The following is a 99,618-nucleotide window of genomic DNA, read 5'->3' as shown; positions in this document are numbered from 1 at the left end:
ACGGCCGCCTCAGAACGCCGAAGGCCGTCGAAACCATTCGCACGGGAATTCTCCCGAAGACTGACACTCGCCTATTGGGAGGAAAATCCGATATGCATGTTTTGATCCTGGGCGCCGCCGGCATGATCGGCCGCAAGCTTGTCAACCGCATTGCCGCCGAGCCGAAAATTCTCGGACAAGCCATCGATAAGCTGACGCTGGTCGATGCCTTCCAGCCGCCGGTGCCGGAAGCGCTCGCATCCGTATCGAAGGCCCTGACGGTCGACCTTGCGACATCGGGCGTTGCCGACAAGCTCATCGAAGATCGCCCGGATATGATCTTCCATCTCGCCGCCATCGTTTCCGGCGAGGCAGAGGCCGACTTCGACAAGGGCTATGCGGTCAATCTCGACGGTGCACGGGCGCTATTCGATGCCATCAGACAGCAAGGCCAGAAATCCGCATACGTCCCGCGCGTCATCTTCGCGTCTTCCATCGCCGTGTTCGGAACACCCTTTCCCGAGGTCATCGGCGATGAATTCCTGACCGCGCCGCTGACGAGCTATGGCACCCAGAAGGCGATCGCCGAGCTCCTGCTCGCCGATTATTCGCGCCGCGGCATTTTCGACGGCATCGGCATCAGGCTGCCGACCATCTGCGTGCGCCCCGGTGCACCGAACAAGGCGGCTTCCGGCTTCTTCTCCAACATCCTGCGCGAACCGCTTGTTGGTAAGGAGGCTATCCTGCCGGTCAGCGATACGGTGCGGCACTGGTTCGCAAGCCCCCGCTCCGCCGTCGGCTTCTTCGTGCATGCCGCCACGCTCGACACCGCGAAGGTTGGCCCGCGGCCCAATCTCACCATGCCAGGGCTTTCGGCGCTCGTTTCCGACGAGATCGACGCGCTGCGCCGTGTCGGCGGCGACAAGGCCGTTGCCCTCCTCCGCCGTGAACCGGACCCGGTGATCGAGCGGATCGTCGCCGGCTGGCCGACGCGGTTCGATGCCCAGCGCGCTCGTGATCTTGGCTTCAAAGCCGAACAGAGCTTTGATGAGATCGTGCAAGCGCATATCGAGGACGAATTGGACGGGAGAGTCGCATGACGGGGATTGCATCGAACACAAAGAACGCCATCGCGCTGGTGACGGGCGGTGGCACGGGCATCGGCCGCGCCATCGCGAAAGCGCTCGGCTCGGCCGGCTTCAAGGTCGTCATTTCGGGGCGCCGGTTTGACGTTCTCGAAAATGCCGCCCGCGAACTTTCCGAGGAAACCGGCGCGGAATTTCTGGCGGTTGCGGCCGATGTCTGCGACCCTACCGCGGTCCGCAGCCTTTTCGATGCCATCGCAAGCCGCTATGGCCGCCTCGACCTTCTGGTCAACAATGCCGGCATGGGCTTGCCGGCCGTGCCGATGGAGGAACTAAGCTTCGAGCAGTGGAATGCCATCGTCGGTGCGAACCTGACCGGCGCATTTCTCTGCACGCAGCAGGCCTTCCGCCTGATGAAAGCCCAGGTGCCGCATGGCGGCCGCATCATCAACAACGGCTCGATCTCGGCGACGACGCCTCGACCGCATTCGGCACCCTATACCGCCACCAAACATGCGATCACCGGCCTGACGAAATCGACTGCGCTTGATGGCCGCCCTTTCGATATCGCCTGCGGCCAGATCGATATCGGCAATGCCGCCACCGACATGACCGCGAGGATGAGCGCCGGAGTATTGCAGGCGAATGGCGAGACCGCAGCCGAACCGACGATCTCGGCAGACCATGTCGCACGCGCCGTCGTCTACATGGCGACGCTGCCGCTCGATGCCAACGTGCTGTCGATGACTGTGATGGCAACGAAAATGCCGCTGGTCGGCAGAGGGTAACAAGCAATCGGCAGCGTCGATCTCCGACGCTGCCGACAATATGGGTTGCCGTATCGGCTTAGATGGCCGGCCGTGCCGAAGGCTTCACTTGCTTGCGCTCGATCAAACCACCGACGCTGAAGATCAGTACCTCGATCTCCGTGTCGATCTTGTCGCCATCAAGCAGCCTCACGACATCATCTATGCCCGATACGGCGTGGCCATCGATGGCAAGCAGGTAGTCACCCTCCTGCAGGCCACCTCTTTCAGCGGGACTATCCTTTTCGACACGGCGCAAGCGTACGGCCGTCGAATGCGTGACGCCAGCCTCCAGCGCTATGCGCCGATGCAGCTCCACCGTGTCGGCCGCAATGCCGATATAGGCGCGCCTGACGTGACCGAAACGCAGGATTTCGGAAACGACATGCCTGGCTGTGTTGGAGGCGACCGAAAAGGCAATGCTCTGCGCCCCCTGGATGACGGCGGTATTGACGCCGATTACCTCGCCCGCCGACGAGACCAGCGGACCGCCGGAATTGCCGGGGTTGAGCGCAGCATCCGTCTGGATGATGTCTTCCATCAGCCGCCCGCTCGCCGCTCGCATCGACCTGCCAAGCGCCGAGATGATGCCGGCCGTGACGGTCCATTCGAAGCCGAGCGGATTGCCGATGGCGATCGCGATGTGACCGCGCTTCAGCGACTTGGAATCGCCAAGTCTCGCCCAATTGCCGGGCCAGTCATTGGCGCGGATAAGCGCGAGGTCGGTATCCGGATCGCGCCCGAGCACCCTTCCTTCGACGGTTGCCCCTTCCGGGGTCTTGATGCGCACGGCCTTCGCGTCATCCACCACATGATTGTTGGTGACGACGAGGCCATCCGGCGAAATGGCGAAGCCGGATCCATGCCCGGCGCGGCCGCCCAATCGCTCGATCCGGCTGACGGCCGGCCCGACGAGATCGACCGCACTCGATACCGTTTGAGAATAGATATCCAGCAGCTCGGCATCGGCTGACGGCTGGATGTCAGGATCAATAAAGCCCATGAAAACTCCTAGGACGCAGGTGCGTCGCCACGAGGACCGGCAGCAGCTGTAAAAGGCAGGAAGCTGTCAGTTCGACAGGTTGGAACAGTTGATATTCAGATGAGGAGCCGTCGGCGCAAGTTCAAGAGCCGCGCATGTGCGGCGCTCGACGGACCTGAGACAGCCTCTCCGCCTGCCATGACGTTCACTGTCTGCAGCACTCTGATAGGGAACACCGCTCCAATAATCAGGAGCATGTTTCCAAGCGACGGCTGCGCTCGCCCTTTACGATGGCAACTTCAGATATAGTTAGTTGGGATGATTGGAAACGGAGGCCCCAATGACGATCCCGAAACTCGCCCTGGCAACAGTTATCGGCAGTTTGTTCGCCTTGCCGACCATGGCGGCTGGCATTGATTGCGCAAAAGCCGCGTCAACAAGCGATCATCTGATTTGCGCGGATCAGACCCTTCGGACGCGAGACGTGATCATGAGCAATCTCTATGCCGCCGCCGTGAAGGAGGATGCGGACAAGATCAAGCAGCGGCAACAACGCTGGGTGAAATCGCTGCAATCATGCACGGATGCTGCCTGTGTCCGACAGGCATATGACGATCAGATCGGCTTCCTTATGACGACCAAGGGCGGGCGCCGCGTTTCCATCAACCTCACCGCCGAAAATGCCAATGGCAATGAAGGCGATCTTTCCATATTCGGCCCGATCGATGGTCTCGCGGCAGTCTCTTTGGCTTCAAGCTTTGTCGGGCCGGGCGGGGTCGATGCGGGCGACGTCAACGCGGACAATGTCAGCGGCGTCATTCCTCTTAAGGAGGGGCATGGAAAGCTCTCCGCCGACAATTGCTCCATCGGTTTTGATCGTCTGAACGCCCAGACCTGGCGCGTCTCACAGTCGGGAGCATGCCAGTTTGCCAACGGCGTTACCATGCAAGGCATCTATCGCCGGCAGTGATGCGACATCGCAGATAGCAGTCCAGTATACGATCATATTAGCCATTGCGCGGAGCGTAACGGCGCCTGAAAGGCCGGGAGATATCACCTTACGGAAACGAAAACGCTGAGACGCGACAATGCGCATCACAGCGTTTTAACGGCAATAGTTCGTCACATCCCAAGCGACCGGCGAAGCCGGGGATCTTTGCTCAACAATCGCGTCTGCGATCAGCCGCCAACCGCATCGGCCGTGCACTTCTTGACGAAGCTCGTCTTGGCAGCGCCTGCAAGCTTCTTTGCCGCCGCCTGGGCGTCGCAAGAGGTCGCCGCATCCTTCGCGCATTTGTTGCTGAAGCTGGTCAAGGCTGCCCCTGCCAGCTTCTTGTCGGCAGCCTGAGCCTTACAGGTGGCATCGGCAGCCATTGCTCCAGTGGCAAGGCAAGTGGAAAAAATCGCAAGTCCGAGCAGTTTGATCATCGAAGTCCTCCGGGGCAAACCTCTGCAAAATGCCGAGGTAACCGGAGTCTAACCGAACGCCTGCCATAGTAAAGACGTCCTCAATCATCGAAGACACTGAAAAACTGCTTTTAAACAAGCTCTACCCTTGGCTCATCGAGTTGTAGCGACTTGAATCGATAGACAAAAGAATGGAGAGTAATCACATAAGGGCAAGCAATGGCAAAGCGCCGCGCCCTCCCCGTCACGCGCCGGCGTCCGTGGCAAACAACAACACGAACCGAACGCTGTTTCAGAAATTCGCAATCCTCTCATGAAGACAATTTCAGGCACGAATCTCGAACAGGCCAAATCGCATAACCGGCGTGTCGTGATCGAGGCCATCCGCACCAACGGGCCGTTGTCGCGCGCGGCAATCGCCCGCTTGACGGCGCTGACGACACAGACGGTATCCAACATCGTCGAGGAGCTTGCACGCTCGCATCTGCTGATCCCGATGGAGGCGCAGAAGATCGCCCGCGGTCAGCCGATCATTCCCTATACCATCAATCCCAGCGGTGCTTACTCCATCGGTCTTGAACTCGGCCGCCAGCGCGCGGCCGGCGTGCTGACGGACCTATCCGGAACGGTCTGCGCGCGCATCGATCGCCATGTCGACAGGCCAGGGCCGACCGAAGCGATGCCGGTCTTTGCCGCCATCGTCAGGGATCTGCAGGAGGCCTTCTCTTTCGATCGGGACCGGCTGCTCGGTGTCGGGATCGCGCTGCCCGGACGTTATGCCGATGGTGGTGTAACCTCGCTCAGCCCGCTCAATCTGCCGGGCTGGCAAAATTTTCCCGTGGCCAGAGAGCTTGAGCGGTTAATCGGCTTGCCTGTGCTTGTCGAGAATGATGCGACCGCAGGCGCGATCGGCGAGCGCCTTTACGGTGTCGCACGCGGCCTCGGAAGCTTCGTCTATCTTTTTCTTGCGGGCGATGGCGGTATCGGCGCCGGCATGTTCCTCGATGGTCACCTCTATAAGGGCAGCCGTGCCAATGCCGGCGAAATCGGCCACATCATCGTCGAGCCGCATGGCAGGCTGTGCACCTGCGGCAAGCGCGGTTGCCTCGATCGCTATGTCTCACCGTCCGTCGCCTACGAGTGTCTCGGCATCGAGGATGCCCAGGAGTTGGACCCCGACGATCTGGACGCGATGATTGCGGCCAACAGCCGCGGCCTGCAGACCTGGCTGGAACAGGCGGTGCAGCCGCTGCGTCAAACGATCGACTTTCTCGAGCTTGCCTTCGATCCGCAAACGATCGTGCTCGGCGGCAGCGCGCCGCCGTCTTTGATGACCGGCCTCGCCGAACGCGTCGAACCGCTCCATATCCCCGTGAACCCGATGGAAGAGCGCAAGATCCCTCGCCTCATGGTCGGGGCAACCGGCAAGGACACCGCCATTCTCGGCGCCGCCGCACTGCCGATCTTTTCGGAAACGAATCCGCAATTCGATGTCCTGCAGAAGCCGATCATCCACCGTGCCGCCGAGCAGGCGGGATGAGTGGCGGAGACGATTGAACTTGCGAGCCATTGAACGCAATCAGGCGCGGCACATGTGCCGCGCCTGAAGACCATGCATAAAACTGTCAAAATTGATGCAGGCCGTAAAGCAGCGGCATCGTGCCGGCAAGCGCCTTGAACCGCTCCCAGGATTTGGCCGATGGCTTCGTCCAGCCGGTTTCCGCAAGCGCCGACAGGCGCGGGAAGACCAGCCGGTCGAAGACCGCACGATCGGTCATCGGCTCGGACCAGATGCAGGCTTGAATCCCACGGAGCTTTTCCTTCTGCGCATCCGTCCACCCGCCGACCGGATCGAAGGTGTAGAGCTTCTCCGCATCGGAATAACCGGCCCAGCTGCCGCCCGGCTCATCCCAATCCGGGCGCATCGCCATATCGAGATAGTAGACCTGCCCGGGGCAGACGACCATCTCGTATCCGCGGCCGGCAAGTTCGCCAGCCACCTCGACATTGCGCCAGCTGCAGAGATAGCTTTTCGCCTTGTCGATCCTGTCGCCATGAGCCGCCTCTTCCCAGCCACCGGTCACGCAGCCCTTCGAAGCAAGAAATGCCTGGATACGCTCGAGGAATTCGGCCTGCAGAACCGCAGCACCCGATCCATGAATATCGTCGGCGCCGTGGGTGTTGGTGATCACGTTCAGACGTTTGGCATGCGCCTCCGCCACGTCATCGCCTGCGAGTTCGCGCAGCCGGGCAAGCGCTTCCGGCGAACCGGACCATGCACCGAGCGGCACCTCGTCGGCACCGATATGGATCGTCTTGAACGGGAAGAGCTCGATGAGTTCGGACAGGATCGTCTCGATCACCTGATAGGTCTTTTCACGGGCCGGATTGATGCAATTGTCCGGAAAGCCCTGGACCGAATAATAGCTGCCGGCCTCGTTCGGATCGCGAAGCTCGGGAATCGCCTGCAGCATGGCATAGCAATGGCCGGGCATGTCGATCTCGGGCAGGATCTCGATCCCGAGCCCCTTGGCGTGAGCAACGATCTCGCGCACCGCCGCCTTGGTATAATAACCGCCGGTGCGGGCCGGGCTCGAGCCGAGAAGCGGTGGCAGCGGCAGGCCGTGGCCACGCCATGCGCCGATCTCCGTCAGTGCCGGATAGGCGTCGATTTCCACGCGCCAGGATTCGTCGTCCGACAGATGCCAATGAAAGCGGTTGAGCTTGTTCCAGGCGAGAACGGCCATCAGCTTCTTGATTTCGGCGGTGCCGTAGAACTGGCGGGACACGTCGAGATGCAGGCCGCGCCAGCTCATGGATGGCTCGTCGACGATCTCGCCGGCCGCCGGAAAATGGAAAGCCTGTGGATGCAGCCGCGCGCCGCGCCAGATCTGGCCAATGGTAACGAGCCCGTAGACGAAGCCGGTCTGGGCGCTCGCCTCAACCGTTACGACCTCGGGCGAGAATTCCAGCCTGTAGGCCTCGGGGCCGAGACCTTCGACCTGACGCAACACCACCCCTGCGCCCCCTTCCGCCTCGGAACGAACAAGGCCTTCCGCTGCAAAGAGATGCTCGACAAGAGCCGTGAAGCTTGCAGCGGCTGCCGCCGCTGCCGGCGTATCGGCTTTGAGGACAAAGCCTGCCGGCAGCGGGCGGCGGGAGGAAACTGCAACACGGTTCGGCCAGGGAATGATCGACAGCGGCACCGGGGGATTGGCCGGAACGGGATAGATTTCGGCACCGCGCTTCAAGGGCGCGTTGCTCGATGAGGTGCGTGTCGGCTCGGCGGCAAGCGATACGGCGGTTCCATCGGGCAGCGCCAGATAGGCACTGGTGGCGCCGTCGGTCCAGTGACGGAACGGCCAGCTCAAGGCATGAACAGTAATGGTCCATGTCTCGCCGCCAGCCAGCACGAAACCTTCCGGCGGTTGGAATTCGGTAAAATTGGACAGTCGCTTGGTGACCGTTGCGCCTTCGACAATGCCGGCCGGGTCAACGCGGCCGGGGCCGCTGACGCAGAGCGTAAAGCCTGACAGCGGTTCCGACGACAGGTTCTTCAGCCGCAGAACGTAGGAAAACTCCTTGTCATCCGTTGGCGGGTTCCAGGTGGTTTCAAGCCGCAGAGCCAGGGATCGCGGTGTGGACATGTGCACTCTCTCTTCCTGAAGATATCGTTCAAAGCTTGAGCATGCCGGCATAAATGCCGGGTGCGGAATTGGGGATCTGGATCGCGCCGACGGTCTTCTCGTAGAACTCCGAGGGGCCGACATCGCCGATGACGGTATAGGCGTAGCCCATGGCCTTCTGGTCGTTGAGGCAGGCAAAGAGCAGCGCCCGGCCGATGCCGAGGCCGCGAACGCTCTCATTGACGCCGGTCGGGCCGAAGAAGCCGCGCGCCGTCGCCTCGTGGCAGGCAAAGCCGACAAGCTCCCGATTGCGCGTGGCGATGAAGCATGTCGGCGGCTGGCGTGTCATCGCCACCGTCGTCTCGCTCGCCCAGCCCTCGCTGAAATGCTTGCCGACCCAGCCGGTGATGAGCCTCAGCTCGGGCGGCAGTGCCCGCCGGATGGTAACGCCCGCCTTCGCCATGCGCTCGGGCGACTGCGTGTCTACCGGCAGCGTCGATAGATTGACGAGATAATCCAAGGGCAAATCCTCCTAATTCGATGCGACGAGCGCACGCATGAAATGATTGTCGCCGACCCGCTCGATCACGGTCGAGATCGGCCGGCTGAGCGAGCGGATCTTCTCCGCCTGTTCGAGAAAGCGAGCGCTGCCGCCGGTCACGAACCTGCGGCCACCATCCGGCACGGCCGAAAGCAGAAGCTGCGTGTAGGGATGCCTCGGATGGGCAAGGACGGCATTCGTGTTCCCCCACTCGACCATTTGTCCGGCAAACATCACCACGATCTCTTCGGCCACATGAGCGGCCGTCGCGATATCATGGGTGATGTAGAGCACGGCGAGATCGTTTTCCCGCTTTACCCGCGCCAGCAGCTCAAGAATGTCCTTGCGGATCGACACATCGAGCATCGAGGTCGGCTCGTCCGCCACCAGCACGCTCGGCGCGACCGCCAGGGCACGGGCGATATTGACACGCTGACGCTGGCCGCCGGAAAGCTCGTGCGGAAACTTCTGACGCGTCACCGAAGGATCTAGCCCGACGCTCTCCAGCAGCTTCGCTATGTCGTCGTCGCGCTCCGCCTTCGGCTTGTCCCCACCGTGCAATTGCAGCGGCCTTGTGATGTGATGATTGATGGTGAAAGCCGGGTTGAGCGAGGAGAACGGATCCTGGAAGACCATCTGGACATCCTTGCGGTACATCCGCTCTTCCTTGCCCGAACCGCGCGCCGTGCGGTCCTGCCCGCGGAACAGAAGCCTGCCGGCTGTCGGCTTGTCGAGCCGCGCGATAATGCGGGCACATGTCGTCTTGCCGCAGCCGGATTCGCCGACCAGCGCCAGCGCTTTTCCGGCCGATAGCGAAAAGGAAACGCTCTTCAGAGCATACACCGATCCGAAATGGCGCCGGATATCGTCGAGCCGGATGACGGGTTCTGCAGTCACAGCCTGTAGATGCGGTTTCATGCGAAAACTCCGGGAGGGTGAGCGCTGACTGGAAGCTGCGGAATGGCGTTCCAGAGCTTGCGCGTGTACTCATGGGTAGGCGACTGGCTGACCTGGGAAACGTCCCCGACCTCGACCAGCTCGCCCTTCAGCATTACGCCGATGCGATGACAAAGCTGCGCCATCAGATGCAGGTCATGGGTGATGAACAGCACCGAGAATCCATAGGTCTGCTGCAGATCGAGAACCTGTTCCAGGATCTCGCGTTGCACGACCACATCCAGAGCCGTCGTCGGTTCGTCCATGATGATGAGTTCGGGCCGCAGCGCCAGGCAGATGGCGATGACGATACGCTGGCGCATGCCACCGGAAAACTGGTGCGGATAGTCGCCGACGCGATGCGGGGGAATACCCACCAGCTTGAACATCTCTTCGGCGCGCGCACGAGACTCCTGGCGCGAGCATCCGGTATGACGATGCAGGACGTCATGGAACTGCGCCTCCACCCGCATCAGCGGATTGAGCGAATTCATGGCGCTCTGGAACACCATGCCGATGCGCTTCCAGCGGATCTTCTGCAGCTCGCCTTCCGGCATCTTCAGAAGATCCTGCCCGTCGAGCCGGATGCTGCCGCCGCTGATCCAGGCCGGCGCCTTGGAAAGACGCGTGATCGCATAGGCGATCGTGCTCTTGCCGCAGCCGGATTCACCGGCAAGACCGAAGATCTCGCCGCGACCGATATTGAACGACACATCCTTCACCGCCCGGAAATCGCCCTTGTCGAGCAGGTAGTCGATATTGAGGTGTTCGATCTCAAGCAGATTGTTGCTCATCGGCCAGACCTCATCATGCGATTGCGGGCGCGGGTCAGGCGGAACCAGCGGGTCAATGCTGGGCCGGAACGCAATTGCGGATTGGCGATTTCGTCGAAGGTGAAGTTGATCAGCGCAAGACCAAGCCCCGTCAGCGCGATGCCGATGGCCGGCACGCCGACATCCCACCAGGCACCGACCATGATGGCCGAGGCGTTCTGGGCATTGTAGAGCATGGTGCCCCAAGTGACCTTCAGCGGATCGCCGAAGCCGAGATATTCGAGCGTGGTCTGGGCGACGATCGCATAGATGATACTGCCGACGAGGTTGATGCCGATGAGCGGCGTCAGGTTCGGCAGGATCTCGACGAAGATGATGCGCCAGGCCGGCTCGCCGATCATCTTGGCAGCGGTGACGAAATCGCGATTGCGCAGCGCCATCGTCTGCGAACGCGTCATGCGCGCGCCCCACGGCCATGAGGTCAGCGCTATGATGATCATGATCGTCATAGGCCCAACCGTACCGGCAAAGGAGGCAAGCAGAATGAGGAGCGGCATGTTGGGTATGACAAGCACGGCATTGGTTGCCAGGTCGAGCGCGGCATCTGTCTTGCCGCCGCTATAGCCGGCGATGAGGCCGATGGCAGTGCCCAGCACGGTGATGGCGATGCCGGTCGCAAAGCCGACGGAAAGCGAGCTTCGGGCGCCCCAGACGAACTGGCGGTAGACGTCGCGGCCCATCTTGGTGGTGCCGAAGACATGTTCGACGGATGGCGGCTGATGGGAGCGGCCCACACGGGCGCCAGGCTCGCCGGGGGCAATGATCGGCGCGAAGATCGCCATCAGGCACAGAGCGGCAACGATGATGAAACCGACAAGCGCCTTTTTCTGGCTGAAAATGGATCGCAGCGAAAAACTCATCGTCCAGCCTCCCTCAACCGCGGATCGACGAGACCATAGATGATGTCGACGAGGAAATTGGCGCCGAGCGTCGCCATCGTCATCAACAGCAATTGCCCCTGAATGACGGGATAGTCGCGCGCAACGCTCGCGGTAAACAGCGTCAGGCCGAGGCCGGGATAGTTGAAGACGATCTCGGTGACGATCGAGCCGCCGAAGACGGCGCCGAGTATCAGCGCAAGGTTGGTCAGGACAGGCAAAAGGGCGTTGCGCGCGCCATAGCCGAACATGACGGCGAGATTGCTGAGCCCCTTGGCCCGCCCCATGGTCACGTAATCCTCGCCGAGCACGACGATCATCGACGAGCGCATGGTCGTCTGGAATTCGCCAACGAGGAATGGCGACAGCGTCAGGACCGGCAGGATCGCATGCATGAAGACGCTGCCGAAGAAGGTAAAGTTGAAGCCCGGATCGAGATTGGGATCATAGGCATATCCCACCGGGAACCAGCGTAGCGATACCGCAAAGACAAAGAGGCTGGTGAGCGCCACGATGACCGGAGGTATCGAGAACAGGATGACGGCAAAGGGCGATACGATCGTATCGAACCGCCCGCCGCGCCGCCAGGCCGAGATTGCGCCGAGCACGACGCCGACGCACAGCGAAAAGATGATCGCCGTTACCACAAGGAAGACGGTCCACAGCGTGGCACGGCTGAGCACCTGGACCACCGTCTGCGGATAATATTTGACCGAAACGCCAAGATCGAAGGTGGCGAGCCCTTTGAGATAGTCGAGGAACTGCATCATGATCGGCTGATCGATCTCGCCGAAGCGCGCCTTGATCGCCTCGACGGCCGCAGGGGTGGCCCGCGGCCCGAGCTGGGCTACCATGGCGTCGACGGGACTCCCCGGCATAAGCCGGGGAAGAATGAAGTTCACGACGATCGCGAAGGCCAATGCCACCGCGTAGACGCCTAGGCGCCGGCTTGAAATACGCATGTCTGCTTCCTTGGCTTGGGTCTTAGAGGACCGGCTTGAGACGCAGCAGATGCATGAGGCGCATGCGGTTGTTGTCGTGGTTTTCCGGGTTCATGACCGGAGCTTTGTCGGTGACCCAACCCGTAAACCGCTTGCTGGAATACTGATACCAGGTCGGTCCGTTGAACACCGGCACGACGGGGAAGTCGTCGGCAATCAACACCTGAATATCGTTGAAGATCTTCTTGTGATCGGCGTCGGCGGACGACTTCCGATATTGATCGAAGAGAGCGTCGAGCTTCGGATTGGAGTAGCGCGGCGCAGCGACGGTAAGCTTGCCGGCATAGGCCGTCGACAGGCTCTGGTAGTAGCCCTGGAACGGCGTGGCGCTGTCGGCGCGCGAGTTCATGACGACATCGAAGCTGCCATCGAGAAGCTGCTTGCGCCATTGCTCGTATTCGGGCGTCGCGACGGAAGCATTGATGCCGACGGCACGCAGGCCTTCGACGGCGATTTGCACCGCATCGATCCAGTCGGTCCAGCCGTTCGGCACGATCACCGGGAAGGTGATCGGCTTGCCGCTCGGCGTCGTGCGGAAGCCGTCGGCGCCCTTCTTGTAGCCGGCGTCATCGAGAATCTTGTTCGCCTTGGCGGTGTCGAAGCCCATGAAGGCATCCTTGTCACCTTCAGCAGCCTTGTTGCGCCAGCTTTCGAAACGGGGCGGCAGGCCGCTCGCATGCAGATTGACGACCGGATAGCCGAAGCCGGCGATATCGACCATCGACTTGCGATCCATCGCCAGGCTGAAGGCGTGACGGAAGTTGAGATCCTTGAAGGCCTCGAGGTTGCCGGCATTCGTCGACTTGAAGTTCATCTCGAAGGCGACGGTTTCGGCCGGCGGCTGCCAATAGCCATTGTGCTGAGCATCAAGCGCGACGAAGGTCTTGTCGATCTGCGGCAGGAACGAGCCGATCCAGTCGACGGTGCCTTCCGGCAACAGCGCCAGCATCTGGTCGTTGCCCGAGATCTGCGGCAGGCGCAGGCAATCGACATGCAGCGAGGCGGCGTCCCAGTAATTCGGATTGCGGCACTGTTCGTAGATCTGCGGCGTGAAACGGCGGACTTCGGTCATCGGCCCGGAACCCACCGGCTTTTCGTTCTTGAAAGCGACCGGATCGGCGACGCCCTTCCAGATATGCTCCGGCACGACGGCCAGATCGGCGAGCGACTGGGGAAACTCGGAATTCACGTCCTTGAGCTTGATCGTCACCTGGGTCGGCGACGGCGCCTCGACGGATGCGACCGTCTGGCCGACACCGACGGTATCGACGGCAGGATTCTTCAGCATCAGGTCGATCGTGTACTTCACATCGGCCGAGGTCAGCGGCTGGCCGTCCGACCACTTCACGCCGGGGCGCAGATCGTAGGTGATCGACTTCAGATCGTCGGAAAACTTGTAGTTCGTGGCCAGGCGCCAGACGGGCTTGCCGCCGTCATGGGCATTGAAGATGACCAGCGGCTCATAGATGAAATCCATCGTGCTCTGGCGGCGGCCGGCCAGATCGAAGGGATTGAAATTACTGACCCAACTCGTCTGCTCCTCGATATGCATCGTCAGCACGGACTCGGCTGCCGAGGCGCCCCCCGTGCTGAATGCGAGCGATGTGCCGAGCGCTGCCGTTGCCAGCCACGACGTGCGTTGGAAGAGATTGCGCAATCTGCTTTTCTTCAGTCCCATTCTCTGCTCCCTCTCGTTGACCTCAACTAGTCAATCAAATTGATTTAATCGTGAGTTTGCGCAGCCGTCAATCCGCTGATTGGAAATCAACAGGCGACGGCATGAGCGCTCACGCGCGTTTGCTGATGATGAAGCGGCGATCTGTCGCAATCGAAATCATGGGAGGATTGGCGGCCTTCAGACGCAGGCCGATGAGCCAAAAATCTATCCGGAGGCCAACATTGAGAGCCGTCTTCGCAACTAGAACGGAGCGTAGCCAATATTCGACTTATGAGGATTGCGCGCAGTGGGAAATCCGACCCGACCCGAGCTGCAACGGCGTCAGGATCTGCCGCCGGCCTATGATCTGCGGCGGCAAGTCGTGCGCCGCAATCGCTTGATAACGAGATGGCTCCGCCCTGGGCGACAGGAAGCGGAGCCTTGAATCGTCAGAGAGTATGAGTTCAGTCGAGCGGCTTGTACGCGATGACGTCCATCTCGACCTTCACATCCACCATCATCGGCGATTGAACGGTCGAGCGCGCCGGCGGATGATCGATGAAATGCTTCTGGAACACCGCGTTGAAGCTCGAAAAATCGCGGGCATCGTCAAGCCAGGCATTGACCTTCACGACATGTTCAAGAGTGCAATCGGCAAGGGCAAGCACGTCCTTGATATTGGCGATGACCTGCTCGGTCTGCGCGGCGATATTGCCGACGATAACCTCGCCATCGACCGTTGGGACCTGACCCGAAACATAGACGTAATCGCCGGCACGGACGGCCTTGGCGAAAGGACGGCGCTGGCCGCCAGCCTGATTATCGGCGATATCAAAACGGATCAGTTTGTTCTTGCTCATGATCTACTCGGCCTCTCTTTGTTATCGAAATCTGCGGTCGCCAACATCTCAAAACGACGGGACGAGGCGCGCGACTCCTGTGCGCCCCTCCATATCCGCCACGGCAGGGACGCGCCAGATCGTTTCACCGCCGCATGCCTTCTTCTTCAGGCAGGGAGGGAAATCCGTGCGAACCGGCACGTCCGCGTCGCCCGTCATCGCTCTTGCGTTATGCGAAGCGTGATGATTTCATCATATGATTGCTTGAGGTTCAGGAGGAGACATCATGACGGAACTCGCGCAGTCCCTTGCTTCCATTCGCATTCCGGATCTCGCCGGCAAGCGTGTGCTGATCACAGGCGCTTCGACCGGCATCGGCGCAGCTCTCGTCCTCGCGTTTGCGGCACAGGGCATGAAGGTCGGCCTCCATTTCAATGCCAGCCGCGAGCCTGCCGAGCGGCTGGCCTCAAAGATCAGGGATAGCGGCGGCACGGTACATCTGATCCAGGGCGATGTCTCCCAGGACGGTCAGACCGAACGGGTCGTGAGCGAAGCCGCCGAAGTCCTGGGTGGCCTGGACGGGCTGGTGAACAATGCCGGTGGCATGCTCGGCCGGCTTCCGACCGCCGAAATGACCGACGAGCACTATGAGCGCGTGATGAACCTCAACGCCCGCTCGGTGCTTGCCGCAACCCGGGCCGCCCACCCTCACCTCAAGAAGCAAGGCGGCTTCATCATCAACACCACGTCGATTGCCGCCCGCAACGGCGGCGGCAACGGCGCGATCCTCTATGCCGCCTCCAAGGGCTTCGTCTCGACCATCACGCATGGTCACGCCAAGGAATTCGTCAACGACAAGATCCGCGTCAATGCGGTTGCGCCCGGCGTCATCGCAACGCCGTTCCACGAACGCTACACCAATGACGAACAGATGGAGTTGCAGCGCAAGACCATCCCTATGGGCTTCGTCGGCACGCCGGAGGATTGTGTCGGCGCCTATCTGTTCTTGGCATCCGCGACACTGTCCGGCTATATCACGGGCCAGGTGATCGAAGTCAATGGCGGCCAGTTGATGCCGTAAACCGCTGGCGACGATCGACTTTCTGCGCCGGGCAATGCTAGTCTGCGTCCGGCGCAGCTTTCGTGCCGCAGGGAGATGGAGCGCATGCGAATGGCAAAGACGCCCATTGAGAACCGGACCATCACCTCCGTTCAATTGACACATCCCGAGCGGGTCTACTGGCCCGGCGACGGCATCAGCAAACAGGATCTGCTCGATTATTACGCTTTGGCCTGGCCGCGAATGGCGCCTTTCGTCGTCAATCGACCTCTGGCGCTTTTGCGTTGTCCCGACGGCATAGAAGGGCCGCGCTTCTTCCAGAAACATGCCTGGAAAGGCATCAACCCCCATATCGTCGAGATTGCCGATCCCGAGAACAAGGAGAGCGCCAAGCTGCTGAAAATCGAGGATTTCGACGGTCTTGCCGCGCTCGTCCAATCCGCCGCACTCGAAATACATCCCTGGGGCACGACCATCGACCATTGGGAAAAGCCCGACATGATCATCATGGACCTCGATCCCGGCGAGGATATCAGCTGGAACGAAGTCATTGCAGCCGCACGGGAAATTAAGGAGCGCTTCGCCACACTCGGCCTTGCTTCATTCGTCAAGACCTCCGGCGGCAAGGGGCTGCATGTGGTCGCCGCCCTCAAGCCTGCGGCGACCTGGCCGCAGGTCAAGGGTGTGGCCGAAGCAATGGCGCATTCGATGAGCGCCGACAATCCAGACAAATATCTATCCGTCGCCAGCAAGGCAAAGCGGACTGGCCATATCTTCATCGATTATTTGCGCAACGGCCGCGGCAACACGGCAGTCGCACCCTATTCGACGCGAGCAAGGCCCGGAGCCGCCGTTTCCATGCCGCTCGGATGGGAAGAATTAAACGACAGGATCGGGCCGGCTTCCTTCACTGTCCGGAATGCTGCCACGCGCCTCGGCAACTCCAGCACCGACCCCTGGGCCGACTTTTTTGAAGCGGCGTCGGAGCTGAAGAGCTAATCTATATCAGGAATGGGACCAGAGCAGGCGTGCTGGCCTTGTAGTCGGCATAGGCGCTGCCGAAGGTCTCGCTCATCCAGCTTTCCTCGATGTGGACGCGGCGCAAGATTGCATAGAGCACGGCGGCGATGGCCAGCGCCGCGGCAATATCGCCACGTGCAATGGCCGAACCGATGATGGCGAGCATTAGGCCGGAATAGATCGGATGACGCACCAGCGCATAGGGACCGGAGCGGATCAGCGCGTGACCCTCCTTGAGGGTGATGACGCCGCTCCAGTTGCGGCCGATATGGATGCGGGCCCATACGGCAAAGGCGAGGCCGATGAAGGTTAAGGCCGCGCCGATGCCATAGGTCGTCAAATCATGCGCAATAATGGGAATTTGCAAAGGGCCGAGCCAGGAAGGCCGCGCGGCCAGAAGAAAGGCGCCGATCCAGATGGGCGCTGTATTGCCAAGTCGCGACAGCGGATCCTCCTGCCGCACGGTCTTCTTGACGCCAAAAGAGGCGAAAAGCCAGATCAGCAGCCAGAGGATCCAGCAGGCAGGAATGAATTGATAGATGAGCATTGCTCACGCCATATCTCTATCCAGCTCCGGATAGCGCCGGAAAATGCCGTTCTCGTTGAAGGGAATGCGGCGATCCGATCGAAGATAGCGTGCAATGTTTGGCCGTTTCATGACAGCCGCGTGCAGGGCGCTCAAGTGCGGATAGCGATCAGGGAAATGCGCGGTGGCACGTGGAAAAGCATAGCGCAAGCCCTCGTAAACCTGGAAGAGCGATAGATCGACATAGGTCAATCCGCCACCGAAGATATGCGCCGGTCCCTGCGGATTCTGTTGCAGAACGCGTTCGAAATAGCCGAGATATTTGGGGATGCGATTGCCGATGAATTCGGCAGCCCGTGCCTTGGCCTCCTCCTTCTGATCCTCGTAGTATTTCGAGGTGGCAATGGGATGATGGGTGTCATGGACTTCAGCGACAAGATCGGTGATCGTCAGCTGCAGGCCGTTCAGCACATGACGCTGCGCTTCCTCCTTGGGCGCCAGGCCGAGCGTCGGTCCCAGATACATCAGTATGTTTGCCACATGCGGAATGATCAGATCGCCATCCTTCAGGAACGGCGGCGCAAACGGGATATCGGCATCGGATCTGCCGCCCATGATCGCCATCATGGCCGATATTCCCTGCCCCTTGCTTGCCGGACCACGGCAAACATCGATGTAATCGGCGCCCGCCTCCTCCAGCGTCAGCCGTACGAATTCGCCGCGCCCCTGAATACTGTCCCAGTAGTAAAGCTCGTAAGGCATCTGGCCTCTCCCCGGTGAGTGCATTGCCGCCGTCGCAGATCGATGCACCAGCTACCGCGTGCCGACCGTCGTGTTCTTGGCGGCAGGACGACTCTGCTTGCCTCTGCAGAAACTTATCATCGGTATCGCGAAACGGAAGAGCAGACCTCCTCAACGAACCTTCGGAGAAGGGCAAGGGGAAAACTCTCGCCGGCGTCTAGGAATGACTACGATGTTCATGGCGCTTGCGGGTCGCGGCCGCCTTCTTTGCTGATGCTGAACGCTCGGCCGCCGGCCGGTTTGCAGACGCGCGACCGCCAATCCTGCCACCCTTCTTTGAGGATTCATGACTTTCCTTGTGACCGCGACCGGAGCCGGATTTCTTACCCCCGCCGCTTTCCTTGTTCACCGTTGCCCATGCGCGGCGTTCGGCTTCGTCATGGGAAACGCCACGCTCCTCATAGCTTTCCTCGATATGCTCCGCTTTACGCTTCTGCTTGTCCGTATAGGCGGATTTGTCTCCACGCGGCATGGTCTTTCTCCTTGTTGCGGATGAAAGACCAACCCGGCGTCACGGAAAAGGTTCCGATATCTGGCCGGGCGATCCGCGATTGATCGCCCCAAACCATGAACGTCGATCACGCCGGGGCGCGACGCGGTGTTTGGCCGACGCGGGAAAGAACAGCCCAACGGAGCGGTCTATGATGAGAATGAGGATCAATGCCGCCAGAAGATAGAGAGCTGCGAGAACGAGGAGAGACGTCACCGCATTGCCTCCGCACGGCCGACGAAGATGCGAGCTGCGACGATCGACAAAACAACAACTTCCAGATCATCGAAATAGCTATGGCGCATGGTCAGGCTCCCTACCCGTTCCACTACCATCGATGTGTGACAACTATTTTGTGCCTCGAGCCCAAGATACAGAAATTATTACAGATATCTCGATGGGCGCAGTCAAAACGAGCGGCTCGACGTTCATCATCGAGCCGCCCTCACCGCCGCCGCATCTCGAAAGGCGGGACTTGTGCTAGGCCTTGGCTTTGACAGTCTTTTTAGTGGTCGGTTTCGCAACAGGCTTGTCCGCTATCTCCTCGATACCGGCAGTCGTGGCCGGCTTCCGCGTCGCCTTGGCTTTGACGCCGAGCTTGCTTTCCTTGCCGACGCTCTTTTCAAGCGCGACACGCTCGCTGTCTGCCTGCTGCCAATGCATGACATCACGGCCGGAAGGATAACCTTCTTCCTCCCAGATTGCATAGGCACGCTTCTTGATCCATTCGTCCCGAGATTCCAACATCTGCTGTTCTCCGTTCGCATCAATGAACATGGTTGGTGAACAATGCCCGTTCTTGAAATGCGGGCTTTCATGCCTCCCCCGAGCAGCCAAGACCCCATGCTTCCACAGGAACCATGGGGCGATCCCCTGAGTCTTGACGCTCGAACCGCAGGGGCGCTTCGCATTAGGAATGCAGATTACCGTGGGAATGATAGCGAAGCAGCCGAAACGTCATCAATATGTACGCGGTGGCGATCCTGTTCAATTAAAAATATCTAATACAACCGGGTTTCTCACTAAAAACGAACATGCCTTAGAGATTGTAAGGCAGCTGATTGCAGCTTTCGCGGTCGAAGATATACTCCCCGGCATGATCGACCTCGTGGCTGCCCGTTGGGGCCAAATCCTTGCCATCCTCTCCATCGCCATGGGAGCGGCGGCCGCAATCCACGCAGCAATGACAAAAGAGGATGTCCGCGCCGCAATCGGTTGGGTCGGTGTCGTCATCCTGTCGCCGATAATCGGCGCGATGCTATATGCCGTCGCCGGCATCAACCGCATCCGCCGCGCCTCGCTCGGTTCGCAGCGCGACGCGCTCTTTCGCGAGAGTGCAACCGGTGAGCTTGCGAGCTTCGACGCCGACGACGATCAGGTGCGGCGGCTTTTCGGCGAGCGGTTCGGCTCGATGAAGACGCTCGGCGACCGCGTCGTGCGCTATACGATGAGCACGGGCAACACCATTGAGATGCTGGCTAGCGGTGACGCGGCCTATGCCGCGATGAAAGCTGCCATCGACGGCGCCGAGCGCGCCATTCTGATGGAAACTTATATATTCGACCGCGATCCGATCGGCCTGCGTATCGCCGATGCACTGATCGAAGCGGTCAAGCGCGGCGTCAGTGTGCGCGTCCTCATCGATGCCGTCGGCGCCCGCTATTCCGTGCCGAGCATCATGGGCCATCTCAGCGAGGGCGGTGTCGACGTCGCCGTGTTCAACGGCAATGTCATCATCGGCCTCAGATTGCCCTATGCCAATCTGCGCACCCACCGCAAGATTCTGAGCATCGACGGGCGGATCGCCTTTACCGGCGGCATGAATATACGCCAGGGCTTCACGCGCGAATTCGCCCATGAGCAAAGCGCGCGCGACATGCATTTCTGCGTCACGGGTCCGGCGGTCGCCGATCTCTTCAACACCGCCGCCGAAGACTGGCGCTTCGCGACAGGTGAAGTTCTGGACGACGGCGAATGGCGGATTGCGGCGCCTGCCAACGAGCCCGGAGCGCCGGTCTTCATGCGTGTCGTTGCCTCGGGGCCAGACCGCAGCCTGGAAACCAATCACAAGATGCTCATCGGCGCGCTATCGGTGGCGCATAAGTCGATCCGCATCATGTCGCCCTATTTCCTGCCGGATCGGGAGCTGATCAGCGCTCTGGTGACGGCGGCCAGACGCGGTGTCGAGGTCGACGTCGTCGTGCCGACGGCCAACAATCTCGTGCTCGTGGATCGCGCGATGACGGCGCAGTTCGATCAGATGCTGAAAAACTATTGCCGCATCTGGCGTGCGGAAGGGCCATTCAATCATTCCAAGCTTTTGGCAATCGATGGAGTATGGGCCTATGTCGGTTCGTCCAACCTGGATCCACGCTCGCTTCGGCTGAATTTCGAGGTGGATCTCGAGGTGCTCGATCGTGGCTTCGCGGACACGATCGAAGCGCATATCGGCGCAATCCTGGAAACGGCACATCCGGTCGATCTGGATAGGCTGCGGGCAAGACCCTTCGTCGTGCGGCTCATCGAGAAGGTCCTCTGGCTCGGTTCGCCCTATCTCTGATGGGTTCCACATGGACAATCTGCCCTTGTCGCAGCCTTTTTACATGACAAGGCCTAGGATCGCTTCTTATAATCCCAAACAGGTGCCAGACATGATCTGAGCAAGGAACGGCCGACGGATCGATGCGAAAAAAGAAAGAAAGTCTCCGTGCGAGCATTCTGGAAAGCCTGAAGAACCGAAAGAACTCGCACCCAAGACCGGCAAGCAAGCCGGACCGTCCCGAAGGCACGCTGATCGCCTCCTACAATGTCCATAAATGCGTCGGCGCCGACCGCCGCTTCGATCCGGAAAGAACCAGCCGGGTCATTCATGAAATCGACGCCGACGTCATCGGTCTGCAGGAAGCCGACACCCGCTTCGGGGAGCGCACGGGGATTCTCGATCTGCGCCGGCTCGAACGCGAAACCGGGCTCATCCCGGTACCGATCACCGGCACCAGCAAGGCACATGGCTGGCACGGCAATGTCGTTCTTTTCAAGCAGGGCACGGTCCGCGACGTGCATCAGATCAAGCTGCCCGGGCTTGAGCCACGCGGCGCACTGATTGCCGAGATAGAGCTGGCACACGGAGGGAGCATTCGGATCATCGCTGCCCATCTCGGTCTGCTGCATCGCTCGCGCGCCCAGCAAACGCGGTTGATCGTCGATCTCATGAATGACGGCAGCGAAATGCCGACCATTCTGCTCGGCGATCTCAACGAATGGCGGCTGGGTGACCGTTCGTCGCTCAATACTTTCCAGACTGCCTTTGGCCCCCTCCCTCCGGCCGTACCGAGCTTCCCCTCGACGCTGCCGCTTCTGGCGCTCGATCGCATCATGGCAAACCGCCGCGGCATAATCTCGGCGGTCGAGGTGCATGACTCGCCATTGGCGCGCGTGGCGTCGGATCATCTGCCCATCAAGGCCGTCGTCAGCCTTGAGGCATCCGAGGCGGAAGCCCGGTCACGGTCGCAAACGGCTTAGCGAGGTTCGGCACGTCGCCCGCACTGAAGATATATGATGACCGGCAAAAGCCCATATTGTAACCACACGATAACGAGATCGATCGGGAGACAACCATGCTGAAAACTCTATTGCTGACCGGAGCCGCCGGTGGCGTCGGTCAGGCAATCAGGCCGCTTCTGTCGCAGATCGCCGAGAATGTCGTGCTCTCAGATCTCACTCCCATCCGCGACCTGCGCCCGAACGAACGATTCGTTGCCTGCGACCTCGCCGATCGCAGCGGCGTGGACGCGCTGGTTACCGGGGTCGACGGCATCATCCATCTCGGCGGGATCTCGGTGGAAAAGCCCTTCGATTTGATCCTGCAGGGCAATATTCTCGGACTATACAATCTCTACGAAGCTGCCCGCGCAGCCGGCAAACCGCGCATCGTCTTTGCCAGCTCAAACCACACGATCGGCTTTTACCGCCGCGACGAGCGCATCGACAACAAAGTGCCGACACGGCCGGATTCCCTCTACGGCGTTTCCAAAGTATTCGGCGAGGCGGTCGCGAGCCTCTACTTCGACAAGTTCGGCCAGGAAACCTTGTCCGTGCGCATCGGCTCCTGCTTTCCGGAGCCGCGCAATACGCGCATGCTGGCAACCTGGTTCAGCGTGCGGGATTTTCTATCCCTCTGCGGCCGCGCTTTCGACGCGCCGCGCCTCGGTCATACCATCATCTACGGCGTTTCCGACAATGACGAGCAATGGTGGGATAACAGCAACGCTGCCTTCCTTGGCTGGAAACCGCAGGATAACGCCGCTCATTGGCGGGCTGAAATTCTGTCGAGAACGCCCCAGGACGATCCGAACGATCCGGCGGTCATCTACCAGGGCGGCGGCTTTGCCTCAGCCGCCCACCCGGAGGATTGACGGTCAAAGGCTGCTGCGGAACAGCTTCCACCGGGTCGGCCTGAAAGCGATGCGATTGCGGTCGAGCGCATCGGCCTTGTTCGGTGGCAACTCGATCTCGATAGGCTCATACTCGCTGCCGATGTTGATCTCGAGGTGGCGAGTACCCGCAACGCGGCGGCTGGCGACAAGCAGGCCGGCAATTGCGCCGCCGTCGCCATCGCGAAGTTCGATATCGTGCGGCCGGAAATAGAGATCGGCCTCGCCATCCGGCTCGTGCGGCGTACTGAGCCCCAGCGGCTTGTCGTCGAACCAGATCTCGCCACTGGCGATGCGAACCTTGACGCGATTGGATTGGCCGATGAACCCGTAGACGAAGGGTGAGTTCGGCGCGTCGTAGATTTCGTCCGGCGTACCGACCTGCTCGACGGTCCCCTTGTTGAGCACGACGACGCGATCGGCCAGCTCAAGCGCTTCCTCCTGATCGTGCGTCACGAAAACGGTGGTATGGCCAGTCCGATCGTGGATCTCCCGCAGCCACTTGCGCAAGTCCTTGCGTACCTGCGCATCGAGAGCACCGAAAGGCTCGTCGAGAAGCAGGACATTCGGTTCGACGGCCATGGCACGCGCCAGCGCCACGCGCTGGCGCTGGCCGCCGGAGAGCTGGGCCGGATAGCGCTTTTCCAGGCCGTTCAGCTGTACAAGCTCCAGCAGTTCCAACGCGCGCCGGCGAATTTCATCGCGCGGCGGACGCCGCGATGCCGAGCGGACCTTCAGACCGAAAGAGATATTGTCCAGCACCGTCATGTGCCGGAACAGCGCGTAGTGCTGAAACACGAAGCCGATATTGCGCTGCTGCACGGTCTTACGCGAAGCATCATCCTCGCCGAAGAATATCCTGCCGTCCGTCGGCGTTTCCAACCCGGCAATCAACCGCAGCAGCGTCGTCTTGCCGGAACCGGACGGGCCGAGAAGCGCAATGAGTTCGCTGGATCGGATATCCAGAGAAACATCGTTGAGTGCCGGAAAACGACCGAATTCCTTGCGCAGATTTTGAACGCGAACTTCCATCAAGAATTCCTTCAGTGACGCCGGCTGGCTGCGATCTCTTCGCTGTAGCGCATTTCCAGTAACGTCTTCAGTATAAGTGTGACCAGGGCAAGCAGAGCCAGGAGCGTGGCAACGGCGAAAGCGCCCGAGAAATTATATTCGTTGTAGAGGATCTCGACCTGCAGCGGCATGGTGTTGGTTTCGCCGCGGATATGACCCGAAACCACCGAAACGGCGCCGAATTCGCCCATAGCGCGGGCATTGCAGAGCAATACGCCGTAGAGCAGGCCCCATTTGATGTTCGGCAGCGTGACGTGCCAGAAGGTCTGCCAGCCATTGGCTCCCAGGGAGAGCGCCGCCTCCTCGTCTGCACTGCCCTGCTCCTGCATCAGCGGGATCAGCTCGCGGGCGACAAAGGGAAAGGTGACGAACATGGTTGCCAGGACGAGCCCGGGCACCGCGAAGAGGATCTGTATGCCGTTGCTCTGCAGCCAGGGGCCGAGCACACTGTTCGAACTGAACAGAAGCACAAAGACCAGGCCGGATATGACCGGAGAAACGGAGAACGGCAGATCGATCAGTGTCGTCAGGAATGCCTTGCCCTTGAACTCGAACTTGGCGATCGCCCATGCGGCGGCAACGCCGCAGACGAGGTTCAGCGGCACGCTGATGCCCGAGACAATCAGTGTCAGCCGGATGGCTGCGAAAGTCTCTTCGTCGACCAGAGCTTCGAAGAAGGTCCCGATCCCCTTGCGAAAAGCTTCAACAAAAACGGCAGCCAGCGGCAGCAGCACCATCAGCGTCAGGAAGACGAGCGAGATCAGCACGAAGGTGATGCGCGCCACCCGGCTTTCGGTGATGACGGAATGACCGGTTTCGGCGGTGCCGGAAAGATCATGCGCCATAGCCATATCTCCTTCTGCTCCAGGCCTGAATGAGGTTGATGATCAAAAGCATGGTGAAGGAAATGAGCAGCATCACCGTCGCGATCGCCGTTGCCGCGGAGTAATTATATTCCTCGAGACGAATGACGATGAGCAGAGGGGCGATTTCCGAAACATAGGGCTTATTGCCGGCGATGAAGATCACCGATCCGTATTCGCCGGCCGCGCGGGCGAATGCCAGCGCAAACCCTGTCAGCGCGGCAGGCGCCAATCCCGGCAGCAGCACACGGGTTATCGTTTGGAAACGTGATGCGCCAAGGGTCGCCGCCGCCTCCTCGACTTCGCGGTCAATCTCTTCCATGACTGGCTGCGCGGTGCGCACCACGAACGGCAGACCGACGAAAATCAGCGCGATGACGATGCCGACAGGAGTGAACGCGATCTTGATGCCGAGCGGCGTCAGGAACTGGCCGATCCAGCCGTTCGGCGCATAGAGCGTCGTCAAGGCGATGCCGGCCACCGCCGTCGGCAAGGCGAACGGCAGATCGACCATCGCATCGAGGATACGCTTGCCGGGAAAGCGATAGCGCACCAGCACCCAGGCCAGGATAAGGCCGAGTACGGCATTGACGAGCGCGGCGGCAAAGGCACCGCCAAAACTCATGCGCAGCGCGTAGAGCGTGCGCACGTCAAGGGCGAGGGCCCAGAATTTCTCCCAGCCGAGAGCGCTGCTTTTCCACAGCAGTCCCGACAGCGGAATGAGAACAATGAAGATGAGCCAAGCCAAGGTAACGCCGAGCGCCAATCCGAAGCCCGGAATGACGCTCGGCTGCCGAAACCGCCACCGTTTGCGGGTTATGGAATGCATTCAGTCTTATTGCCCCGGCTTGTAGATCTGGTCGAAAACACCACCATCGTTGAAGAATTTCGGCTGAGCTTGGGCCCATCCGCCGAAATCGTCAATGGTTGCGAGCCTCAAGGCCGGGAAGCGGGCGACATCCTTGGGATCGGCCGCCTCCGGCTTGATCGGCCGGTAATAATGCTTGGCGGCGATCTTCTGACCTTCGTCAGAGTAGAGATAGTTCAGATAGGCTTCCGCGATCTTGCGCGTACCCTTGGCGTCGACATTGCCATCGACGACGGCAACCGGCGGATCGGCACGGATGGAGACGGACGGGGTCACGATCTCGAATTTATCGGGACCGAGTTCGTCGAGCGAAAGATAGGCCTCGTTTTCCCAGGCAAGCAGCACATCGCCGAGGCCGCGCTGGACAAAGGTCGTCGTCGCACCGCGCGCACCGGTATCGAGAACCGGGACGTGCTTCAGGAGCCGAGAGACATAGTCTTGCGCCTTGGCATCATCGCCGCCATTGGCCTGCTTGGCCCAGGCCCATGCCGCCAGAATGTTCCAGCGGGCGCCGCCTGACGTCTTCGGGTTCGGCGTGACGACTTCGACGCCATCCTTGACCAGATCCGACCAGTCCTTGATGGCCTTCGGGTTGCCCTTGCGCACCAGGAAGACGATGGTCGAGGTATAGGGAACGGAATTGTTCGGGAACTTGGTCTTCCAGTCGGCGGGGATCTTATGCGTCGCCTTGGCGATCGCGTCGATATCGCCCTCCAGCGCCAGCGTCACGACATCGGCATCAAGACCGTCGATAACGGAGCGCGCCTGTGCGCCGGAGCCACCATGCGAAGCCTTGATGCTGATCGTCTCACCGGTGTCCTTCTTCCACTTTGCAGCAAAGACGGTATTGAAATCCTTATACAACTCACGCGTCGGATCGTAGGAAACATTCAGAAGCGTCTTGTCCGCCGCCCAAGTCGGCGCAATCGCCGCGACCGAGAAGCCGCCGATCAAAACTGCCGTGGCAAGAAGCCGAGAAAGCTTTACCGTCTGCATGGATGAACCCCCCTTCGTTTGTCCTTAAACCCTATCAACTTGGTCGTATAAAGTAACGAAGACCGTTCCCGTTTTAAGGAACTCTGGAGAACAGCATCCCATAGAATCCGGAAAAGTGAAATCACATTCCTGATAGTCGCGCGCCGTCACAATCACCGGTATCCGGCGATCGGGTCAACCCTGAAAGATCGAATAGAGTTCAGCGGCGCTCTTTGCCTGCTTCATCGCTGCCAGCACGCCCTCCGTTCTCAGTCGCCGCGCGATAGCTGCCAGCACGTTCAGATACTCGCTGCGCCCACCCTCCCCGAAAAGCAGCACAAAGGCCCATTCGGTCGGGATATCGTCGATGGCCTCGAAGTCCACCGGGTGGGAGAAACGAACTAATAGGCCACGCGGTCTCGTCATGCCCGCGATTGCGGCATGCGGAACGGCCACACCATTGCCGATGCCGGTCGTCCCGAGCTTCTCGCGCGTTTCCAGCGCCCGCAGAACCGCCCCGCCGTCAAGGCTGAAACAGCTGGCTGCCTTGGATGACAGCATCTGCAGCGCCCGCCATTTTGTCGGGGCGGCCACTCCGATGAAGACATGCTCAGGCAGGATGATGGTGGAAAGATCCATGGTCGCTCTTAGGGGTCGGGCAATCGATAATGCTGACTATAATGCCGAGGTAACGTTCATCGTGATGCCGATCAGGAAGCGAACATTCCTGATCGCGGCGCAGAATCCCTCATCTCACTCCGGCTCGCGAAGGCGATAGCCGACTCCGGTTTCGGTGGTGATGTAATGGGGCTGATCGGGAATCTGCTCGATCTTCTGTCTGAGCTGGCGAACGTAGACACGCAGATACTGCACATCCGCCGCAGGTCCCCAGATCTGTTTCAGCAAAAACTGATGGGTCAGCACCTTGCCGGCGTGCTGGGCCAGCACGCGCAAAATATCGTACTCCTTCGGCGACAGCTTGATCTCGTTGCCGTCGACCTTGACGATGCGCTTGACCAAATCAATCGAAAGGCCGCCGGTCTGGAAGATCGCCTTTTCGCCCTGCTGCTGCAGCCGGTGGCGCAAGGCGACGCGAATGCGCGCCGCAAGCTCGTTGACGCCAAAAGGCTTGGTGATGTAGTCGTCCGCACCGCTTTCCAGTGCTTTGACGATACCGGCCTCGTCGGTGCGGCTCGACAGAATGACGACGGGGATCTGTATGCCGTCCTCGCGCCATTCCATGAGCAGGTCCTGGCCGGATTTGTCGGGTAGCCCGAGATCGAGCACGACCAAATCTGGCCGATCCTCATCGACCGAGGCCTGGGCGGCAGCGGCATTCTGGGCCTCGTTGACAACATAGCCCTGGGCACCGAGGCCGACGCGCAGCAGTTTGCGGATCGGCGGTTCGTCGTCGACGACGAGAATCTTGACGGCAGTCGTGTTCATTTCAATTCATCCAGCTTCGGGACATCCGTTGGTCTTGGCATGCGGATGGTGAAAACCGCCCCTTGGCGATCCGTTCGATTGCCGGCGGCGATGATGCCGCCCATGGCCTCGACAAAGCCGCGGCAGATGGACAGGCCAAGGCCGGTGCCCGCCCTCACCTGATCACCCTTGCGCACGCGGTAGAACGTGTCGAAGACACGCTCGAGATCGGCGGGCGGGATACCGAGCCCCTCGTCCATGACCCGGAAGACGATATTGTCGATATCGGCCCATGCCTCGAGACGAATGGCCGAACCATCCGGGGCATATTTGGCAGCGTTGTCGAGCAGGTTGAAAAGGACCTGCTCGAACAGCACCGGATCGACCTTCACCATCGGCAGGTCGGCGGGTATCTGAACCTCGACGCGATGGCGGCTCAGGATCTTCTCAGCGCGCCGCAGCGCGCTGCCGACGATATCGCCGGCATAGTGCAGAGCATAATTGGGCTCCATCGCACCGGATTCGATCTTGGTCATGTCGAGCAGGTTGACGATGAAGCGGTTGAGCCGTTCGGATTCGTCGATAACGGTCGACAGAAGATCGACGCGATCCTCATGCGGCAGCGTTTCCAGATAATCGCGCAAGGTTCCCGCGGCCCCCATGATCGCGGCAAGCGGCGTCTTCAGATCATGCGAAATCGAAGTCAGCAGCGCCGAGCGCAGCCGATCCGCCTCAACGGCCAGCTTGGCACGGTCGACATCGGCCACGAGCTGCACACGCTCGATGGCAAGCGCCGCCTGATCGGCGAGAGCATCGAGCAGCCGCTGTTGCTCCGGCGTCAGGAGCGGCCCATCGCGGCGATCATTGTCGAGACCGATGACGCCGACGGCCGTGCGGCCCGTGCGCAGCGGAACATAGAGACGCTTGGCGCCCGGCAAGGTATCGGCGCCGCGTCCGGCGGCGTGATTGTGCTCCCACGCCCAGCGCGCCGCCGCGATATCGGCGTCGTCGAGCGTGTCATCAGGCGGATAGCCAGCCTTGACGGCGATCGTGCCGTACTCTGGCAGAAGCAGGACAACCCGTAATTTGAGCATCGAAGCAAGTTGAAAGGCCGTTGCCCACAGCACATCGTCGAGCGTACCGGTGCCGGCGAGCTTCTTCGAAAACAGGTAAAGGTCCTCGGTCGTTCGCGCCCGTTGTCGCGCGGCGGCGGCTTGCCGCTGCACCGTTGCCGTCAGATTGCTGGCGATAATCGCAACGCCGAGGAAGAAGAAGAAGGCGAGCACGCTCTCGGGATCGCTGATCGTCAGCGTATAGCGGGGCGGCAGGAAGAAGAAATTGAAGGCGAGCGCGCCGAGAATGCAGGAATAGAGTGCCGGGCGCAGGCCCTGCGTCACCGCGCTGGCGAGGACCGCCATCAGGAAGACAAGCGCAAGATTGCGCACATCCAGCACCTGATCGAGGATGACGCAGAACCCGAGCGCAATGGCGACATAGAGCGTTGCCAGAACATAGCCGCGCAACTGGAAGGGAGGCGGCGAAGGCGCCACTTTGACGCCGCGCCTTGCAGGCTCTCCATCCGCATCGCTGCCGGAAATGACATGGACGCTGATATCGCCGGCCTTGCGGATGAGATCGTAGGAAACCGAACGGCGAGACCAGTCTCGCCAGGACCCGATTTTTGGCGACCCGATGACGATGTGGGTCACATTGTTGCTGGCCGAATGACGAAGCAGCTCCTCCGCCACCTCACGGCCAGGAAGGGTGATGGCCTCGCCACCGAGCTGCTCGGCAAGCCTGAGCGTCGCGGCAATCGTATCGCGCTGCGCCTCCGTCAGGCTGATCGACCGGTTGGTTTCGACGTAGACGGCAGCCCAAGGCGCGCGCAGACGCGACGCCATGCGCGCGGCATAACGCACCAGCGCGGCCGAGCGCGGATGATGATCGATGGACACAAGCACACGTTCGCCCGCAGCCCAGGGCCCAGAGATCGCATGGGCCTGCATATGGGTCAGAAGCTGGTCGTCGACGCGCTGCGCCGTGCGCCTCAGCGCCAGCTCGCGCAGCGCCGTCAGATTGCCTGGCGTGAAATAGTTGGTCAGCGCCCGTTCGGCCGTTTTCGACACATAGACCTTGCCATCGTGCAGACGCTTGATCAGGTCGTCCGGGGTCAGATCGATGATCTCGACGTCGTCAGCTAGATCGATGATCGAATCCGGCACCGTCTCCCTGACTCGGATGCGCGTGATCTGCGAGACCACGTCGTTCAGGCTCTCGACGTGCTGGATATTCAGCGTCGTATAGACATCGATGCCGCGCTCCAGAAGCTCCTTGACATCGAGGTAACGCTTCGGATGACGGCTGCCATGGGCATTCGTGTGCGCCAGCTCATCCACCAGCACCAGCCCGGGGCGACGTTTCAGAATGGCATCGAGATCCATCTCCTCGAGAGTCCGGCCCTTGTAGTCGACCGCAACGCGCGGAATGATTTCGAAGCCGTCGAGCAAGGCCTGCGTCTCGCGCCGGCCGTGGGTTTCGACCACGCCGACGACCACATCCACACCGTCGGCGACTTTCGCCTTGCCGGAGATCAGCATCTCATAGGTCTTGCCGACGCCGGGCGCTGCGCCCAGAAAGATTTTCAGCCTTCCGCGTGCCTCGGCCTTCGCTTTTTCCAGAAGCGCATCGGGCGAAGGCCTGCTCATCATATCGCGGCTGTCATCTGCCATCGGTAGCTTGTCTTTCCTGACGAGGTTGAGACGGCGCAAACCGTCTCAACCTGCTCGACTTACTGTTTCATAGAAGCATCAAGTGCCTGGTTCAATGCCAGTACATTGACGACGGGCTCCCCGAGGACACCAAGTTCTCTGGATTCGACGGAGGCGTCGACGATCGACTTGAGCTTGGCCTCATCCATATTGCGCGCCTTGGCGACGCGCGGGATCTGGAAATAGGCGGCGTCCGGCGAAATCTGAGGGTCGAGACCGCTGCCCGAGGTGGTCACCAGATCCATCGGAACCGGCATGTTCGGGTTCTGCGTCTGCAATGTCGCAGCATCGCCCTTGACGCGAGTGATCAGGCTCGAATTGGTCGGGCCTAGGTTGGAGCCGCCGGAATTGGCCGCATTGTAAGGTGCACTAACCGATTTGGTCGGGTCATTCGGGTCTGCGGCTGTCGTGGCCGACGGGCGGCCATGGAAATACCGGTCGCTGGTGAAATTCTGGCCGATGAGGCTGGAGCCGATCACCTTGCCGTCCTTCTCCACCAGGCTACCGTTCGCCTGATGGGGAAAGAGCGCCTGAGCGACGCCCGTCATGGCGAGCGGATAGGCAAGGCCGGTCAATACAGTCGTGGCGACGATCATGACGATAGCAGGTCTGATTTGCTTGAGCATGGTGAAAACTCCTTAGGCGAGGCCGATGGCGGTAATCGCCATGTCGATGGCCTTGATGCCGATGAAGGGTACGATAATGCCGCCGAGGCCGTAGATCAGCAGATTGCGGCTGAGCAGCGCGCCGGCGCCGATCGGACGATAGCGAACGCCCTTCAGCGATAGCGGGATCAGTGCAACGATGATCAACGCATTAAAGATGATGGCCGAGAGAATGGCGCTCTGTGGCGTCGCCAGACCCATGACGTTCAGCATCTTCAGCTGCGGGTAAAAGGCAATGAACATCGCTGGAATGATGGCGAAATACTTCGCGATGTCGTTGGCGATGGAAAAGGTGGTCAGCGCGCCGCGGGTCATCAGCAGCTGCTTGCCGATCTCCACGATCTCGATGAGCTTCGTCGGGTCGCTGTCGAGATCGACCATGTTGCCTGCCTCGCGGGCAGCCACGGTGCCGGTGTTCATGGCAACGCCGACATCGGCCTGGGCGAGAGCCGGGGCGTCGTTGGTGCCGTCGCCGCACATGGCGACGAGCTTGCCCTTGGCCTGTTCTTCGCGCATCAGCGCCAGTTTCATTTCCGGCGTCGCCTGGGCGAGGAAGTCGTCCACGCCGGCTTCCGCGGCGATGGCTGCGGCCGTCAGCGGATTGTCGCCCGTGATCATTACTGTGCGAATGCCCATGCGGCGCAGTTCCGCAAAGCGCTCGCGGATGCCGCCCTTGATGATGTCCTTGAGATGGATGACGCCGAGAAGGCGACCGTCACGGGCGACGGCAAGCGGCGTGCCGCCAGCCTTGGCGACCTCGTCGGCAATCGCCTGCAGCTCGCGAAGCGTCTCGCTCGAGGTTCTCGAGATCACCACCGTACCGTCGGTTCCGCCATTGGCAGCACCATCCACATAGGCAAGCACGGCGTCAACGGCACCCTTGCGGATCGACGATCCCTCCAGATCGACGCCGCTCATGCGCGTCTGGGCGGTGAAGGGCACGAAGGTTGCCTTCAGGCTCGTCATGTCGCGGCCGCGGATCGCATATTTCTCCTTGGCGAGAACGACAATGGAGCGCCCCTCCGGCGTTTCGTCGGCGAGCGAAGCAAGCTGGGCCGCATCGGCCAGATCCTGCTCGCTGACACCACGAACCGGGCGGAAGGCGGTTGCCTGGCGATTGCCGAGGGTGATCGTGCCGGTCTTGTCGAGCAGGAGGGTATCGACGTCGCCGGCGGCCTCGACCGCACGGCCCGACATGGCGAGCACGTTGAAGCGCACCAGACGGTCCATGCCGGCGATGCCGATGGCCGACAGCAGAGCGCCGATGGTGGTCGGGATCAGGGTCACGAACAATGCAACGAGCACGACCGTCTGGATCGAACCGCCGGCATAAGCGGCAAAGCTCGGGATCGTGACGGTTGCCAGCACGAAGATCAGCGTCATGCCGGCAAGGAGGATGTTGAGCGCGATTTCGTTCGGCGTCTTCTGCCGTTCGGCGCCTTCCACCAATGCGATCATGCGGTCGATGAAGGTCGAGCCGGCGGCGGCGGTGATACGCACGCGGATCTCGTCCGATAGAACCTGTGTACCGCCGGTTACGGCCGAACGGTCGCCGCCCGATTCACGGATGACAGGCGCGGACTCACCGGTGATCGCGGCTTCATTGACGGAAGCGACGCCTTCGATGACTTCGCCATCCGAGGGGATGATGTCGCCGGCTTCGACGAGAACGACGTCGCCGACCTTGAGGCTGGTGCCAGGCACCATCTTGTAGTCGGTGCGGCTGTTGCCGACCAAAAGCTTCGCCTGGGTTTCGGTGCGCGACTTGCGTAGCGAATCCGCTTGCGCCTTGCCGCGGCCTTCCGCGACGGCCTCGGCGAAATTGGCGAACAATACCGTGAACCACAGCCAGATATTGATCTGCAGCGAGAAGCCGAGATTGCCGCCGCCGGTGATGAGGTCGCGCAGGAAGAGGATGGTCGTCAGCATCGAAACGACGGCGACCACGAACATGACGGGGTTCTTGGCGAGCGTGCGCGGGTTCAGCTTCTTGAAAGCTGCGCCGATCGCCGGAACGAGGATGCGAGAATCCAGAATACTCGCTGATTTTAACTGGCTCATAAGAGGCTCCAGCGTGAAGGGGAAAACGTCAGATCGGAACGTCGCCGATCAGCCGATTAAAAATCCGAAGACGACAAGGCCGAGAAACAGGGCAACCATCGCCAACAGAATGGCGTCGGAAGCACAGGTTGTTCCGGCCGGGCCACGCCCCCTGTCGAAGGGGCGTGGATCGATTGCCTTTCTAAGCTTGGCCAAAAGCGGTTGGCTCATGACGCTCAATCCTTAAAAGGTCTGGCCTGTGATCATCGACAGATGCTCGACGATCGGTCCGAGCGCGAGCGCCGGGAAGAAGGTCAGGCCGCCAACGATCAGGATCGTTCCGACCAGCAGACCGACGAAGAGCGGACCGTCGGTCGGGAAGGTGCCGGCCGAGGCGGGAACCGTCTTCTTGGTGATGAGCGAACCGGCAATCGCGAGCGCCGGCACGATGACCAGGAAGCGGCCGATGAGCATGACGATACCGAGCGTGGCGTTGTACCATGGAGTATTGGCAGACAGACTAGCAAAGGCCGAACCGTTATTCGCCGCTGCGGAACTGTAGGCATAGAGGATCTCCGAGAAGCCGTGAGGGCCGGAATTGCCGACAGCGGCGACCGCAGAAGGCAGCACGGCCGAGATGGCGGTGAAGATCAGCATGCCGAAAGGCAGGCAAAGCACGGCAAGCATCGCCATCTTCACTTCCTTGGCCTCGATCTTCTTGCCGAGATATTCCGGCGTGCGGCCGACCATCAGGCCTGCGACGAAGATGGCGATGATGACGAACATCAGGATGCCGTAGAAGCCGGCGCCGACGCCGCCGACGATGACTTCGCCGAGCTGCAAGTTGATGAGCGGGATCATGCCGCCAAGTGCCGTAAAGCTGCCGAGCATGCCGTTGACCGCGCCGCAGGATGCCGCGGTCGTGATGACGGCGAACAGCGAGGAGGCAGCGATGCCGAAGCGAACTTCCTTGCCTTCCATATTGCTGCCCTGGACGCCAAGCGCATGGATCAGCGGATTGCCTGCTGCCTCGGCCCAGTAGGTCACGATCACGCCGGCGATGAACAGCGTGCCCATCGCGGCCAGGATGGCCCAGCCCTGACGCTGGCTGCCGACCATGCGGCCGAAGACGTTGGTCAGCGCAGCACCGATGGCGAAGATCGACAGCATCTGGATGAAGTTGGAGAGCGCGTCCGGGTTCTCGAACGGATGAGCGGAGTTGGCGTTGAAGAAACCGCCGCCATTCGTGCCGAGCATCTTGATGGCAAGCTGCGAGGCAACCGGGCCAACGGCGATCGTCTGCTGCACGCCTTCGAGCGTCGTCGCATTGACATAGGCGCCGAGCGTCTGCGGCACGCCAAGATAGACGTATACCAGCGTCAGAACGATGCAGATCGGCAGCAGGACATAGAGCGTCGCGCGGATCATATCGACCCAGAAATTGCCGATCGCCTTGCCCGAGGCGCGCGCGAATGCGCGGATCAGCGCGACGGCGATGGCAATGCCGGTTGCCGCAGACACGAAGTTCTGCACCGTCAGGCCGGCCATCTGCACGAGGTAGGACATCGTGCTTTCGCCGCCATAGTTCTGCCAATTGGTATTGGTGATGAAGCTGGTCGCCGTGTTGAACGACAAATATGGCTCAACCGCAGTCATGCCGGCCGGGTTATACGGCAAACTGCCTTGCAGTCGTTGCAGCAGGTAAAGAGCGATGAAGCCGGCGAGGCTGAACAGCAGCATGGAGATCGAATAGGTCGTCCAGTGTTGCTCTTCGCGTTCGTTCGTGCCGGCCAAGCGATAAAGCCCCCGCTCCAAGGGACGGAAGATAAAGGAGAGGAGTGTGCGCTCGCCGGTAAAGACACGCGTCATGTAACCGCCGAGCGGTTTGACGAGCAGGAGAAGGATCCCAATGTAAAGGAGGATCTGAAGCCATCCGTTGAGGGTCATGGAAGTAACTTTCCCTATCCAGCGCCGTTAGAAGCGCTCGGGGCGAATGAGAGCATAGATCAGGTAAGCGGTGAGAAAGAGCGTCACGCCGCCACCGAGAATGTAATCGAGAAGCATTGCCGTCTCTCCGACTAGAGGCTGTCGCAGGCCTTGGTATAAGCGACGCAGAGGAGGAAGAATAAAACGCCGATCCCGACAAGAATGATGTCCATCATCGATCGCGATTCCTTGCTTGTTATTGTTGACTGCAGAAACGACGAGGTAGCGCTCTCGGTGAAAGCGCCTCTTTTCATTCTGCCGAGATGAAGCGCACCTCACGTGCATCTTCGGCACGCAATATGCTGCCGAACGGCATTAAGGTTCGAGACGGCGGGAGAGCGGGAGATATAAAAATCTTATAAATGCCGGCGCGGATCGGCGTGGCAGGAAGCGGCCTTTGGATACCACGCGGAGCCCGGCGGCTTCTATCAGCTGATCAAGCGCGATTTAGCCGGGCCTGCCGCAACCGACGTGGGTCCGCGTCCGCAAGCCTGGCACGAAGGGCATGCAACTGAATGAGATCAAGCAACTAGGGTCGAACGATAACCTTGATCTCGCCCGATAGCGGGGCACTACCGACAACCTCGGCGACATCTTCAAGACCTATGGTCTTCGTCACCAGGGAATTCAGCTCCAATGCGCCGCTTGCCACCATCGCCGCAGCGCGCGAATGGGTAAAAGGGTTTAGATAAGCCGGCCTTATCTCGACCTCGTTGACGAGCAGATCGAAGGGCAGAACAGGCACTTCAAGACCCGCCGGCGTCACGCCGAACAGAACGAATGCACCCCCGCGCCGCGCCATCCTGACGCCGGTCTGCAAGGTCTCGGGAACGCCAGCACACTCGATGACGACGTCGGCGCCGCCTTGAGTTCGCTCCCGCACCAGAGCGACCGTGTCCGCGGCAGCCGGGTCGAAGGCATGTGTGGCACCTAAACGCAATGCCGCCTCGCGCCGCGACAGCTGGCGTGTGATCAAAATCACTTCACCGGCACCGGCCAGTCGTGCCAATTGCACCATCAGCAGCCCGATCACACCGCCGCCTTGGATAGCGACGGTATCGCCCGGACGAATCCTCGCCTTGTCGATGGCGTGAATGCAGCAAGCCAACGGCTCGCAAAAAGCTCCATGGACGGGATCGAGATCCGCAGGCAGCATGAACGCCTGGCTGCTTGGCACCGCGACATGCTCGGCAAAGCCGCCATCCCGGGTCACACCGATTGCGGTCAGGCACTCACAAAGGTTCGGTCGCCCGCGCCGGCAGGCCGGACAGGAGCCGCAAGCGATATTCGGATCGATGGTGACGAGCTCGCCGCCGGTGAACGCCGAAACACCGTCGCCGACCTCCTCCACAAGACCGCAGAATTCGTGGCCCAGCGTTACCGGGATCGCTGTCGGATATTCGCCCTTGAACATATGACGATCCGAGCCGCAGATGCCGGCCGCCAGCACTCGGACAATCAATTCGCCCGGCCCGGCGTTTGGCCGTTCAACGTCGCGCATGGTCAGGGACCCTACCGCTTCCAAACGTACTGACCTCATTCTCCTCCTCCGATCGTAGCGCCCCATGAGTCGATACCGCAGCATCGCTCCCTTCGACATACTATAGCGCGATACCTTGCGGCGTGTAGAACCCGGCCTGCAAGACAGATGCGAAATGCATTTCCGTCACGTCGACCAGAAGGACCGACTAACACGAATGCCACCCGTCGCCGTTGCCCTCCAAGACAGCGGATCGACCGGCCTTGAAAGAGGCGCGGACAATAGGTCAGGGCGGAGGTGGCATCGTTTCCGCGCCCATCCCGTTCAAGGGTTCCGGGAGTTTCAGGAGAATCTGTCAAGGCCGGCGGCAGCTGCCGCTCAAATGCGGAATCTTCGACAGGCAAAAGGAACACTATCGGCTGAGCGCCCCCCCCCCACTTTCGAGGGGCGATCTCTTTATCGACGGCAGATTCAGCCGTGGCGGGATTCCGTTCCCTGGATCGCCGAAAGTATCCAGTCCGCACCGGGCTTACGCACGAAAGTCCAGAGCTCGACCGTTTCCGAGGGGTTGCGATCGTCGCCATCGACGAGCTTGCCCGTCGTGCGATCGAGCATGGCGTCGATGCTGGAATAACGCATCGCAAGCGTCGCATATTCGGCATTGTCCTCGCGCCAGGCTTCAGCGGTATCGCCCTGCAGCAGGCGAACGTCAGAGACGCTGTTGCGCACGCCGTTGGTGGCGTTTTCGCCAAGCTCCTCCGCCAGGTAGGACATTGCCTCCGGCGTCGTCAGCCGGCGCAACGTGGCATAGTCTTCCTTGCCATAGGCCGTCTGAACTTCGGTGAGGAGCCGCTCGAAACGATCAAGATCCGCCTGCTGCAGCCCGATCTCGTCGCTGGCCTGCCGCGTTTTATGTGCCGCCGCCGTTCCGCCACCGATCGTCGGGATCGAAAAGGAGGGGCGCGGCGACGCACCGGCATTGTTCATCGGGTTCGTATTGTGGGATTGGCCCGTCCCCGGTGCCGCATATTGCGTGCGCTGGCGATTTGCAAAGAACCGCATGGCAAAGCTGATCAGCAGCACGATCAGGCCGATCTGCAGCAACATGCCGAGGAAGCCCATGCCACCGCCGAAGCCATGGCCGAGCAGCATGCCGAGAAGACCACCGGCGATCAATCCGCCGATCATCGATCCGCCGAAACCGCCGAAGAAGCCGGGGCGCTGCTGGCCGCCGATCGGCGGTTGCGTGGTGGTTTGCGGCTGCTGCGGCCGAGGTGTCATCGTCCGGTCGATCGGAGCGGCTTGCGTCGGAGCCGTCCGCGTTGTGGCAGGCGTGTCGAAAGTCCGCGTTCCGCGGCTGCCGAACCCGCTGGAGCCGGCACGACGTGCGTCGGCAACATCGAAGGTCGCTAGAGCGGAAGCGGTAGCGAGGACGACGATGGCTGCGATCTTGGCAAAACGGGAAACGACCCTGAGCATTTGCTCTCCTGTGATTGAGCGGAATAACGATTTTGGCCAGATATGGGGATGCCGAGCTGCGATTGTAAGTTGGTGCGCCTCCAAATTTCAAACCACAGCGCGCTATACATTAGCCGGCTCGATGGGTTTTGCCTCGAACATCCCGGAAATATTGAGCTTTCAGGCCCGCAGATCGGGCGACGGCCCTCGCCGGCAAAGCCTAGTTTTCCTCGGCGCCTTCGAGCAAGCCGTCATAAACCTCCATCAGCGCATTGGTGATCGCCTGCCCGAGCGCATTGCCGGCGGCACGGACATCATCGTCCGCGCCATCGCGCGCCGCCCTGGCGAGTTCGAAGCCCTCGCCGCTGACGATCTGCTTTGCCACTTCGATGGCCCAAAGGCCGAAGTCGCCACGGTTGTCGATCTTGATCGGGTCTTCCATCACCTGTCCTATTCACTCGTCTTCATTCACGGCTACCAGGCTCTATACGCTCAAGCTGAGCAAAGCGAGCATTGATGCGCGGGCGGCGAGAACGTTTCCCACTATCAGCAGCCAACATATCGCGTTCTCGATCGGATATGGGGCATTATGGCGACCGTTCACTCCAGGAGAGCGCCTCGATAGGACGCTGAGTCTGTTCGCAAAGGCGGATCGCGGGAATTGCGGCGGGAAGCGCTCATGCGATCGCCGACGCCGTCAACGGCGCCGCATCACCGGGATTCGAGCCGCCACAAGGGCAAAAGAGGCTGCTGAAGCGCTGGAAATTGTGGAAATGCGCCTTTCCGAGCCCTCAAAGACCAACAGCCCCCGTGACAATGAACGGCTGCAATGGAAATGATTCCGCTGTAACCATTGCGGGGAAGCATCATGACCACCACGAATGAAATCGCAGACAAGATTGCCGCTGACCACAAGCTGACCAAGGCTCAGGGCAAGGCAATCGTCGAAGCCGTTTTTGCCTCCATCGCCGGGGCAGCGTCTTCCGGCGCCGAGACCTCCATTCCGGGTTTTGGCAAGTTCAAGGTGAGTGCGACGTGAAAGTCGCCTAAGTAATTGTTTGTACGGGATTTATATTCCGGGACAAACCTGATGTTCCGTCATCAGTAGCCTACCGGCACATGCGGGACTGGTAACGGTCCGGTTTGAAGCTGCCGGGACAATGTAGCCGGGCCTTCGGGCCATGCCGATGTCGTGAGGCTGAGGCATCTTCTGCGAGCATCAATGCGGATGGGGCGCTAGGCTGGGTGGTATGATCAATGCAAATGAACTGCTGATAAACGTCGTGAAATTTGACAAGCCAAAGATGCTGACAGGCTTGAACCAAAAGGTGTGCGGTCGGATGCTTCTCTTCACTTTGGAGGCACACGGACGAAGGACCGCCGGCGGATAGGCAGGGTCTAACCCGCCCGCGTTATTTAGGTGAAACACGGTAAACCCGCATCGTCGCCCGGCAATGGGCAGGCCGACCGCAAGGAAAGTTGTTGGCGGTGCGGGCAGAGGATGTCGGAGAAAGCGAACGCCGGACTGTAATGGTTTGGACAGGGGTTGCGGCTCGCCAACATCACCCCGCCCGAAAGGGAGCAGACTTCCGACGGGTCTCCCGTCGCGAGAGAATGTGCAGAACCCTCGGCAGGAGGACAGGCAAATGACGGTCACAACAGTGACTGGTGCGGCCTCCCGCGAAGCGGCGAGCTGGGGCCAGATTGACTGGCGCAAGGCTTACCAACACGTGCGACGGCTGCAGATGCGTATTGCGAAGGCAGTTAAGGAAGGTCGCTGGGGCAAGGTGAAAGCCTTGCAACGGCTGCTGACCCACTCGTTCAGCGGCAAGGCGCTTGCGGTGAAACGGGTTACTGGAAATCAGGGAAAGAGAACACCCGGAGTGGACCGGATCATCTGGGACACACCGGATAAGTGCGTCAGAGGATTATTGTCGCTCAAACGGCGTGGGTATCATCCTTTGCCGTTGAGGCGGGTATATATCCCGAAAGCAAACAGCAAGAAACTGCGTCCGCTCGGTATTCCGACGATGAAGGACAGGGCCATGCAGGCACTTCACCTGCTCGCTCTGCTACCTGTCGCGGAAACGACGGCAGACCCTAATTCGTACGGTTTTCGACCGTATCGAGCAACCCGTGATGCGGCCCGGCAGTGCTTTATCGCGCTGCGCGGGCGCGGCACGGCGGAATGGGTCTTGGATGCGGACATTGCTGGCTGCTTCGACGAAATCAGCAAGGACTGGCTCATCGCCAACATCCCCATGGACAAGGTGGTGCTCCGGAAGTGGCTGGACTCCGGTTACATAAAGGACGGTGACTGGCACGCGACGAAAGCGGGAACTCCGCAAGGGGGAATAATCTCGCCCACGCTCGCCAACATGGCCTTGGACGGAATGGAAAAGATGTTACGGGACTTCTACGGCCCAAGACGTCGCAACAGCCTGACCAAGGTCCACTTGATACGTTACGCCGATGACTTCGTCGTCACAGGTGCTTCAAAAGAAGTGCTGGAGGAGGCGAAATCTATGGTCGAGGAATTTCTGTCAGAACGGGGCCTGTCTCTGTCTGAAGAAAAGACTCGCATCGTGCGGGTCGAGGAAGGTTTCGACTTCCTCGGCTGGAACGTGCGCAGATATGATGGGCATACCCACATCAAACCCGCCAAGAAGAACGTGGTGGCGTTTATGCGCAAGATCCGAACTATCACCAAGGGTGCCGCCGATGTGAAGCAGGAGTATCTGATAATGTCGCTAAACCCGGTCATAAGGGGATGGACCAATTATCATCACAACCAGGTGGCGAAGGAGACCTTTCGCAAGGTCGATCATCTCATCTGGAAATGTCTCTGGCAGTGGGCCTGTCGTAGACACCCGGACAAGCCGCTTCGCTGGGTGAAGTATCGTTACTTCGCTCGGGAAGGTACACGAGACTGGGTATTCCGCACCGGGATGAAGGATAAGGCAGGAAACTTCAAGTTCATCCGCCTCATCCACGCATCCGACGTACCGATACGTCGCCACTGCAAAATCCGCGCCGAAGCGAATCCTTTCGATCCCATGTGGGACAGCTACTTCGCCGGAAGGCGCGGTCTGCCGTCGGAAGTTACGGATCGGCCCGGTGATTCCACATCTCATACCGATGCACAGGAACTGGCGGCTCTGGTCTAACAGGGCTTGGCGGAGGCTTGAGCTGTATGCTGGGAAACTCGCACGTACAGTTCTTAGGGAGGAGCGGCCCGGCAACGGGTCGTTCCTACCCGACAGGACACGCCGGAGCGCGAGGCTCGCAATCCGGGAACGGGCGCGACCATTAAGGTTGCCGCCGCGAAGAAGCTCACGTTCACGCCTGCAAAGGCGTTGAAGGATGCGCTCAACAAGTAGTCTCGCGCTTTGAGCCATCAAGGCTGAATGCCATCGGACGGCCGGCTTCAGCGGAGTGAGGCCGGCCGCTGGTGTGTGAAAACGCGTGGGCCTGCGCTCGCCATCAATGGCGATATCATCTGCCGCCAAGGGCGGGGTATTGCTGACTTTGCCCGGCGACTTGGTCCGTCTGGATGGCAGGGATGCCCGCGTCGGTCAGGCGTCCTCAGATCGCTTCCGGATCTCCCAGTGCTGCGGATCGGTAGAGCGCGCGCTGGGTGAAGCCCTCAAAAATTCCAATCCTCGTCTTCGGTCGCAACAGCCTTGCCGATGACATAGGACGAGCCGGAGCCGGAGAAGAAGTCGTGGTTCTCGTCTGCATTGGGCGAGAGCGCCGAGAGAATGGCGGGATTGACCTTGCAGGCCTCGGCCGGAAACAGCGCCTCGTAGCCGAGGTTCATCAGCGCCTTGTTGGCGTTGTAATGCAGGAACTTCTTGACGTCTTCCGCAAGCCCGACGCCATCGTAGAGCGCTTCGGTATATTTCGCCTCGTTGTCATAGAGTTCGAGCAGCAGATGGAAGGCAAAATCCTTGATTTCCTGCTTGCGCTCTTCCGAAAGCCGCTCCAACCCGCGCTGGAACTTATAGCCGATATAGTAGCCATGCACGGCTTCGTCGCGGATGATGAGACGGATCATGTCGGCGGTGTTGGTGAGCTTGGCGCGACTCGACCAGAACATCGGCAGATAGAAGCCCGAATAGAACAGGAAGCTTTCGAGGAAAACGCTGGCGACCTTCTTCTTCAAGGGATCGCCGGATGCATATTGCTCCATGATCAGCGCCGACTTCTTCTGCAGGAACTCGTTTTCCTCCGACCAGCGATAAGCGTCGTCGACATCGGGCGTCAGGCAGAGCGTCGAGAAGATCGACGAGTAGGAGCGCGCATGCACGGCCTCCATGAAGGAGATGTTCGACAGCACGGCTTCTTCATGCGGGGTGGCGGCATCGGCCATCAGCTTGACCGAACCGACGCCGTTCTGGATCGTGTCGAGCAGAGTGAGACCGGTGAAGACACGGATGGTGAGCTGCTGCTCCTCCGGTTTCAGCGTCGCCCAGGATTGAATGTCGTTGGAAAGCGGCACCTTTTCCGGCAGCCAGAAATTGCCGGTCAGCCGGTTCCAGACCTCAAGATCCTTGTCGTCCTCGATGCGGTTCCAGTTGATGGCGCGAATGCGGCTTGCCGGCTTGAATTGCATGTTCATTTTTATCGTTCCTCAAGGGTTCAGAGCGTACAGGAGACGCAGCCCTGAACCTGCGTGCCTTCGAGCGCCATCTGGCGAAGCCGGATGTAGTAGATGGTTTTGATGCCCTTCTTCCAGGCATAGATCTGCGCCCTGTTGATATCGCGCGTGGTCGCGGTATCGCGGAAGAAAAGCGTCAGCGACAGGCCCTGGTCGACATGCTGGGTGGCCGCCGCATAGGTATCGATGATCTTCTCCGGTCCGATCTCGTAGGCGTCCTGGTAGTAATCGAGATTGTCGTTGGTCATGAAGGCGGCCGGGTAATAGACGCGGCCGATCTTGCCTTCCTTGCGGATCTCGATCTTCGAAACGATCGGATGGATCGACGAGGTCGAGTGGTTAATGTAGGAGATCGAGCCCGTCGGCGGCACGGCCTGCAGGTTCTGGTTATAGAGCCCGCCTTCCATCACGGCCTTCTTCAGTTCCAGCCAGTCCGCCTGCGTCGGGATGGCAATGCCGGCCTTTTCGAAGATGTCGGCCACGCGTTCGGTCGCCGGCTTCCATTCGTGCTCGGTATATTTGCCGAAATACTCACCGGAGGCGTATTTCGAGTTCTCGAAGCCCTTGAAGCTCTGACCCCGTTCGACCGCAAGCAGGTTCGAAGCGCGGATAGCGTGATAGGTGACCGTGTAGAAATAGATATTGGTGAAGTCGACGCCTTCCTCGGAGCCGTAGAAGATGCGCTCGCGGGCAAGATAGCCGTGCAGGTTCATCTGGCCGAGGCCGATGGCATGGCTTTCGTCATTGCCCTTTTCGATCGAGGGCACGGAGGAGATGTGGCTCATGTCGGAGACGGCCGTCAGCGCCCGGATGGACATTTCGATCGTCTTGCCGAAATCGGGGCTGTCCATCGCGGCCGCGATGTTGAGCGAGCCGAGATTGCAGGAGATGTCCTTGCCCATATGCTTGTAGGAGAGGTCGTCGCTATATTCGCTGGCCTCGCTCACCTGCAGGATTTCCGAGCAGAGATTGCTCATGGTGATGCGCCCGGCGATCGGGTTGGCGCGGTTCACCGTGTCTTCGAACATGATGTAGGGATAGCCGCTCTCGAACTGGATCTCGGCGATGACCTGGAAGAAGTCGCGCGCCTTGATCTTCTTCTTGCGGATGCGGCTGTCGGCCACCATCTCGCGGTACTTTTCCGTGACCGAGATTTCGGTGAACGGCACGCCATAGACGCACTCTACGTCATAGGGCGAGAAAAGGTACATATCCTCATTGTTCTTCGCGAGTTCGAAGGTGATGTCGGGAATGACGACACCGAGCGACAGCGTCTTGATACGGATCTTTTCGTCGGCATTCTCGCGCTTGGTATCGAGGAAGCGCATGATGTCGGGATGATGAGCGTTCAGATAGACGGCGCCGGCCCCCTGCCTGGCGCCGAGCTGATTAGCGTAGGAGAAGGAATCTTCCAGCAGCTTCATCACCGGGATGATGCCCGACGACTGGTTCTCGATATGCTTGATCGGCGCACCGGCCTCGCGGATGTTAGTGAGCGACAGCGCCACGCCTCCGCCGCGCTTGGAAAGCTGCAGCGCTGAATTGATGGCGCGACCAATCGACTCCATGTTGTCTTCGACGCGCAGCAGGAAGCAGGAGACGAGTTCGCCGCGCTGCTTTTTGCCGGCATTGAGGAAGGTCGGCGTTGCCGGCTGGAAACGGCCGGAGATGATTTCGTCGACCAGATCGCGGGCAAGCTGCTCGCTGCCTTGCGCCAACGTCAGCGCCACCATGCAGATGCGGTCTTCATAGCGCTCGAGATAACGCTTTCCGTCGAAGGTCTTCAGCGTGTAGCTGGTGTAGTATTTGAAGGCGCCGAGGAAGGTCGGAAATCGGAACTTCTTCGCATAGGCGTGATCGAAGAGATCGCGCACGAAATTGAAGGAATATTGGTCCAGCACCTGCCTCTCGTAGTAGCCTTCGGTCACGAGATAATCCAGCTTCTCCCGCAGGTTATGGAAGAAGACGGTGTTCTGGTTGACGTGTTGAAGGAAATACTGCTTGGCCGCCATGCGATCCTTGTCGAGCTGGATTTGGCCCTGCTCGTCATAAAGGTTCAGCATGGCATTGAGGGCGTGATAATCCAATGCCGTTTCCGTGGCCTTTGCCGGCCGATCGCTCGTGGGATGAGAAAAGGTGTGAAGCGGCTTTTCGCCCGCATCCAGCGACAAAGAAGAGCTCAGCGTGTCCAAAATCGTTCCAATCCATGCCTGACATTAGCGACATCCTCATCGGTGCCCAGAAGCTCAAACCGATAGAGATACGGCACCTGGCATTTGGCGGAGATGATGTCGCCGGCGATCCCATAGGTCGCGCCGAAGTTGCTGTTGCCCGCGGCGATGACCCCGCGGATGTAAGATCGGTTATCCGCATCATTGAGGAAGAGGATAACCTGCTTGGGCACGGCGCCCTGCCCCCCCTCGCCGCAATAGGTCGGGACCATGAGCACATATGGGCGGGCCGCTCGAAGCTCTTGCCCGACGCCGAGCGGAATGCGAGCGGCCGGCAAGGCAAGCTTGGCAACGAAGCGATGGGTGTTTTCAGACCTGCTGGAGAAATAGACGAGCTCGCCCACCGCTTGGCGCCTCAGGCGAGAGCGCTGATCATGTCAGGGCGGAAACCCGCCCAATGCTGCTCGCCGGCGACAACGACAGGAACCTGACGATAGCCAAGCCCCTGCACCAGCTCATTGGCTGCGCTATCGGCGGACACGTCGATGATGGTGTAATCGATGCCCTGTCGGTCGAGAGCGCGGGTGGTTGCGGTGCACTGGACGCAGGCGGGTTTGCTGTAGACGGTAATGCTCATGGGATATCCTCGTGTATTATAGGCACGCAAAGGCACTCGGGCACCGAATGATGCCCGCAAGCGCGAGATGAAAATGGAGGCAGACACAGCTAGCCGCCGGTCGCCTGAACGACCGTCATTCCCGTAGCCGGTTGTGGATACTCGAAAACATGGACTTCACCCCGAAGTTATTCATGCGGGGCACTTGCGACGGCGAAGGGGACGGCAATCATACCGCAGGAACCCTCGCTCGCCATTCGGACACCCCGCCCGTGGACGCTATGCTCGAGGCAGGTCTCCTGGCTCGCGGGTCGCAGCATTCGATCTCGCCTTCCCAAGACGCATGCGTCTCAGTGGCCATCTCGATCGAACGCTCACCGCTCACAGTTGCGGGGGCAGCTACGGCTTGGCGATCATCATGTTCGCCGACCATATTCCCATCTTAGCCTCCAATTCTTGCGAATCGAAGGAACCTCGAACACTACATATAGTATCTGACGTTAAAAATGCGTCAACTGGTTCTCCATCTCGGAGATCGATTTCCATGTTGATGGCGCGTGGACGGCACCGCCAAACCCTGCATCCGCGGGGCTTCCTTGCAAGAATGCATCAGGCAAGACGGGGCGGGAACATAGCCTTGCAAAAAGCTTCAAGATGCCGCTTCAGCTCGTAGAGCAGCGCGCAGATCGCAAGCGTGGCAACGGCGATCGGGATAAAGAACGAGGCGGACATCAGTCCTATCTGGTGCAACGCGTAGGCAATGAGCAGCATGACGGTCTGATGCAGGACGTAATAAGTAAGAACTGCCCTGTTCAGATAACGAATGACGGCATTCTCGGATTTGCACCAGACTTTTGCATAACCGAGAACGGCAACAATGGCGCACCACTGAAAAGTGCCTGCAAGGATTCTTCCCGCCAGCGCCCGTCCCCCTTCAGGCGCGACCGCAGGCAAGGCGGGAAAGAGCATTGTCATAGTCACCGCGCACGCCAATGCCACGACGAGGGCGGGTCTTCGCATATTGACGATCGCATCCCAATAGTCGTTGCGCATCGCCATCGCCGCACCGACAAAGAACGACGTGATGTAGACGGCATGGCCGTACCAGTCGCCCAGCATATTCAACGTCGGTGGGAAGGCCGGCCGCAGCACCAGCCTTAGCAGCACGAAGTACAAGGCAGGAAATATCAGAACCCATTTCCCCGTCAGCCAGGCCTCCAGCTGGTCGCCTGCGGTGGCCAGCAACCGTGGCCACGCTGATAAGGCGAGCGTCAGAAGTGCGGTATAAGCCCAGAGATAGGCGAGATACCAAAGGTGCTGCATTCCGGCGAGTTGTGCATGCTCGCCACCTGGCAGCGGAACCGGCGTCCAGGTCACATAGTGCCAGAAGACAGCGTACAGACTGATATTGACGCCCAACACGGCATTTAGCCAAATGTACATCTGAGGCGGTATCAGAAATAAGAGACCTAGAAGCAGAGGTATCAGCAATTGTCTTGTACGCGCGCTCCTTATCTCATCCGGAGATTGCTGCGTCAGCAAGATGCCCGTCACAGTTCCAGAAATGATAAACAGGAGCGACATTCTCCAAGGATGCGTCCATAAATGGATCATGTCGAAGAGAGGAGAGGTCTGGGGCGCCTTCAGCAGGAACTCTTTCGAGTCGTAGATCAAGCTGACATGATAGATGATCAGCAGCATGAAAGCCGCAACCCTCACAAAATCCAGATCATATCGACGCGGCATCTTCTCCATAATTTAGCATATTCAATTTCAACCCTTAATGGACCGTCAAAAGGGAAAGTAATAAATCATAGCGCGAGGCTAAGCTCGCGATTTTGACGATTGCGGAGCCAGCATGAAGGCCATCAACATCCCTTAATCCGTGGTATCTTGCGTCCACCGGCCAAGCTCAATCCGATTGTCCGCATCTCTGCGCGCAAAAAGGCAACAGCCTTTCACAAACTCGGTCGCCCAGCCTCAGTTGAACTGGCTTTCGCGGATGCGGTCGGCGAGATCAAGAAAATTCTGGCGCATGCGGCGCAGCGTGAAATCAAGGCCGAACAGGCGTCCGCTTTCGCGAAAGCCGATAGACTGGGCAGCTTTCGAGTTCTGAAACGCTTCGAAAGCGGCTTCCAAGGCGCCATCGGCTTCGGACAGGCGCTGGGAATCGACCTCGCCTGCGTTGCGGAGGGCTTTCCCGCAAGCCTCGGCGAATCCGGCCTGAGAACGCATGACCCGTGCAGCCTGCGGCCCAAGCGCCGCAACGACCTCCGCCGGAAACGGAGCTTCAAGCAGATGACTGACATAGGTCATGTCATTGCGGATACGCCAAAGAGAGCGCGGGATAGCATCGGAAATTCCTTGCCTTGCGAGCCATAGGGCGTGCTCGCGCTGCGCATCGGTCAACAGGGCCTCCGCGGCCACCAGCGATTGCCGCAGCCCGATATTGGCCTCCGTCGCCGACACCGCCTCTCCCTTCTCGGCGCCTGCCGCCAAGGTGCGCAATATCTGCGCCATTACATCGAGCGCCGAGGCGAAACGATCGAGCACCACCGTACGCGACCGGGTCGGCAGGATAACGAGGCTGGCAAGGACGCCGATAACCCCTCCCAGCGTGATTTCGGCAATCCGGTCGATCACAAAGACTTCCACGGGAACCGCCTGGGAGCGCGTGAGCATCACGATTGCCGCAGTCAGCCCGGCATTCCGCAAGCGAGGTGCGCGCATGGAAACGAAACTGGCTATACCGACGACGCAAATCAGCGCGATCCCGATGGGGAGCGGCTGATGCGGCGTCAAGAATACCGCAATGCCGCCGAGTGCCGCGCCCGCGACCGTCGCCACCAACCGGTCAACGGCCATGCCAGCCGTTGCGCCGACCGAGTTCTGCATGACGATCAACACCGTGAAGACGGCCCAATAGCCCTGCTGAAGGTTGAGAAGCTGGGAGAGGCCATAGGTGACCGTGCAGGCAATCATGACCCGCAGCGCCTGTATCGCCGCACGCTTGGTCTGGATCGAGGAGGTTTTCGGCGGAGTCGGAGGCCCGCTTTGACGAGATGATGTCTCGGTCATCGCGCAGCTTTCCGGCTGGAGATGTGTGTTGACAATGGCCGTTCGGGTCTTGCCCCTCCCTCTCCTGCGGTGCCGACGCGATCGACAGCACTCTTGCGACAATGGCAGCATTTTTGCCGTTGCGAAAGAAGTGCGGCGAGGCAGGTGAGCAACGCGGCACCTTTTCAGGACACAGCAAGATAGAAACCCGGGCAATCGCAGCGACTGCCCGGGCTCCGATAGGCTGAGGGTATGCGGTTTATCGTCAGACGGTCGCTGACACCGTGGCCGAGCCGACGGATGGCGTAGGCGTGTCGTCGAGAAGCGCCTGGCGCAGCCGCGCCTCCTGCTCCGGCGAGAATGAGGTGCGCAGGATCCTCGCGTGCTCGCCCTTGAATTCCGCCAGCACCTTCTCGGGCTGGACCTTGCGGATCAGCAGGAAAAGGGCCGAGCTGTTGACGGGAATAGTTTCGGCCAGCTTCTCGATGAGGTCGTCGTCGATGCCGTAATCCGCCATCGACCCTGCCAGCGCGCCCGACCCTGCGCCAAGCGCACCGCCGACGACCAGGCCCGCCAGAGGGTTCAGGAACAACAGGCCGACCAGCGAGCCCCACAAGGCACCGGAAAGGCCGCCGCTGGCCGCGCCTGCGGCGGTCAGATTGACGCTCTGCTTGAGGCGAACCTTGCCGCTCTCGTCTCTGACCGCGATAACGGCGTCTTCCAGATCGATCAGATATTCCTTCTCAAGCTGAACGAGACGGTTGAGAACAGCATCCGCCTTGTCGGCATTATCAAAGCCAAGCACCACGAGTTCAGACATCGAAAATCCTCCGGGGTCATATCGACATGCCAGCAGATAGTGCGCTGCAGCGTTTAGTGAACAGCGGTGCTGATCAATCGGTATGGGTGGGAAGCCTTGAACTGCGAGATGACCTCGGCGGCCTGCTTAAGTACTTCGTCCGCACTTTCCGGATCGTCGCGGGCCAGCTCATCGGCATTGATGCGGATCGCCTCGGCCATATTGCTCGAGAAAGCCGCAAACTGCTTGTCGCCTTCGACCAATGCCTCGCGCGCCGCACCTTCCAATGTCAGGGCGACATCGATGAGGATTTCTTCGCGTTCCTCGACGCTCAATTCTTCGATTACTTTCGTTCTGTCTTCCATTTTGATCACTCCGAATAGACGTGATTGCGACCGAGCTCGCAAAGCCTCGATCAGTAAACACCTAAGAACGGAGAAATTCGGATTCAAGATCCTTGGGCTTCAGCCCATGTTCGGGCAAAAGCCGGGTCGATCAGCCAGCCTATCCTGCAAGGCGGAAATCCAGCCGGCGTGCGAGCCCGCTCGCGACTTCGCGGACGAGCCGTTTTGCACGCTGCTCACGAAAGTGCGCTCGGCATGAAAGGACTTGCACCCGCGCACGGCCAATCGGCTACTCTTCCCATTCCTCGTCATCGGCCGAAAGAAGATCGACCAGGGTGGCGACCGCTCCTGCCGGCAGGCGCCGCCCTTCGCCGATCATGGCTTCGTCGCTATTCACCCAGGCCCATGCTTCGGCAAGTTCGGCCAGTGTCGCACCGGTCGCCACGATGTTTGCCACCAGCGTTTCATCCGCAGGTCCAATGACGGAAGTAACGTCCCGCAACGTCAATGTCATGCCTCGCTCCCTACCATTTTGTTGATTGGAGAGTGAATAATTTCAACATAGAAGCCCAACGGTGAAATTCCACCGCCAAGGCGACAATAGTGGCTTAGTCTCGATTTCGAGACAAAAGACCTCTGGGACCCGCCAAGCCGGAGATCGTCAGAAACCCGGGCCGACCGGACCGCCCTTCAGACTGAAGTAAGCAAAGGCCGCTATGAAAAACGCGATGATGGCAGCCACTGCCAGCAGACGCTTCAACCACGGCGGTGTTTGCCTTGGCGGCTTCGGCTTGGGACGGCGCTCAAATTTGACAACATTATCTGACATGACAGTGAATTAACGAAGATCAAACAGTTTGCCAATCCGGTATGAGCGTCGGCACGGCAAGCTTTCGGCAACCGAACGGACAAAATCGTTCGACCAACTCTCCACCGGACCTACGATGCAGCGGGGGCGTGCATGTGGGTCTCATGTCAACACTCACACTCAAAGGCAAATGCGCCTGGTTCAAATCGCGGATGCGCGTAACCGGCCATTTGAGCAAAAGATACAAAGCCCCGAAGGTGCCTTCTTGAATATATTCAATATGATCCGTCCCTGGACAGCCCAGCAGCGAGCCTTGATCGTCCCCTTCCCCGCAAAGCAGGATCTCGCAGAGCGCAAATCCAAGGCAACTGCCGCCGATGGCCCCGTGGTTGCGTTTTTTACCAAGGACAGCTTTTACGAACAGGAAGGCAAGCGCATGTCCCGCTCGGCCGAACGCCTCGGCCTCAAGGTACATGCCACTGCATTGCCGAGCGCCGGCAGCTGGGTTTTGAATGCCGGCCTGAAGCCCGGCTTCCTGTTGGAGGAAAGAGCGAAGCTTCGCGGACCATTGCTTTACGTCGACGTCGATGCCGTCTTCCATCGCAACCCCTGGCCGGAACTCCACAAGCTTGATTGCGATATCGCCGTCTATTACGAAGCCAGTGGCCGTCTGGTCAGCGCGACCATCCTCCTCAACGACACGCCCGCGACGGCGCAGCTTCTGGAACTCTGGCGGCAGGGATGCCTTGCCAATCCGGACGTGTGGGACCAGCTCGTTCTTGAAGAGATCATTGCCGAGGATGAGAAAAGCGCCAATCCGCAGTTCCGCGTCGTAAAATTACCGGTATCCTTTTGCTGGATCTTCGATCGTGTCGAAAATGAAGAGGTCCGTGAGGTCTTCATCGAACAGCTTCAGGCTAGCCGCGAGGCAAAAAAGCGCAAGCGCTGGTTCGGCCGCATCGGCAAGCGGCTGAAACGCCGTCGCGACCGGATCGATGATATAGAACGCATCCTGAATAGCGCTTGACGGCGGTAATCAATCGCGATCCGACGGCGACATGATCACAACATGTCGCCAAGGGACCAATGATTGTTCCAACGGGCATCGATCTCGTCTTCGACATTCTGGTAACGGATGTCGGTGGAAAGACGCAGCCGCTGCAGCTCGTCCTGGTTCGTCGTCGAGGCATGGATCATGAAGGGCGAGTGGAGCATGATGTCGCCCGCCTCATAATCGGCGATCAGCCAGCGCGTGTCGAAACGCTCCGCCATGTCGGGCAGATCCTTCGAAACCCAGCCGCCTTCCATCATGTTGCGATTGTAAGCGCTCACTCGCTCCTCGGGACTGAGATCCTTGTTCCGTTCGCCGAATTCGCGCTCCATCCTTGCGCCGATCGCGTGCGATCCTTCGAGATAGGTGAGGCCGCCCATTTCGACGGGAATATCGCCTATGGGAATCCAAGCGGTGACGACCCGGCTTGTCCCACCCCGCAGGTAGACGAGATCGTAATGTGCGGGCGTTGCCGTCGTCGTTCCCGGCCGTACATGGCGCATGATCTTGCGCTTGTGCAGGTAGGAAATACCCTGCAGAAACTCATCCATGAAACGAGCCATGCGCGGCTGTGCGCAAAAGCCCTCATAGGCCGCAGAGCGCACCAACGCCATCAGGCAGCGGTCGACGGCCTTACTGTCCGGCGCGATCGCGGCGGCAATCCCGTTGCGCGGATCCGTACCGGGAGCAATCAGGCCTGTGGCAGCCATATGACCGAACACCCAACCGCGGAATTCGATGATTTCATCCCGCGGCAGAAAGCCTTTCAGCCAGACATATCCATTCTCTTCATAGAGCCGGCGGATCGCCTCAACGCCGATGCGCGGATCGGTGGGCGTCAGATAACCCAGCCGATTTGGCGCCGTCGACAGGATCTTGCCGTTTGCAACGAGGCTGAGCTTCTTCTTGTCAGTCTGCACCGTCTGCGCTGAAATCGACATTTCACTCGCCCGATATTTGAGTTGATGACCCGTTGAATCTAGCGAACGAAGCTGGTTTCCTACATGGAGGAAAATGATACTGGACTTTTCGCTCACCATGAAAACGACAAATGCAATCTATCGCTCACCTCTCGCCGCCATGGGCGGATTGGCGGTCACCGGCAGCGGGAATCAGTATGTCATGCATTCGGTGAGGGCTCGAAAGCTGCCGAGCTATGCTGTTGTTCTGGTGGAGCATGGCAAAGGTTTTCTCGAAACCGAGGCCGGCGGACGGCAGAGCGTGAAAGGTCCCGCCCTCTTCTGGCTTTTCCCAAACCGCCAGCACTCATACGGTCCTGATGCCGACGGCTGGAGCGAGCGATGGGCGCTGTTCGAAGGCTCTTTGGTGCGCGATTTCCTGCGTTTGCGGCTGATCAGCGAGCAAAGCCCGATAACGCCCCTTCGCAACTTCGATCGCGTACAGCGCCTGTTTCAGAGTGTTCACGCCGATCTGCTGGAGGATACGCCACTTGCCAGGGCTTCGGCTGCGTCTGCGCTCCATCGGATTGTCATTCAGTCGGCTCAGCAAACGCACCTGGCTAAACCTGCCGCGCAAGAGGGGCCCGACATGGCCGGCATCATCGAGGCCCTTCGCAGCAGAGCGATGGAACCGCTCGATATGACAGCCTTCGCTGCCGAGCACGGCATATCACCCGCAACGCTGCGCAGGAAGGTCACGGCGGAAGTCGGGTTGTCGCCGAAAGGTTTTCAGCTTCGGCTGCGCATGGATCACGCCAAGGAATTGTTGGCGACCACGGATGACAAGATAGAGATCATTGCCGCCAAGGTCGGGATCGTTGATGCATTTTACTTCTCGCGGCTGTTTCACGAGCGGGAAAACTGTACGCCGCGCGAATTCCGCGCGCAATTCAGAAGAAGCTGAGCTGCCGAGGAACCGGGGACTGCCCTCATCGGCGCTTCACCGAGGCCTGCGGTTCACGCTTCGGCATTTCCGCCAGCGGAGCTTCGCTCCAAATTCCGCCGTCGCCAGGCTGCCGGTGCCTCTCCCATCCGTTTGCGGAAGAAACGCGAAAAATAGGCCGGATCCTCAAAACCCACTTCGCGGCCGATATCCTCCACCGAGCGGATGGTGAACATCAGCAGCCGCTTGGCTTCAAGCAACCGCCGCTCAAGCATCAACTCCTTCACGGTGAGCCCGAAAATCTCGCGCGCAGCCTTGTCGAGAAGATGCGGAGTGGTGGCAAGCAGCTCGACATATCGGCCCACCGGCCAATCGCTTCTGTAATGGCGATCGACGGCGGTTCGCAGCGACAGGGCAAGAGCGAGTGTCGGCGAGGCTGCCGGCAGCGCCGCGCTGCCGCCAAGGCGGCCCATCAGCGAGAGCACGACCCCGATCAGCCCCAGCATGACTTTTGCGCTCTGCCCGCCACGATCTGCATATTCGGCACTCACCATTTCCAGCAGCGCATCGACCCGTTTCCACGATGGGTCTTCGGGCCGGCCCGTCAGAAAAGTAGGCGTGTCGAGGCTGAGGTCCACTAGAGGGGCCAGCGCCTTCAACGTGTCGTCCGAGACGGACACGACGATGGCATCCGATTGATCGTCGACCTCGAATCCGTGGATGATGTTGCTCGGCACAAAGCTGATGGTCGGAGCGGAAAAGTCCCAAGTCCTGTCTTCGATGCGATAGCGGCCGCCGCCCTTGAACCAATAGGTAATCTGGCCCATCGACGGATGCTTGTGCGATGCAACATGCCCGAAATGCAGCGTTTTCCGGTCCATGACCGTCTCCACATGCAGGAATCCGACATCAAGCGCACGGCTTGGCTCACCATAAACAAAGAAGTTCGGAATCTCGTTTTTCTGCGACATGCCGGAAAAAGTACCAGCGAATTGCCTCCTTTGTCCATGGCCGCGACTGCGGCGGCGACATAGCATCGGCCATGATCTCAAGGGAGGAATACGAGATGCGAGCCGAAGATCACCGCAGCGACAAGACCCGTCCTTTCACCGGCGCCGAATATCTGGAGAGCCTGCGCGATGGACGCGAAGTCTACATCGACGGCGAGCGCATTGCCGATGTGACCGCCCATCCCTCCATGCGTAATTCCGCCCGCTCGATTGCGCGCATGTATGATGCGCTGCACGACGAAAAGTATAAGGAACGCCTGACTTCGCCGACCGATACCGGATCCGGCGGCTACACGCACAAATACTTCCGGGTGGCGAAATCCTCCGCCGAGCTTGTCGCCCAGCAGGGCGCCATCGCCGATTGGGCGCGCATGTCCTATGGCTGGATGGGCCGGACCGCCGATTACAAGGCGGCGCTCATGAACACGCTCGGCGCCAATGCCGACTGGTATGGTCCGTTCAAGGACAATGCGCTCTCGTGGCACAAGCGAGCGCAGGAATCCGTGCTCTTCATGAACCATGCGATCGTCAATCCGCCGATCGACCGTCACAAGCCGGCCGACGCCGTCAAGGATGTTTTCGTCCACATCACCAAGGAAACCGATGCGGGCATCTATGTCTCCGGCGCCAAGGTGGTCGCGACCTCTTCGGCCCTCACCCACTACAACTTCCTTGCCCAAAGCTCGGCAACCGTCACCGAAGATCCGTCGCTATCAGTCATGTTCATCGTTCCGATGAATGCGCCTGGCATCAAGATGTTCTGCCGCGTCTCCTATGAGCAGACCGCGAATACCGTGGGGCACCCCTTCGACTATCCGCTGTCGTCGCGCTTCGACGAGAATGACGCAATCCTGGTGCTCGACAATGTCTTCGTGCCCTGGGAAGACGTGCTCGTGCTGCGCGATGCTGCCAAGATCCTCTCCTTCCATCCGGCCTCCGGCTTCATGCATGGCTATTGCTTCCAGGGCTGCACGCGCTTCGCCGTCAAGCTCGACTTCATTGCCGGGCTGCTGGCCAAGGCGCTGCGCGCCACAGGCGGCGATGCCTTCCGCGGCAATCAGGCGGCGCTCGGCGAGGTTATCGCGCTCCGCCACATGTTCTGGTCCTTCTCCAACGCCATGGCCTACAATCCGCAGCCCTGGGCCAATGGTGCGGTGCTGCCGAACATGGAAGCCGCGCTTTCCTACCGCACCTTCATGTCGGAGGCCTATCCGCGCGTCATCGAAACCGTGCGCAAGGTCGTCGCGTCAGGGCTTATTTACCTGCCCTCCTCGGCCAAGGACTTCGGCAATCCGGAGATCGACCGTTACCTCGCCCAATATGTGCGCGGGTCCAACGACATGGGCCATATCGAGCGCATCAAGATCATGAAGCTGCTGTGGGACGCGACTGGCACCGAGTTCGGTGGACGGCATGCTCTTTACGAGCTCAACTATGCCGGCGCGCCGGAGGAAGTCCGCCTGCAGGTGCTGAAAGGTGCCGAGCGCGGCGGCCGGTTGAGGGAGATGGAAGCGCTCGTCGATCGTTGCATGAGCGACTACGACGAAAACGGCTGGACCGGAGACACCTGGCTTCCGCCGCTCGGTGAGACCTCCCCTATTCGCAACGCCGCCGAGTGAGGCCGTTGCCATGGAGGAACAACTCTCGAAAACCGAATTCCGCAACGCGATGGCCCGGGTCTGCGCGCCGGTCAATGTGATCACCACCAACGGCCCTGCCGGCCGCGGCGGCTTTACCGCCACCGCCATGTGCAGCGTCACCGACGAGCCACCGACGCTTTTGGTCTGCATGAACAGCCGGTCGACGCAAACAGCGCTCTTCTTCGAAAACCGCCGCTTCTGCGTGAATGTCCTGACACAGGAGCATAAGGAACTGGCCGGCTATTTCGCCGGTCAGCGCGCCGACATGGAGGAGCGCTACGCAGCTGCAGATTGGATCAGCTTCCGCTCCGGCAGCCAGGCACTTTCCGGCGCCATCGTCTCCTTCGATTGCCGCCTCACCGAGGCTCGCCTCGTCGGCACGCACCATATCTTCATTGGCGAAGTGATTGATATCCGCAGTCGCCGGGACGGACACGCCCTCCTCTATTTCGACCGCAACTATGTGCATGTTCCGACCCAGACAGGCAGCTTCGGCGGCTGAACGCCGGGATGCGTCGCAAACATGCAGATGATGCCCGACGACGGCGATGCGGGTCGGGCATCTCCCCCTAGCGACGGCCTGCTTTCCTTTCGGCAACCTCCGAAAACTGGTAAGCTCGGCCCCAAGGGATGGAGGTGCCGATGAGCGATCTGGTTTTGAATACTTTCGATTGGGTTCCCGAGAAACCCCGGGGATATGTTCGCGATCTGCGCGTGCGTTGGGCGTTGGAAGAGGCCGGACTTCCCTATCGCGTCAGGGGCGTACCGTTTCGCGATCGGGATGCCGAGCATTTCGCGCACCAGCCCTTCGGCCAGGTGCCGTGGCTGACCGACGGCGACATCTCGATCTTCGAGAGCGGCGCGATCCTGCTCTACCTCGGGGAGCGCAGCGATGCGCTGATGCCCGCCGATCCCCATGGCCGCAGCAAAGCGCTGGAGTGGTTGTTTGCTGCGCTCAATTCGGTCGAGATGGCAAGCCTGCCCTGGTCGATCATGATGTTCTCCGGCAACACCGATGATACGCCGGCCTGGAACCGGTTGCAGCAATTTCTCACCGCCCGGCTCCAGCGTATGGAGCCGGTCTTGGCTGCGCGCGAATGGCTGGCCGGCACCTTCTCGGTTGCCGATATTCTCATGGCGGACGTGCTCCGTCTCGTTGACCGGTTCGACGGACTGGCGGAATATCCAGCCTGCCGCAACTATGTTGGGCGCGCTCTTGCCCGGCCGTGCTTCGGCAAGGCACACGCCGACCAATTGGCACACTTTGCCGCTGCGGACGGCACCAGGAACTGACGGTCACGAGACAGGCAGCTCCAGCGATCAGGCCGCTGCATCTCCGAGATAGAGACGATGCAGATGCGCGGGATCGCCGGCGAGCGTCGCGCAATCGCCGTCATAGACGATGGCCCCTCGGCGCAGGACATAGGCGCGGTCGCCGATTGCAAGCGCAAGTGCTGCGAATTGTTCGACGAGAATGACGGCCATACCGGCATCGGCCAGTTGCCTGACGGCGCGCATCAGGCGACTGACGATGACCGGCGCGAGACCGGAGGACATTTCGTCGATCATGATCACCTTCGGACGGGTCAGCAGCGAACGGGCAATGACGACCATCTGTTGCTCGCCGCCGGACAACATGCCGGCCTTGATATCGCGGCGCTGACGCAGCTCCGGGAAGAGATCGTAAGCCTCGCTGAGATCGGCAGCAGGATCGAGCGCGACCTTGAGATTTTCCTCCGTGGTCATCTCCGGAAAGACGGTTCGCCCCTGTTCGACGTGGCTGATGCCGGCACGGGCGCGCAGGCCGGCCCGCAGCTTCAGAAGCTCCACACCATCCATCCTCACTGAGCCGGCTGCGGCAGGGATGATGCCCGACAGGCTTTCGAGCAGCGTCGTCTTGCCCGCGCCGTTCGAGCCGAGCAGCACGCTGATCTCGCCGCTCGACACAGAGAGATCCACACCTCGAACGACGGGAATGCCGGACCGGTTGACGACGAGGCCGTTGACGGACAGTGCGGTCATTCGGCTGCCTCTTCAAGTTCAATGCCCATATAGGCTTTCTGGACGATCGGCATGGCAAGCACGCTTTGCGGGGCGCCGTTGGCGATCACGCGTCCGAAATCGAACACCATGATCGCCGAACAGGCCCGCCGCACGAGGTCCATATCGTGCTCGATCAGAAGCACGGCACTGCCGAAGGTCTCGGGGATAGCGGCGATGCGTTCGCCGAGCTTGACCGCATCGGCGTAGGATTGGCCGGCGGCAGGCTCGTCGAGAAGGATCACGGGCGGCCGCGACGCCACGACACCAGCGACGTCGAGCAAGCGCCGTGTTCCCGCATCGATCGATGCAATCGGCGTATCGGCGGGCGGGCAATCGAACCATTGCAAAACGGCGGAAAGTTCGTCATCGCCGATGGCGCCGGCGGCGAGCCGCACATAGCCTCCGACGCTGAGCTCCGGCGCAATACGGGTCGTCTGCCAGGTGCGGCGGATGCCCAATCGAGCCCGGCTCGTCGCGGAGAGGCCTTCGAGAGGCTTGTCGTTGAGCTTCACCGAGCCGTCATAGCGGGCCAAAAATCCGGCGATCGCATCGACCATGGTCGATTTGCCGGCGCCGTTCGGCCCGACAAGGCCGACAACCGTGCGCGCGGGCACCTTGAGATTGACCTTGTCGAGCGCGACCACGGCACCGTAGCGAACCGTCAGATCGCTGACCTCGAGCGCCAATCCCGGTTCATGCGTCGCGGTGGCCGGCAAGCGGCCGGCTTCGCGATGAACGGAAGCTTTCCTGTTTCCAGGCAACAGCTTGCGCCCGAGCCGCATCCATGTCTCGCTGATCGTTTCGCCAGACGAAAGCGCATGCACGGCACCGATTGCAAAGAAGACATTGCCGACATCCTGCGGCAGATTGAGCCTGCGCAACAGTTCCGGAAACAGCGTGATCAATATGCCGCCGATGACGGCGCCGAGCGTGAAATGCGCGCCGACCATGGTCGCCACGGCAAAGAGCGCCAGCGACTGCATCATCGAAAAATTCTCAGAAACCAGCGTTCCGAGATAACCGGCGAGCAGTCCGCCCGACACGCCGGAAATGAAGGCGCTGATGGCGAAGGCGCTGAGCTTGGCGCGCGGTATCGAAACGCCATGAGCCGCCGCTGCCCGCTCCGAATGCCGCACCGCAAGCCAGGAAGCCCCAAGCCGCGAACGGCTGACAAATTCGAGGCCAACGGCAATGACGCCGTAGGTCAGAAGCACGAAGAGGAAGAAGCTGCGGTCACTCTCGAAAAGCTCCGGGCGCACGACCTGCGTAAAGGTCGTTTGACCGGGAAAGGTGATCGTCGCCAGCACCGTGTCGAAGGCAGCAGCAAAGCCGAGCGTGACGATCGCCAGGTTGATGCCGCGCAGACGCAGCGCCGGCAGGCCGATGGCGATGCCGACCGGCACCGCCGCAAGACCGCCGACGATCATCCAGACGACGAGGCCGCCGGGTGCTTCGATGACGTTCAGGTATCCCGTGACCCAGGCGCCGACGCCGGCAAAGGACATCTGGCAGAGCGAGATCATGCCCGTTCGGCCGGCGACGAGACCAAGGCTTTGCAGGGCAATGCCGGTGATGAAGACGGCCGTGAGCAGAAACACCCAGTATTTGGGCAACAGCAAAAGAATGATTGCGCCGACTGCGGCAAGCGATAGGGCCGTGACGGCGGCGGCGCGGAAACTAGCGTGCTTCATCCCAGCGGGCTCCTCTTTGCGACCACAGGAGGACGGCAAGAATGACGATGAATGGAACCGTGCTGCGATACTGGCTGACGAGATCGATGGTGCTGACGGCACCCTCCAATATACCGATCGTCAGGCCGCCCAGAAGGGCAGCGCGGAAACTGGCAAATGCACCGATCAACGCAGCAGCCAGAGCAGGCACGACGAGGAGGCTCAGCGACGCGAAATCGGGGGAGCGCAGCGGCGCGATGATCATCAGCGCGAAAGAAGTCACGCCACCGGTCACGGCCCAGACGCCGAGCGCCAGCAATCTTACACGAATGCCGATCAGTTCTGCTGCCATCGGCCGCTGCGACAGGGCTCGCAATTGCAGCCCTATCCGCGTGCGTGCAAGGAACTGCTCCGTGAGCACGGTGAAGACCACAGAGAGAAGCAATGTCGTGACAGCCGCACAGGTGACTTCGACACCGGCCAGACGAAATGCCGATCCGGGGATCAGCTCGGGGAAATAATGCGGATGCTGGCCGCCGGTGAGGCGCAGGCCGATGGCAATGATGCCGACCAGAAGAGCTGCTGTTACCGCCGCCTTGGTCGATGCGTTGGTGTTGGCAAACCAGGTTGTCATGACGAGACCGATCAGGACGCCGCCCAGTGCGCCGGCGGCGATCCCCAACAGGGCTGCCGGAAATAGCGGCACGCCGGCCCCGTAGAATGCGACCATGATAAAAGTGCCCGCGGCGCCTATGGCAGCACCGGTAAAATTCACCACGGCCACCAGGCGATAGGTGAAGATCGCGCAGACGCCGAGGATGGCATAGGCTCCGCCTGCAGAAAGACCAGCCACGGCGGCTGTGAAGAGAGCGTTCATTCGGAAACTCCGGAGGCGGGCAGATGATGCCTCACCAGATCAGATCATCGTGACGACACAATATCCAGCCCCACCCGCCTTGGGCAGGGCTGGGCGCTCGGCCGTCTTACTTGGCCTTCGCCAGCGTGTACCAATCCGGCGTCTTGACGGTCCACTTGCCATCGACAAGCTGCATGACTTTGGTCGCCTTCATCGGCGAGTGAGCCCTGGCGTCGCCGAAGACATAGGGGCTGCCGGCGAGCGAATATTGCATTTCCTTGCCTGCCTTCAGCGCCGAGGTCACGGATTCCCGCGTCACTTCGCCGTCGATGCCCGAGATCGTGTCGATCATCACCTTGGCGGCGAGATAGCCACCCTGCGAGAAGGCGGTCTTTGCAAGGCCAGCTTTGTCCATGGTCTTGGCCCAGTCGGCGTTGGCAGCGGTGTTTTCGGTATAGGGCTCCCATTCCGTGCCGACGTAGACGGGCTGCTTGCTATCAGCCAATGCCTTGGCAACGCCCTCGGTGTAACCGGGTGCGAGGAACAGCCAGTTGATACCCGAGATCTTCTGCGCATCCGCAGTCTTCACCCATTGCACCACACCCGGCTCGACCTGATTGGTGAGCACGGCATCGCAGCCGGCGTCGCGCGCCTTGATGACGTAAGGCGTGAGATCGCCCTGCGGCGGCAGGGTCATGTCGACGAGGCCGACCTTGTTGCCGCTCAGCTTCTGCCAGGCTGCAACCGCGTTGCCGTAGGCTTCCTGAGTACCACCGAGGATCAGGAAGAAGGCGCAAACCTTCTTCGCTCCGAGGTTCTTTGTCGCATAGTCAAGCATGACCGTGGTCAGCGTGAAGGGGCCGACATTGACGGGCGAAATGCTCGGCGCATTGAAGCAGAGCGGGTCGACGCCGACGCCCTGAACCGCGAGCACATCGTTGCGGTTGTAGGTGCCGGCATTGACGGCGCAGTCGAGCAGGCTTGCACCACCTGTAAGAGCCACGACGCCCTTGTTGTCGATCAGGTCGCGTGCCGCCTGGGCCGCCACCTGCGGGTCGCCCTTGTCGTCGGCCAGCGAATAGGCCACCTTGCAGCCGTTGATGCCGCCGGCATCGTTCAACTGCTCGAAGACGGCCTTGGTGGCCTTCGGCGCATCGGAAAAATCGACGACGCCGGTGACGGTCGAGACGGCGCCGATCTTGATCGGCCCGCTCTTGCAGGTCGGCCCTGCGGCAAAGGCGGACGAACCGGTAAATGCTAGACCGGCAACAGCCAGCCCGAAAGCGATGCATGCTGATGTCAATTTCATTCTCTTCCCTTTCCCTCTTTATGTTTTGCGGCGTTTCCTCTTCGCCGCGCCAGCTAGCGCTGGTAGACGGGCTCACCCGCGAAGTACGTGGTCAGCACCTTGGTGTCGGCTATCTGATCGGCCGGCACTTCGAAGACATTTTGGTCCAGCACGATGATGTCGGCGGACTTGCCGGCGACAAGTGAGCCGGTTTCCCCATCCAGCCGCATCGCCTTTGCCGAATTGAGCGTGTAGATCTCGATTGCCGACGCAAGGTCGATCGCTTGCTCAGCCCATAGCGAAACACCCGGGAATGCGCCGGATGGGTTCTGCCGCGTCACCATGCCTTCGATACCGTTCCAGGGATCCGGGATCGGGATGACGGGCCAATCGGAACCGCCTGCCAGCAATGCGTTGGTGGCCTTCATGCTTGCGATCGGCCAGAAGCGCGTTGCCCGTTCCTCGCCCATCACCTGCTTATGGCCTTCGAGGAATGTGGTCGGATACCAGATCATCGGGCAGAGATCGGCGACAACGCCAAGCGTCGCGAAGCGGCCGAGATCCTCGTCACGCAGATAGCTCGCATGCGCGATGTGATGCTTGATATCCGTCGGGCCGTTGAAGTGCCGGACGGCTTCGACCGCATCGAGCATCTCGGTCACGGAGTAGTCCCCCGCGCAATGGATCTTCAGCCCCATGCCCAGCTTTTCGGATTTGTCGATATGGCGGACGAGATCGGGATAGTTGACCAGCACTTCGCCGCGATAGCCGTGCGGATGCGCGGCATCCGCGACATAGGCGTCATGGAAAGCCGCCGTGCGCGCGCCGGGAACGCCATCCAGAAAGATCTTCGTGAAATTCGGTTTCACATGTTCGGTGCGATATTCGTCGCGCAACGCCAGCAGGCCGTCGCCCGAGAGGCCGAACATGAAGCTCGGCTCGATCAGCGGCAGCGAGGTGACCGCCCATGCGGTGAGCTTGCCCTTCACATCCAGATTCTTGAGCGCCTTGAGGATCGGCAGCACCGAAGCCGCATCCTGGAAGGCGGTCACGCCGTATGAGTTGACGATCTCAATGGCGCGGGCCACGGCAGCCTCGCCCATTTCCTCGGTGAAGGCCTCGGCCGCGGTCCGCTCGACGATACCGGCGGCGGATTCGACCAATAGGCCGGTCAGTCTGCCGGTAACGGGATCGCGACCAAAGGAGCCTTGCGGCGGATCGGGCTGATTGTTTGAAATGCCGGCAAGCCGCATCGCCTCGCTGTTGATCCAGCGGTTGTGCATGGTCTCGTCGCGCAGAAGAACGGGATGCCCGAGGCTCGCCTCATCCAGCTTCTTGAGCGAAGCCTCGCTGTTGATCGCCGTAATCATATCGGCGCCCCATTGATTGGCGACGATCCACTGCCCGTGCGGTGTACTCTCGGCCTGCTTGCGCACATGGGCGCAGATCACTTCGATCGAAGCGCCGGCGGGAATCTGCGTTTCGAACAGCTCGGCCTGTCCGCCCATCATGATGTGATTGTGGACGTCGATGAAACCGGGCATCGCCATCTTGCCGGCGAGGTCGACGACCCGCGTTTCCGGCCCCTTCAGCGCTTCGATTTCAGCCCGATTGCCGACGGCGAGGATGCAGCCGTCCTTGATGGCGAGAGCCTCGGCCCAGGGCTGGCTCGGCTCCACAGTATAGATTCGTCCGTTCATGAGAATGAGGTCGGCAAAGCCGAGCGAAGCAATCATATTCAGTTCCCGCTTAGATTCATTATTTGAACCATTTATTCAAATATTGAGAGTGATGCAGGGCTCGGCGTTTGTCAATATAGTTCACACGTTAAATACATTGGCGCCATTGCTGCCTGTACGAGTACCATCCGGATTCCGCCCGCGCCATATCGATCGCTCGCGAAGCATATGGTCCGAGACGTTGGCAGCCGGCGCACTTTCGCGCCGGTCTTTCGCTGGGGATTACCGCCTCAGAGCTGGATCCATGCCGTTTTCAGATCGACATATTTATCGAGCGCATGCAGCGACTTGTCATGGCCGTTGCCGGACTGCTTGACCCCACCCAGCGGCACGCTGTTGTCGGCGCCGCCATAGGTGTTGACATGCACGACGCCCGCCTGGATCCCGCGCACCATCCGATGGGCGCGCGACAGGTTCGATGTCCAGACGGCAGAGGCAAGACCGTATTCGGTGGCATTGGCGATCTGCAGGGCTTCCGCCTCGGTCTCGAACGGAATGATCGACAGGATCGGTCCGAATACCTCTTCGCGCGCCAGGGTCATCGACGGCGTGACATCGAACACGGCCGGCCGCATGTAATAGCCGCCCGTTTCTTCCAAGACCCGTGAACCGCCGGTGCGCAGGGAAGCACCTTCGGACAGGGCCTGCGCGACATAGCTAAGATCCTTCTTCAGCTGTATCTCGCTGGAGATCGCGCCTGCTTCCGTCGACAGTTGCAGGGGATCGCCGACCGTCATCGCATCGGCGATACGCGCGACTTTTTCGGAAAAAGCTTCGTGAATCGACTTCTCCACGAGCAGGCGAGAGCCGGCGACGCAAACCTGACCGGAATTACGGAATATCCCGTAGGCCGAGACTTTCGCGGCCTGATCCAGATCCGGCGCATCGGCAAAGACGATGTTCGGGGACTTGCCGCCGAGTTCGAGATAGACGCGCTTCAGGTTCGAGCGCGCGGAATATTCCAAAAGCCGCCGCCCGACGGGACCGGAGCCGGTAAAGGCGAGGACATCGACATCCATGTGCAGGCCCAAAGCTTCGCCGCTGACGGCACCGCGGCCGGTGACGACATTGAAGACCCCTTCGGGCAATCCGGCCTCCGCGCAAAGCTCGGCAAGCCGCAGCAGCGTCAAGGACGCGCCTTCAGCCGGCTTCAGCACGACGGAGTTGCCGGCCGCAAGCGCCGGCGCGATTTTCCAGGCGCCGATCATCATCGGAAAATTCCATGGCACGATGGCGGCAACGACGCCGATTGGCTCGCGATGAACGAGACCAAGCACATTGGTTGCGGTCGGCGCGATCTCACCATAGACCTTGTCGATCGCCTCGGCATAGTAGCGGAAGGTGCCGGCAGCACTTCCCGGCTCGGCCTTCAGGGCCATCGAGATTTCCGTGCCGTTGTCGCGCACGCCGAGCACGGCAAGTTCGAGCGCGTTCTTCTCGATCAAGTCCGCGAGCTTCAGCAGCACCTTCTTGCGTTCGGCGGGAGCGGCGTTCGACCAGCTGCCCTTTTTGAAGGCACGACGCGCAGCCTTGACGGCCAGATCGACATCCTCCGCGCCGGCGTCGGCGATGGTGGTCAACCTGGTTCCGTCGATCGGCGAAATAACATCCATGACTGCGCCGGTGGCCGGAGACCGCCATGCGCCACCAATGAACAGCGATTGCGGGGAAACGGACGCCGTCCGGAGCTGATCGATCTTATCCTGCATCTCATTCTCTCATGAAAAGGGTGGCGGGCACGCCCCGCCACCGCGATTGGAATTGCTTTAGGCTTCCTGTCCGGCACCGAGACGCGCAAAGCCATCGGCATCCGCCGATCTCAAGCGAGCGGCGGCAACGAAACCAATGACTCCGGCGATCAGAACGAGGCACGGCAGCAGCACGGCAAGCACGCCATTTGCTCCGGCGATCGCGCCGAAATTCGCGGAAATGTAATAGACAAGCGCCAGAAGAATAAGCCCCGTTACAATCGGCAGCACCTTGATGGCCAGTACGTTACGCTCGAGGCCCGGATTGCGGCTGAAGAAGATGACGATTGCGAAGGCGGTGAAGGCCATCAACAGGATGATTGCCAGCGTCGCTACGTTGGTGAGCCAGGAGAAGAGGCCCAGCACCGGATCCTGCCCGGTTGCGGCAAAGAGCGCCACCACGAGCACGGCAATGACCGTCTGGATGATCGAGCCGACATGCGGGCTCTGGAAAACCGGATGCGTGACGCCGACCGATTTCGGCAGCAGGCCTTCGCGACCGGCGACGTACATGTAGCGCGCGACGCCATTGTGGAAGGCGAGGATGCCGGCGAAAAGGCTGGTGATGAAGAGAACGCTCATCACGACAGTGATCCAATGACCGACATAACGCTCGGCAAGGCTGAAAAGGAAGGTCGTCGGATCGGCGAGACCCTGCAGGGTGGGAACGAGCTTGTCGACACCAGCGCCGGCCACCATCAGCCATGAGGTCAGCATATAGAAGAGGCCGATGATCAGCACCGAGATGTAGGTTGCGCGCGGCACCGTCTTGTGCGGCTCGCGCGCTTCTTCGCTATAGATGGTCGTCGCCTCGAAGCCGATGAAGGCGGCAAAGCAGAACAGGAGGCCGATTGCCGGCGTTCCGCTCCAGAAGGCGGTCGGCGTGAAGGGTGCGGCAGAAAGGCCGGCATCGCCGCCCTTGACGAAGATCGCGCCATCGATGACGAGGACGACGAGATATTCGAGAATGACGAGCACCGTCAGCACCTTGGCCGAAAGATCGACGCGGCGATAGCCGAAAACGGCGACGAAGGCGATGCCGATAAAGCTCCAGACCCACCAGGGAAGGTCGAGGCCAAGCTGCTCGGCAAAGAAGCCCTTGGTCGCGGCCCCGAAGAGCCCGAGGACGCCGACCTGCATGGCGTTGTAGGCGAGGATGGCGATCAGGGCGGCGGCACCACCCATCAGGCCGCCGAGGCCACGGGCGGTATAGGCATAGAAGGCGCCGGCATTGCGGATATGGCGCGCCATGGCAACATAGCCGACCGCAAACAGCAGCAAAATGCCCGTAACTAGCAGGAAGGTCAAAGGAATACCCGGCCCGTTGCCGAGCATCATCGATAGCGGCACGCCGCCGGCAACCGCCGTTAGCGGCGCTGCAGCCGAGACGACCAAGAAGGTCACGGCGCCGACGCCGAGACTGTTTTTGCGTAGCTGGTTCTCAGCCGCACCTTGCGAATTTTGCGCGTTCATCTGCGTTTGTTCCCCTTGTTGAGAGTATCCGATCGTCGCTGCGGCTTCCCGCAAGCGACCTCCACTAGAACCGGACTGACGAGCGGGAGCTTGAGCTTTTGTTGATTTTGCCGCCATCAGCGCTTATGGTTCATTATTTGAACCACAGCTTCAAATATAGACTTGCAAACATTCCCGGCCTCTGTCAAGTTATTTCGCATGTTAAGTATCTTGGGTCGCTGCTATCGTGCCGCGGCGCAGGGTCAGCGAGCTGATTTGACGCAAGCCCCGGCTGAACGCACAAAACAAACGCTGACCAACCCAAGAGGAGGAACGATGAGCACGATCGGAAAGGCGCTTTCATTGCTGGATACCCTGTCAAGGCTGGACAAGGAGGCGGGTCTTACCGACATCGCCAACCTGTGTGCGCTCGACAAGGCAACGGCGCGACGCTTTCTGATCGAGCTGGAGAAACACGGCTTCGTCGAGCAGGATCCGGATACGCGGCGATACCGGATCGGGTCTGCGCCAGTCCGCCTTGCGCGGATTCGCGAAGCGCGCTTTCCGTTTCTACGGGTCGCCATCCCCTTCATACAGGCGCTTGCCGGATCGTCGATGGAGACCGTGCATCTTTCCGAGTTTTCCGGCGGACAGCTTTCCACCATTCATGTGGAAGACTCGTCCTGGGCGCACCGTATCATCATCGAGGTCGGCAGTGTCCTGCCCTTCCATGCCACCGCATCCGGCCTCGCTTTCCTCGCCTTCTGCCCGCAGGCGGAAATAGAAGACTTTCTCAGGAAGCCGCTCGAGAAATACACCGACCACACTGTCGTCGATCCCCAGCTGATCCGAGACATGCTCGACGAGACTGCCGCGCGCGGCTTCTCGATCAGCCATCAGGGGCTCGAAGCCGGCGTCATCAGTACCGCGGCGCCCGTATGCGGGCCTAATGGCCGCCCCATCGGCTGCGTGGCCGTCGCCGCCCCGCTCTCGCGCACGACGAAGGCGGCGATTCATGAGTTCGGCATCCAGGCCGTCGCGACCGCTAAAGCAATTTCAGAAAAATACTACGGGTTGGAAAAACCCACGGGAACCAATGCAAGATCAGGAGGACAGATTAATGAGCCCCACGGCTCCCTCACCCAGAATTCTCGTCATCGGAACAGGTGATACCAAAAGCGACGAACTGCAATTCATGGCATCGGTTATCGAGGAAGCCGGCGGCAAGCCGGTCATGGTCGATGTCAGCATCCTCGGCGATCCGCCTTACGTCCCGGATTACTCCAGACATGACATCGCAAAAGCCGCCGGGACCACGATCGAGGCGATCGCCGAAAGCGGCGATGAAAACAGCGCCATGGCCGGCATGGCAAAGGGTGCCGCGGCACTGACGAAACGTCTCTACGATGACGGGCTGATGGACGGGGTCATCGTCCTCGGCGGCTCCATGGGGACCGATCTGGCGCTCGACGTCGCAGCCATCCTGCCGCTTGGCGTGCCGAAATTCGTGGTTTCGACCATCGCCTATTCTCATCTCATCCCACCCGAGCGCATCGCTCCCGACCTGATGATGATCCTCTGGGCCGGTGGTCTCTACGGACTGAACAGCATCTGCAGCTCGGTCCTGTCGCAAGCCTGCGGCGCCGTCGTCGGGGCAGCCAAGCATGGAACCAAATCCGATCGCAAGCGGCCGCTTATCGGCATGACCTCGCTCGGCTCGTCCTGCCTGAAATATATGAAGTACCTGCGGCCGGAGCTTGAGAAACGCGGCTATGACATTGCCGTGTTCCACTCAACCGGCATGGGCGGACGCGCTTACGAAGCCATCGCTTCGCAAGGGGGCTTTGCCGCCGTCTTCGACTTCTGCATACAGGAAGTCAGCAATCATCACTATGACACTGTCGTCACTTCGGGACCCGACCGGCTCGAAAATGCCGGACGCGCCGGCATTCCGCAGATCGTCGCACCCGGCGCCGTCGACATGGTCGATCTTCAGGCGTGGCGGCCCCTGCCCGAAATCTTCGCCGAGCGTCCCTATCATGCGCATAACCGGCTGATCGGATCGGTGACGACATCGCCCGAAGGACGGCGGGAAGTCGCCCAGCTGATCGGGCGCAAGCTTGCGCACGCAGATGCGAAGGTCGCGTTCCTGCTCCCGACCGAAGGCATCCAGGAATGGGACAAGCCGGGCGAGCCGCTGCACGATCCGGAGGGGCTTGCCGCCTTCGTGGAAGAGATGCGTCGCGCCGTGCCGCCCTCCGTCGCCCTGCAAGAGGTCGACGCCCACATCAATTCTCCCGCCTTTTCAGCCGCGGCTCTCGCCGTCTTCGACCGGTGGGTCGCGGAAGGCGTCATTCCGGAAGGACGGCCATGACATCAGAACGCGCTCTTATCCTCGATTTCGGCGGCGTAGTTACCCGCACGCTGTTCGAGACGCACGACGTCACCGAGCGCACGCTCGGCCTTCCCAAGGGGTCGCTGACCTGGCTCGGGCCGTTCGTTGCCAGCACCGATCCGCTTTGGGTGTCGATGCAGAACCGCGAGATCACCGAACGCGACTATTGGCTGACGCGGACAAGCGAAGTCGGCAAGATGGTCGGCGAGACCTGGACCGACATGCAGACCTTCGTGCGCCGGGCGCGCGGCGCCGAGCCCGAACTCGTGCTGCGTCCGGAAGCCCGCGACGCCATCCTGCGGGTCAAGGAAGCCGGCCTCAAGCTGGCGATCCTGTCGAATGAACTGGACCTTTTCTATGGCGTCGAGTTCCGCGAGCGTTTCCCACTGATCGACCTCTTCGACGTCATCGTCGATGCCAGCTACACGAAGATTCTCAAGCCCGATCCCCGCGCCTACGAGCTCGTTCTTGCCGAACTCGACCTGCCGCGCGAGGCCTGCGTCTTCGTCGACGACCAGAAGAAAAACATCGAGGGCGCCGAAGCCGTCAACCTGCCTCACGTGCATTTCGACGTAACCCGTCCTGCCGAAAGCTATGCCCAAGCACTTGCCATGCTGGGGCTCTGAACCAAGAGGAATTTGATATGCGTGAAACCAATTTCATCATCGAAAACAACGCCCGCCACCTGTGGCACCCGATGGCTCATCCGGCCGAAATGCAGGCGCATCCGCCGCGCATAGTCAATGCCGGCGAAGGCGTCGAGATCGTCGATATCCAGGGCAAGAAGGTGCTCGATGCCGTCGGCGGCCTGTGGAACGTCAACCTCGGCTATTCCTGCGAGCCGGTGAAGAAGGCGATCCGCGACCAGCTCGACGAGCTGCCTTACTATTCGACCTTCCGCGGCACGACCAACTCGCCGCTGATCGAACTCTCCTATGAGCTTGCTGAGTGGTTCAAGCCGGATGGGCTGAGCCGGTCCTTCTTTACCTCGGGCGGCTCGGATTCGGTCGAGACCTGCCTGCGACTGGCGCGCCAGTACCACAAGGTCAACGGCCAGCCCGAGCGCACCAAATTCGTTGCGCTGAAGAAGGGCTATCACGGCACGCATTTCGGCGGCGCCTCCGTCAACGGCAACCAGAACTTCCGTCGCAACTACGAGCCGCTGCTTCCCGGCGTCATCCACCTGCCCGCGCCCTTCCCCTATCGCAACCCGTTCAACACCACCGACGGCGCGGAAATCGCGGCCGCGATCGGCAGGCTGTTCGAGGATGAAATCGCCTTCCAGGGTGCCGATACCATCGCGGCCCTGATCGTCGAGCCCGTGCTGGGCGCCGGCGGCGTCATCGTTCCGCACGAAACTTTCCTGCCGCTGATGCGCGAAATCTGCGACCGCCATGGCATCCTGCTGATCGCCGATGAGGTCATCACGGCATTCGGCCGCACCGGCGCCTGGACCGGATCGCGCCTTTGGGGCGTCAAGCCGGACATGATGTCGACGGCCAAGGCGATCACCAACGGCTATTTCCCCTTCGGCGCCGTGATGATCTCCGACAAGGTCGCCGAAGTTTTCGAAAGCAACAGGAACTCCGTCGGCAATATCGGCCATGGCTACACCTATTCCGGCCATCCGGTCGGTGCCGCAGCAGCGCTCGCGACACTGAAGGAAACCAAGCGGCTTGACGTCGCTGCCAATGCCGCCGCCCGCGGCGAAGAACTTATGGCCGGCCTGCAGGCGCTGCAGAACAAACATGAACTGATCGGCGACGTGCGCGGCAAGGGCCTGATGTGCGCCCTCGAACTCGTCAGCGACCGTGTGAAGAAGAGCGCGGCCGCCAAGGACGTGGTTCAGAAAGTCCATGACGCCACTTACGATGCCGGCGTGATGGTCCGCACCTCCGGTGCCAATGTCATCATGTCGCCGCCGCTGATCGTGACGGCTGCGAATGTTCAGACCATCCTCACTGCGCTCGACGCAGGTCTCACCGCCGCGAGGACCTGATCATGTCGGACAACGCAGCTCTTATCGCACGACGCGAGCGGCTTCTGGGCCGCAACATGTCGCTCTTCTATGAGGATCCGGTCCATCTGGTGCGCGGCGAAGGCGTCTGGCTCTGGGACGCCGACGGGAAAAAGTACCTCGACTGCTACAACAACGTGCCGCATGTCGGCCATTGCCATCCGCGCGTGGTCGAGGCCATCACGCGCCAGGCCTCGACGCTGAACACGCACACGCGCTATCTGCACGAGGGCATCCTCGACTATGTTGAGCGGCTGACGGCGACTTTCGACAAGAGCCTCGACGCGGCGATCCTGACCTGCACGGGCAGCGAAGCCAACGATGTGGCGTTGCGCATGGCACAGGCCGTCACCGGCAAGACCGGCGTCATCGCCACCAACCACACCTACCATGGCAATACGACCGCCGTGTCGCAATTGTCGACGCGCATGCCGCCGGTCGGCGGCTTCGGCGGCCATGTCCGGCATGTGCCGGCGCCCGACAGCTATCGGCCGCTCGGCGGCGAAGGCGGAGACGCCTTTGCCACGGCTTTCGCAGCGGAAGTCGAGAAGGCGATTGCGTCACTGCAGGATAGCCCGCATGGCTTTTCCGCTATCATCATCGACCCGTTCTTTGCCAATGAAGGCTTCCCGGATCTGCCGCCCGGTTTTTTGGACAAGACGGTTGCAGCGGTTCGCAAGGCCGGCGGCCTCGTCATCACGGATGAGGTGCAGCCCGGCTTCGGCCGTACCGGCTCGCATATGTGGGGCCATCAACATGCCGGCATCGTTCCCGATATCGTCACGCTGGGCAAACCGATGGCCAACGGCCATCCGGTCGGCGGCGTCGTTGCCAATGCCGATACGGTGAATGCCTTTCGCAAGGCGTTCCGTTATTTCAACACCTTCGGCGGCAATCCGGTCTCCTGCGCGGCCGCGATGGCCGTGCTCGACGTCATCGAAGATGAAAACCTCATCGAGAACGCCCGTAAGGTTGGCGAATACGCGCGCGCTGCCTTCCAGAAGCTTGCGCAAAAGCATTCGATCATCGGCGACGTGCGCGGGAGCGGCCTCTTCATGGGGACGGAATTCGTACTCGACCGCGCGACCAAGGAACCCGCGCCAGCGCAGGCAACGCGAATCGTCAATGAAATGCGCGAGCGCGGCGTGCTGATGGGCAAGATCGGCATTCATCAATGTGCGACGAAAATCCGCCCGCCCATGCCCTTCTCGATAGAGAACGCCGATTTCATGTTGTCGATTTTCGACGACGTGCTGTCCGGCTTGTGAGGCTGATATGGCTGACGATTTGCCGCCCGCAATCCGGGATGCCCTGCAGAAGCGCGCGCTGGAGGCGCTCGACCATTGGCCGGTTCAGGCTCATGAACCGGTGCTGATGAAATATCGAGAGAATGCAGTCTTTCGCATCACGCTCCACGACGGACAATATGCCGCGCTCCGGCTGCACCGTCCGGGCTATCACGACGAAACGAGCCTGCGCTCGGAACTGCACATGATGGCCGCGCTCCGGCTCGGCGAGCTCAACGTGCCGAGCCCTGTTCCCACAAGCGACAGGCAAAGCCTCGTTCGGCTCCCGGCCAACCGGCAATTTTCCGAGCAGCATGCCGACGTCGTCAGCTGGATCGACGGTTCACCGCTCGGCCAGAGCGGCACGCCGCTCGCGCAGTCAGCAGAAAAGCAGGCGGAGATATTCTCCTGCGTTGGTCGCTCGATAGCGACTATGCACAATCTTGCCGATGCCTGGGCTCCGCCGGAGCGGTTTCGCCGCCCGGCTTGGGATGTCGAAGGCCTCATTGGCGAAAAGCCTTTGTGGGGGCGCTTCTGGGATTGCCCAGGTCTCTCGCAGAGCGACGCCGAAGCGCTGACGGCATTGCGGGGCCAATTGCGCCAAGCGCTTGCAAAGGTGCAGGCATTAGGCCTCGACTATGGCCTGATCCATGCCGATCTCGTGCGCGAGAACATCTTTCTCACGGACAACGAAAGCGACGTCGCCTTCATCGATTTCGACGACGCGGGCTATGGTTTCCGTCTTTTCGATCTTGCAACGGCCTTGCTGAAGAATCGCAACGAACCCGCCTATCCGGACATCGAGAAGGCGCTGATTTCAGGCTATCGAAGCCAGCGTGAGCTTTCCGACGCAACGCTCGAACTCCTGCCGCTCTTCATGGTTCTGCGCAGCCTGACTTATATCGGATGGCTCGCCGAGCGGCCCGAAATTCCGAACGCCGCCTCGCGCCTGGCACGCTACGTCAGCGAAAGTCTGGAGATGGCAAGAAAGCTCGACTCCATCGCTTGACTTCTCTCGGAAATTTATTAACTTGTTAAGTAATTAAGGGATCGGGAGAACTTGATGCCACATCTCGCCATCGAGTATTCGGCCAATCTGGAAGGCCGCGCCGATATCGGCGTGCTTTGCGAACGGCTGCTGAAGACCGTGCTGGAAACCGGTCTTTTCGAAATCGGGGCAGTACGTGTTCGTGCCTTTCGCGCCGATCACTATGCAATCGCGGACAAGCTGCCCGAAAATGCCTTCGTCGATCTGAATTTCCGCATCGGCAAGGGTCGCACGGCTGACGAAAAGAAGCGCACCGGCGAAGCGATCTTTGCGGCAGCGACCGAGGTTCTAAGCCCCCTCTTCGAGACGCCGCATTTCGCGCTGTCGCTGGAAATTCGCGAGATCGATGCGGACCTCAGCTGGAAGAAGAACGCCATCCATCCGCGGCTTCGCGGCAAGTGACCACGCCCGCTCGACGGGACGAGACAACATCAGGGAAATAGACGATGTCCAAATTGCAGGAAAACATCGCAAAGGCCGAAAGCTTTCTGGCCCGCTTCAAAGAACGCGGCGTTCTCAACCGCATCAACGGCGAGGATGTTCCTGCCGACGACGGTTCGACCTTCGAGACCATTTCACCGGTCGATCTGAAGCCGCTTGCCACCGTTGCCCGCGGCAAGGCTGCCGATATCGATCGCGCCGCAAAAGCCGCAAAAGCAGCCTTTGCCGAATGGGCTGCCATGCCGGGTGACGCCCGCAAGAAGCTTCTGCACAAGATTGCCGATGCGATCGTGGCCCGCGCTGAAGAGATCGCCTTCGTCGAGTGCATGGATACCGGACAGTCGCTGAAATTCATGGCCAAGGCTGCACTGCGCGGCGCCGAGAACTTCCGCTTCTTTGCCGATCGCGCGCCGGAAGCCCGTGACGGCAAGGCGATCCGCGCCGAAGGCCAGGTGAACCTGACGACGCGCGTTCCGATCGGCCCGGTCGGGATCATCACGCCCTGGAACACCCCCTTCATGCTGTCGACCTGGAAGATCGCGCCGGCACTGGCTGCCGGCTGCACCATCGTCCACAAGCCCGCCGAATTCTCGCCGCTGACCGCCCGTCTGCTGGTGGAAATTGCCGAGGAAGCCGGCCTGCCGAAGGGCGTTTGGAACCTCGTCAACGGCTTCGGCGAGGATGCCGGCCGCGCGCTGACGGAGCATCCCTTGATCAAGGCCATCGGCTTCGTCGGCGAAAGCCGCACCGGCTCGATGATCATGAAGCAGGGCGCCGACACGCTGAAGCGGGTGCATTTCGAGCTCGGCGGCAAGAACCCGGTCATCGTCTTTGCCGATGCCGATCTGGAGCGCGCCGCCGATGCCGCCGTCTTCATGATCTATTCTCTGAACGGCGAGCGCTGCACCTCCTCCTCGCGCCTGCTGGTCGAGGAAAGCGTCTACGACGAGTTCACCGCGATCGTTGCCGAGAAGGCCAAGCGCATCAAGGTCGGGCATCCGCTGGATCCGGAAACGGTCGTTGGCCCGCTTGTTCATCCGGTGCATGAAAAGAAGGTGCTGGAATATATCCAGATCGGCAGGTCGGAGGGCGCGACCCTTGCAGCCGGCGGCGAGAAATTGAACGGCCCTGGCGGCGGTTGCTATGTCTCCCCGACTCTGTTTACCGGCGCCAACAACAAGATGCGCATCGCCCAGGAGGAAATCTTCGGGCCGGTGCTGACCGCCATCCCCTTCAAGGATGAAGCCGATGCGCTCGCGCTTGCCAACGATGTCCAGTACGGCCTGACGGGCTATCTCTGGACCTCCGACGTCACCCGCGCCTTCCGTTTCACCGATCATCTCGAAGCCGGCATGATCTGGGTGAATTCGGAAAATGTGCGCCACCTGCCGACCCCCTTCGGTGGGGTCAAGAATTCCGGCATCGGCCGCGACGGCGGCGACTGGTCCTTCGATTTCTACATGGAAACCAAGAACGTCGCCTTCGCCACCAAGCCGCACGCCATCCAGAAACTCGGCGGCTGAGCCGCCAATACGCATAAAGAGGAGGAACCCATGCCCCTGCCGAAACCCAATCTCTATCCGCCCTTCAACATCGTGCGCCTCAGCCATGTCGAATTCGGCGTCACCGATCTTGCCAAGTCGCGCGCCTTCTATGTCGATACGCTCGGCCTGCAGGTGACGGACGAGACCGCGGATACGATCTATCTCCGGGCAATGGAGGAGCGCGGCCATCACTGCATCGTGCTCAAGAAATCCGATAAGGCGGAAGCCCGCGACCTCGGCTTCAAGGTCTTCGGCGACGAGGATCTCGACAAGGCAGCGCATTTCTTCAAGGGCAAGGACCTGCCGGTCGAATGGATCGAGCGCCCCTACCAGGCGCGGACCTTCCGCACCCGCGATCCGCACGGCATCCCCCTTGAATTCTATTCGAAGATGGACCGCCTGCCGCCGATCCATCAGAAATACGCCCTCTACAAAGGCGTGAAGCCGCTGCGCATCGACCATTTCAACTGCTTCTCGACCAATGTCGACGAGAGCGTCGCCTTCTATAACGAACTCGGCTTCCGCGTCACGGAGTACACTGAGGACGAAGAAACCGGCCGTCTCTGGGCTGCCTGGACCCACCGCAAGGGCGGCGTCCACGATATCGCCTTCACCAATGGCCGCGGCCCGCGTCTGCACCACACCGCCTTCTGGGTGCCGACACCGCTCAACATCATCGACCTGCTCGATCTGATGGCGACCACCGGCTGGGTCGGCAACATCGAGCGCGGTCCGGGACGCCACGGCATCTCCAACGCCTTCTTCCTCTATATCCTCGATCCCGACGGCCACCGCATCGAGATCTACTGCTCGGACTATCAGACGGTCGATCCCGATCTGGAGCCGATCAAGTGGGACCTCAAGGATCCGCAGCGCCAGACACTTTGGGGCGCGCCGGCTCCCAAATCCTGGTTCGAACATGGTAGCCTGTTCGCCGGCGCGGAAGTGGCGGAGCCCGACCTGAAGGCACAGCCGATTATCGCGCCCTAAGCGTTACCCTTGAGAGCGGGCGAAAGCGCCGCTCTTTTCAACGTTATCCAGGCGAGGAGATAGTCATGAAATTGAAGGACGCAACTTTGTTCCGTCAGGCCGCGTTGGTCGGCGGCGAGTGGATCGAAGCCGATCCCGCCAACGCGATCAAGGTCGACAACCCGGCAAACGGCGAGATCATCGGCCTCGTTCCCAATCTGGGCGCTGCCGAGACGAAGACAGCGATTGCCGCCGCCGAGGCTGCCCAGAAAGAATGGGCCGCCCGCACTGCCAAGGAACGCTCAGGCATTCTGCGGCGCTGGTTCGAGCTGATGATGGAAAACCAGGATGATCTCGGACGCATCCTGACGGCCGAACAGGGTAAGCCCCTGCCCGAAGCCAAGGGCGAGATTGCCTATGGCGCAAGCTTCATCGAGTGGTTTGCCGAAGAAGGCCGTCGCGTTTATGGCGACATCATCCCCGGCCACCAGAAGGATAAGCGCATCCTTGTCATGAAGCAGCCGATCGGCGTCGTGGCGGCGATCACTCCCTGGAATTTCCCGAATGCCATGATCACCCGCAAGGCCGGCCCGGCCTTCGCCGCTGGCTGCGCAATGGTGCTGAAGCCTGCCTCGCAGACGCCGTTCTCGGCAATCGCGCTTGCAGTCCTTGCCGAGCGTGCCGGCCTGCCCAAGGGTCTGTTCAGCGTGCTGACCGGCTCGGCCCGCGCCATCGGCGGCGAGATGACCGCAAGCCCGGTCGTGCGCAAGCTCACTTTCACTGGCTCGACGGAAGTCGGCACCGAACTCTACAAGCAGAGCGCACCGACCATCAAGAAACTTGGCTTGGAACTCGGAGGCAATGCGCCCTTCATCGTATTCGATGATGCCGATCTCGATGCGGCTGTCGAAGGCGCCCTGATCGCCAAGTTCCGCAACAACGGCCAAACCTGCGTCTGCGCCAACCGCCTCTACGTCCAGGACGGCGTTTACGACGCCTTTGCCGAAAAGCTTGCCAAGGCTGTCGGCTCGCTGAAGACCGGCAACGGCTTCGATGAAGGCATCAACCTCGGGCCGCTGATCGATGAAGCGGCTCTCAACAAGGTCGAAGAGCATGTCGCCGACGCCCTTTCCAAGGGCGGCCGTATCGTTGCCGGCGGCCATCGCCATCAGCTCGGCGGACGTTTCTATGAAGCGACGGTGCTCGCCGATGTCACGCCATCCATGGCCGTTGCCAAGGAAGAGACCTTCGGGCCGGTGGCCCCCCTCTTCCGCTTCAAGGATGAGGCCGATGTCATCGCCCAGGCCAACGACACCGAGTTTGGTCTTGCCTCCTATTTCTATGCCAAGGACCTCGCTCGAGTCTTCCGGGTCGCCGAAGCCCTGGAGTACGGCATGGTCGGCGTCAATACCGGCCTGATCTCGACGGCGGAAGCCCCGTTCGGCGGCGTCAAGCTCTCCGGCCTCGGCCGCGAGGGTTCGCGCTACGGCATCGAGGAATTCACCGAAATCAAATATGTCTGCCTCGGCGGCGTCGTCTGAGGTCAAGAGAAGGCCATGAAAGCATGACCCATCCAAGATTCCTGTCCTTTTCGAGAAACGGCCGCCCTGGCTACGGGCTTGCGGTCGACGGCGGTGTCGTCGACCTCTCCGCCCGCCATGGCGCGACTTGGCCGACGCTGCGTGAGGTGATCGAGGCCGGTCGCCTCGTTCAGCTCGCGGAAGAAGCCAAGACGTTGAAGCCGGATTTCGCACTCGACGACATCCGCTTCGAGATTCCCATTCCGTCGCCGGAAAAGATCATTTGCGTCGGGGTCAATTTCCCCGACCGCAACGAGGAGTACAAGGATGGGCAGGCGGCCCCTTCCAACCCCTCTCTTTTCATCCGCTTTCCCCGCTCGTTCACCGGGCATGACCAGCCGCTGATCCGGCCGCCGGAAAGCCCGCAGCTCGACTACGAAGGCGAGATCGTTATCGTCATCGGCAAGGCCGGCCGACGGATTTCCGAAGCCGACGCCTTCTCGCATATCGCGGCTCTTTCGCTTTGCAACGAAGGCACGATCCGCGACTGGGTGCGGCATGCGAAGTTCAACGTCACCCAGGGCAAGAACTTCGACAATACCGGCTCGATCGGCCCCTGGCTGATCCCCTTCACCAATGCCGCCCAGCTCGACGACATCGAGCTCAAGACCCGCGTCAACGGTGAGGTACGCCAGAGCGACCGCACCAGTCGGATGATCTTCTCCTTCCGCAAGATCATCAACTACATCTCCACCTTCACCACGCTCGTCCCCGGCGACGTCATCGTCACAGGCACGCCGACCGGCGCCGGCGCCCGCTTCGATCCGCCGATCTGGCTGAAGCCCGGCGATGTCGTCGAAGTCGAGGCAGACGGCCTCGGCATCTTGAAAAACACCATCGCCGACGAGGTGCGCTGATGCTGTCGCATGATGAAATCCAGGCCGCGGCCGAAAGCCTCGATCAGGCCGAGCGGACACGCGTCCAGACCGGATTGCTCTCGCTCAAGTACCCGCAGATGACCATGGACGATTCCTATGCCGTCCAGAGTGCCTGGGTGAAGAAGAAGATCGCAGCCGGCCGCAAACCGATCGGCTGGAAGATCGGGCTGACGTCGAAGGCGATGCAATATGCCCTCAACATCAACATCCCGGATTCCGGCGTGCTCTTCGACGACATGATCTTCGAAGACGGCGCGACCGTGCCGGCCGACCGCTTCATTCAGCCGCGCATCGAGGCCGAGATCGCCTTCGTCATGAAGGCGCCGCTCAAGGGACCAAACGTCTCGATCTTCGATGTGCTGAACGCCACCGACTACGTGACGCCTGCCCTTGAGATCCTGGATACCCGTATCCTCCGGGTCGATCCGGAGACGAAGAAGGCACGCACTATCGTCGATACCATTTCCGACAATGCCGCCAATGCCGGCATCGTCACCGGCGGCCGCGCCGTGCGGCCCGATGAGATCGACATGCGCTGGATGGGCGCGATCGTCAGCCGCAATGCCGAAGTCGAGGAAACAGGCCTTGGCGCCGGCGTGCTCAACCAGCCCGCACGCGGCATCGCCTGGCTTGCCAATCGGCTGTCTCAGTATGGTGATGGCATCGAAGCCGGCCAGATCGTTCTTGCCGGTTCGTTCATCCGTCCGATCGAGGCACGGCACGGCGATACGATCACTGCCGATTTCGGTCCTTACGGATCGGTCAGCCTGTTCTTTGCATGAAGGAGTAAGACATGCCTGCGCCCAGGAACCTCTTTAAACAGGCATTGAAGGAAGGGCGGGCGCAGATCGGCCTCTGGCAGGCCCTTGCCAATGCCTACACGGTCGAAATCTCGGCCGGCGCCGGTTACGATTGGCTCCTGCTCGACGCCGAGCATGCGCCGAACGACGTGCCGCTCCTCGTCTCGCAACTGCAGGCGATGAAGGGCACGGCGAGCCACGCGATCATCCGTCCGCCGATCGGCGAGACCTGGATCATCAAGCAGATGCTCGATATCGGCGCTCAGACGCTGCTGATCCCGATGGTCGACAGCAAGGAAACGGCCGAGACTATGGTCAAGGCGGTCAGATATCCGCCGCATGGCGTGCGTGGCGTCGGTGCGGCCCTTGCCCGCGCCTCCGCCTTCAATCGCATCCCCGACTATCTGCCGACGGCCAATGACGAGATCTGCCTGCTCCTGCAGGTGGAAAGCCGAGCGGGACTTGAAGCGCTCGACGCCATTGCCTCGACGGATGGCGTCGACGGCGTCTTCATCGGCCCTGCCGATCTTGCAGCCGACATGGGCTATCTCGGCAAGCCGGGCGCGCCGGAAGTGCAGGCCGAGGTCGAGAAGGCGCTTGCGAAAATTCAGGCACATGGCAAGGCGGCGGGCATTCTGATCGGCGATCTTTCGCTGGCCAAGCGCTATCTCGAGCTTGGAGCTACCTTTGTCGCGATCGGCAACGACGTCACGCTTCTCGCCAATGCCACCACCAAGCTCCTGGACGATTTCAAGAAGGCTGAAGCCGCCAAGCCGCCGGCTGACGCGAAGGTTTACTGATCTTCACGGACGCCTCTCGCAGACCAGCGGGAGGCGTCTGCCAATCACACGGTGGAGGAGCCATGTGATCGGATGCGTTGTGCACGCTCAGTCAAAACGGACTGCACAGCTGGACGCGACGCCTGCGAACGCATCAGCCATGATGATCCAGAAATCCAAGAGGAGGAAATATGCGTTTCACGAACAAGACGGCTCTGATTACCGGTGGCGGTACAGGCATCGGCGCAGCGGTCGCCCGCCGCATCCGCCAGGAAGGCGGCAATGTCGCGCTCGTCGGGCGGCGTCCCGAGCCGCTTAGAAGCGTTGCCGAAGAGATCGGCGCAACTATCGTTGCAGCCGATGCTGCCGATGGCGCCGCGATGAAGGCTGCCGTGGAAAAAGTCGTCGAGACCCATGGCGGGCTCGATATCCTGATCGCCAATGCCGGCGGCCATGGTGTCGGACCGACGGTCAGCATGTCGGATGAGACATGGGACCTCGCCGTTCGTCTCAACCTCAACACCGCTTTCGTCAGCGCGCGCGAATCCCTGCCCCATCTCATCAAGAACAAGGGCAACATCGTCGTTCTCGCCTCGATCGCCGGGCTCTTTGCCGGGCCGGATGCCGCAGGCTACGTCACCATGAAGCACGGCTGCATCGGCCTTGCGAAATCGCTGGCGCGCGACTACGGCCGCAAGGGCGTGCGCACCAACACTGTCTGCCCCGGCTGGGTGACGACCGCCATGGCAGACGAACAGATGGAATTCATCGTCGAGAAGTACAAGCTGAACAACATCGAGGAAGCCTATGCGCTCGTCACCAAGGACGTACCGCTCGGCCAGCCGGCAACCGCCGAAGACGTCGCCAATGCCGTCTGCTTCCTCGCTTCGGGAGAAGCTTCGATGATCAACGGCGCGGTCCTGACCGTCGACGGCGGTGCCGGCACCGTCGATCTACCGACACTAGCCTTTGTGGAATAAGGGGGAATGCAGATGAACCAGAATCCAAAGGATTGGAAAACCTACGATCAATTCGCCTACGGTATCGACACGAACCGGCTGCCGGCGACGGATGCCCTTGCCGGCTCGTCGCACAAAGTCGCCTTCGACGACGGCCGCAAGCTGGAGCTTGCTTTCGGCAAGGAAGAGGTCAAGTGGTCGGACGGCAAGGATAGCGCCACGGATAAGGCCGAAGTCATCGAAGTCGCGCCGAACACCTATTTCGTCGAGATCGTCTTTGCCGGACGTTCCAAGGAAGCGGAAACGCTGATCCTCAACGTTGAGACGCGCCGGGCCCTGTCGATCTATTCGATCGTTCGCGAACTGAAAGATTCCGTCGGCGAGCCGCAGGTGGCGCAGATCTTCCGGCCCGGCATCATCGAGGGCGGCGGCGTCAGCGGCCAGGCGCCGGCGGAAAGCCGCGACCTGATCGGGCTTAGAGCACACTTCACCTACAGCCCCAACCACGTCTACGAGCACACGTACCTGTCTTCGCAGCGCTATGCCTGGCAATGCCTCGTCGGCGTGCAGCGAGGCCATGGCGACGTCGACCTGACCACGACCTACAAGTTCGACGACAACCTCTATATCTTCACCTTCCGCGAATTCAAGATCGCGGTCGCATCAACATTCTTCTACAATTTCAACGACATGCGTTCGACCGGCAAGTTCCTGGGCATCACCGGCGACGGACGTATCCAGAACAGCCCGGCCGGCGCTTTCATCCGCAAGGCCTCGATGACCTATTACCTGCCCGGCCAGGAACCAGTGTGAAGGACAGCACGATGCGAACGGCTTTCGAAATTGTAAAGGCGCATTACGACGCCAATCTCCGCCGCGACATGGATGGCATGCTTGCCGACATCGCGCCCGATTGCCGCTGGACCGAGATGGACGGCTTCCCCTGCGTCGGCACCTATGTCGGTCCGCAGGAAATCTTCAAGAACGTCTTTCTGGCGCTCGGACAGCTCTTTGACGGATACACCTTCACGCTCGAACGGCTCCTCGACGCCGGCAACGACGTGGTCGCCATCGGCGAATATACCGGCACCAGCAAGCAGACGGGCAAGCCGTTCAAGGCTCGCGTCGTGCACGTCTGGGGCGTGGCGCAGGATAAGATCCGCCGGTTCGAACAGTTCACCGATACGCTTCGGGTGGCAGAATCGATGCGTTGATCGGTCGAGGCGGTCGGACCCGAAATCCGGCCGCCTTTTTATACCGCCGCGGCCCGACGCCATTGCGAGGGAGAAACACCGAAGCGATTGCGAAAGGCTCGGGAAAAATGCGCACTTGATGAAAAGCCGAGCGCAAAAGCGATTTCGGATATTTCGCCGGCATAGCCTCCGGCATCTCGCAACTGCGCGGCAGCTTTCTGCAGACGTAAATTCCAGATATAGTCCGAAGGCGTCAGGCATTCGACCTCGAATGCCCGATAGACATAGCGCACCGAGCAGCCCATGCGGCGCGCGATCATTGTGATGGTCAGGTCCGGCCGCTCGACATTGCTTTCGATAAACTCCTTGATCCGCTGCAGCAGCAAATCCAATGGGTTGGCAACCGGTCTTGCCGGCTGCGGATCTGCGCCGATCACAGTGCGAACGAGATCGATCATGGTCTGGCCGATGCCAGCGCGTCTTGCCTCATCGAGATGGCCGATCTCATGCATGGTCGATTCCATCAAAGACAACAGGATGCGGCACATGCCGTCCTGCTCTGCATGAGCTGTAAAAGGTGTCGCCAGCCGCTCGATGGCGCTGTGCGAGAGTGCATGCCGCGGCAATTGCAGCAGAAGCTGCCGCACGGATGTGCTGTTGGTCAGCACGTAGGGTCGACGTGGGTCATAGATGACAAGGGCGTCGGTTTGGACCGGCGCATGCTGCCCGCCCTGCATCAGCGAGGCGGCTCCCTCCGTCTGCAGGATCAGCTTGATCGCGTCCGGATCGTCCGGTCGCGCCGTGACGCGCTCGCCGAAAACGACATGCCGATCGGCCTCCAGCCGCGTCAGCCGGCATGCGCCAAGCATCGCCGACACCATGCGGCTCTTGTTCTCGTCGGCGGCACCGAAATCAAGACGGACGTTGCCGAAGAGATTGCGCGCGAGACCGGCAAAGTCCCGCCCACCGGCGATCTCGACATGACGTTGAAGCGCTGCAGCCATCCTAGAAGCCCTCAAGATGTGAGATATCCGCCATCAACCGGCAGGCAGGCCCCGGTGACATAACGCGCCGCGTCCGATGTAAGGAATATGATCGCATCGGCGATTTCCTCAGCAGCACCCCATCGGCCAGCCGGAATACGCTGGAGAATGGGTCCGGAAGCAGTCTCGTCTGCGAAAAGCGCGCGGCTGAGCGGCGTGACGATCCAGCCCGGCGCAACCGCGTTGACGCGAATTCCGGCCTGCGCATATTCCTGCGCCAGCGACTTCGTAAGCTGCACGATCGCGCCCTTGCTGGCCGCATAAGCCGGACGGTCGGCTGCGCCGAAGGTGGAATACATCGAAGCGATGTTGACCATCGCCGACCCTGCGTGCATGCGCGGACGCGCCAGCCGGCAGCAATCCATCACCGAAGTCAGGTTGATCGTCATCACCTCGTCGAACACGGCTTTCGACCATTCGCTGCGGTCGCGGCTGACGCCCGTGCAATTGACCAGGACATCGATGGTTTCGACGGATGCGAAGAAGGCTTCCAGCGCCCCCGGTACGAGCACATCGACTTCATGGTTTTCGATCCCCGGCACTGCAGGCGCCTTGGACGCGCCGAGACCGCAGCTCAGGACACAGGCGCCAAGCGCGGCAAAGCCTTGGGCGCTGGCAGCACCTATGCCCGATGTGCCGCCGGTAACGACGACCGTTCGTCCGGCAAAGAGATCCGCAGAAAACGTCATGGCAATTCCCTTCTATCAACTGGCAAGGTAGGCGCCATGGAGAATGTCCGGCTGCGCCTTCAAGGTCGCGGCCGAGCCGTCGAAGACGAGACGACCCCGCTCAAGGACAAGGGCCTGATCGGCAAGATCGAGGGCAAGGTTGGCGAACTGCTCGATCAGAAGAACGCCGATGCCGCCGGCCGCAGCGATCTTCAGCGCTTCGGCCAGCCGCTTGACGACACCAGGCGCCAGGCCAAGAGAGAGCTCGTCGACGATCATGAAGCGAGGCTTGGCAACAAAAGCCTGCGCCATCGCCACCATCTGCTTCTGGCCACCGGACAGGTCCGATGCCGATTGACGGCGGCGTTCGGCAAGTTCGGGGAATATTTCGTAGGCGCGCTCAAGCCCCCGCCTGCGGGCGTTGGCTGACGGATCGAGGGCGGCCACGAGGATATTATCCTCGACGGAGAGCTGCCCCAGCACGCGATGACCTTCCGGAACGAGCGCGAGGCCTGCGCGGCGAATGCGATCGGGCGCAAATCCATCAAGCGCGCGGCCATCCAGACGCACCGAGCCGCCGCGCGGCAAGACGCCAGCCATGGCCATGACCGTACTCGATTTCCCGGCGCCGTTGGCGCCGAGCAACGTCGTTATCCTGCCCGCTGTGACCGAGAAGGAGACGTCATGAATGACCCGCTTGCCGCCGCGCTCGACGATGAGATTTTCAACACGGACTTCTGATGCCCCGGCCATCTCAAAACTCCCCCAGATAGGCGCGACGCACATTGGGGTCCGCAAGCACGGTATGGGTTGGGCCAAGCGCCAGAAGCTTGCCGTAGTCGAGCACCATGGTCTCGCTGCACATGGAGCGGATAAGATCGACATCGTGATCGATGATCAGGACCTGCGCCCTGAATTCCGCCGGGATGCGCAGCACCAGTTCTCGAAATGCCTTGCCTTCCTCCTCGGTCAACCCTGCCGCCGGCTCATCGAGCAGGATAAGCTTCGGGTCGCCGATCACACATTTCGCAAGCTCGACGAGACGGCGCTGAAACAGATTGAGCGACTGGCCGAGCCGATCGGCAACCGACGTCAGACCGACGAAAGAGAGAGCCTGATCGACGGCGCCGGAACGGTGCCCCACAGCGACGACATGGTCGGCGATCGCAGCAATATTGCCGGAAACGGTCAGGTCTTCGACCACCTGCTCGGTCTGGAACGAACGCCGCAGGCCCGCACGCACGCGCTGAAGCGGCGACATCGGCAGCAGCGCCCGTTCGCCCAGCGAAACTGCGCCCTGAACCGGCCTGACGAAACCGGAGAGCACATTGAGCAGCGTGGTCTTGCCCGCGCCATTCGGGCCAATGAGGCCGGCAACCGGGGCCGTCAGCACCGCGCTGAGCTCATTGATCGGCCGCACGCCGCCGAACTGCACGACGAGATTTTCGATCCTGATCATCGATCCCTCCCCCGGGAAAGCTTGTTGCCGACCCAGGCGATCAGCCCCGATATCTGCCCCGCAATGCCGGTCGGGGCGGTCGCCAGAGCATGAAACAGCGCCATGCCGAAAATCCCGATCGTCACATAGCCGTCGATACCGAGATCGGTCAGCAGCGCCGGCACTGCGCGCAGAAGAAGCCCCGCGATCAAGGCGCCGTACCAGTTGAAGACCCCGCCGACGATGGCGAGCGCAAAGAGATTGAGGCTATCGAAGGCGCCGAAGGCACGTCCGTCGAGCTGGCCGACATTGCCGGCAAGCAGGCCGCCGGCGAGACCAGCCAGAAAGCCGCTGAGCGCAAAAGCCCATGCCTTGTAGATCAGGACGTTGACGCCGCTCGCAACCGCGACAGTCTCTCCCTTGCGGATCAGCGCCCAGGCCCGACCGGGACGGGCAAGCTTATGCCACTGCGCAATCAGCAAGCCGATCGCCGCTGCCGCGCAGACATAGAGAAAGTAGGAAACCTCTCCACCGGCTAAAGCAGGTCTTGCCAGCATCTCACGCCCGGAGCCATCTGCTCGCCCGAAGAAGCCAGGGCCGCCGTCCGGAAAACCCCAGGCGCTAACGACGATCTGGAAGGCGCCGGCCAGCATCAGAGTGACGAGCGCCAGATAAAGGCCGCGCAGCCGCAGGGCCGGCACGCCGAACGCCAGCCCCACTATCGAAGCGACGATCCCGCCGGTGAGCAGGCTGACTTCGAAAGGCGGATGAAAGGCGTGGCCGATACGCAACGTCACCCAGCCGCCGACACCGACAAGCGCGAACTGGCAGAGAGAGACTAGGCCAAGCTGGCCGTAAAGAATGGCAAGGCCGGCAACGGAGAGCGACAGGGCAACGGCTGAGGTTGCGGCCGACAGCCAGAAGGAATTGGCAAGGAGAGCGACGACGAGCGAAAAGATCGCCATCGTTATTGGAACATGCAGTAGCTGCTTGGGCAGTCGCACTATCGATAGGCCTTCGCCGTTGGAGGTGATTGTCTGGTCCTGAACGGTCATCTGTCTTTCAGCGCGGCTCTCGCCGTGCCTCCCAGGATCGTGACTGCAACGAGCGCGATGACGAAGGGGGCGGCAGCGCGATAAGGCGATATCCAGGCGATCGGCGTCAGCACGGCCTCGGCAATGCCGATCAGAATGCCGGCCACGGCGGTTTCCCAAAGCGAGCGCAGCTGACCAAGGATTGCGGCGGCTATCGCCGGAATGACCAGCAAAGTCAGGAATGTTCCCTGCAAGCGCACGAGGTCGGCGAGCAACAGGCCGGCAAGTCCGGAAAAGATGCCGGTGATGATCCAGGCGGCGGTTTCCGTATAGAGGATGCGTACGCCGAGGACAGCACTGAGATCGCGATCATTGGCAAGAGCGCGCATATCAAGACCAAGCCGCGTGCGGTTCAGCAGGAGCGTGATCGCGACGACCATGACGACAGCGAGGATGATCGCGATGATACGCGTATAGGTCAGGCGCACGGCAAAGAGGGTCACGAACATCTGGTCGGTCGGAAACTGCAGACGGCGCGGCAGCTCGCCCCAGATGACGCCCATGATCGCAATCAGCAGGAGTGCCGGTGCCAGCGTTCCCACCGCGCGCACGACGATGTCGCGATGCGACAGCATGGGCGCGAAGATGCGGCCGTACAGAAAGCTGATCGTTGTGGAAACGGCGACGGCCGCGAGAATGGCAACGGCGAGCGGCATTTTCCACTCAAGCAGCTGCCAGGCGCAATGGGCGCCGATGGCGCCGAAAGCACCGAAGGCAAAATTGAGAACGCCTGTCGCGCGAAACAGAACGACAAGGCCGACGCCGGACAATGCGTAGACAGCACCGATTCCCAGGCCGGAAATGACGAAGGGTAGAAAGTTCATGGACCGATCCTCTCGGGTCGCTCGGTTCCGCGGCGTCAAAGCCGCGGAACCGATGGCAGATGCCTGGGCTTAGTTGAGGCCAGCCGACTTTTCGAAGGCGCGGATGTCCTTCAGTTCCGGATCCGGCGACGGGGCGCAGTCGGAGACGACCTTCCACTTGCCGCCTTCGGCAACGGCCATGCGCGTCGTCGAATTGGCGTTGTGACGCGTCTGGCCGTCGCCGAAGTACCAGGGAGCGCAGAAGATATCGCTCTTGAAGCCCTTGATCTGCTTCACGGCAGCGGACGCGGTCTCACGGTTGATGTTGGCCGGATCGAGCGACATCAGCGCCTTCTCGGCGACGCGTGCCGCGAGATAGCCGGCCTGGGCGAAGGTATCGCGCGGGTCGGACTTCTGACCGTACTGATCCATGACGGCAAGCCAGTTCTGATTGTCCGAGGTCGTTGCCTCGAGATCATTGAACTCCATGTTGACGTAGAATTTACCGTCCCAACTCGAGCCGATCGTGGACGGAACCGAGAGATCATAGGCCGAAGCAGCGCTCAGGAAAGTGATCGACCGGTTCAGACCCTGCTCTTCGGCTGCCGTCAAAAGCGGCACCGCAACGCCCTTGGAGAGGCCGAGAACGATAACGTCAGGCTTGCTGGCAGCTGCCTGCAAGATGACGGATGTCGCATCGGCGGAACCCGGATCCATCAGGATCGTCTGTGCGGCAAAGCCCTTTTCCTTGGCGAGCAAAGCGACGCCATCGCAGGACCATGTGCCGACATTCGGGATGTTCGGAGCGATGCAGACGACCGACTTGGCATGGAGCTTGTCGAGCGCATAGCCCATGGCACCCAGCATAGAGACACGCGGTCCGGCATTGGTCGGCGCGATGTTATCGGCAAAGAAGCATTCGCGCGGCACACCGACGCCGGCCAGCACCAGAATGCCGGCCTTCTTGTAGAGTTCGGCATTGGCGCCGCATTCCACATAGCTCGAATTGCCGACCATCAGCACGGCCTTCTGGTCGTTGACGAGCTTGGCCGCCAGCTGTGCGGCGATCTCCGGATTCCACTGATCGTCCTCGATCATATATTTGACCGGCCGCCCCTTGATGCCGCCATTGGCGTTGAGGCAATCGAAATAGGCTTTCGCCGATTTGGTCGAGTTCGAGAAATCGTCCGGGCCGGTCTTGCCGGTGATTGCGCCGATGATGATCGGTTCGCCGGTTGCCGGCTTTCCGGTACTGTCACCGCAGGATGCAGCTGCATTTGCGCTGAACGCCGAAATGAGCGTCAGGAAAAGGCCGATCGCCAGCCCTTTGAGATTGATAGGCATTGTCTCCTCCAGTTTGTTGTCCCGCTCCCCACGGGCTCTTTGCTTTTGCGATGCCCGGCTCAGCCGGAAATCGCCCTACCTGTCATGAAGGCGGCAGCCTTTGCCGCAATCATCATCGTCGGCGCGTTGGTATTGCCCGAAACCAGCGTCGGCATCACCGAGGCGTCGCAGACCCGCAGGCCCTCGACGCCGCGCACCTTCAAGTCCGGCCCAACTACGGCACTGGGGTCGTCCGCCCGGCCCATGCGGGCCGTGCCTGCCGGATGGAACACCGTCTTGCAGGATTGGCGGATGTAGTCCCGCAGGGCGTCCGGATCCTTCTCGACGCCCGGCTTCGGCAGCAGGCGGCGCTTGACCAGCTTGGCAAGGGCCGGCGCATCGAGGATGCGGATCGCCGTTTCGACGCCGCGCACCAAAGTTTCGATATCGGCCGGATCGGATAGGAGATTGGCATTAAAATCCGTCTGCTCCGTCGGATCGGCACTCTTCAACCGGATCCAGCCTCGCGAGCGCGGCCGCAGATAGCAGGGCCCGATGCTGAGGCCATGTCCGGGCTCAGGATCACGATCGACAAAACCGATCAAAACCGGCAACACATGGAACTGAACGTCCGGCTGTCCCGTGCCGACGGTATCGACGAAACCGCCGCACTCGACGACGTTGGAGGACAGCAGCCCGCGGTGCGACGTCAGATAGCGCAGCATGTGGCCGGCTGCCCGCAGACCCTTGTCATGACCGAGGATCGAGATCGGCTCATGCGTCTCGCCCTGCACCGGCACTTCCAGGTGATCCTGATAGTTGGCGCCGACGCCAGGCAGATCGGCAACGACCTTGATGCCAATTGACGAAAGATGCGCCGCGTCGCCAACACCGGACAGCTGCAGGATCTTCGGTGTAGCAATGGCGCCGGCGGTGAGCGCGATTTCACGCTCCGCCTTGAAGGTCGTGCCGTCGAGCAGCTCGACACCAACGGCCTTCCGCCCCTCGAACAGGATCCGAGCGACCTTACGTTGCGTCAGCACGGTCAGGTTCGGCCGCTTTTCCGCTTCGCGCAGGAAGGCTTGAGCGGAACTCCAGCGACGGCCGCCATGGGTCGTGCTTTGATAGAAGCCGACGCCAGCCTGATCCTCGCCATTGAAATCGTCATTATGGGGGATGCCGATTTCGGTCGCCGCCTTGATGAAGGCCTCGCTTAACGGATGGCGATGCCGTGGGTCGGAAACGCGCAGCCCGCCCTTGTTGCCATGGAAATGGCCGTTCAGCCGCTCGTTGTTCTCAAGCGAGCGGAAGGCCGGCAGCACATCGTCATAGGACCAGCCCTGGCAACCCATTTGCGACCAGGTATCGTAGTCGTTGCGGTGACCGCGAATGTAGATCATCGCGTTGACCGAACTGCCGCCGCCAAGCACGTTGCCCTGTGGCACGATGCTCGGACGCCCGTTCAAGCCCTTGTCCGGGTTCGAGGCATAGGGGTGGATGTCAATGCCCTTGCCCAGCACTTTGAAGAAGGTGGCAGGGATATGGATCCAGGGGTCAGAATCTCGACGGCCCGATTCGATCAGCAGTACCTTGTGCGTCGGGTTTTCCGAAAGCCGGTTCGCCAAAACGCACCCCGAGGAGCCGCCGCCGACGATGATATAGTCGTAAGTCGTCATGGTCAGCTCAGCACCGTCTGGATGGTCGTAAACTCCTTCAATCCTTCGGCGCCGAACTCGACGCCGATGCCGGATTGCTTCACGCCGCCGAAAGGCGCATTGGGCTGAATGGTGCCGTGCTTGTTGATCCAGACAGAGCCGCATTCGAGCTGCATCGCATAGCGTTTCGCCTTCTGGGCATCCGCAGACCAGACAGAGCCGCCGAGGCCGGCAGGATTCTGGTTGGCGCGCGCAATCACCTCATCGATATCGCTATAGCGTATGATAGGCAGGGCCGGACCGAACTGTTCTTCATCGACCAGCCGCACGCCATGATCGACATCGGCGACGAGCGTGATCGGATAGAAGTATCCGGGCCGGTCCATCGGCGCACCGCCGGTCAAAATGCGGCCACCATTGACGCGCGCATCGTCGACGAGTTCGCGAACCTTGTTGAACTGCATTTCATTCTGGATAGGCCCGAGGATGCTCGCCTCATCGAGGCCGTCGCCAACGGCGATCTTGCCGGCATAATCGGCGAGCCCACGGCAAACCTCTTCATAGATGCTGTCATGCACATAGAGGCGCTTCAACGCCGCGCAGGTCTGGCCATTGTTGATGAAGGCACCCCAGAAGAGCCCCTCGACGATGGCCTTCGGGTCGGCATCGGGCAGCACGATACCCGCATCATTGCCGCCAAGTTCCAGCGTCAGCCGCTTCAGGGTCGCAACCGCCGATGCCATGACCTTCTTGCCGGTTTCCGTCGAACCGGTGAAGGTCATCTTGGCGACACCCGGATGAGCGGAGAGAGCCGCCCCAATGCTGTTTTCGCCGGTGATGACATTGACGACGCCGGCAGGCAGGACCTCATTCATGATCTCGACGAGGCGGATGGTCGACAAGGGCGTCAGCGGCGACGGCTTGATGACGACGGTATTGCCCGCGCGCACGGCTGGCACGATATGCCAGCAGGCAATCATTACGGGCCAGTTCCAGGGCGTAATCGAGCCAACGACGCCAATCGGCTTGCGATGCAGCTCGACCCGACCTTCATTATCGTCCTGAAGGATCTCGACCGGCAGGTCGAGGTCGGCGGTATGCCGTGTCCAGGCGAGCGCGGCGCCAATTTCGAAGCGCGAACCGAGACCATTGAGCGGCTTGCCCTGCTCCCGGGTCAGGATCTGGGCAAGTTCCTCAGCATGTTCGTTGATCTTCTCTGCGACGGCGCGGCAGGCCATGGCGCGCTCTTCGTTCGAAACCTGCGACCATGTCTTGAAGGCTTCGGTCGCCGCTGCAACCGCGCGGTCCAGATCCGCTTCGCTGCCGAGCGGCATGTAGCCGACCACGTCGCCACTCGACGGATTTGCGACCGGTGCATGATGGGACGTGGCGACATGTTCGCCGCCGATAAGCAGGGTATACTGCTTCACGATATTCTCCTCCCGTGACTTTCGGAAGGACTATGACCTTAGCCTGAAAACCCGTCTTGGGGAGAAACGCGCCCCGTCTTGGACTGGAGCGCAGACTGCGCTTCAGTCCAATCTATGCACCGGCTCGGTCGAGCGCAGCAGCTCGCTCGGCGCGCAATCGAACAGTTCCTTGAAGCTGCGATTGAAATAGGAAATATCGTTGAAGCCGGCCGAATAGGCCACTTCGGCGATGGTCGCGGGGTTGCGCTGTTCCTTGAGCTGCTCGATCTTTTCGCGGGCAAAGCGCAGTCGCTTGTCGCGAATGACGGTCGTGCAGGTCATGCCCATGCCCTGGAAATCCTGCTGCAGAGTGCGGATCGACACGCCGAGCCTCGTCGCCAGCCATTTGGCATTGAGATCCGTATCTGTGAGGTGCTTGTCGATCAGAATATCGACCATCTGCATGCGCCTGCTGGCGCTGTCGTGCAGCGAATTCAAACTCGTCGCCTGGACGCTCGTCGACAGAAAGGCCTGGCGGGTCGTATCGAACATCAGCTGGCGCAGATGCGGAGAGGCCACATCGTTTTCCGGCGTGGTCATCATCTTGGCGATCAGTGCCCGCAGCATCATCGCCATCGGATCGGAGGCGACAAGCTTGCGCGCGACGTCGAAATCGACCCTGCTGTCGGAATACATCAGTTGCCGGGGCAAATGCAGCGACAGATGATTGGAGAAGTGTCCTCGAAAATAGAAGGTCGTGGGACGGGTGGAGTCGACGAGAATGCATTCGCCGACATCGAGAATGTTCTGCTGGCCGGAATGTTCGACGCCGCAGACGCCCTCGAGCTGCAGGATCAGGAACAGATGTTCATTGGCGTCGCGCCGGATGTCGTCCCAATCGCGATGGACATAGTCGAGGTCGTTGGACACATGGGCGAACTCCATGCCGCAGACATCGATGCGGCTTGCCGTGCCGATGACGCTATCGCCGCGCTGCATCACATGCGGGTTGAAATTGCCGCAGATGCTTTGGAGATCGTCCACCCACTGATCATAGGGTATCGGCGACCAGCTCCGTTCGATGAGACTGCGATTCTGCAACAGATCCAACTCTGCCTCCCAACAGTGTCAGCGCTGATGGAGACTGCTACAGATCCTCGGTCCCGTCAATTAAATAGTTAACATATTAATAAAGTTGGGAAAGTGTTACTCTTCCCCAACCGAGCCGTTCTCCAGTCTCAGCGATGCCAGTTCCTCCAGCATGTCGAGAAGCTGTTCCACACGCTGCACGCCGAAGCGCGCGTCGATGTCGGCATAGACCTTCAGGCTCTCCGGCATGACCTCGGTGACGATCGCCTCACCCGCCGGCGTGATCTGCAGAAGCACTCTGCGGCCGTCGGCCTCATCCTTGTGCTTGGTGATGAAGCCGCGCTCCTCCAGCAGACGGATCATCCGCGTCAGGCTCGGCGCCAGAATGGAGGCCTTGTCGGCCAGCTCCGTCGCATCGAGCTTGCCGCCCTCGTAGAGGACACGGATGACGCGCCATTGCTGTTCGGTGACGTCATGCGCCGCCAGGATCGGCCGGAAATGGCTCATGACCGCCTCGCGGGCACGCAGCAGCCCGATCGCCAGGGAACGGCGTGGTTCTCGGAGCGATCGCTTGGGCTTTGCTGTTGCAGTATCGGATGCTGATGGCTGTCCGGCGTCGCTATCTGTCTTATTCGGCATTGTTTCCGCATGTTCGCTGAGATCATTATTCTCATTGATTAACATGAGAATCTCTCAAAGCAAGGCGATCGGAAGAGTCGGCCCGGCCTAACCGCAAAGGCCGCCATATTCGGCGGCCCTTATCAGAGCAACCCTACGGCACCTGCACGAGGCGGCCGCTGCCTCTGATCTCGGAACGCCGCACGATGGGATGCCCGTACAGCTCGACATTGCCGCTTCCGCTGATCGATATGTCCGCATCCGCAGCAGCAGAAACCTGCGCATCGCCGCTGCCCCGAATTCTCAGTTTCACCGATTGGGTGGCCAGATCCTTGAGACGAGCCGCACCGGAGCCGGCGACATCCAGATCGACGGTTTTTACGCTACCCGTGGCGGTGACGCTGCCGCTTCCGAATATGGTCAAGCGCAGATCGGCTTGATCGAGCTGGGACAAGGAAAGATCGCCGCTGCCGTGAACTTTCCAATCGGTGACAGGCGCGCCCGACAGGCTCACATCGAATCGGGACATGGACCAGCCCGGATGGCAATCCAGGCTCAGCCTGCCGCCTTCCAGCCTCACATGATCGAGAAGTGCGGGATTGCCGCTGATGACGGCTTCCGCCTTGCCACCCGGCTGATAGCGCACGGAAGCCGGTATATCGATTGCCAGACTGCCATTCGAGTTGAAGGGCAGGACGACCTGCTGCTTGCCTGACCCTTGCGAACCGCAACCGAATTGCGCGCCATCCCACCAATACCTTGCGCTGGCCAGATCCGATCCGGAAAGCGCGGCGCCCAAGGCAAGAAAGACAAATGCACAAATCAATCCGATTGTCGCGACGGTCGCCAATTTCCCGTTCATTGTCCATTTCCTCCAGTTATGTCGGCGCACCGCTCAAACACGGTTTTCGTTTGCCTGCGCCAAGCGAAAATGCAGGCGGGCATATTGCCCGAGCATGCGGATCCCCAGGCCCAGCCCCATCAACAGAAGCGCGCCGCCGCCCACGAGGATGCTCACCAGCCCCAAGCCGATGAACAGGCGGGCCAGCATCGCGACCGACGGCAGGCCGATATGGAAAAACACGGTCGTAAACACGATCTTCAGACCGACGGCACCGATGGCCACAAGCGCAATCGAAAGACCGAATGCGATGACGGCCGCGGCGAACAGCAAAGGCAGCAGGAAGAAGATATCGACGACAGCAAGGCCGGCCAGCGCCGTCATCGCGGCCAGGAGGTTCGCCACGCTCCAATGCGCCTCGAAACGGCGCAGCCCCGCATCCGCACGCAGCTCTCTGGCAATTCTCACCGGATCGCCCAAGGCGGCCGCGACCTCCTCCGCGCTACGGCCGGACGCCTCGGATTCGGTAAAATAGGCCGCGTAGTCGGCAATGATATCGTCGACTTCGTGAGGCGGAAGGCCGGCGAGGCCCAGTCTCAGCGTGCGCAAGAAAGCATCCCTGGTCATGGCTATTCCTCAAGAAGTTTATCGACGGCGCCCGCAAGCGAGCGCCAGTCGCGACGATGCGCTTCAAAAATCGAACGGCCGAGCGGCGTCAGCCGATAGTATTTGCGAGGCGGCCCGTTGCTCGACTCGACGATGCGGGTGGCAACGAGCCCGTCATTCTGCATCCTGCGCATCAGCGGATAGATCGTGCCTTCGCCCATCCCGACCGCCGCAACCAGCGTGCTGGCAATCTCGTAGCCATAGCTTTCGCCCCGCGACAGCACGGCCAGGACGCATAGATCGAGCACGCCCTTTCGCAGTTGAACTTGGATCGAGTCGGTCATGAATGCCTCGGATTTGCGATATGAGTATAACAAGCTATCTGTTAATGCAAGGTAGTGGAGTAGCCTCTGAATCACTTGCCGGGGGAAGCAATTGCGAGAGAGACCACGATGCGGCCGCGAAAAACAACGATGTCGGCCAACGGCAGATTGCCGGCAACGGAGATCGCAGCTCGAGAACTGGGACCCTGGACCATCTGTAGACGGTCCAGGATCGCCCCAAGATAAAGGCTTGCGGTTAGCGTTGGAGTGTCAGGTGGATGGTGCCGCTCGGCGCCGTTTCCGCCTTGACCGTGTAGCCGGCTTCCAAGCCGCGCAGATCGTCCCACAGGCGTATGCCGCGTCCGAGTAGAATCGGCGTAATCGCAACATGAAGACGATCGACAAGACCAGCCTTCAGAAAGTCGCGAACAACCGTTGCACCACCGCCAATCCGCACATCCTTTCCGCCCGCTGCCTTTTGAGCCTGCTGAAGCGCCTCGACCGGAGTGGTGTTGAGGAAATGGAAAGTGGTGCCACCCGCCATTTCTAAGGAGGGTCGAGAGGCGTGGGTGAGAACGAAGACTGGAACTCGGAAGGGTGGCTCTTCGCCCCACCAGCCACGCCAGTTCGGATCCTCGGGGAAGTTATGGAGTCCGAACATGCCGGCGCCCATGATCTCGGCTCCCACATTCGTGAAGTATTCCTTTGCGTAGTCGTCATCGACGCCGGTGGTCCCAGCCCCGCTCGCATCCTTGAAAACACGCTCCCGGAACGTTCGCGTTGCGGTATATGCGCCGACGAGACGCGGCCAGTCTTCGCCGAAGGGGATTTCGGGCGTCTGGTCCGTCGTTGTCGCGAAACCATCAAGCGAGATTATGAGATCGACACGAACTGCCACTGGAGCTCTCCTTATGAGTGGTTACATAGCCGTCCCCATCTTAAACAGGTCAAATACTAAGGCAAGTACCTAAGTGTTCTTGACCAACACCCCAATTCGTTTTAGGAAATCGCATGCCCTATCATTCGACGCCTCTCGATCTGGCCTTTCATGCTCTTAGCGACCCGACCCGCCGCGCGGTGGTATCACGGCTGGCCGAGGGCGAGGTTCCCGTCACCGTCCTGGCCGAGCCTTTCGACATGGCGCTGCCTTCCTTCGCGCAGCATCTGAAGGTGCTGGAAGATTGCGGGCTGATCGCCAGTGAGAAGCGCGGTCGCAGCCGCTGGTGCCGGCTGGTGCAGGCACGGTTCGACGAGGCGGCGGACTGGATGGAGGCGGAGCGCCGGCGCTGGAGCGAGCGGCTGGATCGGCTGGAAGCCTACTTGGATAAGACGAGAGAGGATGACGAAGAACATGGCAAATCTGTTTGACACTTGGGCACTTGATCGAGAAATCGTGCTGGTGAAGGTGCTAAATCATCCGCGGGAAAAGGTCTTTGCCGCCTGGATGGACGCGAGGGCGCTGGCCGAATGGTACGGTCCGACCGGCCTTAGAATCGAGAACCACGAGGCCGATATCCGCGAGGGCGGGGTCTGGCGGTTCGACATGGTGGGCCTGTTCGAAGGGCAGGAGCGTCGCTTCGCGAACTTGGTGCGCTTTTTGCAGATCGTGCCGAACGAGCGGATCGTGATGGACCACGGCACGCCCGATCCAAACGATCCCGACCGTTTCCGCGCTACGGTAACCTTCGATGAGCAGGCCGACGGCAAGACGGTGCTGACCATGCGTCAGCTCCACCCCAGCCCCGAGCGGCGTAAAATCGTCATCGGCTTCGGCGCGGTCGAATACGGGCTGCAAACGCTGGATGGCCTTGCAGCCTGGCTGGACGCTTGATCGTTTGGCCAATCGGTGCCGCGTGCGCGCAATGGCGACTGACCGACGCGGCGAGCAGATCGAGCTGCGCTTGATCGCGTAGCTTGGATCTTGGCGGAATAGGATGGCCGCACGCGACGTCTGCACGCAGACATGATGGTGATTGAAACCCGATCGCGAATCCGATCAGATCGAGGCATGACGAAAACGATACGCATAGCCGCGGCCCTGATATTGCGACCGGATGGAGATACGCTGCTCGTGCGCAAGCGCGGCACCGCGGCCTTTATGCAGCCGGGTGGCAAGATCGAGCCGCAAGAGGCGCCGGCACAAGCTCTCATCAGAGAATTGTCCGAGGAGTTGGCGCTCCGCGTCGAGGTTGCTGATCTGACATTCCTCGGCCAATTCGAGGCACCCGCGGCCAACGAGCCCGAGCATGTCGTCGTCGCCGACGTATTCCGCTTGCATGTCGGCGATACCGCCATCACGGCCGCGGCGGAGATCGAGGAATTGCGCTGGGTGTCGCCTGTTGATCCGGGCGCCATAGTCATGGCGCCGCTGACTGAATATCACATCCTGCCATTTCATCGGCAGTGAAGATCCCTCAGAGGACTGCGGCCTGCGTTTGCGTTTCGCTTGAAGGCACGAGAGTTTCGATCGTCTTGGCATTAACTGCGATCGCGCGGCCGGCAAACCAGCCGTTGATCGCAGCGCCAAGGCCGAGCAGCACGAACAAGACCGAGCACCAGGCAAAGCTACCGGTCCAGCCATGGACCATGCCGACCACGAGCGGACCGACCGCAGCAAGCAGGTAGCCGACGAATTGCGCCATGCCGGAGAGATGCGCCGCCACATGTGCGTCGGACGAACGCAACACGATGACGGTCATCGCCACGGCGATCAGTCCGCCCTGCCCGATGCCCTGGAGCACGGCCCAGAACCAAACCGTCCAAAGCGGAGCAAAGAGCAGGCCGAGCAAGGCAACGACAGCGATCGCGCAGAGGATGACATTGATGGCGCGCTGATCCTTACCCTTGACCGCGATATGGGGGAACACCAGGCAGGCGGCGGCCTGCACCATGACCGAGGCGGAGACAATGGCGCCTGCCGTCACGCCATCGAGGCCGCGCTCGCGCAGAATGGGAACGAGCCAGCCGAAGACGCAATAGGCAAGCGCCGATTGCAGCCCCATGAAGAGCGTGACCTGCCATGCGATCGGATCGGTCCACAGGCCCGCTACTCGAAAGCCGCTGCGGCGAACCTGGCTGCGCGTTCCGATGACCTGCGGCAGCCAGAGAAGCCCGACCACCACAGCCGGGAGAGCCCAGGCAGCCAGCGCACCGCTCAGCGATCCGCCAAGCGCATGTTCGATGGGAAGCGTCAGCCCCGCCGCGCTCGCCGCGCCGGCACACAGCGCCATCGTGTAGCAGCCCGTCATCAGGGCTGCCTTGTCCGGGAAATCGCGCTTGACGACGCCGGGTAAAAGCACATTGCCGATCGCGATGCACGCACCGGCCAGCGCTGTCCCGAAGAACAGCATGGGAACAGAGGAGAAGCCGCGCAGCGCAGTCCCCAAAGCGAGCAGCAGGACGACGCCCAGCAGGACGCGCTCCGTTCCCAATCGCTGCGCGAGCCTTGGCGCAAGCGGTGAAAACAGTCCCAGGCAGACCACGGGCAAAGTCGTGAGGATGCTGGTACCGGACGCCGACAGGTCGA

At 60.8% G+C, this 99,618-nt stretch carries 98 protein-coding genes, 2 pseudogenes and 1 riboswitch (1 of these 101 running past the window's edge); of the genes and pseudogenes, 36 read left to right on the top strand and 64 right to left on the bottom strand.

Annotated features, from left to right (window positions below):
* Nucleotides 1-92: 92 nt before the first annotated feature.
* Both denD and RHSP_RS06575 read left to right on the top strand, forming a co-directional pair.
* Complete coding sequence (gene denD, locus RHSP_RS06580) at nt 93-1,079, top strand: D-erythronate dehydrogenase (protein ID WP_004110922.1); 987 nt, start codon at nt 93-95, stop codon at nt 1,077-1,079.
* Complete coding sequence (locus RHSP_RS06575) at nt 1,076-1,852, top strand: SDR family oxidoreductase (RefSeq protein ID WP_004110909.1); 777 nt, start codon at nt 1,076-1,078, stop codon at nt 1,850-1,852. Before denD ends, RHSP_RS06575 begins: the two co-directional genes overlap by 4 nt.
* Before the next feature lie 58 nt (nt 1,853-1,910).
* On the opposite strand, the gene RHSP_RS06570 is transcribed toward RHSP_RS06575, so the two are convergent.
* Nucleotides 1,911-2,873: a S1C family serine protease gene (locus RHSP_RS06570; RefSeq protein ID WP_004110906.1), complete on the bottom strand. Its 963-nt coding sequence runs from the start codon at nt 2,871-2,873 to the stop codon at nt 1,911-1,913.
* A gap of 319 nt (nt 2,874-3,192) precedes the next feature.
* On the opposite strand from RHSP_RS06570, the gene RHSP_RS06565 reads away from it, so the two are divergent.
* On the top strand, nt 3,193-3,822 hold the full coding sequence (locus RHSP_RS06565; RefSeq protein ID WP_004110903.1) for a lysozyme inhibitor LprI family protein: 630 nt from the start codon (nt 3,193-3,195) through the stop codon (nt 3,820-3,822).
* Between the two features lie 209 nt (nt 3,823-4,031).
* Here the strand turns inward: RHSP_RS06565 and RHSP_RS06560 are convergent, their stop codons facing one another.
* Nucleotides 4,032-4,280 carry a hypothetical protein gene (locus RHSP_RS06560; RefSeq protein WP_004110900.1) on the bottom strand — a complete coding sequence of 83 codons (249 nt, stop codon included), beginning with the start codon at nt 4,278-4,280 and terminating at the stop codon, nt 4,032-4,034.
* A gap of 292 nt (nt 4,281-4,572) precedes the next feature.
* Between RHSP_RS06560 and RHSP_RS06555 the strand changes: the two genes are divergently transcribed.
* Entirely contained in the window at nt 4,573-5,799 is a 1,227-nt protein-coding gene (locus RHSP_RS06555; RefSeq protein WP_004110897.1) for an ROK family transcriptional regulator, read from the top strand.
* An 85-nt stretch (nt 5,800-5,884) separates the two neighbouring features.
* Here the strand turns inward: RHSP_RS06555 and RHSP_RS06550 are convergent, their stop codons facing one another.
* The 8 genes from RHSP_RS06550 to RHSP_RS06515 form a co-directional block, all read right to left on the bottom strand.
* Complete coding sequence (locus RHSP_RS06550; protein WP_037150019.1) at nt 5,885-7,906, bottom strand: beta-N-acetylhexosaminidase; 2,022 nt, start codon at nt 7,904-7,906, stop codon at nt 5,885-5,887.
* 28 nt (nt 7,907-7,934) lie between these two features.
* The gene (locus RHSP_RS06545) at nt 7,935-8,405 is read right to left on the bottom strand and encodes a GNAT family N-acetyltransferase (protein WP_037150016.1); all 471 of its coding nucleotides are present in this window, start codon (nt 8,403-8,405) and stop codon (nt 7,935-7,937) included.
* A 12-nt stretch (nt 8,406-8,417) separates the two neighbouring features.
* Complete coding sequence (locus tag RHSP_RS06540; RefSeq protein ID WP_004110891.1) at nt 8,418-9,344, bottom strand: ABC transporter ATP-binding protein; 927 nt, start codon at nt 9,342-9,344, stop codon at nt 8,418-8,420.
* Nucleotides 9,341-10,156 carry an ABC transporter ATP-binding protein gene (locus RHSP_RS06535; RefSeq protein WP_004110889.1) on the bottom strand — a complete coding sequence of 272 codons (816 nt, stop codon included), beginning with the start codon at nt 10,154-10,156 and terminating at the stop codon, nt 9,341-9,343. Before RHSP_RS06535 ends, RHSP_RS06540 begins: the two co-directional genes overlap by 4 nt.
* On the bottom strand, nt 10,153-11,055 hold the full coding sequence (locus RHSP_RS06530; RefSeq protein WP_004110887.1) for an ABC transporter permease: 903 nt from the start codon (nt 11,053-11,055) through the stop codon (nt 10,153-10,155). Before RHSP_RS06530 ends, RHSP_RS06535 begins: the two co-directional genes overlap by 4 nt.
* Nucleotides 11,052-12,035: an ABC transporter permease gene (locus RHSP_RS06525; RefSeq protein WP_004110884.1), complete on the bottom strand. Its 984-nt coding sequence runs from the start codon at nt 12,033-12,035 to the stop codon at nt 11,052-11,054. The genes RHSP_RS06530 and RHSP_RS06525 overlap by 4 nt, the downstream gene beginning before the upstream one ends.
* A gap of 22 nt (nt 12,036-12,057) precedes the next feature.
* Nucleotides 12,058-13,752, bottom strand: a complete 1,695-nt coding sequence (locus RHSP_RS06520; protein ID WP_037150011.1) for an ABC transporter substrate-binding protein — start codon at nt 13,750-13,752, stop codon at nt 12,058-12,060.
* Nucleotides 13,753-14,195: 443 nt separating this feature from the next.
* The gene (locus RHSP_RS06515) at nt 14,196-14,591 is read right to left on the bottom strand and encodes a RidA family protein (RefSeq protein ID WP_004110878.1); all 396 of its coding nucleotides are present in this window, start codon (nt 14,589-14,591) and stop codon (nt 14,196-14,198) included.
* A 265-nt stretch (nt 14,592-14,856) separates the two neighbouring features.
* Here RHSP_RS06515 and RHSP_RS06510 point away from each other — a divergent pair, with 265 nt between their 5' ends.
* Nucleotides 14,857-15,651, top strand: a complete 795-nt coding sequence (locus tag RHSP_RS06510; RefSeq protein ID WP_037150008.1) for an SDR family NAD(P)-dependent oxidoreductase — start codon at nt 14,857-14,859, stop codon at nt 15,649-15,651.
* Nucleotides 15,652-15,741: 90 nt separating this feature from the next.
* Nucleotides 15,742-16,629, top strand: a complete 888-nt coding sequence (gene ligD, locus RHSP_RS06505; protein ID WP_037150004.1) for a non-homologous end-joining DNA ligase — start codon at nt 15,742-15,744, stop codon at nt 16,627-16,629.
* A gap of 1 nt (nt 16,630) precedes the next feature.
* Here the strand turns inward: ligD and RHSP_RS06500 are convergent, their stop codons facing one another.
* The 5 genes from RHSP_RS06500 to RHSP_RS06485 form a co-directional block, all read right to left on the bottom strand.
* Complete coding sequence (locus RHSP_RS06500; protein WP_004110872.1) at nt 16,631-17,197, bottom strand: methyltransferase family protein; 567 nt, start codon at nt 17,195-17,197, stop codon at nt 16,631-16,633.
* A gap of 3 nt (nt 17,198-17,200) precedes the next feature.
* Nucleotides 17,201-17,938: a glutathione S-transferase gene (locus RHSP_RS06495; protein WP_004110870.1), complete on the bottom strand. Its 738-nt coding sequence runs from the start codon at nt 17,936-17,938 to the stop codon at nt 17,201-17,203.
* A 196-nt stretch (nt 17,939-18,134) separates the two neighbouring features.
* Nucleotides 18,135-18,449 carry a hypothetical protein gene (locus RHSP_RS06490; protein WP_004110867.1) on the bottom strand — a complete coding sequence of 105 codons (315 nt, stop codon included), beginning with the start codon at nt 18,447-18,449 and terminating at the stop codon, nt 18,135-18,137.
* Nucleotides 18,450-18,488: 39 nt separating this feature from the next.
* Complete coding sequence (locus tag RHSP_RS33365) at nt 18,489-18,683, bottom strand: hypothetical protein (RefSeq protein WP_081615290.1); 195 nt, start codon at nt 18,681-18,683, stop codon at nt 18,489-18,491.
* Between the two features lie 264 nt (nt 18,684-18,947).
* On the bottom strand, nt 18,948-19,214 hold the full coding sequence (locus RHSP_RS06485; RefSeq protein ID WP_004110864.1) for a DUF2934 domain-containing protein: 267 nt from the start codon (nt 19,212-19,214) through the stop codon (nt 18,948-18,950).
* A 349-nt stretch (nt 19,215-19,563) separates the two neighbouring features.
* Between RHSP_RS06485 and RHSP_RS06480 the strand changes: the two genes are divergently transcribed.
* The 3 genes from RHSP_RS06480 to RHSP_RS06470 all read left to right on the top strand — a co-directional run bounded on the left by RHSP_RS06480 (nt 19,564) and on the right by RHSP_RS06470 (nt 22,882).
* Nucleotides 19,564-21,027: a phospholipase D-like domain-containing protein gene (locus RHSP_RS06480; protein WP_037149998.1), complete on the top strand. Its 1,464-nt coding sequence runs from the start codon at nt 19,564-19,566 to the stop codon at nt 21,025-21,027.
* A 122-nt stretch (nt 21,028-21,149) separates the two neighbouring features.
* Entirely contained in the window at nt 21,150-21,989 is an 840-nt protein-coding gene (locus RHSP_RS06475; RefSeq protein ID WP_004110857.1) for an endonuclease/exonuclease/phosphatase family protein, read from the top strand.
* Between the two features lie 95 nt (nt 21,990-22,084).
* Nucleotides 22,085-22,882, top strand: coding sequence for an NAD-dependent epimerase/dehydratase family protein (locus tag RHSP_RS06470; protein WP_004110854.1), 798 nt, complete (start codon nt 22,085-22,087; stop codon nt 22,880-22,882).
* Nucleotides 22,883-22,885: 3 nt separating this feature from the next.
* Here the strand turns inward: RHSP_RS06470 and RHSP_RS06465 are convergent, their stop codons facing one another.
* The 15 genes from RHSP_RS06465 to RHSP_RS06400 form a co-directional block, all read right to left on the bottom strand.
* Nucleotides 22,886-23,932 carry a sulfate/molybdate ABC transporter ATP-binding protein gene (locus RHSP_RS06465; protein ID WP_004110852.1) on the bottom strand — a complete coding sequence of 349 codons (1,047 nt, stop codon included), beginning with the start codon at nt 23,930-23,932 and terminating at the stop codon, nt 22,886-22,888.
* 11 nt (nt 23,933-23,943) lie between these two features.
* Complete coding sequence (cysW, locus tag RHSP_RS06460; RefSeq protein WP_004110850.1) at nt 23,944-24,816, bottom strand: sulfate ABC transporter permease subunit CysW; 873 nt, start codon at nt 24,814-24,816, stop codon at nt 23,944-23,946.
* The gene (gene cysT, locus RHSP_RS06455) at nt 24,806-25,663 is read right to left on the bottom strand and encodes a sulfate ABC transporter permease subunit CysT (protein ID WP_004110847.1); all 858 of its coding nucleotides are present in this window, start codon (nt 25,661-25,663) and stop codon (nt 24,806-24,808) included. Before cysT ends, cysW begins: the two co-directional genes overlap by 11 nt.
* Before the next feature lie 6 nt (nt 25,664-25,669).
* A complete protein-coding gene (locus tag RHSP_RS06450) occupies nt 25,670-26,698 on the bottom strand; it encodes a sulfate ABC transporter substrate-binding protein (protein ID WP_004110844.1) in 1,029 nt (342 codons plus the stop codon).
* Between the two features lie 174 nt (nt 26,699-26,872).
* Nucleotides 26,873-27,316 (bottom strand): PTS sugar transporter subunit IIA, encoded by a 444-nt coding sequence (locus RHSP_RS06445; RefSeq protein WP_004110841.1) that lies wholly within the window; start codon nt 27,314-27,316, stop codon nt 26,873-26,875.
* A gap of 114 nt (nt 27,317-27,430) precedes the next feature.
* Nucleotides 27,431-28,123 (bottom strand): response regulator, encoded by a 693-nt coding sequence (locus tag RHSP_RS06440; RefSeq protein WP_004110837.1) that lies wholly within the window; start codon nt 28,121-28,123, stop codon nt 27,431-27,433.
* Nucleotides 28,120-30,831 carry a sensor histidine kinase gene (locus tag RHSP_RS06435; RefSeq protein WP_004110834.1) on the bottom strand — a complete coding sequence of 904 codons (2,712 nt, stop codon included), beginning with the start codon at nt 30,829-30,831 and terminating at the stop codon, nt 28,120-28,122. Before RHSP_RS06435 ends, RHSP_RS06440 begins: the two co-directional genes overlap by 4 nt.
* Before the next feature lie 59 nt (nt 30,832-30,890).
* Nucleotides 30,891-31,496 carry a K(+)-transporting ATPase subunit C gene (locus RHSP_RS06430; RefSeq protein WP_004110830.1) on the bottom strand — a complete coding sequence of 202 codons (606 nt, stop codon included), beginning with the start codon at nt 31,494-31,496 and terminating at the stop codon, nt 30,891-30,893.
* 12 nt (nt 31,497-31,508) lie between these two features.
* Nucleotides 31,509-33,596 (bottom strand): potassium-transporting ATPase subunit KdpB, encoded by a 2,088-nt coding sequence (gene kdpB / locus RHSP_RS06425; protein WP_004110827.1) that lies wholly within the window; start codon nt 33,594-33,596, stop codon nt 31,509-31,511.
* Between the two features lie 48 nt (nt 33,597-33,644).
* Nucleotides 33,645-33,806, bottom strand: coding sequence for a hypothetical protein (locus RHSP_RS34505; RefSeq protein WP_157385299.1), 162 nt, complete (start codon nt 33,804-33,806; stop codon nt 33,645-33,647).
* A gap of 12 nt (nt 33,807-33,818) precedes the next feature.
* Nucleotides 33,819-35,522, bottom strand: coding sequence for a potassium-transporting ATPase subunit KdpA (gene kdpA, locus RHSP_RS06420; RefSeq protein WP_037149994.1), 1,704 nt, complete (start codon nt 35,520-35,522; stop codon nt 33,819-33,821).
* Between the two features lie 27 nt (nt 35,523-35,549).
* Entirely contained in the window at nt 35,550-35,639 is a 90-nt protein-coding gene (gene kdpF / locus RHSP_RS06415) for a K(+)-transporting ATPase subunit F (protein WP_034509905.1), read from the bottom strand.
* 451 nt (nt 35,640-36,090) lie between these two features.
* Nucleotides 36,091-37,101, bottom strand: coding sequence for a zinc-dependent alcohol dehydrogenase family protein (locus tag RHSP_RS06410; RefSeq protein ID WP_004110806.1), 1,011 nt, complete (start codon nt 37,099-37,101; stop codon nt 36,091-36,093).
* 411 nt (nt 37,102-37,512) lie between these two features.
* Nucleotides 37,513-38,520, bottom strand: coding sequence for a TIM44-like domain-containing protein (locus RHSP_RS06405; protein WP_004110803.1), 1,008 nt, complete (start codon nt 38,518-38,520; stop codon nt 37,513-37,515).
* Between the two features lie 199 nt (nt 38,521-38,719).
* A complete protein-coding gene (locus tag RHSP_RS06400; protein ID WP_004110790.1) occupies nt 38,720-38,941 on the bottom strand; it encodes a hypothetical protein in 222 nt (73 codons plus the stop codon).
* A gap of 426 nt (nt 38,942-39,367) precedes the next feature.
* Here RHSP_RS06400 and RHSP_RS06395 point away from each other — a divergent pair.
* From RHSP_RS06395 to RHSP_RS33360, 3 genes and pseudogenes are all read left to right on the top strand, one after another.
* Nucleotides 39,368-39,535, top strand: a pseudogene (locus tag RHSP_RS06395) (HU family DNA-binding protein); the annotation flags it as partial.
* Nucleotides 39,536-40,145: 610 nt separating this feature from the next.
* Nucleotides 40,146-41,666: a group II intron reverse transcriptase/maturase gene (gene ltrA / locus RHSP_RS06390; RefSeq protein ID WP_004119807.1), complete on the top strand. Its 1,521-nt coding sequence runs from the start codon at nt 40,146-40,148 to the stop codon at nt 41,664-41,666.
* A 93-nt stretch (nt 41,667-41,759) separates the two neighbouring features.
* Nucleotides 41,760-41,879, top strand: a pseudogene (locus tag RHSP_RS33360) (HU family DNA-binding protein); the annotation flags it as partial.
* 266 nt (nt 41,880-42,145) lie between these two features.
* On the opposite strand, the gene nrdF reads toward RHSP_RS33360, so the two are convergent.
* The 9 genes from nrdF to RHSP_RS06345 form a co-directional block, all read right to left on the bottom strand.
* Nucleotides 42,146-43,120 (bottom strand): class 1b ribonucleoside-diphosphate reductase subunit beta, encoded by a 975-nt coding sequence (gene nrdF, locus RHSP_RS06385; RefSeq protein ID WP_004110788.1) that lies wholly within the window; start codon nt 43,118-43,120, stop codon nt 42,146-42,148.
* Between the two features lie 20 nt (nt 43,121-43,140).
* Nucleotides 43,141-45,330, bottom strand: coding sequence for a class 1b ribonucleoside-diphosphate reductase subunit alpha (nrdE, locus tag RHSP_RS06380; RefSeq protein WP_276307808.1), 2,190 nt, complete (start codon nt 45,328-45,330; stop codon nt 43,141-43,143).
* Nucleotides 45,331-45,338: 8 nt separating this feature from the next.
* Nucleotides 45,339-45,734: a class Ib ribonucleoside-diphosphate reductase assembly flavoprotein NrdI gene (nrdI, locus tag RHSP_RS06375; protein ID WP_004110782.1), complete on the bottom strand. Its 396-nt coding sequence runs from the start codon at nt 45,732-45,734 to the stop codon at nt 45,339-45,341.
* Between the two features lie 11 nt (nt 45,735-45,745).
* The gene (gene nrdH / locus RHSP_RS06370; RefSeq protein WP_004110778.1) at nt 45,746-45,967 is read right to left on the bottom strand and encodes a glutaredoxin-like protein NrdH; all 222 of its coding nucleotides are present in this window, start codon (nt 45,965-45,967) and stop codon (nt 45,746-45,748) included.
* A gap of 251 nt (nt 45,968-46,218) precedes the next feature.
* A riboswitch (cobalamin riboswitch) is annotated at nt 46,219-46,438 on the bottom strand.
* 117 nt (nt 46,439-46,555) lie between these two features.
* Nucleotides 46,556-47,692, bottom strand: a complete 1,137-nt coding sequence (locus tag RHSP_RS06365) for an acyltransferase family protein (protein WP_004110777.1) — start codon at nt 47,690-47,692, stop codon at nt 46,556-46,558.
* A 234-nt stretch (nt 47,693-47,926) separates the two neighbouring features.
* Nucleotides 47,927-49,024: an FUSC family protein gene (locus tag RHSP_RS06360; RefSeq protein WP_051074048.1), complete on the bottom strand. Its 1,098-nt coding sequence runs from the start codon at nt 49,022-49,024 to the stop codon at nt 47,927-47,929.
* Nucleotides 49,025-49,268: 244 nt separating this feature from the next.
* Nucleotides 49,269-49,823 carry a DUF1269 domain-containing protein gene (locus RHSP_RS06355; RefSeq protein WP_004110773.1) on the bottom strand — a complete coding sequence of 185 codons (555 nt, stop codon included), beginning with the start codon at nt 49,821-49,823 and terminating at the stop codon, nt 49,269-49,271.
* Nucleotides 49,824-49,876: 53 nt separating this feature from the next.
* Complete coding sequence (locus RHSP_RS06350) at nt 49,877-50,167, bottom strand: hypothetical protein (protein ID WP_004110762.1); 291 nt, start codon at nt 50,165-50,167, stop codon at nt 49,877-49,879.
* 268 nt (nt 50,168-50,435) lie between these two features.
* Nucleotides 50,436-50,660 (bottom strand): hypothetical protein, encoded by a 225-nt coding sequence (locus RHSP_RS06345; RefSeq protein WP_004110760.1) that lies wholly within the window; start codon nt 50,658-50,660, stop codon nt 50,436-50,438.
* Between the two features lie 559 nt (nt 50,661-51,219).
* Between RHSP_RS06345 and RHSP_RS06340 the strand changes: the two genes are divergently transcribed.
* Complete coding sequence (locus RHSP_RS06340) at nt 51,220-51,981, top strand: putative nucleotide-diphospho-sugar transferase (protein WP_037150072.1); 762 nt, start codon at nt 51,220-51,222, stop codon at nt 51,979-51,981.
* 35 nt (nt 51,982-52,016) lie between these two features.
* On the opposite strand, the gene RHSP_RS06335 is transcribed toward RHSP_RS06340, so the two are convergent.
* Nucleotides 52,017-52,946: a phytanoyl-CoA dioxygenase family protein gene (locus tag RHSP_RS06335; protein WP_004110753.1), complete on the bottom strand. Its 930-nt coding sequence runs from the start codon at nt 52,944-52,946 to the stop codon at nt 52,017-52,019.
* A gap of 97 nt (nt 52,947-53,043) precedes the next feature.
* On the opposite strand from RHSP_RS06335, the gene RHSP_RS06330 reads away from it, so the two are divergent.
* A complete protein-coding gene (locus tag RHSP_RS06330) occupies nt 53,044-53,868 on the top strand; it encodes a helix-turn-helix domain-containing protein (RefSeq protein ID WP_037150069.1) in 825 nt (274 codons plus the stop codon).
* 53 nt (nt 53,869-53,921) lie between these two features.
* Here RHSP_RS06330 and RHSP_RS06325 read toward each other — a convergent pair whose 3' ends face one another.
* Entirely contained in the window at nt 53,922-54,818 is an 897-nt protein-coding gene (locus tag RHSP_RS06325) for a helix-turn-helix domain-containing protein (RefSeq protein WP_004110748.1), read from the bottom strand.
* 95 nt (nt 54,819-54,913) lie between these two features.
* On the opposite strand from RHSP_RS06325, the gene RHSP_RS06320 reads away from it, so the two are divergent.
* The 3 genes from RHSP_RS06320 (at nt 54,914) to RHSP_RS06310 (ending at nt 57,790) form a co-directional block, all read left to right on the top strand.
* On the top strand, nt 54,914-56,476 hold the full coding sequence (locus tag RHSP_RS06320; RefSeq protein ID WP_004110746.1) for a 4-hydroxyphenylacetate 3-hydroxylase N-terminal domain-containing protein: 1,563 nt from the start codon (nt 54,914-54,916) through the stop codon (nt 56,474-56,476).
* A gap of 10 nt (nt 56,477-56,486) precedes the next feature.
* Nucleotides 56,487-56,999, top strand: a complete 513-nt coding sequence (locus RHSP_RS06315; RefSeq protein WP_004110743.1) for a flavin reductase — start codon at nt 56,487-56,489, stop codon at nt 56,997-56,999.
* Between the two features lie 140 nt (nt 57,000-57,139).
* Entirely contained in the window at nt 57,140-57,790 is a 651-nt protein-coding gene (locus tag RHSP_RS06310; protein ID WP_004110741.1) for a glutathione S-transferase family protein, read from the top strand.
* A gap of 27 nt (nt 57,791-57,817) precedes the next feature.
* Here the strand turns inward: RHSP_RS06310 and RHSP_RS06305 are convergent, their stop codons facing one another.
* From RHSP_RS06305 to RHSP_RS06275, 7 genes are all read right to left on the bottom strand, one after another.
* Nucleotides 57,818-58,519 carry an ABC transporter ATP-binding protein gene (locus RHSP_RS06305; RefSeq protein ID WP_004110739.1) on the bottom strand — a complete coding sequence of 234 codons (702 nt, stop codon included), beginning with the start codon at nt 58,517-58,519 and terminating at the stop codon, nt 57,818-57,820.
* The gene (locus RHSP_RS06300) at nt 58,516-60,231 is read right to left on the bottom strand and encodes a branched-chain amino acid ABC transporter ATP-binding protein/permease (protein ID WP_004110737.1); all 1,716 of its coding nucleotides are present in this window, start codon (nt 60,229-60,231) and stop codon (nt 58,516-58,518) included. The genes RHSP_RS06305 and RHSP_RS06300 overlap by 4 nt, the downstream gene beginning before the upstream one ends.
* The gene (locus RHSP_RS06295; protein WP_004110734.1) at nt 60,218-61,087 is read right to left on the bottom strand and encodes a branched-chain amino acid ABC transporter permease; all 870 of its coding nucleotides are present in this window, start codon (nt 61,085-61,087) and stop codon (nt 60,218-60,220) included. The genes RHSP_RS06300 and RHSP_RS06295 overlap by 14 nt, the downstream gene beginning before the upstream one ends.
* 106 nt (nt 61,088-61,193) lie before the next feature.
* Nucleotides 61,194-62,375 carry an ABC transporter substrate-binding protein gene (locus tag RHSP_RS06290; protein ID WP_037149989.1) on the bottom strand — a complete coding sequence of 394 codons (1,182 nt, stop codon included), beginning with the start codon at nt 62,373-62,375 and terminating at the stop codon, nt 61,194-61,196.
* A 53-nt stretch (nt 62,376-62,428) separates the two neighbouring features.
* A complete protein-coding gene (locus tag RHSP_RS06285; RefSeq protein WP_004110730.1) occupies nt 62,429-64,090 on the bottom strand; it encodes an amidohydrolase in 1,662 nt (553 codons plus the stop codon).
* A 233-nt stretch (nt 64,091-64,323) separates the two neighbouring features.
* Complete coding sequence (locus RHSP_RS06280) at nt 64,324-65,802, bottom strand: aldehyde dehydrogenase (RefSeq protein WP_004110728.1); 1,479 nt, start codon at nt 65,800-65,802, stop codon at nt 64,324-64,326.
* Between the two features lie 57 nt (nt 65,803-65,859).
* A complete protein-coding gene (locus RHSP_RS06275) occupies nt 65,860-67,314 on the bottom strand; it encodes an APC family permease (protein ID WP_037149986.1) in 1,455 nt (484 codons plus the stop codon).
* Between the two features lie 315 nt (nt 67,315-67,629).
* Here RHSP_RS06275 and RHSP_RS06270 point away from each other — a divergent pair, with 315 nt between their 5' ends.
* The 16 genes from RHSP_RS06270 to RHSP_RS06195 all read left to right on the top strand — a co-directional run bounded on the left by RHSP_RS06270 (nt 67,630) and on the right by RHSP_RS06195 (nt 83,203).
* A complete protein-coding gene (locus RHSP_RS06270) occupies nt 67,630-68,463 on the top strand; it encodes an IclR family transcriptional regulator (RefSeq protein WP_051074047.1) in 834 nt (277 codons plus the stop codon).
* Nucleotides 68,414-69,667, top strand: coding sequence for a Tm-1-like ATP-binding domain-containing protein (locus RHSP_RS06265; protein WP_037149983.1), 1,254 nt, complete (start codon nt 68,414-68,416; stop codon nt 69,665-69,667). The genes RHSP_RS06270 and RHSP_RS06265 overlap by 50 nt, the downstream gene beginning before the upstream one ends.
* Nucleotides 69,664-70,314, top strand: a complete 651-nt coding sequence (locus RHSP_RS06260) for an HAD-IA family hydrolase (RefSeq protein WP_004110724.1) — start codon at nt 69,664-69,666, stop codon at nt 70,312-70,314. Before RHSP_RS06265 ends, RHSP_RS06260 begins: the two co-directional genes overlap by 4 nt.
* A gap of 17 nt (nt 70,315-70,331) precedes the next feature.
* Nucleotides 70,332-71,687: an aspartate aminotransferase family protein gene (locus RHSP_RS06255; protein WP_004110722.1), complete on the top strand. Its 1,356-nt coding sequence runs from the start codon at nt 70,332-70,334 to the stop codon at nt 71,685-71,687.
* Nucleotides 71,688-71,689: 2 nt separating this feature from the next.
* Nucleotides 71,690-72,973 (top strand): aspartate aminotransferase family protein, encoded by a 1,284-nt coding sequence (locus RHSP_RS06250; protein WP_004110720.1) that lies wholly within the window; start codon nt 71,690-71,692, stop codon nt 72,971-72,973.
* A 7-nt stretch (nt 72,974-72,980) separates the two neighbouring features.
* Complete coding sequence (locus tag RHSP_RS06245; RefSeq protein WP_004110717.1) at nt 72,981-74,000, top strand: homoserine kinase; 1,020 nt, start codon at nt 72,981-72,983, stop codon at nt 73,998-74,000.
* A 54-nt stretch (nt 74,001-74,054) separates the two neighbouring features.
* Nucleotides 74,055-74,441 (top strand): 5-carboxymethyl-2-hydroxymuconate Delta-isomerase, encoded by a 387-nt coding sequence (locus RHSP_RS06240; RefSeq protein ID WP_004110716.1) that lies wholly within the window; start codon nt 74,055-74,057, stop codon nt 74,439-74,441.
* A gap of 44 nt (nt 74,442-74,485) precedes the next feature.
* Nucleotides 74,486-76,003, top strand: a complete 1,518-nt coding sequence (gene hpaE / locus RHSP_RS06235; protein WP_037149980.1) for a 5-carboxymethyl-2-hydroxymuconate semialdehyde dehydrogenase — start codon at nt 74,486-74,488, stop codon at nt 76,001-76,003.
* 30 nt (nt 76,004-76,033) lie between these two features.
* A complete protein-coding gene (gene hpaD / locus RHSP_RS06230) occupies nt 76,034-77,014 on the top strand; it encodes a 3,4-dihydroxyphenylacetate 2,3-dioxygenase (RefSeq protein WP_037149978.1) in 981 nt (326 codons plus the stop codon).
* A gap of 65 nt (nt 77,015-77,079) precedes the next feature.
* Nucleotides 77,080-78,534 carry an NADP-dependent succinate-semialdehyde dehydrogenase gene (gene gabD, locus RHSP_RS06225; RefSeq protein ID WP_004110713.1) on the top strand — a complete coding sequence of 485 codons (1,455 nt, stop codon included), beginning with the start codon at nt 77,080-77,082 and terminating at the stop codon, nt 78,532-78,534.
* 23 nt (nt 78,535-78,557) lie between these two features.
* A complete protein-coding gene (locus RHSP_RS06220; protein ID WP_004110711.1) occupies nt 78,558-79,430 on the top strand; it encodes a fumarylacetoacetate hydrolase family protein in 873 nt (290 codons plus the stop codon).
* On the top strand, nt 79,430-80,233 hold the full coding sequence (hpaH, locus tag RHSP_RS06215) for a 2-oxo-hept-4-ene-1,7-dioate hydratase (RefSeq protein WP_004110707.1): 804 nt from the start codon (nt 79,430-79,432) through the stop codon (nt 80,231-80,233). The genes RHSP_RS06220 and hpaH overlap by 1 nt, the downstream gene beginning before the upstream one ends.
* An 11-nt stretch (nt 80,234-80,244) precedes the next feature.
* Nucleotides 80,245-81,051: a 4-hydroxy-2-oxoheptanedioate aldolase gene (hpaI, locus tag RHSP_RS06210; protein WP_004110704.1), complete on the top strand. Its 807-nt coding sequence runs from the start codon at nt 80,245-80,247 to the stop codon at nt 81,049-81,051.
* A 170-nt stretch (nt 81,052-81,221) separates the two neighbouring features.
* The gene (locus tag RHSP_RS06205; protein ID WP_004110701.1) at nt 81,222-82,010 is read left to right on the top strand and encodes an SDR family NAD(P)-dependent oxidoreductase; all 789 of its coding nucleotides are present in this window, start codon (nt 81,222-81,224) and stop codon (nt 82,008-82,010) included.
* Between the two features lie 12 nt (nt 82,011-82,022).
* Entirely contained in the window at nt 82,023-82,802 is a 780-nt protein-coding gene (locus RHSP_RS06200) for a MoaF C-terminal domain-containing protein (RefSeq protein ID WP_004110698.1), read from the top strand.
* 11 nt (nt 82,803-82,813) lie between these two features.
* A complete protein-coding gene (locus RHSP_RS06195; RefSeq protein ID WP_004110696.1) occupies nt 82,814-83,203 on the top strand; it encodes a nuclear transport factor 2 family protein in 390 nt (129 codons plus the stop codon).
* A 38-nt stretch (nt 83,204-83,241) separates the two neighbouring features.
* Here RHSP_RS06195 and RHSP_RS06190 read toward each other — a convergent pair whose 3' ends face one another.
* The 15 genes from RHSP_RS06190 to RHSP_RS06120 all read right to left on the bottom strand — a co-directional run bounded on the left by RHSP_RS06190 (nt 83,242) and on the right by RHSP_RS06120 (nt 96,990).
* A complete protein-coding gene (locus tag RHSP_RS06190; protein WP_004110693.1) occupies nt 83,242-84,186 on the bottom strand; it encodes an AraC-like ligand-binding domain-containing protein in 945 nt (314 codons plus the stop codon).
* Nucleotides 84,187-84,197: 11 nt separating this feature from the next.
* Complete coding sequence (locus RHSP_RS06185) at nt 84,198-84,914, bottom strand: SDR family NAD(P)-dependent oxidoreductase (protein ID WP_037149974.1); 717 nt, start codon at nt 84,912-84,914, stop codon at nt 84,198-84,200.
* 15 nt (nt 84,915-84,929) lie between these two features.
* Nucleotides 84,930-85,646 (bottom strand): ABC transporter ATP-binding protein, encoded by a 717-nt coding sequence (locus RHSP_RS06180; protein ID WP_037149971.1) that lies wholly within the window; start codon nt 85,644-85,646, stop codon nt 84,930-84,932.
* Between the two features lies 1 nt (nt 85,647).
* Nucleotides 85,648-86,352: an ABC transporter ATP-binding protein gene (locus tag RHSP_RS06175; protein WP_004110688.1), complete on the bottom strand. Its 705-nt coding sequence runs from the start codon at nt 86,350-86,352 to the stop codon at nt 85,648-85,650.
* Nucleotides 86,349-87,386 carry a branched-chain amino acid ABC transporter permease gene (locus tag RHSP_RS06170; RefSeq protein WP_037149970.1) on the bottom strand — a complete coding sequence of 346 codons (1,038 nt, stop codon included), beginning with the start codon at nt 87,384-87,386 and terminating at the stop codon, nt 86,349-86,351. Before RHSP_RS06170 ends, RHSP_RS06175 begins: the two co-directional genes overlap by 4 nt.
* Nucleotides 87,383-88,249, bottom strand: a complete 867-nt coding sequence (locus RHSP_RS06165) for a branched-chain amino acid ABC transporter permease (protein WP_037149967.1) — start codon at nt 88,247-88,249, stop codon at nt 87,383-87,385. Before RHSP_RS06165 ends, RHSP_RS06170 begins: the two co-directional genes overlap by 4 nt.
* A 69-nt stretch (nt 88,250-88,318) precedes the next feature.
* The gene (locus RHSP_RS06160) at nt 88,319-89,572 is read right to left on the bottom strand and encodes an ABC transporter substrate-binding protein (protein WP_004110684.1); all 1,254 of its coding nucleotides are present in this window, start codon (nt 89,570-89,572) and stop codon (nt 88,319-88,321) included.
* 59 nt (nt 89,573-89,631) lie between these two features.
* Nucleotides 89,632-91,227: a GMC family oxidoreductase gene (locus RHSP_RS06155; RefSeq protein ID WP_004110682.1), complete on the bottom strand. Its 1,596-nt coding sequence runs from the start codon at nt 91,225-91,227 to the stop codon at nt 89,632-89,634.
* A gap of 2 nt (nt 91,228-91,229) precedes the next feature.
* Nucleotides 91,230-92,636, bottom strand: a complete 1,407-nt coding sequence (locus RHSP_RS06150) for an aldehyde dehydrogenase family protein (protein WP_037149965.1) — start codon at nt 92,634-92,636, stop codon at nt 91,230-91,232.
* Nucleotides 92,637-92,738: 102 nt separating this feature from the next.
* Entirely contained in the window at nt 92,739-93,725 is a 987-nt protein-coding gene (locus tag RHSP_RS06145; RefSeq protein WP_037149962.1) for a helix-turn-helix domain-containing protein, read from the bottom strand.
* Nucleotides 93,726-93,821: 96 nt separating this feature from the next.
* Complete coding sequence (hpaR, locus tag RHSP_RS06140; protein WP_037150062.1) at nt 93,822-94,343, bottom strand: homoprotocatechuate degradation operon regulator HpaR; 522 nt, start codon at nt 94,341-94,343, stop codon at nt 93,822-93,824.
* Nucleotides 94,344-94,476: 133 nt separating this feature from the next.
* Nucleotides 94,477-95,184 carry a GIN domain-containing protein gene (locus RHSP_RS06135; protein ID WP_004110677.1) on the bottom strand — a complete coding sequence of 236 codons (708 nt, stop codon included), beginning with the start codon at nt 95,182-95,184 and terminating at the stop codon, nt 94,477-94,479.
* Between the two features lie 33 nt (nt 95,185-95,217).
* The gene (locus RHSP_RS06130; protein ID WP_004110676.1) at nt 95,218-95,790 is read right to left on the bottom strand and encodes a DUF1700 domain-containing protein; all 573 of its coding nucleotides are present in this window, start codon (nt 95,788-95,790) and stop codon (nt 95,218-95,220) included.
* A 2-nt stretch (nt 95,791-95,792) separates the two neighbouring features.
* A complete protein-coding gene (locus RHSP_RS06125) occupies nt 95,793-96,113 on the bottom strand; it encodes a PadR family transcriptional regulator (RefSeq protein ID WP_004110675.1) in 321 nt (106 codons plus the stop codon).
* Nucleotides 96,114-96,348: 235 nt separating this feature from the next.
* Entirely contained in the window at nt 96,349-96,990 is a 642-nt protein-coding gene (locus tag RHSP_RS06120; RefSeq protein ID WP_004110674.1) for a dihydrofolate reductase family protein, read from the bottom strand.
* A gap of 113 nt (nt 96,991-97,103) precedes the next feature.
* Here RHSP_RS06120 and RHSP_RS06115 point away from each other — a divergent pair, with 113 nt between their 5' ends.
* The 3 genes from RHSP_RS06115 (at nt 97,104) to RHSP_RS06105 (ending at nt 98,499) form a co-directional block, all read left to right on the top strand.
* Entirely contained in the window at nt 97,104-97,460 is a 357-nt protein-coding gene (locus RHSP_RS06115) for an ArsR/SmtB family transcription factor (protein WP_004110673.1), read from the top strand.
* Nucleotides 97,444-97,923, top strand: coding sequence for an SRPBCC family protein (locus tag RHSP_RS06110; protein WP_004110672.1), 480 nt, complete (start codon nt 97,444-97,446; stop codon nt 97,921-97,923). The genes RHSP_RS06115 and RHSP_RS06110 overlap by 17 nt, the downstream gene beginning before the upstream one ends.
* Nucleotides 97,924-98,100: 177 nt before the next feature.
* Nucleotides 98,101-98,499 (top strand): NUDIX hydrolase, encoded by a 399-nt coding sequence (locus RHSP_RS06105; protein ID WP_004110666.1) that lies wholly within the window; start codon nt 98,101-98,103, stop codon nt 98,497-98,499.
* Between the two features lie 7 nt (nt 98,500-98,506).
* Here RHSP_RS06105 and RHSP_RS06100 read toward each other — a convergent pair whose 3' ends face one another.
* Nucleotides 98,507-99,618: the 3' portion of a CynX/NimT family MFS transporter gene (locus RHSP_RS06100; RefSeq protein WP_004110665.1), read on the bottom strand. 199 nt of this gene lie beyond the right edge of the window; the window shows 1,112 of its 1,311 coding nt (coding positions 200-1,311); its start codon lies off the right edge, out of view; it ends in the stop codon at nt 98,507-98,509.

It is taken from the genome of Rhizobium freirei PRF 81 (genome assembly GCF_000359745.1).
Lineage (GTDB): Bacteria > Pseudomonadota > Alphaproteobacteria > Rhizobiales > Rhizobiaceae > Rhizobium > Rhizobium freirei.
The sequence above is the reverse complement of the archived record's forward strand: the minus strand, read 5'-3'. Positions and strand labels throughout refer to the sequence as shown.

Bases quoted from the DNA above. Each gene is read 5' to 3' on its own strand.
- denD (WP_004110922.1), top strand. From the start codon at position 93: ATGCATGTTTTGATCCTGGGCGCCGCCGGCATGATCGGCCGCAAGCTT.
- RHSP_RS06575 (WP_004110909.1), top strand. From the start codon at position 1,076: ATGACGGGGATTGCATCGAACACAAAGAACGCCATCGCGCTGGTGACG.
- RHSP_RS06570 (WP_004110906.1), bottom strand. From the start codon at position 2,873: ATGGGCTTTATTGATCCTGACATCCAGCCGTCAGCCGATGCCGAGCTG.
- RHSP_RS06565 (WP_004110903.1), top strand. From the start codon at position 3,193: ATGACGATCCCGAAACTCGCCCTGGCAACAGTTATCGGCAGTTTGTTC.
- RHSP_RS06560 (WP_004110900.1), bottom strand. From the start codon at position 4,280: ATGATCAAACTGCTCGGACTTGCGATTTTTTCCACTTGCCTTGCCACT.
- RHSP_RS06555 (WP_004110897.1), top strand. From the start codon at position 4,573: ATGAAGACAATTTCAGGCACGAATCTCGAACAGGCCAAATCGCATAAC.
- RHSP_RS06550 (WP_037150019.1), bottom strand. From the start codon at position 7,906: ATGTCCACACCGCGATCCCTGGCTCTGCGGCTTGAAACCACCTGGAAC.
- RHSP_RS06540 (WP_004110891.1), bottom strand. From the start codon at position 9,344: ATGAAACCGCATCTACAGGCTGTGACTGCAGAACCCGTCATCCGGCTC.
- RHSP_RS06535 (WP_004110889.1), bottom strand. From the start codon at position 10,156: ATGAGCAACAATCTGCTTGAGATCGAACACCTCAATATCGACTACCTG.
- RHSP_RS06530 (WP_004110887.1), bottom strand. From the start codon at position 11,055: ATGAGTTTTTCGCTGCGATCCATTTTCAGCCAGAAAAAGGCGCTTGTC.
- RHSP_RS06525 (WP_004110884.1), bottom strand. From the start codon at position 12,035: ATGCGTATTTCAAGCCGGCGCCTAGGCGTCTACGCGGTGGCATTGGCC.
- RHSP_RS06520 (WP_037150011.1), bottom strand. From the start codon at position 13,752: ATGGGACTGAAGAAAAGCAGATTGCGCAATCTCTTCCAACGCACGTCG.
- RHSP_RS06515 (WP_004110878.1), bottom strand. From the start codon at position 14,591: ATGAGCAAGAACAAACTGATCCGTTTTGATATCGCCGATAATCAGGCT.
- RHSP_RS06510 (WP_037150008.1), top strand. From the start codon at position 14,857: ATGACGGAACTCGCGCAGTCCCTTGCTTCCATTCGCATTCCGGATCTC.
- ligD (WP_037150004.1), top strand. From the start codon at position 15,742: ATGGCAAAGACGCCCATTGAGAACCGGACCATCACCTCCGTTCAATTG.
- RHSP_RS06500 (WP_004110872.1), bottom strand. From the start codon at position 17,197: ATGCTCATCTATCAATTCATTCCTGCCTGCTGGATCCTCTGGCTGCTG.
- RHSP_RS06495 (WP_004110870.1), bottom strand. From the start codon at position 17,938: ATGCCTTACGAGCTTTACTACTGGGACAGTATTCAGGGGCGCGGCGAA.
- RHSP_RS06490 (WP_004110867.1), bottom strand. From the start codon at position 18,449: ATGCCGCGTGGAGACAAATCCGCCTATACGGACAAGCAGAAGCGTAAA.
- RHSP_RS06485 (WP_004110864.1), bottom strand. From the start codon at position 19,214: ATGTTGGAATCTCGGGACGAATGGATCAAGAAGCGTGCCTATGCAATC.
- RHSP_RS06480 (WP_037149998.1), top strand. From the start codon at position 19,564: ATGATCGACCTCGTGGCTGCCCGTTGGGGCCAAATCCTTGCCATCCTC.
- RHSP_RS06475 (WP_004110857.1), top strand. From the start codon at position 21,150: ATGCGAAAAAAGAAAGAAAGTCTCCGTGCGAGCATTCTGGAAAGCCTG.
- RHSP_RS06470 (WP_004110854.1), top strand. From the start codon at position 22,085: ATGCTGAAAACTCTATTGCTGACCGGAGCCGCCGGTGGCGTCGGTCAG.
- RHSP_RS06465 (WP_004110852.1), bottom strand. From the start codon at position 23,932: ATGGAAGTTCGCGTTCAAAATCTGCGCAAGGAATTCGGTCGTTTTCCG.
- cysW (WP_004110850.1), bottom strand. From the start codon at position 24,816: ATGGCGCATGATCTTTCCGGCACCGCCGAAACCGGTCATTCCGTCATC.
- cysT (WP_004110847.1), bottom strand. From the start codon at position 25,663: ATGCATTCCATAACCCGCAAACGGTGGCGGTTTCGGCAGCCGAGCGTC.
- RHSP_RS06450 (WP_004110844.1), bottom strand. From the start codon at position 26,698: ATGCAGACGGTAAAGCTTTCTCGGCTTCTTGCCACGGCAGTTTTGATC.
- RHSP_RS06445 (WP_004110841.1), bottom strand. From the start codon at position 27,316: ATGGATCTTTCCACCATCATCCTGCCTGAGCATGTCTTCATCGGAGTG.
- RHSP_RS06440 (WP_004110837.1), bottom strand. From the start codon at position 28,123: ATGAACACGACTGCCGTCAAGATTCTCGTCGTCGACGACGAACCGCCG.
- RHSP_RS06435 (WP_004110834.1), bottom strand. From the start codon at position 30,831: ATGGCAGATGACAGCCGCGATATGATGAGCAGGCCTTCGCCCGATGCG.
- RHSP_RS06430 (WP_004110830.1), bottom strand. From the start codon at position 31,496: ATGCTCAAGCAAATCAGACCTGCTATCGTCATGATCGTCGCCACGACT.
- kdpB (WP_004110827.1), bottom strand. From the start codon at position 33,596: ATGAGCCAGTTAAAATCAGCGAGTATTCTGGATTCTCGCATCCTCGTT.
- RHSP_RS34505 (WP_157385299.1), bottom strand. From the start codon at position 33,806: ATGAGCCAACCGCTTTTGGCCAAGCTTAGAAAGGCAATCGATCCACGC.
- kdpA (WP_037149994.1), bottom strand. From the start codon at position 35,522: ATGACCCTCAACGGATGGCTTCAGATCCTCCTTTACATTGGGATCCTT.
- kdpF (WP_034509905.1), bottom strand. From the start codon at position 35,639: ATGCTTCTCGATTACATTCTCGGTGGCGGCGTGACGCTCTTTCTCACC.
- RHSP_RS06410 (WP_004110806.1), bottom strand. From the start codon at position 37,101: ATGAGGTCAGTACGTTTGGAAGCGGTAGGGTCCCTGACCATGCGCGAC.
- RHSP_RS06405 (WP_004110803.1), bottom strand. From the start codon at position 38,520: ATGCTCAGGGTCGTTTCCCGTTTTGCCAAGATCGCAGCCATCGTCGTC.
- RHSP_RS06400 (WP_004110790.1), bottom strand. From the start codon at position 38,941: ATGGAAGACCCGATCAAGATCGACAACCGTGGCGACTTCGGCCTTTGG.
- ltrA (WP_004119807.1), top strand. From the start codon at position 40,146: ATGACGGTCACAACAGTGACTGGTGCGGCCTCCCGCGAAGCGGCGAGC.
- nrdF (WP_004110788.1), bottom strand. From the start codon at position 43,120: ATGAACATGCAATTCAAGCCGGCAAGCCGCATTCGCGCCATCAACTGG.
- nrdH (WP_004110778.1), bottom strand. From the start codon at position 45,967: ATGAGCATTACCGTCTACAGCAAACCCGCCTGCGTCCAGTGCACCGCA.
- RHSP_RS06365 (WP_004110777.1), bottom strand. From the start codon at position 47,692: ATGCCGCGTCGATATGATCTGGATTTTGTGAGGGTTGCGGCTTTCATG.
- RHSP_RS06360 (WP_051074048.1), bottom strand. From the start codon at position 49,024: ATGACCGAGACATCATCTCGTCAAAGCGGGCCTCCGACTCCGCCGAAA.
- RHSP_RS06355 (WP_004110773.1), bottom strand. From the start codon at position 49,823: ATGTCTGAACTCGTGGTGCTTGGCTTTGATAATGCCGACAAGGCGGAT.
- RHSP_RS06350 (WP_004110762.1), bottom strand. From the start codon at position 50,167: ATGGAAGACAGAACGAAAGTAATCGAAGAATTGAGCGTCGAGGAACGC.
- RHSP_RS06345 (WP_004110760.1), bottom strand. From the start codon at position 50,660: ATGACATTGACGTTGCGGGACGTTACTTCCGTCATTGGACCTGCGGAT.
- RHSP_RS06335 (WP_004110753.1), bottom strand. From the start codon at position 52,946: ATGTCGATTTCAGCGCAGACGGTGCAGACTGACAAGAAGAAGCTCAGC.
- RHSP_RS06330 (WP_037150069.1), top strand. From the start codon at position 53,044: ATGAAAACGACAAATGCAATCTATCGCTCACCTCTCGCCGCCATGGGC.
- RHSP_RS06325 (WP_004110748.1), bottom strand. From the start codon at position 54,818: ATGTCGCAGAAAAACGAGATTCCGAACTTCTTTGTTTATGGTGAGCCA.
- RHSP_RS06320 (WP_004110746.1), top strand. From the start codon at position 54,914: ATGCGAGCCGAAGATCACCGCAGCGACAAGACCCGTCCTTTCACCGGC.
- RHSP_RS06315 (WP_004110743.1), top strand. From the start codon at position 56,487: ATGGAGGAACAACTCTCGAAAACCGAATTCCGCAACGCGATGGCCCGG.
- RHSP_RS06310 (WP_004110741.1), top strand. From the start codon at position 57,140: ATGAGCGATCTGGTTTTGAATACTTTCGATTGGGTTCCCGAGAAACCC.
- RHSP_RS06305 (WP_004110739.1), bottom strand. From the start codon at position 58,519: ATGACCGCACTGTCCGTCAACGGCCTCGTCGTCAACCGGTCCGGCATT.
- RHSP_RS06300 (WP_004110737.1), bottom strand. From the start codon at position 60,231: ATGAAGCACGCTAGTTTCCGCGCCGCCGCCGTCACGGCCCTATCGCTT.
- RHSP_RS06295 (WP_004110734.1), bottom strand. From the start codon at position 61,087: ATGAACGCTCTCTTCACAGCCGCCGTGGCTGGTCTTTCTGCAGGCGGA.
- RHSP_RS06290 (WP_037149989.1), bottom strand. From the start codon at position 62,375: ATGAAATTGACATCAGCATGCATCGCTTTCGGGCTGGCTGTTGCCGGT.
- RHSP_RS06285 (WP_004110730.1), bottom strand. From the start codon at position 64,090: ATGATTGCTTCGCTCGGCTTTGCCGACCTCATTCTCATGAACGGACGA.
- RHSP_RS06280 (WP_004110728.1), bottom strand. From the start codon at position 65,802: ATGCAGGATAAGATCGATCAGCTCCGGACGGCGTCCGTTTCCCCGCAA.
- RHSP_RS06275 (WP_037149986.1), bottom strand. From the start codon at position 67,314: ATGAACGCGCAAAATTCGCAAGGTGCGGCTGAGAACCAGCTACGCAAA.
- RHSP_RS06270 (WP_051074047.1), top strand. From the start codon at position 67,630: ATGAGCACGATCGGAAAGGCGCTTTCATTGCTGGATACCCTGTCAAGG.
- RHSP_RS06265 (WP_037149983.1), top strand. From the start codon at position 68,414: ATGAGCCCCACGGCTCCCTCACCCAGAATTCTCGTCATCGGAACAGGT.
- RHSP_RS06260 (WP_004110724.1), top strand. From the start codon at position 69,664: ATGACATCAGAACGCGCTCTTATCCTCGATTTCGGCGGCGTAGTTACC.
- RHSP_RS06255 (WP_004110722.1), top strand. From the start codon at position 70,332: ATGCGTGAAACCAATTTCATCATCGAAAACAACGCCCGCCACCTGTGG.
- RHSP_RS06250 (WP_004110720.1), top strand. From the start codon at position 71,690: ATGTCGGACAACGCAGCTCTTATCGCACGACGCGAGCGGCTTCTGGGC.
- RHSP_RS06245 (WP_004110717.1), top strand. From the start codon at position 72,981: ATGGCTGACGATTTGCCGCCCGCAATCCGGGATGCCCTGCAGAAGCGC.
- RHSP_RS06240 (WP_004110716.1), top strand. From the start codon at position 74,055: ATGCCACATCTCGCCATCGAGTATTCGGCCAATCTGGAAGGCCGCGCC.
- hpaE (WP_037149980.1), top strand. From the start codon at position 74,486: ATGTCCAAATTGCAGGAAAACATCGCAAAGGCCGAAAGCTTTCTGGCC.
- hpaD (WP_037149978.1), top strand. From the start codon at position 76,034: ATGCCCCTGCCGAAACCCAATCTCTATCCGCCCTTCAACATCGTGCGC.
- gabD (WP_004110713.1), top strand. From the start codon at position 77,080: ATGAAATTGAAGGACGCAACTTTGTTCCGTCAGGCCGCGTTGGTCGGC.
- RHSP_RS06220 (WP_004110711.1), top strand. From the start codon at position 78,558: ATGACCCATCCAAGATTCCTGTCCTTTTCGAGAAACGGCCGCCCTGGC.
- hpaH (WP_004110707.1), top strand. From the start codon at position 79,430: ATGCTGTCGCATGATGAAATCCAGGCCGCGGCCGAAAGCCTCGATCAG.
- hpaI (WP_004110704.1), top strand. From the start codon at position 80,245: ATGCCTGCGCCCAGGAACCTCTTTAAACAGGCATTGAAGGAAGGGCGG.
- RHSP_RS06205 (WP_004110701.1), top strand. From the start codon at position 81,222: ATGCGTTTCACGAACAAGACGGCTCTGATTACCGGTGGCGGTACAGGC.
- RHSP_RS06200 (WP_004110698.1), top strand. From the start codon at position 82,023: ATGAACCAGAATCCAAAGGATTGGAAAACCTACGATCAATTCGCCTAC.
- RHSP_RS06195 (WP_004110696.1), top strand. From the start codon at position 82,814: ATGCGAACGGCTTTCGAAATTGTAAAGGCGCATTACGACGCCAATCTC.
- RHSP_RS06190 (WP_004110693.1), bottom strand. From the start codon at position 84,186: ATGGCTGCAGCGCTTCAACGTCATGTCGAGATCGCCGGTGGGCGGGAC.
- RHSP_RS06185 (WP_037149974.1), bottom strand. From the start codon at position 84,914: ATGACGTTTTCTGCGGATCTCTTTGCCGGACGAACGGTCGTCGTTACC.
- RHSP_RS06180 (WP_037149971.1), bottom strand. From the start codon at position 85,646: ATGGCCGGGGCATCAGAAGTCCGTGTTGAAAATCTCATCGTCGAGCGC.
- RHSP_RS06175 (WP_004110688.1), bottom strand. From the start codon at position 86,352: ATGATCAGGATCGAAAATCTCGTCGTGCAGTTCGGCGGCGTGCGGCCG.
- RHSP_RS06170 (WP_037149970.1), bottom strand. From the start codon at position 87,386: ATGACCGTTCAGGACCAGACAATCACCTCCAACGGCGAAGGCCTATCG.
- RHSP_RS06165 (WP_037149967.1), bottom strand. From the start codon at position 88,249: ATGAACTTTCTACCCTTCGTCATTTCCGGCCTGGGAATCGGTGCTGTC.
- RHSP_RS06160 (WP_004110684.1), bottom strand. From the start codon at position 89,572: ATGCCTATCAATCTCAAAGGGCTGGCGATCGGCCTTTTCCTGACGCTC.
- RHSP_RS06155 (WP_004110682.1), bottom strand. From the start codon at position 91,227: ATGACGACTTACGACTATATCATCGTCGGCGGCGGCTCCTCGGGGTGC.
- hpaR (WP_037150062.1), bottom strand. From the start codon at position 94,343: ATGCCGAATAAGACAGATAGCGACGCCGGACAGCCATCAGCATCCGAT.
- RHSP_RS06135 (WP_004110677.1), bottom strand. From the start codon at position 95,184: ATGAACGGGAAATTGGCGACCGTCGCGACAATCGGATTGATTTGTGCA.
- RHSP_RS06130 (WP_004110676.1), bottom strand. From the start codon at position 95,790: ATGACCAGGGATGCTTTCTTGCGCACGCTGAGACTGGGCCTCGCCGGC.
- RHSP_RS06125 (WP_004110675.1), bottom strand. From the start codon at position 96,113: ATGACCGACTCGATCCAAGTTCAACTGCGAAAGGGCGTGCTCGATCTA.
- RHSP_RS06115 (WP_004110673.1), top strand. From the start codon at position 97,104: ATGCCCTATCATTCGACGCCTCTCGATCTGGCCTTTCATGCTCTTAGC.
- RHSP_RS06110 (WP_004110672.1), top strand. From the start codon at position 97,444: ATGGCAAATCTGTTTGACACTTGGGCACTTGATCGAGAAATCGTGCTG.
- RHSP_RS06105 (WP_004110666.1), top strand. From the start codon at position 98,101: ATGACGAAAACGATACGCATAGCCGCGGCCCTGATATTGCGACCGGAT.